This window comes from Gordonia phthalatica (genome assembly GCF_001305675.1).
GTDB classification, from domain to species: Bacteria; Actinomycetota; Actinomycetes; order Mycobacteriales; family Mycobacteriaceae; genus Gordonia; species Gordonia phthalatica.
On the sequence record NZ_CP011853.1, the window covers coordinates 2,745,249 to 2,860,591 of the forward strand.

Annotated in this window: 103 protein-coding genes, 4 tRNA genes and 1 other RNA gene (2 of these 108 cut by a window edge); 56 read left to right on the forward strand and 52 right to left on the reverse strand. The window is 68.0% G+C overall.

Annotated elements, in window-relative coordinates; translation table 11 throughout:
* The 3 genes from panB to ACH46_RS12865 form a co-directional block, all read left to right on the forward strand.
* Nucleotides 1–787: the 3' portion of a 3-methyl-2-oxobutanoate hydroxymethyltransferase gene (gene panB, locus ACH46_RS12855; RefSeq protein ID WP_062393278.1), read on the forward strand. Its footprint begins 62 nt before the window's first position; only the last 787 of its 849 coding nucleotides appear in the window; the start codon falls outside the window, past its left edge; its stop codon occupies nucleotides 785–787.
* 98 nt (nucleotides 788–885) lie between these two features.
* Nucleotides 886–1,845, forward strand: a complete 960-nt coding sequence (pip, locus tag ACH46_RS12860) for a prolyl aminopeptidase (RefSeq protein ID WP_062393279.1) — start codon at nucleotides 886–888, stop codon at nucleotides 1,843–1,845.
* A gap of 3 nt (nucleotides 1,846–1,848) precedes the next feature.
* On the forward strand, nucleotides 1,849–3,342 hold the full coding sequence (locus ACH46_RS12865; protein ID WP_062393280.1) for a CYTH and CHAD domain-containing protein: 1,494 nt from the start codon (nucleotides 1,849–1,851) through the stop codon (nucleotides 3,340–3,342).
* Nucleotides 3,343–3,372: 30 nt separating this feature from the next.
* Here the strand turns inward: ACH46_RS12865 and ACH46_RS12870 are convergent, their stop codons facing one another.
* Nucleotides 3,373–4,452, reverse strand: a complete 1,080-nt coding sequence (locus ACH46_RS12870; protein ID WP_226995615.1) for an HNH endonuclease signature motif containing protein — start codon at nucleotides 4,450–4,452, stop codon at nucleotides 3,373–3,375.
* A gap of 195 nt (nucleotides 4,453–4,647) precedes the next feature.
* Between ACH46_RS12870 and ACH46_RS12875 the strand changes: the two genes are divergently transcribed.
* Complete coding sequence (locus tag ACH46_RS12875) at nucleotides 4,648–6,039, forward strand: IS1380 family transposase (RefSeq protein WP_062393282.1); 1,392 nt, start codon at nucleotides 4,648–4,650, stop codon at nucleotides 6,037–6,039.
* Nucleotides 6,040–6,258: 219 nt separating this feature from the next.
* The gene (locus ACH46_RS12880) at nucleotides 6,259–7,146 is read left to right on the forward strand and encodes an IS5 family transposase (RefSeq protein ID WP_082399649.1); all 888 of its coding nucleotides are present in this window, start codon (nucleotides 6,259–6,261) and stop codon (nucleotides 7,144–7,146) included.
* On the opposite strand, the gene ACH46_RS21300 is transcribed toward ACH46_RS12880, so the two are convergent.
* From ACH46_RS21300 to cobC, 7 genes are all read right to left on the reverse strand, one after another.
* Entirely contained in the window at nucleotides 7,130–7,447 is a 318-nt protein-coding gene (locus ACH46_RS21300) for a hypothetical protein (protein WP_157851050.1), read from the reverse strand. The genes ACH46_RS12880 and ACH46_RS21300 overlap by 17 nt on opposite strands.
* Nucleotides 7,448–8,387: 940 nt before the next feature.
* Nucleotides 8,388–9,806 (reverse strand): RNB domain-containing ribonuclease, encoded by a 1,419-nt coding sequence (locus ACH46_RS12885; protein ID WP_062393283.1) that lies wholly within the window; start codon nucleotides 9,804–9,806, stop codon nucleotides 8,388–8,390.
* 88 nt (nucleotides 9,807–9,894) lie between these two features.
* An RNA gene (gene rnpB, locus ACH46_RS12890) (RNase P RNA component class A) lies at nucleotides 9,895–10,311 on the reverse strand.
* Nucleotides 10,312–10,357: 46 nt separating this feature from the next.
* The gene (locus ACH46_RS12895; RefSeq protein ID WP_062393284.1) at nucleotides 10,358–11,014 is read right to left on the reverse strand and encodes a histidine phosphatase family protein; all 657 of its coding nucleotides are present in this window, start codon (nucleotides 11,012–11,014) and stop codon (nucleotides 10,358–10,360) included.
* Nucleotides 11,011–11,769: a zinc ribbon domain-containing protein gene (locus tag ACH46_RS12900; protein ID WP_062393285.1), complete on the reverse strand. Its 759-nt coding sequence runs from the start codon at nucleotides 11,767–11,769 to the stop codon at nucleotides 11,011–11,013. The genes ACH46_RS12895 and ACH46_RS12900 overlap by 4 nt, the downstream gene beginning before the upstream one ends.
* The gene (locus ACH46_RS12905; protein WP_062393286.1) at nucleotides 11,769–12,899 is read right to left on the reverse strand and encodes a Nif3-like dinuclear metal center hexameric protein; all 1,131 of its coding nucleotides are present in this window, start codon (nucleotides 12,897–12,899) and stop codon (nucleotides 11,769–11,771) included. Before ACH46_RS12905 ends, ACH46_RS12900 begins: the two co-directional genes overlap by 1 nt.
* On the reverse strand, nucleotides 12,896–14,026 hold the full coding sequence (gene cobC, locus ACH46_RS12910; RefSeq protein WP_062393287.1) for an Rv2231c family pyridoxal phosphate-dependent protein CobC: 1,131 nt from the start codon (nucleotides 14,024–14,026) through the stop codon (nucleotides 12,896–12,898). The genes ACH46_RS12905 and cobC overlap by 4 nt, the downstream gene beginning before the upstream one ends.
* A 22-nt stretch (nucleotides 14,027–14,048) precedes the next feature.
* On the opposite strand from cobC, the gene ACH46_RS12915 reads away from it, so the two are divergent.
* The 3 genes from ACH46_RS12915 to ACH46_RS12925 are packed head-to-tail and all read left to right on the forward strand — an operon-like array spanning nucleotide 14,049 to nucleotide 16,222.
* Entirely contained in the window at nucleotides 14,049–14,771 is a 723-nt protein-coding gene (locus tag ACH46_RS12915) for an HAD hydrolase-like protein (protein WP_062395394.1), read from the forward strand.
* The gene (locus ACH46_RS12920) at nucleotides 14,764–15,252 is read left to right on the forward strand and encodes a low molecular weight protein-tyrosine-phosphatase (RefSeq protein ID WP_062393288.1); all 489 of its coding nucleotides are present in this window, start codon (nucleotides 14,764–14,766) and stop codon (nucleotides 15,250–15,252) included. Before ACH46_RS12915 ends, ACH46_RS12920 begins: the two co-directional genes overlap by 8 nt.
* A 34-nt stretch (nucleotides 15,253–15,286) precedes the next feature.
* Nucleotides 15,287–16,222: an SURF1 family cytochrome oxidase biogenesis protein gene (locus ACH46_RS12925; protein ID WP_062393289.1), complete on the forward strand. Its 936-nt coding sequence runs from the start codon at nucleotides 15,287–15,289 to the stop codon at nucleotides 16,220–16,222.
* Here ACH46_RS12925 and ACH46_RS12930 read toward each other — a convergent pair.
* Nucleotides 16,188–17,123 carry a cobalamin biosynthesis protein gene (locus tag ACH46_RS12930; RefSeq protein ID WP_062393290.1) on the reverse strand — a complete coding sequence of 312 codons (936 nt, stop codon included), beginning with the start codon at nucleotides 17,121–17,123 and terminating at the stop codon, nucleotides 16,188–16,190. The genes ACH46_RS12925 and ACH46_RS12930 overlap by 35 nt on opposite strands.
* A gap of 46 nt (nucleotides 17,124–17,169) precedes the next feature.
* Between ACH46_RS12930 and ACH46_RS12935 the strand changes: the two genes are divergently transcribed.
* Nucleotides 17,170–17,979, forward strand: coding sequence for a spermidine synthase (locus ACH46_RS12935; RefSeq protein ID WP_062393291.1), 810 nt, complete (start codon nucleotides 17,170–17,172; stop codon nucleotides 17,977–17,979).
* A 58-nt stretch (nucleotides 17,980–18,037) separates the two neighbouring features.
* Nucleotides 18,038–18,112: transfer RNA gene (locus ACH46_RS12940), tRNA-Cys, on the forward strand.
* Between the two features lie 158 nt (nucleotides 18,113–18,270).
* Here the strand turns inward: ACH46_RS12940 and ACH46_RS12945 are convergent.
* The gene (locus ACH46_RS12945; protein ID WP_062393292.1) at nucleotides 18,271–18,477 is read right to left on the reverse strand and encodes a CsbD family protein; all 207 of its coding nucleotides are present in this window, start codon (nucleotides 18,475–18,477) and stop codon (nucleotides 18,271–18,273) included.
* A 90-nt stretch (nucleotides 18,478–18,567) separates the two neighbouring features.
* Nucleotides 18,568–19,107, reverse strand: a complete 540-nt coding sequence (locus ACH46_RS12950) for a Dps family protein (RefSeq protein ID WP_062393293.1) — start codon at nucleotides 19,105–19,107, stop codon at nucleotides 18,568–18,570.
* 128 nt (nucleotides 19,108–19,235) lie between these two features.
* Between ACH46_RS12950 and ACH46_RS12955 the strand changes: the two genes are divergently transcribed.
* The gene (locus tag ACH46_RS12955) at nucleotides 19,236–20,108 is read left to right on the forward strand and encodes a MerR family transcriptional regulator (protein ID WP_162234641.1); all 873 of its coding nucleotides are present in this window, start codon (nucleotides 19,236–19,238) and stop codon (nucleotides 20,106–20,108) included.
* A gap of 41 nt (nucleotides 20,109–20,149) precedes the next feature.
* On the opposite strand, the gene ACH46_RS12960 is transcribed toward ACH46_RS12955, so the two are convergent.
* A tRNA-Val gene (locus ACH46_RS12960) sits at nucleotides 20,150–20,221 on the reverse strand.
* A 126-nt stretch (nucleotides 20,222–20,347) separates the two neighbouring features.
* Here ACH46_RS12960 and ACH46_RS12965 point away from each other — a divergent pair.
* Together ACH46_RS12965 and ACH46_RS12970 are read left to right on the forward strand one after the other, a co-directional pair.
* Complete coding sequence (locus ACH46_RS12965) at nucleotides 20,348–21,160, forward strand: maleylpyruvate isomerase family mycothiol-dependent enzyme (RefSeq protein ID WP_226995616.1); 813 nt, start codon at nucleotides 20,348–20,350, stop codon at nucleotides 21,158–21,160.
* Nucleotides 21,161–21,320: 160 nt separating this feature from the next.
* Nucleotides 21,321–22,121 (forward strand): SGNH/GDSL hydrolase family protein, encoded by an 801-nt coding sequence (locus tag ACH46_RS12970; RefSeq protein ID WP_226995617.1) that lies wholly within the window; start codon nucleotides 21,321–21,323, stop codon nucleotides 22,119–22,121.
* Between the two features lie 82 nt (nucleotides 22,122–22,203).
* On the opposite strand, the gene ACH46_RS12975 is transcribed toward ACH46_RS12970, so the two are convergent.
* From ACH46_RS12975 to ACH46_RS12985, 3 genes are all read right to left on the reverse strand, one after another.
* Nucleotides 22,204–22,686, reverse strand: coding sequence for a peroxiredoxin (locus ACH46_RS12975; protein WP_062393296.1), 483 nt, complete (start codon nucleotides 22,684–22,686; stop codon nucleotides 22,204–22,206).
* Nucleotides 22,686–23,051 carry a DUF3052 domain-containing protein gene (locus ACH46_RS12980; RefSeq protein ID WP_417935302.1) on the reverse strand — a complete coding sequence of 122 codons (366 nt, stop codon included), beginning with the start codon at nucleotides 23,049–23,051 and terminating at the stop codon, nucleotides 22,686–22,688. Before ACH46_RS12980 ends, ACH46_RS12975 begins: the two co-directional genes overlap by 1 nt.
* Before the next feature lie 203 nt (nucleotides 23,052–23,254).
* Nucleotides 23,255–23,776, reverse strand: coding sequence for a hypothetical protein (locus tag ACH46_RS12985; RefSeq protein WP_062393298.1), 522 nt, complete (start codon nucleotides 23,774–23,776; stop codon nucleotides 23,255–23,257).
* Nucleotides 23,777–23,999: 223 nt separating this feature from the next.
* Here ACH46_RS12985 and aceE point away from each other — a divergent pair, with 223 nt between their 5' ends.
* From aceE to ACH46_RS13020, 7 genes are all read left to right on the forward strand, one after another.
* On the forward strand, nucleotides 24,000–26,786 hold the full coding sequence (gene aceE, locus ACH46_RS12990) for a pyruvate dehydrogenase (acetyl-transferring), homodimeric type (RefSeq protein ID WP_062393299.1): 2,787 nt from the start codon (nucleotides 24,000–24,002) through the stop codon (nucleotides 26,784–26,786).
* 104 nt (nucleotides 26,787–26,890) lie between these two features.
* A complete protein-coding gene (locus tag ACH46_RS12995) occupies nucleotides 26,891–28,168 on the forward strand; it encodes a PucR family transcriptional regulator (protein WP_062393300.1) in 1,278 nt (425 codons plus the stop codon).
* A gap of 195 nt (nucleotides 28,169–28,363) precedes the next feature.
* Nucleotides 28,364–29,275 carry an ACP S-malonyltransferase gene (locus ACH46_RS13000; protein ID WP_062393301.1) on the forward strand — a complete coding sequence of 304 codons (912 nt, stop codon included), beginning with the start codon at nucleotides 28,364–28,366 and terminating at the stop codon, nucleotides 29,273–29,275.
* Nucleotides 29,276–29,384: 109 nt separating this feature from the next.
* Complete coding sequence (gene acpM / locus ACH46_RS13005; RefSeq protein WP_062393302.1) at nucleotides 29,385–29,687, forward strand: meromycolate extension acyl carrier protein AcpM; 303 nt, start codon at nucleotides 29,385–29,387, stop codon at nucleotides 29,685–29,687.
* A 2-nt stretch (nucleotides 29,688–29,689) separates the two neighbouring features.
* Nucleotides 29,690–30,955 (forward strand): KasA/KasB family beta-ketoacyl-ACP synthase, encoded by a 1,266-nt coding sequence (locus ACH46_RS13010; RefSeq protein WP_062393303.1) that lies wholly within the window; start codon nucleotides 29,690–29,692, stop codon nucleotides 30,953–30,955.
* A 31-nt stretch (nucleotides 30,956–30,986) separates the two neighbouring features.
* Nucleotides 30,987–32,438, forward strand: a complete 1,452-nt coding sequence (locus tag ACH46_RS13015) for an acyl-CoA carboxylase subunit beta (protein WP_062393304.1) — start codon at nucleotides 30,987–30,989, stop codon at nucleotides 32,436–32,438.
* A gap of 763 nt (nucleotides 32,439–33,201) precedes the next feature.
* On the forward strand, nucleotides 33,202–33,720 hold the full coding sequence (locus ACH46_RS13020) for a DUF3145 domain-containing protein (RefSeq protein WP_062393305.1): 519 nt from the start codon (nucleotides 33,202–33,204) through the stop codon (nucleotides 33,718–33,720).
* A 103-nt stretch (nucleotides 33,721–33,823) separates the two neighbouring features.
* Here the strand turns inward: ACH46_RS13020 and ACH46_RS13025 are convergent, their stop codons facing one another.
* The 6 genes from ACH46_RS13025 to ACH46_RS13050 form a co-directional block, all read right to left on the reverse strand.
* Entirely contained in the window at nucleotides 33,824–34,948 is a 1,125-nt protein-coding gene (locus ACH46_RS13025) for a baeRF3 domain-containing protein (protein ID WP_062393306.1), read from the reverse strand.
* Nucleotides 34,949–35,103: 155 nt separating this feature from the next.
* Nucleotides 35,104–35,916 (reverse strand): serine hydrolase domain-containing protein, encoded by an 813-nt coding sequence (locus ACH46_RS13030; protein ID WP_062393307.1) that lies wholly within the window; start codon nucleotides 35,914–35,916, stop codon nucleotides 35,104–35,106.
* 78 nt (nucleotides 35,917–35,994) lie between these two features.
* Entirely contained in the window at nucleotides 35,995–36,948 is a 954-nt protein-coding gene (locus tag ACH46_RS13035; protein ID WP_226995618.1) for a hypothetical protein, read from the reverse strand.
* Between the two features lie 138 nt (nucleotides 36,949–37,086).
* Entirely contained in the window at nucleotides 37,087–38,217 is a 1,131-nt protein-coding gene (locus tag ACH46_RS13040; protein WP_062393308.1) for an NDMA-dependent alcohol dehydrogenase, read from the reverse strand.
* A 114-nt stretch (nucleotides 38,218–38,331) separates the two neighbouring features.
* A complete protein-coding gene (fadD5, locus tag ACH46_RS13045) occupies nucleotides 38,332–39,939 on the reverse strand; it encodes a fatty-acid--CoA ligase FadD5 (protein ID WP_062393309.1) in 1,608 nt (535 codons plus the stop codon).
* Nucleotides 39,940–39,994: 55 nt separating this feature from the next.
* Nucleotides 39,995–40,798 carry an enoyl-CoA hydratase/isomerase family protein gene (locus tag ACH46_RS13050; protein ID WP_062393310.1) on the reverse strand — a complete coding sequence of 268 codons (804 nt, stop codon included), beginning with the start codon at nucleotides 40,796–40,798 and terminating at the stop codon, nucleotides 39,995–39,997.
* A gap of 175 nt (nucleotides 40,799–40,973) precedes the next feature.
* On the opposite strand from ACH46_RS13050, the gene ACH46_RS13055 reads away from it, so the two are divergent.
* Nucleotides 40,974–42,194, forward strand: a complete 1,221-nt coding sequence (locus ACH46_RS13055; RefSeq protein WP_082399651.1) for a TetR/AcrR family transcriptional regulator — start codon at nucleotides 40,974–40,976, stop codon at nucleotides 42,192–42,194.
* 4 nt (nucleotides 42,195–42,198) lie between these two features.
* Here ACH46_RS13055 and ACH46_RS13060 read toward each other — a convergent pair whose 3' ends face one another.
* Nucleotides 42,199–42,900 carry a hypothetical protein gene (locus ACH46_RS13060; RefSeq protein WP_062393311.1) on the reverse strand — a complete coding sequence of 234 codons (702 nt, stop codon included), beginning with the start codon at nucleotides 42,898–42,900 and terminating at the stop codon, nucleotides 42,199–42,201.
* 128 nt (nucleotides 42,901–43,028) lie between these two features.
* On the opposite strand from ACH46_RS13060, the gene ACH46_RS13065 reads away from it, so the two are divergent.
* The 4 genes from ACH46_RS13065 to ACH46_RS13080 all read left to right on the forward strand — a co-directional run bounded on the left by ACH46_RS13065 (nucleotide 43,029) and on the right by ACH46_RS13080 (nucleotide 46,702).
* Nucleotides 43,029–44,168 (forward strand): acyl-CoA dehydrogenase family protein, encoded by a 1,140-nt coding sequence (locus ACH46_RS13065; RefSeq protein ID WP_062395399.1) that lies wholly within the window; start codon nucleotides 43,029–43,031, stop codon nucleotides 44,166–44,168.
* Nucleotides 44,158–44,850, forward strand: a complete 693-nt coding sequence (locus ACH46_RS13070; RefSeq protein WP_062393312.1) for a GntR family transcriptional regulator — start codon at nucleotides 44,158–44,160, stop codon at nucleotides 44,848–44,850. The genes ACH46_RS13065 and ACH46_RS13070 overlap by 11 nt, the downstream gene beginning before the upstream one ends.
* Nucleotides 44,851–44,912: 62 nt before the next feature.
* Nucleotides 44,913–44,985: transfer RNA gene (locus ACH46_RS13075), tRNA-Asn, on the forward strand.
* A gap of 154 nt (nucleotides 44,986–45,139) precedes the next feature.
* Nucleotides 45,140–46,702, forward strand: coding sequence for a class I adenylate-forming enzyme family protein (locus ACH46_RS13080; RefSeq protein WP_062393313.1), 1,563 nt, complete (start codon nucleotides 45,140–45,142; stop codon nucleotides 46,700–46,702).
* 45 nt (nucleotides 46,703–46,747) lie between these two features.
* Here ACH46_RS13080 and ACH46_RS13085 read toward each other — a convergent pair whose 3' ends face one another.
* Complete coding sequence (locus ACH46_RS13085; protein ID WP_062395400.1) at nucleotides 46,748–47,350, reverse strand: HdeD family acid-resistance protein; 603 nt, start codon at nucleotides 47,348–47,350, stop codon at nucleotides 46,748–46,750.
* A 377-nt stretch (nucleotides 47,351–47,727) separates the two neighbouring features.
* Here ACH46_RS13085 and ACH46_RS13090 point away from each other — a divergent pair, with 377 nt between their 5' ends.
* A complete protein-coding gene (locus ACH46_RS13090; protein ID WP_062393314.1) occupies nucleotides 47,728–48,222 on the forward strand; it encodes an FBP domain-containing protein in 495 nt (164 codons plus the stop codon).
* Between the two features lie 35 nt (nucleotides 48,223–48,257).
* Here the strand turns inward: ACH46_RS13090 and ACH46_RS13095 are convergent, their stop codons facing one another.
* Complete coding sequence (locus ACH46_RS13095) at nucleotides 48,258–50,027, reverse strand: AMP-binding protein (RefSeq protein ID WP_062393315.1); 1,770 nt, start codon at nucleotides 50,025–50,027, stop codon at nucleotides 48,258–48,260.
* Between the two features lie 95 nt (nucleotides 50,028–50,122).
* Here ACH46_RS13095 and ACH46_RS13100 point away from each other — a divergent pair, with 95 nt between their 5' ends.
* Nucleotides 50,123–51,283 (forward strand): thiolase family protein, encoded by a 1,161-nt coding sequence (locus ACH46_RS13100; RefSeq protein WP_062393316.1) that lies wholly within the window; start codon nucleotides 50,123–50,125, stop codon nucleotides 51,281–51,283.
* Between the two features lies 1 nt (nucleotide 51,284).
* Here the strand turns inward: ACH46_RS13100 and ACH46_RS13105 are convergent, their stop codons facing one another.
* Complete coding sequence (locus tag ACH46_RS13105) at nucleotides 51,285–52,409, reverse strand: flavin-containing monooxygenase (RefSeq protein ID WP_062393317.1); 1,125 nt, start codon at nucleotides 52,407–52,409, stop codon at nucleotides 51,285–51,287.
* Nucleotides 52,410–52,506: 97 nt separating this feature from the next.
* On the opposite strand from ACH46_RS13105, the gene ACH46_RS13110 reads away from it, so the two are divergent.
* Together ACH46_RS13110 and ACH46_RS13115 are read left to right on the forward strand one after the other, a co-directional pair.
* Nucleotides 52,507–53,115, forward strand: coding sequence for a TetR/AcrR family transcriptional regulator (locus ACH46_RS13110; RefSeq protein ID WP_062393318.1), 609 nt, complete (start codon nucleotides 52,507–52,509; stop codon nucleotides 53,113–53,115).
* Nucleotides 53,112–54,707, forward strand: coding sequence for an MDR family MFS transporter (locus ACH46_RS13115; protein WP_062393319.1), 1,596 nt, complete (start codon nucleotides 53,112–53,114; stop codon nucleotides 54,705–54,707). Before ACH46_RS13110 ends, ACH46_RS13115 begins: the two co-directional genes overlap by 4 nt.
* A 95-nt stretch (nucleotides 54,708–54,802) precedes the next feature.
* Here ACH46_RS13115 and ACH46_RS13120 read toward each other — a convergent pair whose 3' ends face one another.
* Nucleotides 54,803–56,173 (reverse strand): ABC transporter permease, encoded by a 1,371-nt coding sequence (locus ACH46_RS13120; protein ID WP_062393320.1) that lies wholly within the window; start codon nucleotides 56,171–56,173, stop codon nucleotides 54,803–54,805.
* A complete protein-coding gene (locus ACH46_RS13125) occupies nucleotides 56,170–56,934 on the reverse strand; it encodes an ABC transporter ATP-binding protein (RefSeq protein WP_062393321.1) in 765 nt (254 codons plus the stop codon). Before ACH46_RS13125 ends, ACH46_RS13120 begins: the two co-directional genes overlap by 4 nt.
* Before the next feature lie 197 nt (nucleotides 56,935–57,131).
* Here ACH46_RS13125 and ACH46_RS13130 point away from each other — a divergent pair, with 197 nt between their 5' ends.
* On the forward strand, nucleotides 57,132–58,463 hold the full coding sequence (locus tag ACH46_RS13130) for an MFS transporter (protein ID WP_062393322.1): 1,332 nt from the start codon (nucleotides 57,132–57,134) through the stop codon (nucleotides 58,461–58,463).
* Nucleotides 58,464–58,467: 4 nt separating this feature from the next.
* Here the strand turns inward: ACH46_RS13130 and ACH46_RS13135 are convergent, their stop codons facing one another.
* Both ACH46_RS13135 and ACH46_RS13140 read right to left on the reverse strand, forming a co-directional pair.
* Entirely contained in the window at nucleotides 58,468–59,109 is a 642-nt protein-coding gene (locus ACH46_RS13135) for a response regulator transcription factor (RefSeq protein ID WP_062393323.1), read from the reverse strand.
* A complete protein-coding gene (locus ACH46_RS13140) occupies nucleotides 59,106–60,302 on the reverse strand; it encodes a sensor histidine kinase (protein ID WP_062393324.1) in 1,197 nt (398 codons plus the stop codon). Before ACH46_RS13140 ends, ACH46_RS13135 begins: the two co-directional genes overlap by 4 nt.
* A gap of 106 nt (nucleotides 60,303–60,408) precedes the next feature.
* On the opposite strand from ACH46_RS13140, the gene ACH46_RS13145 reads away from it, so the two are divergent.
* On the forward strand, nucleotides 60,409–61,143 hold the full coding sequence (locus ACH46_RS13145) for a hypothetical protein (RefSeq protein WP_226995619.1): 735 nt from the start codon (nucleotides 60,409–60,411) through the stop codon (nucleotides 61,141–61,143).
* A gap of 5 nt (nucleotides 61,144–61,148) precedes the next feature.
* Here the strand turns inward: ACH46_RS13145 and ACH46_RS13150 are convergent.
* The 4 genes from ACH46_RS13150 to dnaG form a co-directional block, all read right to left on the reverse strand.
* A tRNA-Ile gene (locus ACH46_RS13150) sits at nucleotides 61,149–61,222 on the reverse strand.
* A 103-nt stretch (nucleotides 61,223–61,325) separates the two neighbouring features.
* Complete coding sequence (locus ACH46_RS13155; protein WP_062393326.1) at nucleotides 61,326–62,309, reverse strand: type IV toxin-antitoxin system AbiEi family antitoxin domain-containing protein; 984 nt, start codon at nucleotides 62,307–62,309, stop codon at nucleotides 61,326–61,328.
* Nucleotides 62,310–62,436: 127 nt separating this feature from the next.
* Entirely contained in the window at nucleotides 62,437–64,446 is a 2,010-nt protein-coding gene (locus tag ACH46_RS13160) for an OPT family oligopeptide transporter (protein WP_062393327.1), read from the reverse strand.
* A 119-nt stretch (nucleotides 64,447–64,565) separates the two neighbouring features.
* A complete protein-coding gene (gene dnaG, locus ACH46_RS13165; RefSeq protein WP_062393328.1) occupies nucleotides 64,566–66,467 on the reverse strand; it encodes a DNA primase in 1,902 nt (633 codons plus the stop codon).
* 187 nt (nucleotides 66,468–66,654) lie between these two features.
* Here dnaG and ACH46_RS13170 point away from each other — a divergent pair, with 187 nt between their 5' ends.
* Nucleotides 66,655–67,131, forward strand: coding sequence for a DUF4262 domain-containing protein (locus ACH46_RS13170; protein ID WP_062393329.1), 477 nt, complete (start codon nucleotides 66,655–66,657; stop codon nucleotides 67,129–67,131).
* 19 nt (nucleotides 67,132–67,150) lie between these two features.
* Here ACH46_RS13170 and ACH46_RS13175 read toward each other — a convergent pair whose 3' ends face one another.
* Nucleotides 67,151–70,228 carry a hypothetical protein gene (locus tag ACH46_RS13175; RefSeq protein ID WP_226995620.1) on the reverse strand — a complete coding sequence of 1,026 codons (3,078 nt, stop codon included), beginning with the start codon at nucleotides 70,226–70,228 and terminating at the stop codon, nucleotides 67,151–67,153.
* Nucleotides 70,229–70,509: 281 nt separating this feature from the next.
* Here ACH46_RS13175 and ACH46_RS13180 point away from each other — a divergent pair, with 281 nt between their 5' ends.
* Both ACH46_RS13180 and ACH46_RS13185 read left to right on the forward strand, forming a co-directional pair.
* Nucleotides 70,510–70,869 carry an ArsR/SmtB family transcription factor gene (locus ACH46_RS13180; protein WP_062393331.1) on the forward strand — a complete coding sequence of 120 codons (360 nt, stop codon included), beginning with the start codon at nucleotides 70,510–70,512 and terminating at the stop codon, nucleotides 70,867–70,869.
* A 1-nt stretch (nucleotide 70,870) separates the two neighbouring features.
* Nucleotides 70,871–71,305, forward strand: a complete 435-nt coding sequence (locus ACH46_RS13185) for an SRPBCC family protein (protein ID WP_062393332.1) — start codon at nucleotides 70,871–70,873, stop codon at nucleotides 71,303–71,305.
* Here ACH46_RS13185 and ACH46_RS13190 read toward each other — a convergent pair.
* Nucleotides 71,292–72,662 carry an FAD-binding oxidoreductase gene (locus tag ACH46_RS13190; RefSeq protein ID WP_062393333.1) on the reverse strand — a complete coding sequence of 457 codons (1,371 nt, stop codon included), beginning with the start codon at nucleotides 72,660–72,662 and terminating at the stop codon, nucleotides 71,292–71,294. The genes ACH46_RS13185 and ACH46_RS13190 overlap by 14 nt on opposite strands.
* 146 nt (nucleotides 72,663–72,808) lie before the next feature.
* Here ACH46_RS13190 and ACH46_RS13195 point away from each other — a divergent pair, with 146 nt between their 5' ends.
* On the forward strand, nucleotides 72,809–73,639 hold the full coding sequence (locus tag ACH46_RS13195; RefSeq protein ID WP_062395402.1) for an alpha/beta fold hydrolase: 831 nt from the start codon (nucleotides 72,809–72,811) through the stop codon (nucleotides 73,637–73,639).
* A 6-nt stretch (nucleotides 73,640–73,645) separates the two neighbouring features.
* Here ACH46_RS13195 and ACH46_RS13200 read toward each other — a convergent pair whose 3' ends face one another.
* A complete protein-coding gene (locus tag ACH46_RS13200) occupies nucleotides 73,646–74,239 on the reverse strand; it encodes a class I SAM-dependent methyltransferase (protein ID WP_082399653.1) in 594 nt (197 codons plus the stop codon).
* Between the two features lie 207 nt (nucleotides 74,240–74,446).
* Between ACH46_RS13200 and ACH46_RS13205 the strand changes: the two genes are divergently transcribed.
* The 12 genes from ACH46_RS13205 to ACH46_RS13260 all read left to right on the forward strand — a co-directional run bounded on the left by ACH46_RS13205 (nucleotide 74,447) and on the right by ACH46_RS13260 (nucleotide 87,279).
* Nucleotides 74,447–75,142, forward strand: a complete 696-nt coding sequence (locus ACH46_RS13205; protein ID WP_062393334.1) for a S1 family peptidase — start codon at nucleotides 74,447–74,449, stop codon at nucleotides 75,140–75,142.
* A 69-nt stretch (nucleotides 75,143–75,211) separates the two neighbouring features.
* Nucleotides 75,212–76,513: a hypothetical protein gene (locus tag ACH46_RS13210; RefSeq protein ID WP_062393335.1), complete on the forward strand. Its 1,302-nt coding sequence runs from the start codon at nucleotides 75,212–75,214 to the stop codon at nucleotides 76,511–76,513.
* Between the two features lie 96 nt (nucleotides 76,514–76,609).
* Nucleotides 76,610–77,587 carry an ADP-ribosylglycohydrolase family protein gene (locus tag ACH46_RS13215; RefSeq protein WP_062393336.1) on the forward strand — a complete coding sequence of 326 codons (978 nt, stop codon included), beginning with the start codon at nucleotides 76,610–76,612 and terminating at the stop codon, nucleotides 77,585–77,587.
* 52 nt (nucleotides 77,588–77,639) lie between these two features.
* A complete protein-coding gene (locus ACH46_RS13220; RefSeq protein WP_062393337.1) occupies nucleotides 77,640–78,377 on the forward strand; it encodes a hypothetical protein in 738 nt (245 codons plus the stop codon).
* A 76-nt stretch (nucleotides 78,378–78,453) separates the two neighbouring features.
* Entirely contained in the window at nucleotides 78,454–78,852 is a 399-nt protein-coding gene (locus tag ACH46_RS13225; RefSeq protein ID WP_062393338.1) for a hypothetical protein, read from the forward strand.
* Between the two features lie 125 nt (nucleotides 78,853–78,977).
* Nucleotides 78,978–79,316: a hypothetical protein gene (locus ACH46_RS21625; protein ID WP_062393339.1), complete on the forward strand. Its 339-nt coding sequence runs from the start codon at nucleotides 78,978–78,980 to the stop codon at nucleotides 79,314–79,316.
* A gap of 50 nt (nucleotides 79,317–79,366) precedes the next feature.
* Nucleotides 79,367–79,825, forward strand: a complete 459-nt coding sequence (locus ACH46_RS21630; protein WP_062393340.1) for a hypothetical protein — start codon at nucleotides 79,367–79,369, stop codon at nucleotides 79,823–79,825.
* Nucleotides 79,826–79,894: 69 nt separating this feature from the next.
* Nucleotides 79,895–80,842: a hypothetical protein gene (locus ACH46_RS13240; protein WP_062393341.1), complete on the forward strand. Its 948-nt coding sequence runs from the start codon at nucleotides 79,895–79,897 to the stop codon at nucleotides 80,840–80,842.
* 8 nt (nucleotides 80,843–80,850) lie between these two features.
* Complete coding sequence (locus tag ACH46_RS13245; protein WP_062393342.1) at nucleotides 80,851–81,546, forward strand: hypothetical protein; 696 nt, start codon at nucleotides 80,851–80,853, stop codon at nucleotides 81,544–81,546.
* A 257-nt stretch (nucleotides 81,547–81,803) separates the two neighbouring features.
* Nucleotides 81,804–83,270: a DUF3375 domain-containing protein gene (locus tag ACH46_RS13250; RefSeq protein ID WP_062393343.1), complete on the forward strand. Its 1,467-nt coding sequence runs from the start codon at nucleotides 81,804–81,806 to the stop codon at nucleotides 83,268–83,270.
* A complete protein-coding gene (locus ACH46_RS13255; protein WP_062393344.1) occupies nucleotides 83,267–83,866 on the forward strand; it encodes a DUF4194 domain-containing protein in 600 nt (199 codons plus the stop codon). The genes ACH46_RS13250 and ACH46_RS13255 overlap by 4 nt, the downstream gene beginning before the upstream one ends.
* A complete protein-coding gene (locus ACH46_RS13260; protein ID WP_062393345.1) occupies nucleotides 83,863–87,279 on the forward strand; it encodes an ATP-binding protein in 3,417 nt (1,138 codons plus the stop codon). The genes ACH46_RS13255 and ACH46_RS13260 overlap by 4 nt, the downstream gene beginning before the upstream one ends.
* Nucleotides 87,280–87,354: 75 nt before the next feature.
* Here the strand turns inward: ACH46_RS13260 and ACH46_RS13265 are convergent, their stop codons facing one another.
* The gene (locus ACH46_RS13265; RefSeq protein ID WP_062393346.1) at nucleotides 87,355–89,415 is read right to left on the reverse strand and encodes a PhoX family protein; all 2,061 of its coding nucleotides are present in this window, start codon (nucleotides 89,413–89,415) and stop codon (nucleotides 87,355–87,357) included.
* Between the two features lie 217 nt (nucleotides 89,416–89,632).
* Between ACH46_RS13265 and ACH46_RS13270 the strand changes: the two genes are divergently transcribed.
* Together ACH46_RS13270 and ACH46_RS13275 are read left to right on the forward strand one after the other, a co-directional pair.
* Nucleotides 89,633–90,103: a MarR family winged helix-turn-helix transcriptional regulator gene (locus ACH46_RS13270; protein ID WP_062393347.1), complete on the forward strand. Its 471-nt coding sequence runs from the start codon at nucleotides 89,633–89,635 to the stop codon at nucleotides 90,101–90,103.
* Nucleotides 90,104–90,137: 34 nt separating this feature from the next.
* On the forward strand, nucleotides 90,138–91,841 hold the full coding sequence (locus ACH46_RS13275) for an MDR family MFS transporter (RefSeq protein ID WP_226995621.1): 1,704 nt from the start codon (nucleotides 90,138–90,140) through the stop codon (nucleotides 91,839–91,841).
* Nucleotides 91,842–91,848: 7 nt separating this feature from the next.
* Here the strand turns inward: ACH46_RS13275 and ACH46_RS13280 are convergent, their stop codons facing one another.
* From ACH46_RS13280 to ACH46_RS13305, 6 genes are all read right to left on the reverse strand, one after another.
* The gene (locus ACH46_RS13280; RefSeq protein ID WP_062393348.1) at nucleotides 91,849–92,217 is read right to left on the reverse strand and encodes a hypothetical protein; all 369 of its coding nucleotides are present in this window, start codon (nucleotides 92,215–92,217) and stop codon (nucleotides 91,849–91,851) included.
* 113 nt (nucleotides 92,218–92,330) lie between these two features.
* Nucleotides 92,331–92,837 (reverse strand): macro domain-containing protein, encoded by a 507-nt coding sequence (locus ACH46_RS13285; RefSeq protein WP_062393349.1) that lies wholly within the window; start codon nucleotides 92,835–92,837, stop codon nucleotides 92,331–92,333.
* A gap of 105 nt (nucleotides 92,838–92,942) precedes the next feature.
* On the reverse strand, nucleotides 92,943–94,787 hold the full coding sequence (locus ACH46_RS13290; protein ID WP_062393350.1) for an alpha/beta hydrolase family protein: 1,845 nt from the start codon (nucleotides 94,785–94,787) through the stop codon (nucleotides 92,943–92,945).
* Between the two features lie 37 nt (nucleotides 94,788–94,824).
* Nucleotides 94,825–95,775, reverse strand: a complete 951-nt coding sequence (locus tag ACH46_RS13295) for a hypothetical protein (protein ID WP_162234642.1) — start codon at nucleotides 95,773–95,775, stop codon at nucleotides 94,825–94,827.
* Between the two features lie 99 nt (nucleotides 95,776–95,874).
* A complete protein-coding gene (locus ACH46_RS13300) occupies nucleotides 95,875–97,242 on the reverse strand; it encodes an SGNH/GDSL hydrolase family protein (protein ID WP_062393352.1) in 1,368 nt (455 codons plus the stop codon).
* Between the two features lie 30 nt (nucleotides 97,243–97,272).
* A complete protein-coding gene (locus tag ACH46_RS13305) occupies nucleotides 97,273–99,066 on the reverse strand; it encodes a BCCT family transporter (RefSeq protein WP_082399654.1) in 1,794 nt (597 codons plus the stop codon).
* 282 nt (nucleotides 99,067–99,348) lie between these two features.
* Between ACH46_RS13305 and ACH46_RS13310 the strand changes: the two genes are divergently transcribed.
* Nucleotides 99,349–100,479 carry a pyridoxal-phosphate-dependent aminotransferase family protein gene (locus ACH46_RS13310; protein ID WP_062393353.1) on the forward strand — a complete coding sequence of 377 codons (1,131 nt, stop codon included), beginning with the start codon at nucleotides 99,349–99,351 and terminating at the stop codon, nucleotides 100,477–100,479.
* A 219-nt stretch (nucleotides 100,480–100,698) separates the two neighbouring features.
* Nucleotides 100,699–101,190: a hypothetical protein gene (locus ACH46_RS13315; RefSeq protein WP_062393354.1), complete on the forward strand. Its 492-nt coding sequence runs from the start codon at nucleotides 100,699–100,701 to the stop codon at nucleotides 101,188–101,190.
* A gap of 44 nt (nucleotides 101,191–101,234) precedes the next feature.
* Here ACH46_RS13315 and ACH46_RS13320 read toward each other — a convergent pair whose 3' ends face one another.
* The 8 genes from ACH46_RS13320 to ACH46_RS13355 all read right to left on the reverse strand — a co-directional run bounded on the left by ACH46_RS13320 (nucleotide 101,235) and on the right by ACH46_RS13355 (nucleotide 108,005).
* Nucleotides 101,235–101,897 (reverse strand): IMPACT family protein, encoded by a 663-nt coding sequence (locus ACH46_RS13320; RefSeq protein WP_062393355.1) that lies wholly within the window; start codon nucleotides 101,895–101,897, stop codon nucleotides 101,235–101,237.
* A 138-nt stretch (nucleotides 101,898–102,035) separates the two neighbouring features.
* On the reverse strand, nucleotides 102,036–102,746 hold the full coding sequence (locus tag ACH46_RS13325) for an SDR family oxidoreductase (RefSeq protein WP_062393356.1): 711 nt from the start codon (nucleotides 102,744–102,746) through the stop codon (nucleotides 102,036–102,038).
* Nucleotides 102,743–104,314 (reverse strand): phenylacetic acid degradation bifunctional protein PaaZ, encoded by a 1,572-nt coding sequence (paaZ, locus tag ACH46_RS13330; RefSeq protein ID WP_062393357.1) that lies wholly within the window; start codon nucleotides 104,312–104,314, stop codon nucleotides 102,743–102,745. The genes ACH46_RS13325 and paaZ overlap by 4 nt, the downstream gene beginning before the upstream one ends.
* A 30-nt stretch (nucleotides 104,315–104,344) precedes the next feature.
* On the reverse strand, nucleotides 104,345–104,893 hold the full coding sequence (locus ACH46_RS13335; protein WP_082399655.1) for a gamma carbonic anhydrase family protein: 549 nt from the start codon (nucleotides 104,891–104,893) through the stop codon (nucleotides 104,345–104,347).
* Nucleotides 104,890–105,654 carry an enoyl-CoA hydratase/isomerase family protein gene (locus tag ACH46_RS13340; RefSeq protein WP_226995622.1) on the reverse strand — a complete coding sequence of 255 codons (765 nt, stop codon included), beginning with the start codon at nucleotides 105,652–105,654 and terminating at the stop codon, nucleotides 104,890–104,892. Before ACH46_RS13340 ends, ACH46_RS13335 begins: the two co-directional genes overlap by 4 nt.
* Nucleotides 105,651–106,508: a 3-hydroxyacyl-CoA dehydrogenase family protein gene (locus ACH46_RS13345; RefSeq protein ID WP_062393359.1), complete on the reverse strand. Its 858-nt coding sequence runs from the start codon at nucleotides 106,506–106,508 to the stop codon at nucleotides 105,651–105,653. Before ACH46_RS13345 ends, ACH46_RS13340 begins: the two co-directional genes overlap by 4 nt.
* Entirely contained in the window at nucleotides 106,501–107,400 is a 900-nt protein-coding gene (locus ACH46_RS13350) for an amidohydrolase family protein (RefSeq protein ID WP_062393360.1), read from the reverse strand. The genes ACH46_RS13345 and ACH46_RS13350 overlap by 8 nt, the downstream gene beginning before the upstream one ends.
* On the reverse strand, nucleotides 107,397–108,005 hold the full coding sequence (locus ACH46_RS13355) for an acetate uptake transporter family protein (RefSeq protein WP_062393361.1): 609 nt from the start codon (nucleotides 108,003–108,005) through the stop codon (nucleotides 107,397–107,399). The genes ACH46_RS13350 and ACH46_RS13355 overlap by 4 nt, the downstream gene beginning before the upstream one ends.
* Nucleotides 108,006–108,353: 348 nt before the next feature.
* Between ACH46_RS13355 and boxB the strand changes: the two genes are divergently transcribed.
* Nucleotides 108,354–109,835 carry a benzoyl-CoA 2,3-epoxidase subunit BoxB gene (gene boxB, locus ACH46_RS13360; protein ID WP_062395403.1) on the forward strand — a complete coding sequence of 494 codons (1,482 nt, stop codon included), beginning with the start codon at nucleotides 108,354–108,356 and terminating at the stop codon, nucleotides 109,833–109,835.
* 29 nt (nucleotides 109,836–109,864) lie between these two features.
* Nucleotides 109,865–110,389: a GNAT family N-acetyltransferase gene (locus ACH46_RS13365; protein WP_062393362.1), complete on the forward strand. Its 525-nt coding sequence runs from the start codon at nucleotides 109,865–109,867 to the stop codon at nucleotides 110,387–110,389.
* A 187-nt stretch (nucleotides 110,390–110,576) separates the two neighbouring features.
* Here the strand turns inward: ACH46_RS13365 and ACH46_RS13370 are convergent, their stop codons facing one another.
* Nucleotides 110,577–111,473 carry a PaaX family transcriptional regulator gene (locus tag ACH46_RS13370; RefSeq protein WP_226995623.1) on the reverse strand — a complete coding sequence of 299 codons (897 nt, stop codon included), beginning with the start codon at nucleotides 111,471–111,473 and terminating at the stop codon, nucleotides 110,577–110,579.
* Nucleotides 111,474–111,713: 240 nt separating this feature from the next.
* On the opposite strand from ACH46_RS13370, the gene boxC reads away from it, so the two are divergent.
* The 3 genes in view from boxC to ACH46_RS13385 are tightly spaced (at most 5 nt apart) and all read left to right on the forward strand, a layout consistent with a single transcriptional unit that may run on beyond the window.
* Nucleotides 111,714–113,426, forward strand: a complete 1,713-nt coding sequence (boxC, locus tag ACH46_RS13375; RefSeq protein ID WP_062393363.1) for a 2,3-epoxybenzoyl-CoA dihydrolase — start codon at nucleotides 111,714–111,716, stop codon at nucleotides 113,424–113,426.
* 5 nt (nucleotides 113,427–113,431) lie between these two features.
* Nucleotides 113,432–115,021 carry a benzoate-CoA ligase family protein gene (locus tag ACH46_RS13380; protein ID WP_062393364.1) on the forward strand — a complete coding sequence of 530 codons (1,590 nt, stop codon included), beginning with the start codon at nucleotides 113,432–113,434 and terminating at the stop codon, nucleotides 115,019–115,021.
* Nucleotides 115,018–115,343, forward strand: partial view of an NAD(P)/FAD-dependent oxidoreductase gene (locus ACH46_RS13385; RefSeq protein WP_062393365.1) — the 5' end (the start) only. The gene runs 676 nt beyond the window's last position; only the first 326 of its 1,002 coding nucleotides appear in the window; it begins with the start codon at nucleotides 115,018–115,020; its stop codon lies beyond the right edge, outside the window. The genes ACH46_RS13380 and ACH46_RS13385 overlap by 4 nt, the downstream gene beginning before the upstream one ends.

Here is a 115,343-nt window from a genome sequence, read left to right on the forward strand (position 1 = left end):
GACTCGCGTCCACCATCTCGCGCAGTGGAAGGCCGACGGCCACAAGTGGCCGATGCTCACCGCGTACGACTTCTCCACGGCCCGCATCTTCGACGAGGCCGAGATCCCCGTTCTGTTGGTCGGCGACTCCGCCGCCAACGTCGTCTACGGGTACGACACCACGATTCCGATCACCAACGACGAGCTGATCCCCCTGGTCCGCGCCGTCGTCCGCGGCGCTCCGCACGCGCTGGTGGTGGCCGACCTTCCGTTCGGCACCTACGAGGCGAGCCCGCAGCAAGCACTCGAGACCGCCGTCCGCTTCTTCAAGGAGGGCGGCGCCCACGCGGTCAAGATTGAGGGCGGCGAACGCGTCGCGCCGCAGATCGCTGCGCTGACCGCCGCCGGAATCCCGGTGATGGGCCATGTCGGCTTCACCCCGCAGAGCGTCAACGGACTCGGCGGCTTCCGTGTTCAGGGCCGCGGCGACGCCGCCGACCAGCTGGTCGCCGACGCCATCGCCGTTCAGGAGGCGGGCGCCTTCTCGGTCGTGATGGAGATGGTCCCCGCCGACATCGCCGGGCAGATCACGCGCAAGCTCACCATCCCGACCGTCGGCATCGGCGCGGGCAACGAGACCGACGCACAGGTCCTCGTATGGCAGGACATGGCCGGCTACACCCACGGCAAGACCGCCAAGTTCGTCAAGCGTTACGCGTCGATCGGCGACGAGCTGCGCGAGGCCGCGCGCACCTACCGAGACGAGGTCACCAGCGCCTCGTTCCCCGGCCCCGAGCACTCGTACTGACCCTCCCCGTTCGGAATCGCGGCCCGCTCGATCGTCGAACGGGCCGCTTTCGTCTGCTCGGCGAGCCCGCCCGGGAATCGGACACTAGGCTGTAACCCATGCGCACCCTGTACCCGCCGATCGAGGCGTACGACTCCGGACATCTCAACGTCGGCGACGGACAGGAGATCTTTTGGGAGACGTCCGGAAATCCGGACGGCAAGCCCGTCGTCTTCGTCCACGGCGGCCCCGGCGGCGGCACCAACGCCCAGCAGCGACGGTTCTTCGACCCCGACCGCTATCGGATCGTGCTGTTCGACCAGCGCGGCTGCGGTCAGTCACGCCCGCACATCGCGGACGGCGCCGACCTTGCGGTGAACACCACATCGCATCTGATCGCCGACATGGAGGCGCTCCGCGAGCATCTCGGCATCGACACCTGGCAGGTCTTCGGCGGCTCGTGGGGTTCGACGCTCGGTCTGGCCTACGCGCAGGCCCATCCCGACCGCGTCACCGAGTTGGTGCTGCGCGGAATCTTCCTGCTGCGCCGCACCGAGATCGACTGGTACTACAACGGCGGTGCCGCGAACATCTACCCCGACCTGTGGGAGGGATACCTGGCGCCGATCCCCGCGGACCGGCGCGACGACGACCTCGTCGCCGTCTACCACGAGATCCTGACCGGGGACGACCGTGACGCCGCACAGCGCGCCGCCGTCGCCTGGACCACCTGGGAGCGGAAGACCAGCTACCTCCTGCCCCATCACGAATCAGATGAGGGCGACCGCTTCGCGACCGCGTTCGCGACCATCGAGAACCACTACTTCGTGAATCACGGCTTCCTCGACGACGGTCAGCTCCTGCAGAACATCGAGTCCATCGCGCACATCCCGGCGGTGATCGTCCAGGGTCGATACGATGTGGTCTGTCCGATGCGCAGCGCCTGGGATCTGCACCGCGCCTGGCCTTCTGCGCAACTGCACGTCGTCGACGACGCCGGTCACGCATCGTTCGAAGCCGGCATCGTCCACCATCTGGTCGAGGCGACCGATCACTTCGCAGCCACGAGGAGCTCGTAGAACATGAGTCCGTCCCATTCCATCGAGGTCGAGCTGAAGTTCGACGTCGACGCAGGTCTCCCCGCCCCCGACCTGACCGGCCTTGTCGAGGGCTCCACGGTCGGAGAGCCGGCCACCTACCTCCTGGAGGCGACCTACTTCGACACCGCGGACACGCTGCTCGCCAAGAATCGGATGACCCTGCGTCGCCGGACCGGCGGCACCGATGCCGGTTGGCACTTGAAGCGTCCGTCCTCGGTTCCCGGGGGCCGCAAGGAGACGGCAGTCGACTTCCGGGACGCCGCTGACGCCACTGCCGAGACCGAGGTTCCGGCCGAACTCCGTTCACAGGTCCTGACCGTCATCCGTTCCGCCGAGCTTGTCCCTGTCGCGACGATCACCACCGACCGGACCGTCACGACGGTGCTCGACGCCGACGGTGTCAGCCTCGCCGAGTTCTGCGAGGACGTCGTGTCCGCCGAGTCACTGCTCCCCGGGGGCGGTGTGAATCGTTGGGCCGAGTGGGAGTTCGAGCTCACCGGCGGTGACGCGAAGCTCCTCAAGCGCGCGAAGAGTGTTCTCCGCGAGGCCGGCGCGCGTGACGCATCGAGCGTGTCGAAGCTCGCCCGTGCCATCGGCACCCAGCCGCTCGACGATCTGGTGCGTGCGCTGCCGAAGAAGGCGTCCGCGCTGGGTCTGGTGCAGTACGATCTCGCCGCCCATCGCGACGCGCTCCATGCGTGGGACCCGCTCGCGCGGGAGAATGCGTACGACGCCGTCCATCAGATGCGTGTCGCTGCCCGCAAGATCCGGTCGATCTTGACGTCGTACCCGGGTGTCATCGCTCCGGAGATGGCGGCGCCGGTCGCCGACGAGCTCCGTCTCCTCGGAGAGGTCCTGGGCGACGTCCGCGACCGGGAGGTTCGCCTGGAGGCGAACGAACTCCTCTTGGCGCGTGAGGACGCTCCCGCGGACCTGGTGAAGGCCCTGATCGACGACGAACGCGTCGCCCACCAGCAGGCGTTGAAGTCGCTGCGGTACGGATTGTCGACCGCGCGCTACCTGACGCTGCTCGATGACCTGGACCGCCTCATCAACGCGCCCATCCCCGGGCCGCTCGCCCACCGACCTGCGCGCGACATCGTGTCGGATGCCGTCGGCGGCGCCTATCTGCGCATGACGAAGGCGGAGAAGAAGCTCCGCAAGTACAGCGCGTGGTCACCCGAGTGGGTGGAGCAGCTGCACACGATCCGTAAGCGCGCGAAGGCCTTGCGGTACACCGCCGAATCTGCGGCACCGCTCAATCGGAAGGCGCTGGATCGCGCCGGTACCGAGGCGAAGCGCGTGCAGACTCACCTGGGTGTCTTCAACGACACCGTCGTGAATCGCGCGCACCTCGCCGAGGTCGCCGCAAATCCCGGGCTGTCGAGTGACGCCGTCTTCGTGCTCGGCCGCATGGACGCGCATGAGGAGTCCCGCGGTCGTCGCGCCGTGAAGAAGTACCGCCGCTCCCGCTAGGCAGTGCACTGAGCCCCACTGCCCGGCCGCTCAGGCCGCGGCGGTGGGTTCGAGTGTCATCGTCCGGCGGGCGTTGGAGCGGATCGGTTCCCGGAACCGTTCCGGATGCTCCGGATCGAGCGGTGGCCGGAACCACGGGTGCCGATCGTGGCCGATGAAGACTTCCCACCCGGTCTGATGCATCACGGTGTGGTGCATCCGGCACAACAGCACGCAGTTGTCGATCGCCGTCTCGCCGCCCTCCGACCACGGAGTGCAGTGATGAGCATCAGTCCACGAAACCGGACGCCCGCACCCAGGGAACGCACATCCGCGATCCCGCGCTTCCAAGGCCTTGCGTAGTCCCGCGGTCACCAGACGATGCTCACGACCCACATCCAACGGCGCCGAATCAGCATCCATCACCACCCGACGCATCGCCGCCTCACAAACGACCAGCCCGACCGTTGCGGACGAGACCGGACCGGTGAACCCGAGCGAAGCAACCCGCGAAGCCTCCGACGGCGTGCCACTGCCCGCACTCGCAGCCTGCTCGATCGGCACGATCAACGACACGTGCGGAAGAACACCACCGGACACGGTGGGCCGGTCACGGCCTGCCAGATACTCGCGAATGATCTGCGCATGCGCGTCGGCTCGACGCTGACCGGCCGATCTCGGATCCTCAGACCCGTCGGGCTGGAGCACCGGCTTACACAACGGGTCGAGCGCCTGACTCAACTCCTCCCCCGACAACGCGTCGGTATCGAGCGACACCATCGTCCGACCATCGTCGCCGGTCACCACCGTCATCTCGTTCAACTCCGGATTCTCGGCGACCGGCACCGCGTCCGGATCGGTCTCATCGATCTCGGGTGCCCATTCGATCGCCAACTCGCGAGCCCGATGGTCCACATCCCTCGGCGTCGCCTGCGACGACAGGCGTCGCACCAAGTCAGCGCGACTCGCGTCATCGAGCGGGACCTTCTTCTCAACGAACCCGATCCCACGAGCGACCGCATCGGCCTGCTCGATCGGCACACCACCCACCCGCGCCCGACTCATCAACCCCGGCATCAACCGCGCCGCCTGCCCCACTCGGACCAAGCGTTGCGCCAATGTCGGCACCACGCCTAGGTTCTGTTACGAAAGTGGCCGATGTGGTGTCGGCGTGTCCGCGTGCATGACGGGAGGCCTCCGCGCTAACCTCGAAATTTCATCACTGAATTCGCCTGACGTGCGGATTTCATGAAGAAAGGTGCTCTGACCTGCAATAATTGTTGTTGCGAAACTCCAATTACATGCAAGGCGAGGAGCACCTTTCTGGTGAAGAACTCTACCGTGTTCTACCCGCAGATTCAGGCCACCGCCGACGGCGGCGGGATCCTCACCCACGGCGGCACCGTCCTGGCCACCCGCACCGCCGAACTCTCTGGCCTCACCGACGCGCTACGGACCGCTCTCGCACCGTGGCGTAAACCCCTCGCCACGCACGATCCAGCGAAGATCCTGTTGGATCTGGCCACCAGCTTGATCGTCGGCGGTGACTGTTTGGCCGACATCAGCATGCTCCGCGGTCGCCCCGACGTGTTCGGTCTGGTGGCTTCCGATCCGACGGTCTCACGCCTGATCACCACCCTGGCCGCCGATCCCGAGCGGGCGGTGAATGCGATCCGGACTGCTCGCGCCACTGCCCGCCAGCAGGTGTGGTCCCTGGCTGGTGATCAGGCACCCGATCATGGACGATCGGCGAAGAAGCCGTTGATCATCGACATCGATGCGACGTTGGTGACCGCCCACTCAGACAAGGAGCAGGCGAAACCAACCTATAAGCGGGGCTTCGGGTTTCATCCTTTGATGGCATTCATCGACCACGGACCCGACGGGACTGGTGAGGCCGCCGCGGCGATCCTGCGGCCCGGCAATGCGGGTTCCAATACCGCCGCCGACCACATCACGCTGACGAAGAAGATTCTCGATCAGGTCCCGGGCGCCGGGTCTCGGCCGGGCCGCTCGATCTTGATCCGCACCGACTCGGCCGGCGGCACTCACGACTTCGTCGCCTTCCTGAACCGTCGACGCTTGTCGTATTCGGTCGGCTTCCCGTTGAACGAGACGATCGGTGACCTCATCGACCAGTTGCCGAAGCAGGCGTGGACTCCGGCCTACGACCCGGATGGTGAACCCCGCAAGAATGCTGATGTTGCCGAACTGACCGGTGTCCTGGACCTGGCGGGGTGGCCGGCCGGAATGCGCGTCATCGTTCGCCGTGAGAAGCCGCATCCGGGTGCTCAACTGCGGATCACCGACCGCAATGGGTGGCGCTTGATCGCGTTCGCCACCAACACCACCGGCGGTCAGCTTGCCGATCTGGAGGTCCGCCATCGGCGGCGGGCTCGCTGCGAGGACCGTATTCGGATCGCGAAAGATACTGGCCTGACTAACCTTCCGCTGAAAGGGTTCGCGCAGAATCAGATCTGGCTCGCCCTGGTCGAGGTGGCGTGCGATCTGCTCGCCTGGACCCAAATGCTGGCATTGGCCGGTACCGCCGCCCGCCTGTGGGAACCCAAGAAACTGCGCATGCGACTGTTTGCGACCGCGGCCCGTCTGACCCGTCACGCCCGACAACTCCGGCTTCGGTACGACCGGCAGCATCCGTGGAGTGGCCTGCTCGCTGCCGGTCTCGATCAGCTGACCGCCTACCCGGCACCCGGCTGACGCGACCGCCGGGCCCTGACTTCACGAGATGACAGAACTTGCACTTCCGGTGATGTGGAACCCGGACGCACCGACGCTCGGCGGCCTTGTCGTACCCGACAGGCATAATCAGCCCGCAGCCCTCAATCCGAAACCGCACAGGCCAGGACATCACCCCGATGAAATTTCGAGGCTAACGCAGTTGGTGTCTAATCATCAACGCTCGCAGGGAGGCCTCCCATGGCCACCGTATCGGCATCAGCGCGCCATGACCTGACCGACAGGCAGTGGACGGTTCTCCAGCCGCACCTTCCAGCCCCGCCCAGACGCGGTCGACCCCGCCAATATTGCCTGCGAGCACTGATCGACGGGGTCCGCTACCGAACTCGCATCGGCTGCCCGTGGAGAGACGTTCCAGACTGTTACGGCCCGTGGTGGCGGGTGTATGCCTTGTTCACTCAATGGCAGATCGCCGGAATCTGGGCACGTATCGACGCCGAACTACGCGCTGATGCTGCCGCCTCGGAACGGCTGTCATGGCAGGTCAGCGTTGATTCGATGACGTCCAGAGCGCATGCGCACGCCGCAGGTGCTCGCGCCGACAGCCTCGAGAAGGTGCCCGACGAACCGCCCGATCACGCGCTCGGACGATCCCGCGGCGGCTGGTCGACGAAGACCCACGTGGCGATCGATCAGCATCGCGGAGTGCTCTCCTTCCGCCTGACCGCCGGGCAGTGCGGCGATAGCCCCGAGATGATTCCCGTTCTGGAAGGCATCCGGGTCTGCCGCGCCGGTCCCGGTCGGCCGAGGTCTCGTCCCGACCGGGTCCTGGCGGACAAGGCCTACTCCTCGAAGGCCAACCGGACCTGGCTGCGAACCCACCACGTCAAGGCCACGATCGCTCAACCGTCCGACCAACAGGGACATCGCAAGCGACGAGGATCGGCCGGCGGACGCCCACCGGCGTTCGACTCCGAGCGATACAAGGACCGCCATGCCGTCGAATGCGGCATCAACCAGCTAAAACAACACCGAGCCTGCGCAACCCGCTACGACAAACTCGCCGTCCGCTTCGCCGCCACCATCGAAATCGCCAGCATCAATCACTGGCTCAGACGACTTTCGTAACAGAACCTAACTGCTTCAACAATTCGACCGGACTCTTCAACCGCTTACGACGTCGGGTTCCGGCACGTTCGGCCACCTCCGTCACTTGGGACAGGGCGGTCGTGGACAGGTTCAGCACTCTCGCCAGGGACACCATCATCGCCAGGATCCGATCATCATCGGACCCGATCATCGACGGTGCCGCACACAAGCGTGCGAGCTCACCACCCGACGTGGATTCCCCTGGCGGACAGAGCGCTTCGGTCAACACAACAGCGAACTGATCGACAACATCAGCAAACACTGCTTCGGTACCAGCCATCACAATCCCCTCACCTTCACGAGACTTTCCGCGCGATCGCAGACCCGGCCACGGGATCACCGCGGGCGTCGGCGACCGCGCATCGAACTCACACACTTCCCGAAATCAGACGCACGAGCAGACCACCGCGACCACACCCCGATGCAGTCACGAAAGCAGGAGACACCGTCGCCGAGACTCGGCACTGGACCCGCATCACCCGAACCCGGAGCCTCACCCGAGACCCAGCCCGACAGGATCAACGAGCAGCCTTCCCCGCAGCTCGACGTCCCCGTCGGATTTCAGGCGAACGGTCCGCACCCGTTGCCGGCCGAACCCCGGCCGACGGCGTCCCACCTTGTGCCGTCGGACACCCACCGGCCACCCCTCCAGCTCCCACGCCCCGGAAATGGCCCGTGTCGCCTGTGCCGCGACGCGCTATGAACTTCTCAAACAACTTGAAATGACCCGCAGGCCGTCTCTGCTATTGCACATACTATGATACTCCTCACATTTGATTAGTTCAATAGTTCGATTTGCCCTGATAACGCTTCTGATATATGCAGATCGACTTGGATCAGACTATCGACAGACTCCGACATTCCAGGCTCTCGACTGCGGCCATCCCAGCCCGGGTCGGATCTCGATACACCGTTGCGGGCTTCGCTCGCAGCGGCACTCGATCACCCTGGGGGAAGACACCCGGGCCCCCACCATCCCAGCCCGGGTCGGATCTCGATACACCGTTGCGGGCTTCGCTCGCAGCGGCACTCGATCACCCTGAAGAAGACACCCGGGCCCCACCGTCCCAGCCCGTCGGCGATCTCGATACACCGTTGCGGGCTTCGCTCGCAGCGGCACTCGATCAGCCTGAGGGGGCACCAAACGCGGCACGACGCAGCGGCACTCGATCACCCTGAGGAGGCCCCGAACGCGGCCCCGCCCCCCGAGAACCGCACCTTCACATCGCCCGGAACATGACCTCCGGAACGGTCGGGTCGGCGGTCACCACTTCGGCCGTGCACGGCGAACCCGGTTCGGGAGCGTTCTCGCACGACGCGACGATCGCGGGCTCCGCGATGAACACCTCGGCCGCACGCTTGCCGTTCGGCCCCTTCAAGACCACGGCGTCGAATCGCTCGCCGATCTGGTCAGACAGCACCACGGCCTCGGTCAACGAGACACTGTCTCGCTCGGCGGTCGACGCCGCCGCGTCGGAACTGCGCATGATCTTCGGGAGCGTCGGCAGCACCTCGGTGACCCAGTCCGGCACCGGGCGACCGGCCGTCACCGCCAGCGCGACCTCCGTCGCGTACCGGTCCGACAGCCGCCGCAACGGCGCGGTCACGTGCGCGTACAACCCACCGACACCGGCATGCTCCAGCTTGTCCAGAGGCAGCGAAGCCGAATCGGCATCCAACGACAGATAGCCGGCACCGCGCATCAACCGGGCGCCGACGCTCATCAATGCGAGCGTCGTCGGTGCGTCCGGCTCCAGGGTCGCGAGGAACTCACCCGGCGACGCGCCGTCCGGCCACGCGATCTGCAGGTGCTTCGCAGCTCGGCGCAGATCATCGACCGCCTCCTCCGGCGCCGGAGGCAGGGTCCGCAGCAGACCGACGCCGGCGTCGCGCTGGATGGTGCCCGCACTCATCCCGGTCAGCAGCGACACCTGCGAATTCCACTGATCGGCCGGCGTGCGCGGAGCCAGCCGCAGCGTCCACGCGCGACCCGGCGTGTGCGGCACGATCTCCTGGTCGGGCAGGTCCAACTGCACCGAGCCCCGCGTCAGCGACCACGACAGCCGCGTCCTGCCGAAGTCGGGCAGCGCGGCCACCGACGGGTGCAGGCGGCCCGCTTCGAGGTCGGCCATCACTCCCGCGTAGTCGAGTCGAGCACGTGAGCGCACCGTCGCCCGCTCCAGGTCGACGGCCGTGCACTCCCCCTCCGCGGACACGTGCATCGTCCACAGCACCGCCGGTCGGGTCTCGTCAGCGAGCAGCGAACCCAGCCCCTCCGACAGCGCCCGCGGGTGCAACGGGACGTTCCCGTCCGGGAAGTACATGGTCTGGCCGCGCTTGTGGCTCTCCACATCGATCGGGCTGCCCGGCTCGACGAGCGCCGCGACGTCGGCGATCGCGTAGTGCACCAGGAATCCGTCACCGTCGGCGACGACGCGCAGCGCCTGATCCAGATCCTTGGAGCCCGGTGGATCGATGGTCACCAGTTCCAGATCGGTCCGATCTGCGCGGTCGGACGCGAAGCGGTCGACGACCTTCTCCGCCTGCCGTTCCGCCTCCGCCGAGAACTCGGCCTCGATTCCCATCTCACTCCGCAGGCGCGCGAAGTCGATCGCGGGCGCACTCATTCTCGGCTGCATGCCACCGACCCTATGCCCTGACCGGCGACGATGCCGTCAACGAAACTCGAATGGTCGACGGCACCACGGCCCGAGGGCAGAAGTGAAGCGAACGAGTCGGCGTGTAAGCCGGATCCTGTCCCGACCCGAAGGTCGGGGGCGACCATCCATCTGGACACACCGTCACCGGGTGCCTCAAGCGGCCGACCCGCGAGCTCGGACGAGCAGTCCTGAAACACTCGCGCACGCGCACACGGTTCTCACCGGTCCGCGCTTCGGCCTTGCTCCGGGTGGGGTTTACCGAGCCGATGCGGTCACCCGCATCGCTGGTGCGCTCTTACCGCACCGTTTCACCCTTACCCGCACGCTTTCGCGTCCGGGCGGTCTGTTCTCTGTGGCACTGTCCCGCGGGTCACCCCGGGTTGCCGTTAGCAACCACCCTGCTTCTGTGGAGTCCGGACTTTCCTCGACTCGGGCCCGTGCGATGTCTCGCCAGTTCCTCTGCCGCGGCCGCCCGGCCGACTCGTTCGCGAAGATCAGGATAGCGCCACGACACGCCCAGAACCGAATGGCTACTGCAGATGCGCCGTATCGTTCACCAGCCGGACCACCGACCCGCCGTCCGGGTAGTACTCGACGATGCAGATCGACGCGAGGTCCAGGTGCAGCCGGAACAGCAGTTCGGGGCCCACGCCCAGGGCGTCGCGGAGCATCGTCTTGATGGGCGTGACATGCGAGACGGCGAGCACGGTCCGCCCGGCGAACTCGGTGACGAGATCTGCTCGGGCCTGCACGATCCGCTCGGCGACCTGCGCGAAGCTCTCCCCGCCCGGCGGCGGCACGTCGACGTCGCGCAACCAACGGCGGTGGAGCTCCGGGTCCCGCTGAGACGCTTCACGAAACGTGAGGCCCTCCCACTCGCCGAAGTCGGTCTCGATGAGGCCGTCGAAGCGCCGCACCGACATCCCCAACGCGTCGGCGGCGGCCTCCGCGGTGGCCGTGGCGCGCGCAAGCGGCGAGGCGACGACCGCGTCGACGGTCCCGAGCGCACCCGCAGCGATCCGTCGCGCAGCCGCAGCGGCCTGCTCGTGTCCCAGATCGGTCAACTCCGGGTTACCGCGCCCCGAGTAGCGACGCTCCACCGACAGAGCGGTCTGCCCGTGCCGCAGCAGCACGATCCGCGTCGGGTCGGCCATCTGCCCCTGCCAGCTGGGCGCCTTGGCACTCATTCCGCAGCCGCGGGCTTCGGCAGACCCGATTGGTCGGTGCGCACCATGACGGCCCCGCACTCCTCGCAGAAGAGCACCTCGTCCTCGTCGGTGGTGGCGATGCGGCTCAGGGTCCGCGGATCCATCTCCATCCGGCACGCACCGCAACGACGCTGCCGGACCAGCCCGGCACCGACCTTCCCCTGGCCGCGCAGCCGCTCATAGACCGCGACCAGCGCATCGTCGATCTCGCCGACCGCCGCCGCGCGCTTAGCCTCCAGATCTTCGACCCTCTGATCGACGGCGACGCCCGCGGCGTCGCGCTTCGTGGTGAGTTCCAACTGCTGCTCGGTGAGGTGCAGCAGGGACGCCTCGGTGCGCTGCACCTCAGAGTCGGTGGCTTCCTGCTGCTCCATCACCTCGAGCAGCTCCGTCTCCAGCACCTCGGCCCGACGACTCAGTCCGTCCACCTCGCGCTGCAGTTCGCTGAGCACCTTGTGGCTCACCAGGCCGGCGTCGATCGTCTCCTGATCGTGTCGGAGCTGCTTCGACGTGCCCGACAGTTCCGCGTCGACGCGGTCGTACTCGGCCTGCAGGTTGTCGACCGCGACCTGGGCCTTCGCACGGTCGTCGCGCACCGTCTCGAGCTGTTCGGCGAGCTTCGTCAGCTCGGCGTCCTCGGGCAGATTCCGCCGCTCATGACCGGCTTTGGCGATGGCGGCGTCGAGGTCTGCGACGTCGAGCAGACGTCGCTGCTGTGCGTTCGGAACCTTCATCAGGGGCGCTCCTTCGGTCCGGCGACCACGGTGAACGGGTCGGTCGGTTCGTGGAAAATGGTTGCTCGGCAACCGATCTCAGTCAGGATATCGGCGACGGTCGCGCACCACGGGAACTCCGTGCCCCAGTGTCCGGCGTCCACGAGGGACGGGGCGCCGTCGCGCAGTGATTCGTCGACGATGTGGTGGCGCAGATCGCCGGTCAGGTACACGTCCGCGCCCGAGGCGGTGGCCGCTCCGATCAGCGAGTCCCCGGCACCACCGCAGACCGCCACCGTCTCGATCCGCCCGGCCGGGTCTCCGGCACCACGGATCGGCCACTCCGCGCGCGGCAGCACCCGACCCGCGTGGGCGACGAACTCGGCGAAGGTCATCTGCTCCGGCAGGCGGCCGACGCGGCCGAGGCCGATGTCGCTGTGCACACCGGCCTGTTCGAAGACGTCGAAGGCCGGTTCCTCGTACGGGTGCGCGGCCCGCAGCGCGGCCAGCACCGGTTCGCGGATGCGGTGCGGTGCCACCATCTCGATGCGCTGTTCGTCGACGCGGGTCAGCGCGCCGATCGCACCGATCGCGGGCGCGGCGCCGTCGACCGGCAGGAACTGTCCGGTCCCGACGACGCTCCACTGGCAGTTGCGGTAGTCGCCGAGGCTGCCGGCTCCCGCCTGGAACATCGCCTCGCTGACCTGCTCCGCATTGCCCTCCGGAACCATCACCACCCATTTGTCGAGGGCGTCGACGGGTTCAGGCGCCAGCGGCACGGTGTCGAGAAGGCCCAGCGCATCGGCGAGCGCATCGGAGACGCCGCGGCGCGCCTTGTCGGCGTTGGTGTGCGCCGCGAACAGGCCGCACTCGGCACGGATCAGCCGATGCAGGATCCGCCCCTTCGGGGTGTTCGCGGCGACGGTCGTCGCGCCGCGCATCAACAGCGGGTGGTGCGCGACGATCAACTGCGCGCCGTCGGCGAGCGCCTGGTCGACGACCGAATCGGTCACGTCGACGCACACGAGCACCTTCTCCGCGGGTTCGTCGGGGTCGCCGCACACCAGGCCGACGGCGTCCCACGATTCCGCCAGCCGCGGCGGGTAGGCGGCGTCCAGGTGGTCGATCACTTCGCGCAGGCGCGGGCTCATCGGCCCTCACTCTCCTTCTGGTGCTGACTGGATCCGGTCATCACATCTTGCATCGCTTCGACGAGGGCGTCGGTCAGATCCGGCGTTCGCACCGCGATCCGCAGGTGGTCCGATCCCAGCCCGACGAAGTTGGCACAGCTGCGGATCCCGAAGCCCCGCGCCCGCAGTCGTGCCTTCACGCCCAAACCGTCCGGCACCCGGATCAGGACGTACGACGCGGCCGGCGGCACCGCGGGTTCCACCCCAATATCGGCGAGCCTGCGAACCAGGTATTCGCGATCGGCCGCCACCTGGCGCGCCTGCTGCTGTGCATACGACCGTCCTTCGTCCGACACGCACGCGGCCAGCGCGGTGAGCGCGAGAGTTCCCAGCGGCCAGTGCCGCCGACCGCGGACCAGTTGCTCGATGACTGCCGGAGCGGCCAGCAGGTACCCCACCCGCAACCCCGCGAGCGCGAACGTCTTGGTCACCGACCGGATGACGACCAGATCCGGTGCACTCACCGACGCCATCGACTGCGGCTCGTCGGCCGCCGTCACCGCATCCAGGGTGACGTCGGCGAACGCCTCGTCGATCACCACCGTCCGCCCCGGCCGCCGCAGCCGGTCGATCTCGGCGCGCGTGTGCAGGACCGACGTCGGATTGGTGGGATTCCCCACCACCACGAGGTCGGCGTCGTCCGGGATCGCCGCGTCGCCCAGACGCCACGGCGCGGCGAGCACCACCTGCGTGATGCGCGCCCCGGTCGCACGCAGCACACGTTCGGGTTCGGTGAACGACGGTTGGATCAGTGCGACGTGCCGGGGCCGAAGTCTCGCGAGCAGTTCGAACCCTTCGGCGGCTCCGCCCAGCAGGAGGACTTCCGAGTCGTCCCGGCCGTGCAGTCGGGCCGCCGATCGCGTCGCGGCGGTCGTATCGGCGGCGCTCGGATAGGCCGCCAGGTCGCCGATCCGTTCGGTCAGCGCCCGCGTCAGGAAGCTCGGAGGACCTGGCCGGACGTTGACCGCAAAATCTCGGAGCCCGAGTTCCGCATCCTCGTCGCCATGCCGGTCCGGATCGAAGAGGTCACCCGATTCCGACCGCGGATTCGCAGCGCTCGATCCCCTGGTCTCCGCGCTCGATTTCATGCTCGTCAACACTACGTGCACGATGAATCGCGTGAGCCTCGCCCTCGACCCCACCACCGCGCTGCTGTTCGACCTCGACGGCACCATCACCGACAGCTACGACGGCATCACCCGGTCGTACGTCCACGCCTTCACCGAGATCGGCGTGGAACCTCCGTCGGCCGAGGCCCTGCGCGGGGTCGTCGGACCGCCGCTGCGGGTGTCGATGCGTCAGTTCGGGCTCACCGACGATCAGGTGTCGGCTGCGATCGCCGCCTACCGGGAGCGGTACCTGAGTGTCGGCTGGCTGGAGAACCGGGTCTTCGACGGCATGGCCGATCTCCTCGCGGACCTCGCACTTTCTGGCCGGACCATGGCGATCACCACGAGTAAGGACGAGGCGATCGCGCGGCGGATCGTCGATAATTTCGGTTTGACCCGGTACTTCGCAGTCGTCGCGGGCGCCGGAGACGACGGCACACGCCCGACAAAAGCAGACGTCATCGCTCATGCGCTCGGGGTACTACAGTCGACGGTGAACCCATCGCAGGCCGTGATGATCGGAGACCGCTCGCACGACGTCGAGGGCGCCGCAGCCCATGGCATTCCGACGATCGGCGTGAGGTGGGGGTACGCACTTCCCGGTGAGCTCGAGACCGCTCAGGCGCAGGTACCTGGCGCAGCAGGAGCGGCCGGGATGGGCACTGCACAAGCCGAATGGATCGTCGACTCGGTCCAGCGATTGCGTGAGGAGCTCGGTGTCTGACAACTCGCCCCGCAAGCTGCACGTCTGCTTCGTCTGCTCGGGCAATATCTGCCGATCGCCGATGGCGGAGTCCATCTTCGCCTCCGCGATCGACGACGCCGGGCTGTCGGACCGGGTTCGCGTCACCAGTGCCGGGACCGGCGGCTGGCACGTCGGAGAACCCGCCGACAATCGAGCACGCACCGAGCTGCTGGCGCACGGCTACTCAGATCGGCACGTCGCCGCTCAGCTGACGCCCGACCATCTCTCGGCCGACCTGCTTGTCGCCGCCGACACCGGACACGTCGCCGAATTGGAGCGCAAACGCCTCGGCGACCGGGTCCGCCTGCTCCGCAGCTTCGACCCGAACGCCGACGGCACCGACGTCCCCGACCCGTTCTACGGGGGTCAGGCCGACTTCACACTCGTCCGCGAACAGATCGAAGCCGCAGTTCCCGGCCTTCTGGCGTGGGTGCACGCGACCCTCGCCGACCGCGCCTGACCGGTCGACGCCGCGCAGTCAGTAACCTGGAGGCGTGCGTGTGCTCAAGACCTTTCTGCGCCCGGGCTGGCTGCTGCTCGGCGTGTTCGTGGTCGCCTTCGCAGCGGCGTGCTTCGTCATCCTCGCGCCCTGGCAGCTCGGCAAGAACACCGACACCGAGCACCGCAACGATCTGATTCGCAGCGCCGAGACCACCGCCCCCGTCCCGATCGACGAGCTCGCCCCTCCCGGCCGTGCCTTCGACACCGACACCGAATGGCGCGAGGTCACCGTCACCGGCCGGTTCCTGGACGGTGAGCAGGTCCTGATCCGGCTCCGCAGTGCGGGCGAACGCCCATCGGTGGAGGTCGTGACCCCGTTCGCCGTCGCAGACTCCAATCGGGTCGTCTTCATCAACCGCGGTTACGTGCGGCCCGGCGACGGCAACAAGGTCGACATCGCCCCGACGCCGACGAACGTCGTCACCGTGACCGGTCGACTCCGCAAGACCGAGTCCACGAGTCCGGGCAAGGGCCCGCGGGTCGAGAACGGCGTGCAGACCGCGTACACGATCGACACCCGCACGCTCGGCCCCGTCACCGGCCATCCGAGCGAGGGCTTCTACCTGCAGCTCTCCCCCGGCCAGACGGGGTCGCTCGGCGAGATCGAACTGCCGCAGCTCGAGTCCGGCCCGTACCTCTCCTACGGCCTGCAGTGGCTGGCGTTCGGCGTCATGGTGCCGCTCGGCGCCGCGTACTTCATCTACTCCGAGGTCAAGGCGCGACGCCGCAAGAAGGAACTGGCCGAGGAGGCCGGCGTCGCCCCCGAGCCGCCCGTGAAGGACCGCGACCGGATCCGCAATCAACTCCGCGGTGCGGGCATCGCCTCCGGCAACGACCTCAGCGCCAAGGAGACTGCCGAAATCGGCGGCGGCGCGTCCGGCGGCTCCGGCGACGTCAAGGACAAGTTGGCGCAGCGCTACGGGAAGTAGCGAGCGCCCACCGCGCGGCGACGGCACTCGCCGCCGTGAGCATCTGCACCCGCCGCGACAGTCGGACGGCCGCCCGCAGATCCGATGCGGTCGGCGCCCGCCCCGTGCCGAGGCGCGGTCGTTCCTCGACGCCGTACGCGTACACCGTCCGCCCACCGAGTTCGATATCGAGGGCACCCGCGAACGCCGCTTCCACAACGCCCGCGTTGGGGCTCGGATGCTTCCCCGCGTCCCGGCGCACGGCCTCCCGGACGGCGCGCGGTCGCCCGGCCACCGCGGCTACGGCCAATGCCGTCACCCGCGCCGGAACCAGGTTCGCGGCGTCGTCGATCCGCGCGGCCGCCCACCCGAAGTTCCGGTAGCGATCCGAGCGGTACCCGACCATCGCATCGAGCGTGTTGACCGCGCGGTAGGCGAGCACCCCGGTCGGACCGGCGACAGCTCCGAAGACCAACGGGCCGATCGCGGCGTCCGACGTGTTCTCGGCGATCGACTCGACGGCCGCTCGACAGATGCCCGCTTCGTCGAGCAGGTTCGGGTCGCGCGCGACCAGCCCGGAGACGAGCCGCCGAGCCTCCTCCACATCACCGGCGTCGAGGGCGTCGGCGATGTCCTCGCCGACCCGGCACAGTGACGTCCCGCCGAGCGCCGCGAACGTGGCCGCCGCCGTGCCCACCGCACCGCCCCGTCGCAGCACCGCGCCCACCGCGGCCGCCACGCCGATCCAGCCCGCCGCGAAGGCCGCGCCCGCACCGCGCGCATCCGCATAGACCCGCCGCTCCGACGCGGCGACGGCGCTGCCGAACACCGCCACGGGATGCCCTCGCTGAGGGTCGGCGAACACCGCGTCCGCGACCGCTCCCGCAGCCAGTCCGACGGCTTCCGACCTTCTGCTCCGCATCCGCTGATCGTATCGACGGCGGCCCGCCCGATTAAGATCGGCTCCGATGGCCACCGCACGTCCCGAACCAGAAGCCGGCTCCTTCGAGATCTCCACCGGCACCGCCGAACTCGCCTCCGACCGCGAGGGCGGCTGGCTGCTGTCGGTCAACGGCGTGCAGAGCAGTCACATCGCGCCCGATCGCCCCGATCTCCTCGACTTCGAGTACATGCGGCAGGCCGTCGCCGCCGTCGAAGATCAGTGGGCCGACCGGTCGACGCGATTGCGCGTCCTGCACCTCGGGGCCGCCGCCTGCGCGCTGCCCCGGTACCTCGCCAACGCCTATCCCGAGTCGCGGCACGTCGCCGTCGAGATCGACGCCGAGCTCGCCCGCCTGGCCCGCGAGTGGTTCGACCTCCCCCGCGCGCCGCGCCTCCGGATCCGGGTGGGCGACGCCCGCGAGGTCGTCGAGAGTCTGACGCCCGAGACGCGCGACGTGGTGATCCGCGACGCCTTCGCCGAGAGCCTCACCCCGGAACACCTGAAGACCGTCGAGTTCACCGAAGCGGTCCGACGCGTCCTCGCCCCGGGCGGCCTGTACATCGCGAACTGCGGTGATCGCCGCAACCTCCTCTCGGTCCGCAGCGAGGTCGCGACCGTCGCCTCGGTCTTCGCGAACATCGAACTCATCGCCGATCCGTCGATGTTCAAGGGGCGGCGCAGCGGTAACATCGTCGTCGTCGCCTCCGACGGACCGCTCCCCGACTCCGCAGACCTGGAACGACGACTCCGCTCCGATCCCGAGCCCGCCCGACTGATGGCCGACGCCGCCGCCCGCGCTTTCGGGTCGGGTCCGGTGCTCCGCGACGCGAATTGAACCCAGCGTGGCCGTAATCCTGGTCACAGTTCCCGTCCCACGGCAGAGTACGAGTCCTGCGGGTGTGGCTGAGCGGCAAGGCAACGGTCTGCAAAACCGTCCGACGCGGGTTCGAATCCTGCCATCCGCTCCACGCCATCGCGACTCACCCACACCGTGGTCGTCGCGAACCGGCCCGAAGACTGACATCGCTCCGCCACGCCGCTGAGCAGAAGAACGCCGCGAGGCGGCGGGTTCGAAACCCGCCGCCCCACGATCTGGATGTAGTCGCCGACTCCGTGCCGTCGCCGACTACTTGTCTTCGTCGCCGACCAGCTTCTCGGCGATCTCGTTCGCCTTGTCCTTGACCTTCTCGATGCCCTTGTGCACCGCGGAGGAAGCCTGATCCGCCTTGCCCTCGTTCTTCAGATCCTCATCGCCGAAGGCAGCGCCCGCGCTCTCCTTGGCTCGACCCTTCAGTTCCTCGGCCTTGTTCTCGAACTTGTCCTGAGCACCCATGATGTCGGTCCTTTCGTTCAACGATTCTCGAATGTCGAGCAGTTGCTCGTAGTGGGCGGGTCTCTCGACTCCCCCGGGAGCCGAAGCGACTCAGCGTGCCTGGGCGGCCGCAGCCTTCTCGGTCGACTCCCGCTGACCTGCGATGGAGCCGTCTTCATCCTCGAGATGGGCGCGGACGAACCACTGGAACTTCTCCAGCTCGCCGGTCTCACCGATAAGCAGGTCCTCGGAGACGGGATCGATCTCGCCGAGTGCGGCGATCGCTCCGCGGTTGCTCGCGATCACCCCGTCGTAGACCTTGTTGAGGGCGGCGAGATGCGCGTTGGTGGTGTCCCGAAGCAGCGCGTAATCGTCCCAGTCCCGATCGGCGACCACGTCGCCGACTCGTCCTCGAGGCGAGGCTCCCATCGCCGCGATGCGCTCCGCGATCTCGTCCGCGTAGCCGCGGACCAGTTCGACCTGCGGGTCGATCATCTCGTGTACCGCGATGAACGACCGCCCCACCACATTCCAATGAATGTGCTTCAGGGTCAGGTGCAAGTCGTTGTACGCGGACAGTCGCTTCTGGAGGATCGCGACGACCGTTTCGGTGTCGCTCGCACTGAGTCCGGGAACGCTGAATGTGGTCATCTAACCGTCAACTCCTTCTGCTCTCATGCGGGGCGGAGCGTGTGCCCCGACTTCTCAAACCTTACACAAGACCCTCTATTTGTCTAATGTTTGTGACGACAGGGTACTTTCCCCTGGGAGGTGATGACGTGACTGCTGGATTGCGCATCGGGCAGGTGGCCCGAACTGTGGGCATCCCGACGACCACGCTGCGCGCCTGGGAGCAGCGGTACGGCATCGTGACGCCGATCCGTTCCGAGTCGTCGGGCTACCGCTCGTACACGGCAAGCGACGTAGACCGCCTCCGACACATGAGAGCCCTCGTCGAATCCGGCGTGCCCCCGAACCGAGCTGCCGGCATCGTCGCTGCGAGCAGACCGTTCGCAGGCTACGCGTCCTCGACCGTCGTACCGGGCGTGCACGACGCCCTGATTCGGGCCGGTCACTACTTCGACGATTCGGCACTCACCGCGATCCTCGACGAGGCGTTCTCGGCAGGCGCCCCGGAGGACGTCATCGAGCACTGGTTGCTCCCGAGCCTGAACGCGGTCGGTATCGCCTGGCAGAAGGGCCAGTTGTCGGTGGCCGCCGAGCACTTCGTGGCCGCCGCCGTCATGCGCAGACTCGGCTCGCTGTTCGACGCGGCACCGTCCGGTAGGCCCCGGGTCGTCGTCGGCCTTCCACCGCACTGCCACCACGAGATCCCGGCGCTTGCCTTCTCGGTGTGCCTGCGGCGGCGCGGCCTCGACGTTCTGTACGCGGGCGCCGACATCCCACTGGAGAGCTGGTCCCGTCTCGCCGCCGAGTGGGCCCCGCGCATCGTGGTCACTGTGGCGACCATGCTCGACGACGTCGCCCAGGTCGACGCCACTCGAGACGCTCTGCACGCGGCCGGGGTCCCAGCCTTCTATGTCGGGGGCGCGTACGCGGCACGGACGTCGTCCACGATCGCGCTGCCGCTGTCGATGACCTCGGCGGCCGAGGTCATCGTCCAAGCAGCCTCAGTGAACGGGTGGGTGTGACTGCGACCGGACGACCGCCCACCGACCGAGGCCGGATTCTGTGCGCGCAAAGGGATTCGAACCCCTGACCGCTGGTGTGTAAGACCAGAGCTCTACCGCTGAGCTATACGCGCGTGCGCCGAGCATGTGGCTCGGCCCACCCAAGATATCGGTTCGCGGGCCTCCGCCCAAACCCGGATTCGTCTCGCGTCATCGGACTAGCGTTGTGGAGGACCCCATCGCCGGAAAGGACCCATCCTGTGACGACGTTCGTTCCCCAGGAACCGATGATCGACGCCCTCGAAGCCCAGTGGACGGCGATCGCCGACCTCGCGACCTCCTTGACCGACGAGCAGTGGACGGCGCCGTCGGGCCTGCCCGGCTGGCAGGTCGGCGATGTGGTCGCGCACGTCCTCGGCACCGAAGCGATGCTGGCGGGCCGCACCCCCGATTCGACGATCGACCCGACCACCATCGAGCACGTGAAGAACCCGATCGGTGAACTCAACGAGCACTGGATCGACCACTACCGCCACCGCTCCCGCGACGAGCTGATGACCGACTTCGCCGCGGTGACCGCCGAACGCAACAAGGCGATGTGGGGCATGACCGAGGGTCAGTGGGACGCCGAGACCGGCACGCCGGTCGGTCCCGAGTCGTACGGCCGATTCATGCGCATCCGCGTCTTCGACTGCTGGATGCACGAGGTCGACATCCGCGACGCCGTGGGACTCGGCGGTCCGGAGCAGACCGTCCCCGCACTGTGGGCCCTCCGCGAGATCGCTGCGACACTCCCGTTCGTCGTCGGCAAGCGCGCCCGCGCCCCGAAGGGCAGCACCGTCGCGTTCGACATCACCGGCGTCGCACCGCTGACGCTCTACATCGCCACGGATGAACGCGCGGCGCTCGTGCCGTCGATCGATGGAGCGGCCGACGTCACGCTCACTCTCGACGGTGCCGACCTCGCTCGCCTCGTCGGCGGCAGGTCTGCCGCCGACATCTCCCGGGTGACCGTCGACGGCGACCGCGATCTCGGAAGCGCCGTCCTCACGAATCTGCACTACACCATCTGACCCGAGGGCACTCGATTGTGATCGAGTAGATACAACCCCTGCATTGCAGTCGTCCGGCCGATCCGCTCCAATGGGTTTTGTGACTATTGAGGCTGGTGGGACCAGGACGGCAGTTCGTCGCCCCCGTCGTCAGCGGCGGTTCCGCGCGGCGGTGACGGCCGTGGCTGCTGCCGCCGCCCTCGCGTCGGCCGGCGTCTGCGCACCCACCGCATCGGCGAAGACCGACGTCGCCGGCACGCTGGACGCTCTCTCTCGAATAGTCGTCCAGAATCTCACGCAGCGCGGCGTCTCCAACACCAGCTTCGATCTCCCCTCGTATCTTTGGGTGCTGACTCACCCCGAAGGGCCCGGCAGCCGCAACCTGCCGCGCGCGAACCAGAAGACTCTGTGCCGCACCGTGATCCAGATCGGCGACTCGACCTCGGTCGGCCTCGACAACTCACTCCGCGTAGGCAGCCCGACGGACCGGACCACCGAGCAGTACCACCGGATCGGGGTCCAGAACGTCTACCTGAACGCCATGAACGGTCGGGCGGTCGTCGAGCGCATCGGCGACGAACCGAGCGGACTGGATGCGATCCGGCAGGAACGCGCCCTCGGTCACGACGGCTGCTGGTTGATCGCCCTCGGCGCCAACGACGCCGCACGGATCGGCCACGGCAGCACGATCAGCGCCCGCCGACGCATCGACATGGTGATGCGGGAGCTTCCGGGTCGGCCCGTGCTCTGGCCGACCGTGATGACCGACACGACCGGGGTGTACGACACCCGTTACATGCGGTCGTTCAACGCCGAGCTCAAGCGCGCGACCGCACGCTACCCGAACCTGCGCGTCTTCGACTTCGCCCGCTACCCCAAGCCGTCCTGGTATGTCGACGGCGTCCACTACACCGAGGACGCGATGATCCAGCGCAACCGCCTCTTCGCGCTCGGCCTCGCCACGAAGTTTCCGCAGCACTGACCGAGTTCTCGGAGGGCCGACACAGCGAACGAGTGAGAACGACTCCAACCAGTGGTCAGAGCCGCTCACGCGTCGATCGTCGTCAGTCCTCGACTGCGGCCAACGCCGCGGTCCAGGTGTCGTCGCCGCGCTTCTCGCCCGGTCCGACCATCGCGGAGAACTTGACGGTGCCGTCGGGTCCGACGACGAAGGTCCCACGGTTCGGGTAACCCCGCTGCTCGTCGAAGACGCCGTAGGCCTGCGCGACGGCGCCGTGCGGCCAGAAGTCCGAGAGGATCGGGAACAGGAAGCCCTGCGCCGCCGACCAGACCTTGTGGGTCGGCGGTGGGCCTACCGAGACGGCGACGACGGTGACGTCGTCGTTGTCGAAGCGCGGCAGATTGTCGCGCAGATAGCCCAACTCGCCCTCGCAGGTGCCGGTGAAGGCGAGGGGGAAGAACACGATGAGCACGTGGCGACCGGTGAGGCCGGCCAGGCTGACGATTTGATTGTTCTGATCGCGGAGTTCGAAATCCGGTGCGCGGGAACCGACTTCGACGGGCGCCGCGACGGACTGCGCGGGCATCAGCGCTTTCCTGCGCGTGCCTTCGGAGTCACCAGTCGCGAACCCGACCAGTCGCCGAGTGAGACGACCGAGGTCTGCGTGAGGCCCGTCGTCGGTGCGGCCTCGGCGATCTCGCTGGGATCCACATAACCTGCACGACCGGTCTTCGGCGACAGGACCCAGATGAATCCGCCCTCCGCCAACGGTCCGATCGCGTCCATCAGTGCGTCGACCAGATCACCGTCGTCGTCGCGCCACCACAGCACGACCGCATCCATGACGTCGACCGCGTCCTCGTCGAGCATCTCGGCGTCGATCGCGTCTTCGATCTCGATGCGAAGCGAGTCGTCGGTGTCCTCGTCCCACCCGATCTCCTGCACCACCATGCCGTTGGTGAAACCGAGCTTGAATGCCCTGCCTTCTGGGGCGGTTACCACCGCTTACGTCCTCCCGTTCGAGTCGATCGGCTGCGCGTATGCGCATGCCAAGCCGCGCCGGAAGACGCGACATAGAGACAGCGTAAAGGCAAAGTGCCGTCGCGCACAGGGTCTAACGGCTACTCGTCCACATTCGGTCGTCCACCGAACACTCAATTCCCGCCTGCGGGAAGGTACTCCGAACACGTGTCGAGCAGCGTCGTTCGGTCCTTGCTCCAGTCCTTGGAGACTCGGTTCAACGCATCCCGACGCTTACCCTGAATCTGTTCGGCGAGCCGCTCGGAACTGGTGACGAAACGCTGGACCTCGTCGTCGACGTCGCTCGGCACGTCCGGCGCGACCGCCTTGCGCACCAGTTCAGCGCCGGTGTTGAGCGTCTCGATCGCCCACTGGTCCTCGGACCCGATCGCCTTGTAGTCCTGAACCTTGTTGAGTCGCTTGATGAATGTGTTGTAGTCGCGGACCATCACGCCGGCCGAGGTGATCACCTGCTGGCACAGCCGGATGACCGCCACCTTCTCCGCCTCCGAGGCACCCTCGCGGAGAACCGTCGTCGTCACCGTGTCTCCGACGGACGTCGGCGTGTCCACTGCGTCGCCCCCGCCGCACGCGGCAGTGAAGAGGACGCTCACCGCGGCGATCGCGGACCAGACGGCCCGAGCCGTTCGGCCCACCTCGCACCCCTTCACACCGATCGATTAATGCTCAGCAGAAGGCTACCGCACAGTAGAACATGTGACTCGACACATCTATTACCAAAGCCAGTGAATTGCGGCACGATAGAGGGAAGGTCGTAATCATCGTTCACGACATATTCCGGCCGCCTCACCCCGGCGGCCCCGACTTGTGAGTCTGCGGCAGCCCATCGCGCCGTCGACTCAAGATAGGTGGCAGACAGTGACTGATCAGATCGTCGGCTCCGAACAGTCCGGCGGAACGTCGGCATCGAGCGGCAGCCGCGTTCAGGTCATTCGGGACGGCGTCGCGTCGTACCTCGTCGACAATGATCCGACGGAGACCGATGAGTGGCTTGAATCCTTCGACGCGATGCTCGCCGATGCGGGCCCCGAGCGCGCTCGCTACCTGATGCTGCGCATCCTGGAACGCGCCGAGGACAAGCGCGTCGGGATTCCCGCGTTGACGAACACCGACTACGTGAACACCATCCCCACGGAGTTGGAACCGGCCTTCCCCGGCGACGAGGACCTGGAACGCCGCTACCGAGCGATGATCCGCTGGAACGCCGCGATCATGGTGCACCGCGCCCAGCGACCCGGTGTCGGGGTCGGCGGTCACATCTCCACCTACGCGTCGTCGGCGTCGCTGTACGAAGTCGGTTTCAACTACTTCTTCCGCGGTCAGGACCATCCCGGCGGCGGCGATCAGATCTTCATCCAGGGTCACGCCTCCCCCGGCATCTACGCCCGCGCCTTCCTCGAGGGCCGCATCGACGAGAAGCGCCTCGACGGCTTCCGTCAGGAGCAGAGTCACGCCGGTCTCGGCGGCGGCCTCCCGTCGTACCCGCACCCCCGTCTGATGCCCGAGTTCTGGCAGTTCCCGACCGTGTCGATGGGCATCGGTCCGATGAACGCCATCTACCAGGCGCGGTTCAACAAGTACCTGACGCACAACGGCATCAAGGACACCTCCGATCAGCATGTGTGGGCGTTCCTCGGCGACGGCGAGATGGACGAGCCGGAATCGCGTGGCCTGGCACATGTCGCAGCCATCGACGGCCTCGACAATCTGACCTTCGTCATCAACTGCAACCTGCAGCGACTCGACGGCCCCGTCCGCGGCAACGGCAAGATCATCCAGGAGCTGGAGTCGTTCTTCCGCGGCGCCGGCTGGAACGTCATCAAGGTGGTCTGGGGCCGCGAGTGGGACAGCCTGCTCCACGCGGACAACGACGGCGCCCTGGTGAACCTGATGAACAAGACCACCGACGGCGACTACCAGACCTACCGTGCCAACGACGGCGCCTTCATCCGCGACCACTTCTTCGGCCGCGACGCCCGCACCAAGGAACTGGTCAACGACCTCTCGGACGAGGACATCTGGAACCTGAAGCGCGGCGGCCACGACTACCGCAAGATCTACGCCGCCTACGCCGCGGCGATGGCGCACAAGGGGCAGCCCACGGTCATCCTCGCGAAGACCATCAAGGGCTACACCCTCGGCAAGCACTTCGAGGGCCGCAACGCGACCCACCAGATGAAGAAGATGACGCTCGCCGACCTCAAGGCCTTCCGCGACACCTCGCATCTGCCGATCACTGACGCGACGCTCGAGGAGAACCCCTACCTCCCGCCGTACTACCACCCCGGACCGGATTCCCCGGAGATCAAGTACATGAAGGAGCGTCGCGCCGAGCTCGGCGGCTTCCTCCCCAGTCGTAAGATCGCCCCGAAGCCGCTGAAGGCCGATCCGGCGCCCGCACTGAAGGCGGTGGCCGCAGGCTCGGGCAATCAGCAGGTCGCGACCACCATGGCCCTGGTCCGCATCTTCAAGGAACTGCTGCGCGACAAGGAGATCGGCAAGCGGATCGTCCCGATCATCCCGGACGAAGCACGCACGTTCGGCATGGACTCGTGGTTCCCGACCCTGAAGATCTACAACCCGCACGGTCAGAACTACACATCGGTCGACGCCGAGTTGATGCTCGCCTACAAGGAGGCCGAGAACGGCCGGATCCTGCACGAGGGCATCAACGAGGCGGGCTCCACCGCCTGCTTCACGGCCGTCGGCACCTCGTACGCCACGCACAACGAGCCGATGATCCCGCTGTACATCTTCTACTCGATGTTCGGCTTCCAGCGGACCGGCGACGGTCTGTGGGCGGCGGCCGACCAGATGACCCGGGGCTTCGTCATCGGTGCCACGGCGGGCCGCACCACCCTGACCGGTGAGGGCCTGCAGCACGCCGACGGCCACTCGCCGCTGCTCGCGGCGACCAACCCGGGCGTCATCTCGTACGATCCGGCGTTCGCGTACGAGCTGTCGCACATCGTCGTCGACGGCCTCCAGCGCATGTACGGACCCGACGCCGAGAACGTGTACTACTACATCACCGTGTACAACGAGCCGATCTCGCAGCCGAAGGAGCCCGAGAACCTCGACGTGGCGGGTCTGCTCAAGGGCATCTACCTGTCGCACAAGGCTCCGGCCCCGAAGAGCCACTTCGCGAACATCCTGGTCTCGGGCATCACGATGAACGACGCCCTCCGTGCGCAAGAACTCCTCGCGCAGGACTGGGACGTGGCGGCCGACGTGTACTCGGTGACCTCGTGGTCCGAACTCGCCCGCGACGGCATCGCCGCCGACCGCGCCGAGCTGCGGAGCCCCGGCACCTCCACCAGCCCGTACCTGACGGAGGTCCTGCGGTACGCACAGGGACCGTTCGTCGGTGTCTCGGACTTCATGCGGGGCGTCCAGGAGCAGGTCCGCGCCTACGTGCCCGGCACCTACCTGACGCTCGGCACCGACGGCTTCGGATTCTCCGACACCCGCGAGGCCGCGCGTCGATTCTTCAACATCGACGCCGAGTCGATCGCCGTCGGCGTTCTCGTCGCACTGGCACGCGACGGCAAGATCGACCGCACCGTCGCCGCCACCGCGGCCAAGAAGTATCAGATCGACGACGTCACCGCGACGCCCGAACAGATCGCGGAGGCTCAGGCCTGATCCGTCACCGATGAGAAGGACGCCGACGGCCGCCGTCGGCGTCCTTCTCCTCTGTGCGGCCTTCGCTACGAGGTGGTGCCCACCGCACGGGCTACATTGAAACGGTGTCCGACGTAGAACCCGATCCCCGCCTGAAGACCACGCGTGCCACCGACGTCTTCGGAGATCGTGGTGCCCACGTCCCGGCGCCGGCAACGGTGTACGACGCGCTCCCCGAGACCCTTCTGCGGCGGGTGAAGCAGTACAGCGGTCGTCTCGCAACCGAGGCCATCCACTCGATGTCCGAGCAGCTCCCCTACTTCTCCGACCTGGACGCCGCGCAGCGCGCCAGCGTCCAACTGGTCGTCCAGACCGCCGTCGTGAACTTCGTCGAGTGGATCCAAGACCCCGAGGGCAACGTCAAGTTCACCGTCCAGGCGTTCCAAGTGGTTCCTCAAGACCTGGCGCGCCGGATATCGCTGCTGCAGACGGTGGAGATGGTCCGCGTCGCGATGGAGTTCTTCGAGAAGTGGCTGCCGCTGCTGGCCCGCAACGACGCCCAGCTGCGCGCCCTCACCGAATCGGTTCTCCGCTACGGCCGCGAGATCGGCTTCGCGGCGGCCGCGATCTACGCGTCGGCCGCCGAGTCGCGCGGCGCGTGGGACTCCCGCATGGAGGCCCTGGTGGTCGACGCCGTCGTCCGCGGCGACGAGGGGCCGCAGCTGCTCTCCCGCGCCGCCGCCTTGAACTGGGCCACCGACGCGACGGCCACCGTCATCGTCGGATCACCGCCCCCGGAGCAGAACGTCTCGGTGGCGTTGTCGATCCACAACACCGCCAAGCAGTATGACCGTGCCGCACTCTCCGTGGTGCAGGGCAGCACTCTGGTCGCGATCGTCGAGGGTCCGCTTCGGATGACCGACCGGTTCCTCGCCGACCTGCTCGACCAGTTCGCCGATGGGCCCGTCGTGATCGGTCCAACCATGCCCAATCTGGCCGCCGCACACGCGAGCGCCGTCGAGGCGATGGCGGGCATGCGCGCCGTCGCCGGGTGGCCCAACGCCCCGCGCCCCACCTACAGCGGCGACCTCCTCCCCGAACGCGCACTGAACGGCGATCTGTCCGCGATCGAGACAATGGCCGAGACGATCACCGACCCGCTGAGCAAGTCCGAAACCCTCGTCAACACCGTCGAGGCGTATCTGGACAGCGGCGGGCAGGTCGAAACTTGTGCCCGCGAACTGTACATCCATCCAAATACTGTGCGATATCGCCTAAAAAAAGTGATCGACATCACCGGGCGTGACGCATCTAACCCTCGCGACGCGTTCGTTCTGCGTGTCGCGCTGACCATCAGCCGACTGCCACAGAACCATCAAGGAATGACTCATCCAGCACCTTGAGTCACAGATTTCACTACCGTTGAGCCGCGTTCCCCCAGCTAGCGGAAATTTCATATCGTTTCGGTAACGCATCTCAACCCGATGACGATGCGAACACCCTCCACATCACTTTTGTAGGAACCCTACAAATATCGTCGCGAAGGTTAGTACGCGACAACACCACTACGAGACCCCGAAAAGGTGTTCTCTAGTCACGTGCTTTCGTTGCTTGCGCCCGGTCAGGGCTCTCAGAAACCCGGAATGCTCGCCGAATGGCTGGAGCTGCCCGGGGCGCGCGACCGTGTCGCCACATGGTCCGACATCACCGGGCTCGACCTGGAGCGTCTCGGAACCACGGCCACCGCCGAGGAGATCACCGACACCGCCGTCACCCAGCCGCTCGTCGTCGCGGGCGCGCTCCTCTCCTTCGACGAGATCCGCAAGCGTCACGGAGAACTGCCCGCCGACACCGTCATCGCCGGCCACTCCATCGGTGAGGTCGCAGCCGCCGCCATCGCCGGTGTCATCACCTTCGACGAGGCCATGATGCTCGCGGGCGTCCGCGGCGCCGAGATGGCGAAGGCCTGTTCCCTCGAGGCCACCACCATGGCCGCCGTCCTCGGCGGCGACGAGGACGTGGTGCTCGCGCACCTCAGCAGCCTCGACCTGGTACCCGCCAACCGCAACGCCAAGGGCCAGATCGTCGCCGCAGGCGCGGTCTCCGCGATCGAGGAACTCATCGCCAACCCGCCCGAGAAGGCCCGCACCCGGCAGCTCGCCGTCGCAGGCGCCTTCCACACCCGCTACATGGCGCCCGCCCAGGACGCCTTCGCCGAGGCGGCCGCCCAGATCGATCCGGCCGACCCCAACCGCGCACTGCTCTCCAACGCCGACGGCAAGACCGTGATCTCCGGCGTCGAGACCATCAAGCGCCTCGTCATGCAGGTCACCAGCCCCGTGCGCTGGGACCTCTGCTCCGAGACCCTCCGCGAATCGGAGGCCACCGGCATCATCGAGCTCGCACCCGGCGGCACCCTCGTCGGCATCGCGAAGCGCGAGATGAAGGGCGTGCCCGCGCGCGCCGTCAAGGTCCCCGGCGATCTGGAGGACCTCCCCGAACTTGGATAGCGGTCGGCAGCACCCGACCCCCGGAAGACCCACAAGGTCCGTCCACTCAGCCCACGCTGATCCGGAAACCGTGAAAGCAGTACACAGATACAACGAAGGGAGCCACACCGTGGCCGCCACTCAGGAACAGCTCGTTGCAGGCATCGCCGAGATCGTCGAAGAGGTCACCGGCATCGAGCCGTCAGAGGTGACGCTGGAGAAGTCGTTCATCGACGACCTGGACATCGACTCGCTGTCGATGGTCGAGATCGCAGTCCAGACCGAAGACAAGTACGGCGTGAAGATCCCCGATGAGGACCTCGCCGCACTCCGCACCGTCGGCGACGCCGTCGCCTACATCCAGAAGCTCGAGTCGGAGAACCCCGAGGCCGCCGCTGCCATCGCAGCCCAGGTCGAGGGCGACAAGGCCTAAGCATGGCGGAACTGCGCGACTTTTCCACTCGCGGTGGGGACTTCCCCAGCGTGGTGGTGACCTCCATGGTCGCCACCACGTCCCTGGGCGTCGATCTCGACTCGACCTGGGAGAATCTCGTGGCCGGCAAGTCCGGAATCCGCGAGCTCACCGACGACTACGTCGAGAAGTACAACCTTCCCGTCCGCATCGGCGGCAAGCTCGTCGAGGATCCCACCACGGAGGTCACTCGCGTCGAGGCCCGTCGCATGGCCTACGTCGAGCGTGTCTCCCATGTCATGAGCAAGCGCCTCTGGGCGCAGGCCGGTGAGCCGGAGGTCGACAAGGACCGTCTCGCCGTGGTGCTCGGCACCGGCATGGGCGGCGCCGACGCGATGATCGACGCCGACAACGCCATCAAGACCACCGGCAACTACCGCAAGGTGTCGCCGCTGGCCGTCTCGATGACGATGCCCAACGGACCGGCCGCTGTCGCGGGACTGAACGTCGGCGCTCGCGCCGGTGTCATCACCCCCGTCTCGGCGTGCTCGTCCGGTGCAGAAGCCATCGCCCACGCCTGGCGGCACATCGTCTTCGGTGACGCCGACATGGTGGTGTGCGGCGGCGTCGAAGGACACATCGACGCCGTGCCGATCGCCGCGTTCTCGATGATGCGCGCAATGAGCACCCGCAACGACGATCCCGCAGCCGCATCGCGTCCGTTCGACAAGGACCGTGACGGCTTCGTGTTCGGCGAGGCGGCAGCCATGCTCATCCTGGAGCGCGAGGACCACGCCAAGGCGCGCGGTGCTCACATCCACGCCCGCGTCCTCGGTGCTGGCATCACGTCGGACGGCTTCCACCTGGTGGCTCCGGACCCCTCGGGTCAGGGCAATGCGCGGGCGATGGCTCGTGCGATCCAGACCGCCGGCCTCACCAAGGCCGACATCACGCACGTCAACGCACACGCGACGGCGACTCCGATCGGCGACACCGCCGAATCGGAGGGCATCCTGGCAGCCGTGGGCAACCACGCCGCCATCTACGCGCCGAAGTCGGCGCTGGGCCATTCGATCGGCGCCGTCGGCGCCCTCGAAGCGGTCCTCACCTGCAAGTCGGTGGAGGAATCAGTCATTCCGCCGACGCTGAACCTGGAGAACCTCGACCCGGCATGCGGCGACATCGACGTCGTGCACGGCGAGGCACGGCACGGTCAGATCGACTACGCCCTGAGCAATTCTTTCGGATTCGGCGGGCACAACGTGGCCTTGGCAATCGGCCGATACTGATCCCCCAACCCCCACCGCATAGGAGAACCCGATGACCACACTGGCACCCATCCCCGGCCAAGAGGAAGCAACCGATCCCCGTGATCCGTTGCTGCGGTTGACTACCTTCTTCGACGACGGAACCGTCGAACTGCTGCACCCGCGCGACAAGTCGGGCGTGCTCGCAGCAATCGGCGAAGTCAACGGTGTCCGCACCGTCTCCTACTGCACCGACGGCACCGTGATGGGCGGTGCCATGGGGATCGTCGGTTGTGCTCACATCGTGAACGCGATCGACACCGCCATCGCCGAGCAGACCCCGGTCGTCGGCATCTGGCATTCCGGAGGCGCACGCCTGGCCGAGGGCGTCGAAGCCCTGCACGCCGTGGGGGGCGTGTTCGAGGCCATGGTGCGCGCATCCGGCTACATTCCGCAGATCTCCGTCGTGGTCGGCTTCGCCGCCGGCGGCGCAGCGTACGGCCCGGCACTGACCGACGTCGTCATCATGGCCCCGGAAGGCCGCGTCTTCGTGACCGGTCCCGACGTGGTCAAGAGCGTCACCGGCGAGCAGGTCGACATGGAGTCGCTCGGCGGCCCCCTGACCCACGGCAAGCGCTCCGGCGTCAGCCACATCACCGCCACCTCGGAGGGCGACGCCTACTGGCGTGCCCGCCGCCTGGTCGGCACCTTCTCCCAGCAGGGACACTTCAGCCGCGAGAAGGCCGAGGCCGGCGACGTCGACCTCCGCGCCCTCATGCCGGAGTCGAACCGCCGCGCCTACGACGTCCACCCGATCGTCGAAGCCCTGCTCGACACCCAGCTCGCTGCCGACGGCACCACCGAGATCTCCACCTTCGAGGAGTTCCAGGCCAAGTGGGCCCCGAACATCACCGTCGGCTTCGGACGCCTCTCCGGCCGCAGCGTCGGCGTCGTCGCCAACAACCCGCTCCGCATGGGCGGCTGCCTGAACTCCGAGGCCGCTGAGAAGGCCTCCCGCTTCGTCCGCCTCTGCGACGCCTTCGGCGTGCCGATCGTCGTCGTCACCGACGTCCCCGGCTACCTCCCCGGCGTCGGCCAGGAGTGGAACGGCGTCGTGCGCCGCGGAGCCAAGCTGCTCCACGCGTTCGCCGAGTGCTCCGTCCCCCGCGTCACCCTGGTCACCCGCAAGATCTACGGCGGCGCCTACATCGCCATGAACTCGCGCGCCCTCGGCGCCACCGCCGTCTACGCGTGGCCCGGCTCCGAGGTCGCCGTCATGGGCGCCAAGGCCGCCGTCGGCATCCTGCACAAGAAGACGCTCGCCGCAGCCCCCGAAGAGGAGCGCGAAGCACTCCACGAGCGCCTGGCGATCGAGCACGAGCAGATCGCGGGCGGCGTCGGCCGCGCCCAGTCGATTGGCGTCGTCGACGAGATCATCGACCCCGCCAAGACCCGCAGCACCATCGCCGAAGCACTGGCGTCGGCGCCGGCACGGCGAGGGCGGCACAAGAACATTCCGCTGTGACTCTTTGAGTCGTTCTGTTCTTCCCTCCCCGGGATCCCTTGTGGGTCCCGGGGAGTTTTTGTGTCCTCGTGTCGCGGGTCGTGCGTCGTTGGGTTCGGGTCGGCCGGTGGTGGTGGCGGGAGTTCCGCCTCGGTAGTCCTCGCTCCTCGGCTAGCGCCTCGTCACTGCGGAGGACTCCGCGAAACTCCCGCCACCACCACCTCGTCTCGCACTCTCGTTGCGTTGCGCTTCGCGCAGCTGTCTCCGCGATTCGCTTGCTTCCGTTGCGTTGTTCCGTTCGTCTCTCGTCTCGGGACTGTTCCCTCGCCGCGGCATTTGGTTGTCGAGTCCCTCGTTCCGCTCTTCCGTGCGGTTCACCGTGATCGGCTCCTAAGATCCGTCGACGCAACCGCACCACGCTGGGTCCCCACGCCTGCACTGAGGCGAGCGCAGCTGTCGCACCCGACCACATGCGGCCCTCTGTCCACTGTGAAGGGCGCGCTACGCCAGTTGTTTCTGTACCGACGCACGGTTGCCGTTCGGCGTGGCGGCGGATTCGATCGCTGAGCTCTCCGCAGGGACGAGGCGCTAGCCGAGGAGCGAGGACTGTCTCAGCGACGAATCCGCCGCCACGCCGAACGGCAACACCAACAGGCACAGAAACAACTAGCGCAACACGCCCCTCACAGTGCACAATGAGAAGCAGCAATGTGATATCCGGTTCCCGATCGACAGGTGCGCTTGGGGAAGACGTTCCTCGATCGACCGAACCGGAGGTGAAGAAGTGCGCACTCTGAATCAGTTTGCGGACATGACGAGTGGCGTGGTGTACGTGCACGCCTCTCCTGTCGCGTTGTGCCCGCACGTCGAGTGGGCCCTGTCGTCGACCCTGAATTCTCGGGCGTCGCTGCTGTGGTCTGCGCAGGAGGCCGAGCCCGGCCGGATGCGGGCGACTGTCGACTGGGCGGGTCCCGTCGGGACCGGTGCGCGGTTGACGAATGCGCTGCGCGAGTGGCCCGGCCTGGTGTTCGAGGTGACGGAGAATCCGAGCGACGGTGTCGACGGCGAACGTTTCTGCCAGGTGCCCGGTCTGGGCCTGTGGCACGGTGCGACGGGCGCGAACGGCGACGTGATCGTCGGCGAGATGCAGTTGCGCGCGCTGATGGATGCGCAGCCGGACAGCGCAGGCTTGGCCGGCGAGTTGGACGCGATCCTGGGCACGGCGTGGGATGAGGCGTTGGAGAACTACCGGATGGGCAGCTTCGGCGCACAGGTGACCTGGCTGACTCAGCGCGTCGGCTGACAGCGACGCCACTTCCTCCTCGGTCAGACGAAGGGACCGCTCGGCTCACGCCGGGCGGTCCCTTCGTCGTTCTGTCAGTGCGACTGCGTCTGTCAGTGCGTCACTAGGTGCTGAGCGGGTAGCGGAGTCGCGCCGCGGCCGTCCCGTTCCAGAGGTTGGACACGATCTCGCTGTCCCGGACCGGGATCACGCGGCCGCCGGTCTGGAGGACCCACACGGCGATTCGGGACAGCAGGTCGTAGCCGCTGTCGTCGTAGGTGAGTTCGCCGGTCTCGTTGTCGAGGCGGCCGAGGAGGTCGACGGTGAAGTCGTACACCAGGGTGTCGATGTTGCCGCCGACGGCGGCGCGGGCGATGTCGACGAGGTCGGTCGCGACGATGCCCTGTTTGACACCGTCGCCGATCTTGTCGACGCGCTTGTTGGCGCGCCGCGCGTTGATGCCGCTGAGCCCTTCACGCACGCGGGCGTCGATCTGGGGTGCGGTGAGCTCGTCGGGGTTGCCGTGAACCGGAAGCATCTCGCGGACTCCGCGGTCGATGTTCCGGTACATGTCGAGCAGGGTGTCGGCGGCGAACACGAACAGCGGCCGCGTCGCCGACGGGTCTTCGGCGTCGATCGCCTTGACGACGGCGTCGTGCACCCGCTTCACATACTGTTCCTGGAGGAGTTTGGTGCCGCTGTCGCCGTGCAGGCGTCGGGCGTGCATGCGGCCGCGGACGGTGGCCCGGTTGGTGGCGTCGGCAACGTCCTCGATGCCCTCGTCGTCGACGTCCATCTCGGTGACGATGTCGGCGCCGGTCGCCCGCCAGAGGTTCCAGCCGTCAGACGAGAGGGTGAGCGCGTACGCGTCTTGCGGGGTCGCGATGGCGCGGACGAGTTGGCCGACGTCGAAGTAGGTGCCGACTTGCATCTGATTCTCGAGTTGATTCGGCAGCACGAACATCTCGGCGGCGTCGGGGGTCACGAAGATCGCGACCGAGCGGGACAGTCGTCGCCAGCTCTCGTCGGCGAGGACCTTGGCCAGCTGTTCCTGCAGGGCGGTCTCCAGACCGTGGCTGGCACCCTGTTCGCGCAGGGTTCGGACGGCCCGGTCCATCGCACTCTTCGCGGTGGTCTTGGCGAGATCGATCTGCGCGGCCGTCGCCTGCGCGTAGATCGTGACGGCGTGCTCGCGCTTGGTCCCCAGCTCTAGAAGTTCACTGGTGGACGGGAAATCATGACGTGCCACTGACGTTCCTCCTTGTGCGTTCTCGAATGACAACGCGGCCCGCCAGTGGACCCGATGTGATCTCGTCGTCGGCAAGACCGCGCCCTACTGTCGACGGTACCCACTTCCGGACCGCGGCCGAGCGCTGTTTGTCGGACTGTCCGCAGTGCGGAGGTTCAGAGGTCCGGATCGTCGAGGATCGTCTGGTTGAAGTCGCTCCACAGCGGCTTGGCCCAGGCGCCGAACGGCCGGTCGGTGAGGACGACGGCGGCGGCCCGTCGGTCGGGGTCCACCCACAGGAAGGTGCCCGCCTGACCGAAGTGACCGTAGGTGCGCGACGAATGACCGGAGGCGGTCCAGTGCGGGGTCTTGGCGCCGCGGATCTCGAAGCCGAGGCCCCAGTCGTTGGGGCGGTGCTTGCCGTAGCCGGGGACGAAGCCGTCGAGGCCCGGGAACTGGACGGTCGACGCGGCGGCCGCCAGCTCGGGCGAGAGCAGGCGGGGCGCCAGTTGGTCGGCGGCGAACGCCGCGAGGTCCGCGACGTTCGATCGCGCACCGTGTCCCGCGGGCCCCGCCAACTCGGTGGACGTCATGCCCAACGGATCGCAGACGGCCTCTCGGAGGTACTCGGGGAAGGCGATGCCCGCCTCGGCCTCGACGAGCTCGGCGAGGACCTCGAACCCGGCACTCGAGTAGATGCGCTGCTCGGCCACCCCGGCCGCCGCCTCTCGGCTGTCGAAGGCGAGGCCGGACGCGTGCGCCAGAAGGTGGGCGACGGTCGCACCGGGCGGGCCCGCGGGGGTGTCGAGCTCGACGGCCCCCTCCTCCACCGCCACCAGGACGGCCTGCGCGACGAGCAGCTTGGTCACCGACGCCAGTTCGTAGACGCGATCGGTGTCGCCGAACGTGTCGACCACCCCGCCGTCGGTCACGACCGCAGCCGCGACATGATCGACGGGCCAATCCGAGAGCGCACGCAGAGACTTCACAGTCGTCGAGCCTACTGTGGTCGGTTCGCGTCGCGGACGGATCGGCCCGTCGAGGGTCGTGTCACGAACGTCGGAGGGTCAGAACGACGACCGCGACGTGGTGGCGGGCTTGGTGCGGGTGGTCGACCGAGTGGTCGTCCGGGTGGTCGACGTGCGCGCGGAGGTCGTCGGTGCGGTGCTCGTCGCGGGAGCAGCCGACTTCTCGACACCGGAGTTCACCGCCACCGTGCCGTCCTCGCCCTTCGTGAACTGGTCGTCGTCGAGCGTGGTGGTCACGTCCTCCACGTCGCCGAGGACGGCATCGACCTTCTCCACGGGGATACCGCAGTTGTTGATGGCCTCGGAGACCCACTTCTTGGTGAGGCGGTCCTTGTTCTGCTGGTGCGCCTCTTCGACGGTGCCGCTGAGAACGTTCTTGGATCGCTTGAGGTCGGAGGCCTCCGCGCAGACGTGGAACACCGAACCGCTCTTGGTGTAGAAGACCTCGTTCTTGCCGGTCAGCTGCTGGACCACGTTGGTCTCGACGCTGTACTGCTCCACCGACGGCGGATTCCAATCGGCACTGGCCAGACCGACCAGGACCGCGAGCACGATCGCGATGCCGCCGGCGATGCCCTTCTGCTTACCGTCCATGTCCTTGTTCAGGAAGATCAGGACGATCAGCGGCAGGAAGGCGATGACCGTGATGATGACGCCCAGCTGATTCTGGACGAAGAATCGGACGGTGTCCTTCTTCGAGGCGGGGTCGTACCGGTTCGCCTTCTTCCACAGCAGCGAGCCGCCGAGCGCGAACGCACCGATCACGACGATCATGACGATCAGCAGCCACATGACGATCGGGTCCTGCCTGAGCACCCAGAAGATCGTGAACAGCTCCGTGCCGATCGCGATGGCCCACAGCACCGCGGCGGCGATCCGCAGCTTGAGCGCGGTCGACTTCGCCTCGGCGGACGCCTGGAATCCCCCACCGGCAACGGTCTCCCGTTCTGCCATCTCCGCGCCGCGCTGCGCCCGCGACTTCTTCTCCGTCATGTCTCCCCTTAGTGAACGGTGGCCTGACCTGCGGTCGGCCCGACATGACAACAGTAGGGCACGGACCCTCGCGAACCCGTCATGGGACGCGAAAACCCGCCGACGCCGCAGCGTCGACGGGTCCCGTCGTGCGTATTACTAGTGGTCGGCGTCCGTGTAGCGAATGACGCCGCGGATGTTGCGACCCTCCAGCATGTCCTGGTAGCCCTCGTTGATCTGATCGAGGCTGTAGGTGCGCGTGATCATCTCCTCGATCTTCAGCTTGCCCAGCTTGTACATCGACAGCAGGTTGGGGATGTCGAGCTTCGGGTTGGCGCCGCCGAAGATGCTGCCCTGCAGGTTCTTCTGCAGCAGGGTCAGCATGGACAGGTTCAGCGTCACCTGGTTCTCCATCATGTTGCCCATGCCGGTCAGGACGCAGGTGCCGTTCTTGGCGGTGATGCTCATCCAGGTGTCGACGTCGGTGCCGTGGACCTCGCCGACGGTGACGATGACCTTCTGGCACATGCCCCACTCGGTGGAGTTGCCGATGTCGTTCATCGCCTCTTCGACCGATGCGAAGACCTGCGTCGCACCGAACTTGAGGGCCTGCTCGCGCTTCCACTCGACCGGGTCGATCGCGAAGACGTTGCGCGCGCCGGCGATGACCGCGCCCTGGAGGGCCGCGGTGCCGACGCCGCCGACACCGATGATCGCGACGTCCTCGCCGGGACGCACGTCGCCGCTTCGGGTCGACGAGCCGTAGCCGGTCGGGATGCCGCAGCCGCACAGGGCTGCGACCTCGAACGGGATCTCCGGGTCGATCTTCACCGCCGAGGCCTCGTGCACCACCATGTACGGGCTGAAGGTGCCCAGCAGTGTCATCGGGTACACCGGCTGGCCGTCGGAGGTGTGGATGCGGAACGTGTGGTCGGAGACCGCCTCACCCTGCAGCAGCATGGCCCCGAAGTCGCAGAGGTTCGCGACACCGGCCTTGCAGGACTTGCACTTTCCGCACGAGGGGATGAACGACAGCACCACGTGGTCGCCGACCGCGAAGTCCGTGACGCCCTCGCCGATCTCTTCGACGACGCCCGCGCCCTCGTGACCACCGAGGATCGGGAAGCCGCCCATCGGGATGCCGCCGGTCATCAGATGATGGTCCGAGTGGCACATGCCCGCGGCTTCCATGCGGATCTTGATCTCGTGGGCCTTCGGGTCACCGATCTCGATCTCTTCGATCTGCCACGGCGTGTTGAGCTCCCGGAGGATGGCGCCCTTGGTCTTCACAGTCTGTACCTCTATTCGAATCCCGTTGCAGCCGGAGTGAATCCGGCGAGTGACCTACGGCTGGTGCCGCTTCCGTAAGGGAGCGTAGTCACTTTTCCGCAAAAATGAAACACGTTACAGTTTTCGATTCTTGAGACCGACGTCCTTGCTGCCGAACTCCTTGCGCAGCTGCGGCTTCACCACCTTGCCGCCGGCGTTGCGCGGCAGCTCGTCGACGATGACGAGGTCCTTCGGGTGCTTGAACCGCGCGAGGTTCTCGTTCAGGTACGGTTCCATCTCCTCGAGCGTCAGCTCGTCGACGCCCTCGGCCAGCACGACGACCGCCACCGGAACCTCGCCCCACTTCTCGTGCGCGCGACCGATGATCGCGGCCTCACTGATCTTGGGGTGACCGAACAGCGCGTTCTCCACCTCGGCGCAGTAGATGTTCTCGCCGCCGGAGATGATCATGTCCTTGGCTCGGTCCACGACGTAGAGGAAGCCCTCCTCGTCCTGTCGGACCAGGTCGCCGGAGTGGAACCAGCCGCCGGCGAAGGCGTCGGCGGTGCCCTGCGGGTTCTGCCAGTAGCCGGCCATCAGGTTGGGTCCCCGGTAGACGATCTCGCCGACCTCGCCCTGCGGCACGTCGTTCATCGCGGCGTCGACGATGCGGGCGGTGACGCACGGGACCACCTTGCCGATGGAGCCGATCTTCCGGAGCGCGTCCTTGCCCTCCAGCGCGCACGTGATCGGCGACATCTCCGTCTGTCCGAAGACCGCAATGTTGAGCGCGTCCGGGAAGGTCTCGTTCATCGCGTTCAGCACGGTGTCCGACGCCGGCGCGGCACCCCAGCTGATGACGCGGAGTTTCAGGTCGCGCGGCTTGGCCTTCTGCGCGGCGCACACCGCCTGCCACTGGGCCGGCACCAGGAAGATCGACGTCGTGCCCTCCGCCTCGAGCACGTCGAGCATCTGCTCGGGATCGAAGTTCCCGAGCGGGTGGATGACCGTCGTCGCGCCCATGTAGAAGGTCGGCGTCATCGCGCCCAGCGCGGCGATGTGGAACATCGGAGCCACACACGAGGCGACGTCGTCGGACGAGGTCTGCAGCGCCTGAATGCAGGTGACGGCCTGGGCCTGCAGATTCTGGTGGGTGAGCATCGACCCCTTGGGCTTGCCGGTGGTGCCCGAGGTGTACATGATGAGCGCGATCGTCTCCTCGGGGATGTCGATCTCCGGCAGCGGCTCGCCCTCCTCGGCGATCAGGTCCTCGAAGCCGAGGTGGTCGGTGTTCGCGCGGTCGCCGACGGTGATGATCGAGTCGATGCCGCCCGTGATCTGGGCGACCGCGTCGGCGAGCGGCGCGAGCATCGTCTCGGTGACGACGATCGTCGCACCGGAATCCTGTACCAGGAAGGCGATCTCGGCCGGGGCCATGCGGATGTTGACCGGTACGGGGATGGCGCCGATCAAGTTGGCGGCGAGGGTCAGCTCGACGTACTCGGTGCGGTTCAGCATCAGGACCAGGATGCGGTCGCCGAACTGCACGCCGCGGCGCAGCAGTGCGGCGGCGAGGGAGTGCGTACGGTCGTCGAGTTGCCCCCAGGTGGTGCTGTGGCCGAGGAACCGCAGGGCCACACCGTCCGGGTTCGCGGCGGCATGCCGTGCCACCTGGTTGTTCCAGTGATTGCGACGCGAGCGCAGTGGTTCGTCGGTCAGGGCGAAGCCCAGGGTGTCGGTCATGTCATCTCCTGTGTGAATGGAACGGGATGTGAGTCGAGTCGAGAGAGAACAGCGGTCACTGTCGGCGGTCGCCGAAGGCAGCCAGGGCGGCTTGGAACTGCGGGGACTGGAGGAGCTCGGTCTGACCGGCGATCTCGCGGGCGAGGGCGTCGTCGAAGCCGTGGAGCGAGTGGTCGTCGAGGGCCTTCTTGGTGAGCGCAAGAGCCCGCGGCGAACTGCGGACCAGTCGGCGAGCGGCTCGATCGACGGCGTCGCTCAGGTCGGCCGGATCGTCGAAGACCCCGTTGACCAGCCCGGCGTCGAAGGCCTCCGCGGCGTACAGCTTCTCCCCCAGCAGCGCCAACGCGTTGGCACGCGCTCGGCCGACCGCAGCGGTGAAGATCGCCGTGGCGCCGCCGTCGGGCATCAGCCCGATGTTGACGAAGGCGAGCAGGAAGTAGGTGCGGCTGGTGGCGTAGAGCAGGTCGGTCGCGACCGCCATCGACGCGCCGATGCCGACGGCGGGCCCGTCGAGGGCTGCGATCACCGGCATGGGCAGAGACCTGACGGCCCGCACCAGATTCGATCCGTTCTCGATGATCCCCCGTGACGCGGCGCCGTCGTACCCGCCCGACGCCGCCGAGTCCGAGGCCATGCCCGCGACGTCGGCGCCGGCACTGAAGGAACCGCCGCGACCGGACAGGACGACGACGCGGACGTCGTCGCGCGCCGCCCACTCACCGCAGAGTGCGATCACCCGTCGGGACGCGGGACCGTCGAGCGCGTTGAGTTGCTTCGGTCGATCGATCTCCAACCGGGCCACCCCGTGGTCGTCGATGCTTCCCCACACCCCGTCAACGCGGGCGGCTTCGCTGATCATCGCTCTCCTCGCTCGGTGAGTTTGTCGCAATCGTGACCCACCGTAGCACCGGAAGTGATGCAAGTCATGAGAATATCAATTAACTTTTCAGGAAATGAAAACCCAAATACCAGGGTTTATCCACTTCTCATCAATCGCATTCGACGGTTCTCCGAGTTCGCTACGATGACTGACCATGACATCCAGGGCCGACACCGCATCCACGCCGCGGGCACGCAAACGGCCCGCTGATCGTCGCGATGTCATCCTCACGACTGCGGCGCGGACCTTCGCCCGCGACGGTTTTCACGCGGCGCATCTGAGTCGGATCGCGGACGAGGCCGGCATCTCCGCGCCGGCGCTGTACCGCCACTTCGCCGGCAAGTACGAACTCTTCGCGGCAGCACTCCTCCGGCAGGGAGAGGAGGTCGCCGACACCATCGACGCCGTCCCAGCCGACGACGATCCGCGCACCGAGGCGTCGGCGATCCTGCGCGCCGTCGCCGGGGTGGCGCTGGACCGCCGCGACACCGGCAACATCTATCGGCGCGAGCCGCGCATGTTGGAGGGTGATGATCGGCAGCGACTCGCCGAAATGTCGGGCAGGGGTCGAGCGCGCCTCGTCGCACTGGTCCGCAGGTCTCGGCCGTCGATCACCGACCGTACGGCACAGATCCTCGTGACGGCGGCGCTGTCGATCATCGCCAGCCCCGTCACCCACCGGATCACTCTGGCGCGGCGGACCGCCCTGACCGCTCTCCTCGACGCCTGCACGACGGTCCTCGACCTGGACCTGCCCGCACCGGCAGCGGTCGTCGAACCCACCGGCCTCACGCCGCTCGGAAAACGGGAGGCCGTGTTGACCGAGTCGATCAGACTGTTCGCCGCACACAGCTTCCACGAGGTGACGATGGAGCAGATCGGTGCGGCAGTGAACTTGCCGCCCTCCGGCGTCTATCGCCACTTCCCATCCAAGACCGCCATTCTGATCGCCGCGCTGTGGCGCGGTTCGGAGCGAACCACCGCCGCCATCGCCGACGGTCTCGCACACGCGGCGACACCGGTCGAGGCAGTGGACGCATTGGCTCGGCAATATGCCGGCCTGTGCGTCGCCGACCCCGACATCATGACGGTCTATCTGCGCGACATGAGCGCCCTCGACCCGGACGATCGGCGGGCATTGCGCCGACAGCAGCGCCTGAACGTCGACGAATGGGCGTCATGGCTCCGCCGGGCCCGGCCCGATCTGACACCGGGGACGGCACGATTCCTTGTCCACGCGGCGTTGAACCTCGCGACGGACGTCACCGTCGCCCACCGCGACGTCGACGCGGCGACGGTCGGCACCATCTGCGCGACCGTTCTCCGCGGCCCCGCGACGTTGCCGGGCCAGGGTCCTGAACCCTTGAACCCTTGAACTCCTAGACCACCGTGAGGTCTGACAGCTTCCAGGTGTCGCCATCCTTGGTCAGGGTGATCGTGATGCGCGACTCGTAGTTCATGCCGTCCGGGCCGACGGCCGGCACCAGTGGCGAGGTCACCTTCTGATCGACGGCGACCAGCACCTTCGCGGTCGTGTCGGAGAGGGAGATGAGGCCCGCCTCCTTGGCCTCCGCCGTTCCCTTGGCCTGCGCTTCGTCGTTGCCTTGACGTGCCTGCTGCGATGACTTGATGTAGCGGTCGGCGAACTCCGGCGTGGAGATGGCTCGGATCCGCTTGTCGAGGTCGGCGTAGTCGCCCGACGAGTACGTGAGCACCGTGGTCGCGTACGTCTTCGCGTCGTCGACGGCGCCGTTCATCGCCTGGTCGTCGATCGTCGAGTCCGATCCTGCGGTCGCCAGCAGGTAGCCGAGCACGCCGACGGCGATCGCCAGCACCGCCACCGCCGCGACAAGCACTGTCAGCAGCCGACGCGGTTGGCGGTCTCGGCTCTCACCCGTCGGCTCGTCGGTCGCGGAGTCCTCGACGGCATCCCCTGCCTGCAGGTCCGGCTCGTCGACACCGGTGTCCTCGCCGGCCTTGCGCGCAGCTTTCGCCTCCTCCTCGGCACGGAGTTGCGCGCGGCGTGCCCGATTCTCCGCGAGGAGTTCGTCACGCCCTGGTTCTTCCGTGCCCGTTGCCATGACGCCCAACTCTAGTGGGTGCTATCCAACCAACTGATATGTGTCGCGCATCACTAGTAATGCGCGAAGATATATGTGGTACGAAAGTAGTGAATTGTTTCATCACCGTCGTCGTCAAGGAGCATCACATGGTCGAGTTCACCCCGGAACAGCAGGCGTTCGCGCAGGCGGTCACTGATTTCTGCGAGCGGGAGGTCGGCACCCGAGCCAAGCGCGACGCCCTCACCAACAACGGTGCCGACGCCCATTCCGACGTCCTGTATCGCAAGATGGCCGAACTCGGCTGGGCCGGCATCAACGTGGCCGAGGAGTTCGGCGGCGCCGGTGCGGGGAACGTCGAGATGTGCATCTTCCTGGAGGAGGCGGTACGCAATCAGGCACCGATCGGCGCCGTCGGCCCCACGCTCATCACCGCCGCGGCGTACGCCAAGTTCGCCGACGACGACCTCCGTCGCGAGGTCCTCGCCGGCGTCGTCGCAGGCGACTCCCTGTCCATCTCCATGTCCGAGCCGGAGGCCGGTTCCGACGTCGGCGCCCTGACCTGCCGCGCGGAGAAGGTCGACGGCGGCTGGAAGATCAACGGGCAGAAGACCTGGTGCTCCAACGCACACTTCTCCAAGTCGATCCTGCTGATCGCGCGCACCGACCGGTCAGGCGGCAAGCACGAGGGGCTCACCCAGTTCCACGTTCCCGCCGACACCCCGGGACTGCGGATCAGCGGGATCGACACGCTCGGCGGCCGCGAGGTCAACGACCTCTACTTCACCGACTGCTTCGTCCCCGACTCCGCCGTCGTCGGAAAGGTGGATGACGGCTGGCGCCAGCTGATGTCGGGTCTCAACACCGAACGCCTCATCCTCGCCGCGATGCAGCTCGGTCTGGCACGCCGATCCTTCGACGACACCCTCGCGTTCATCAAGGACCGCAAGCAGTTCGGCCGCCCGGTCGGATCGTTCCAGGCGCTGCGCCACCGGATGGCCGATCACGCCACCGAGATCGCCTGCACCCGCGAGCTGGTCTACAGCGTCGCCCGTGCCGCCGACGCGCATCCGGAGAAGATGATGCCGCGCGAGGCGTCCATGGTGAAGTTGAAGGCCACCGAGACCAGCAAGGCGATGACCATCGACGGGATGCAGATGATGGGCGGTTACGGCTACGCCAAGGAGTTCGACGCCGAGCGACTGATGCGCGGCGCGATCATCTCGACCGTCTTCGGCGGCACCAACGAGATCCAGCGCGACATCATCGGAAAGACCTATGGCCTCTGATCCCCCTGCATCGGGACGTCCGCGGCACCGTCCGCAGTTGTCCGACGAGGTCGCGTCGACCATCCGGCACCGGATCATGACCGCCGAGCTCCTTCCCGGCGACCGGATCCGGATCGACGAGACCGCCGTCGCACTGGGAGTGAGCGTGACCCCCGTCCGCGAAGCGCTCCTCACGCTGCGGGGCGAGGGCATGGTGCTCCTCGCCCCGCACCGCGGGTACGAGGTGGCTCGGTTGACGCGGACCGACGTCGACGACATCTTCTGGCTGCAGGGCGAGATCGCGGCGCGGATCGCCAGGCGCACCGCGGACGTCATCACATCTGCACGGATCGACGAGTTGGAGTGGGCCAACGCGCAGTTCCGCGCGGCGCTCCGTTCCGGCGACACCGACGCACTCACCCGCGCCGAGCACGAGTTCCACCGCGCTCACAATCAGGCGTCCGACAGTTCCAAACTCGCATGGATGCTGATGAACACGACACGCTACACCCCGCACGAGATGTACGCGGCCGATCCGGACTGGGGCGCGACGACCGCCGACCGCCACGACGATCTCATCGCCGCCTATCGCGCCCGCGACGCCGACCGGGCGGCCGTGTGCATTCGCCGGGAGTTCACCGACGGCGCGGACCGGCTCATCGCGCATCTCGAACGGACCGACATCTGGCGCACCACTCCCTGACCAGCCGTTTTGCACTCTCCGAGAATCATGGGATAGAGTCTGTTCTCGTTCGCAACACGCAATCCCCCATAGCTCAATTGGCAGAGCAGCCGACTGTTAATCGGCAGGTTATTGGTTCGAGTCCAATTGGGGGAGCAACTAGAAACCCGCTGTTCACGCAGCGGGTTTTCTATTTCTCGGGCGTCCGGTCTCCCGGCATCCTCGCACAACCAACGCGTATAGCGTCCGGCCTTCACGAATCAGCCTGTTTCCGGGCCGAAACGTGGTGACTGTGCGAGATGCTGAAGTCATGTCGATGATTCAGGCAGTCGCGGGCAAGACCATCGGGGCGGTGCTGGCGGAGCGCGCAGCGACCACGCCGGACGCACCCTTCATCCACTTCGGCGACGACACCATCACGTTCGCCGACATGCAGGCGCGGGCGTCCCGCGCCGCAGACGGCCTGCGTGGGGCCGGGATCGGGCACGGCGACAGGATCGCGATCGCTGCGGCCAACAGTCCCGACTGGCTGGTCGCGTACTTCGCCGCCGCGCGAATCGGCGCGATTCTGGTGACCCTCAACGTGATCTACCGCGAGCACGAGTTCACCTACATGCTCGGGCAGTCCGGCGCCACTCTGCTCCTCTGCGACGAATCGGCGGGCGGCTTCGACTTCCGCCCGTTCCTCGCCGACCTCGCACCGCAGATCCCGAGTGTTGAGCGGACTGTCTTCTTCGGTGCCTCCGATGACGACGGCTGGGCCGCACTCACCGCGAGCGGCACCGCCTCCGACGCCCCCGGCGACCCGGCCGTCTCCCCCGACGACCCCGCCGTCATCCTCTACACGTCGGGCACCACCGGGGACCCGAAGGGCGCGACCCTCACCCACGCGAGTCTGCTGGCATCGGCGGCGATGCAGGCCGAACGCTTCGAGCAGGGCCCGGACGACGTCCTCCTCGGCGCCCTGCCGTTCAACCACGTCGGCGGTCTCACCTGCGCGGTCGGCTCCAGCCTCGTGGCGGGCGGTTCGGTGGCGCTGCTGCCCCGCTTCCACCCCGACCTGGTGGTCGACGCCGCGACCCGGGGCCTCACCATCTTCTGCGGCGTGCCGACCATGCTCCGGATGCTGCTGGCATCGGAGGCGTTCGCCGCCTGCGACCTGTCGAGCGTCCGCCTGTGCGTCGTGGGCGGCTCCAACCTGGAACCGTCCCTCGCCGAGCAGGTCACCGAACGGTTCGGCGGGCCACGCCTGGCGAACCTCTACGGCCTGTCGGAGACGTCGGGAGCCTCGGTGATCTCGCCCGCCTCGGATTCGCTCGCCATCGTCGCCACCACCATCGGCACCCCGCTCGACGGCGTCGAGGCCAGGATCGTCGGCGACGACGGCGCGGACCTCCCCCGCGGTGAAGCCGGAGAACTCCAACTCCGCGGTGCGTGCGTCGCGGCGGGCTACTGGGACAAGCCTGCGGAGACCGCGGCGACCTTCAGCGACGACGGCTGGCTCGCGACCGGCGACATCGCGACCATGACCGACGACGGCCACCTCGCGGTGGTGGCACGCAAGAAGGAGATGTACGTCCGCGGCGGCTACAACGTCTACCCGGCCGAGGTCGAGAACGTGCTCGCGAGCGACCCGGCGGTGGCGATGTGCGCGGTGATCGGCGTCCCGCACGCCACCTACGGCGAGACCGGTTACGCCTTCGTCGTGCCCACGCCCGGAACCACGGTCGACGTCGACCGCCTGATGGCATCGTGCCGGACGTCGCTCGCCGAGTACAAGGTGCCCGACGCCGTCGAGGTGGTCGCGTCGTTGCCGATGACGCCGGCGGGCAAGATCCGGAAAGTGTTGCTGGAACCAACGAATCGGGGCTGAGTCGACGAGTTCGTCGACTCAGCCCCGATTCGGGTTCCGACGCGGTCAGGCGCCCGCGGACACGCCCAGAGACTTGGTCTTGGACCGCAGCGCGAACGCATTGCCGACCTCGACGAAGCCCACGACCACCAGCATGACGCCGGTGACGACCGTCAGCGTCGCGATGGACGAGATCGGCCAGATGATCAGCATGCCGCCGGCGACGACGGTGATGATGCCCGTGAAGATTCCCCATCCGCGACCCGGCAGCCCGCTCGCCACGTCCGAGAACACCGACAGCTCGGCGACACCGCGGAAGATCCAGCCGATGCCGACCCAGATGGCCAGCAGGATGACGGCGCTCTCGATGTTCCGGAAGCACACGAACGCCAGCAGGATCGAGATCGCGCCCGACACGAACGTCAGCACCCGCCACCAGCCGTGCGCGTTCTGCACACCGAAGGTCGAGGCGATCTGGAAGATGCCGGAGATCAGCAGGTAGACGCCGAACAGAATCGCGATCGTGAAGAGAGCTGCTCCCGGCATCAGCAGCGTGATGACGCCCAGGATCACCGATGCGATACCGATGCCGAGCAGGCTCTGCCAGGTCCGGTTCGCGATCTCGCGCACCGCTTCCGGTGCGCCACCGAGCGGGCTGTTGAATGTCATGTCGTCGTCGACCTTTCTCATGGGATGAAACGATCAGCCCGAAGCCCCGAGAGCCCTCGAAGCGGACCAATCGATCGCGTACGAGAAGCCTAGCCCGCACGCGGCGCACTGACCGTGCGACGCCACCGGAATGCCGTGAGGTGTCGACGATTCGACGCGGCCGCGCGAAATCCGATCGAACTCCAGCGCACCTGTGCGCTACGGTGGAGTCATCATGACCTCACGAATGCAGGAGACTCCGGGCGCTCACCGCGCCACCGGCAGATGACCTCGCCCCGCAGCCGATCCCACGGATCGGCTGCTCGTCGTCGCTCACGGCCACTCGGCCGATCCTCATTCCGCGCACCTCCGGGGCGCTCACTCGTTAGGTCATTCTCATGAACAAGTACAGCCAGAAGCAGATTCTCGACGCCTTCCGCGGCGCCACGCGCAGCGAAGTCAAGAAGGTCACCTTCCCCCTCGACTTCGACGACGTCGACTTCGATCGCCGCGAGTTCTACGGCTGGCGCGATCGCAAGATGCCGCGTCGCGCGTACATCGTCGTCGAGCACGACGACGAGCTCGTCGCCCTCATCCTGAACCGCGCGGAGGCCAAGCCGTCCCGCCGCGCGATGTGCGCATGGTGCCGGGATGTGGATCTGAGCGAGGAGGCGGTGCTCTACACGGTGCGACGCGGCGGATCCAACGGTCGACGCGGCGACACCCTGGGGACGCTGGTCTGCTCGGGCTTCAGCTGCTCCAAGCACGCCCGCAAACTGCCGCCCGCCTTCCACAAGGGCACCGATCTGAAGGCAATCCGTGAGGAGCAGGTGGCCGGGTTGCGTCAGCGCGTGCACTCCTTCGTCGCCGAGGTCCTCTCGACCGAGGACTGAGGCGAGTCTCCTCTCGACCGACAACTCAAAAAGCGTTACACCGTCGGGCAGCAGATCACCCGCGGCCCGGGATCTGCGGCGCCGAGCTCGGCGACGAGCTCGGACCGCAGTGCTCGGACGCGAGCCTGGTTGATGTACCCCTTGTCGGTGAGCTCGCCGGAGTCGAGCACCGCGGGCTCGGTGAGGATCAACAGCCGTTCGACCCGCTGCGACGATCCCGCTCCCCGAGCGAGTTCGACCAGCGCCTTCTCCAGGTCGACGCGCAGACCGTCATCGGGCACGCCGTCGTGCTGCCGTGCCGCGTGGTCGGGGTGCAGCCAGATGAGCGCGGTCACCGCGTCGGTGTCGTGGCCGCAGATCACGGCGTCGTTCACCAGCCCGGCGCACGCGGACAGCAGCTTCGGACGCAGGGTGCCGACGCTGACGAAGGTTCCGGTCGACAGCTTGAAGTCCTCAGCGATGCGGCCGTCGAACCGCAGTCCGCGCTGCGGATCGGCGTCGTCGACCAGGCGGCAGGCGTCGCCGGTGCAGAGGAAGCCCTCGTCGTCGAGCACCTGGTCGAGCAGATCCGGTCGGCCGTAGAAGCCCGGGGTGATGTTGGGGCCGCGGACCCGCAGTTCCATCTTCTCCCCGACCGGTGCCAGCTTTATGTCGACGCCGGGCAGCGGCACGCCGATGCTGGTGGCGGTCGACGTCGGGAAGTGCGTCGTGGTGCACGCCGGCGCGGTCTCGGTCATCCCCCACGACGTCGTCATCTGCGCACGACCGCCCTGCGCGTCGGCCAGGCCGACGAGTGCGTCCCAGAGCCCCTGCGGCAGCGCGGCCGCCGCATAGAACGCGAGCCGGAGGTGTGCGAAGAACTCCTTCGCCGCCTGCGGGTCGCGCTCCAGCACCGGAACCAGCGCCGCGTATCCGGCCGGGACGTTGAAGTAGACCGTCGGCGACACGTCGTGCAGGTTGGCGACCGTGCGGCCGATCAGGGCGGGCGCGGGACGCCCGTCGTCGATCCACAGGGTGCCGCCGTTGGTCAGCACCATGTTCATGTTGTGGTTGCCGCCGAAGGTGTGGCTCCACGGCAGCCAGTCGAGGAGGACCGGCGGCTCGTCGGCGAGGAACGGCCACACCTGCCGCATCTGCTGCTGGTTGACGGCCATCATCCGGTGCGTGTTGAGCACGCCCTTCGGATTGCCGGTGGATCCCGAGGTGAACATGATCTTGGCGACGTCGTCCATCGCGGGGCGCGACGGGAGCGGCCCGCCGTCGACGCTGAGTTCGTCGATCGTCACAGCGCCGGGGAAGCTGGTCGGTTCCGCGGTGAGTACGACGCGACCGGCTGCGACGGCGTCGAGCGCCGCTCGGTAGGCCGCAGACTCGGCGAAGATCACGGCGGGCTGTGCGGTCGAGACCAGCGCCGCGAGCTTCGCGTGGTCGGCGCTCTGCATCGAGTAGGCGACGCTCGCCGGCACCACCGGAGACCCGGCCGCGTACGCCGCGAGGGTCACGATCAGGTGCGCGATGCTGTTGTGCGACAGCACCATGATCGGCTTCCCCGCGTGCCCTGCGCGCGCCAGTCCGCGGGCCAGCGACTCGGCGCGGACGAAGGCGTCGCCCCAGGTCAGGCTGCGCCAACCGTCGCCCTCCCGCTCCGCGACGAGCAGTCGGTCGGGGTGCCGCTGCGCGCCGGCGCAGAAGGCGTCGTACACCGTTCCGGAGGGCTCGACCAGACGATCGGACGACCGGACCAGGACGGATCCGTCGGGGTGAACGACCTCGCTGATATGCGGCGCGGCGAATGTGGCAGTCATGGAAGCTCCTCGTCGACTGTGGTGCGTGACACATCATTAGTTCTACACTAGAATTGCGTTACTACATACCCCTGTAGAATATCTAGGAGCCTTCGATGCCAGCTGCCATCCCTGCCGGATACGCATGGACATCCCCGTTCGCCAAGTGGGGCGGCACCCTCGCGGCGGTCTCGAGCCTCGACACCGCGGCCGCCGTCACCCGCGCAGCCTTGGATCGGCGCGGGTACGCCGTCGACCAGGTCGACCACCTCGTCCTGGGCTGGACCATCCCGCAGTCGGAGATCTTCTACGGCCCGTCGTCACTCGCGTCGGCGATCGGCGCGCCCACCGTCGGCGGCCTCGCGGTGTCTCAGGCATGCGCCACGTCGGTCGCCGCCCTCGAGTCCGCGGCTGCGTCGGCCCTCGGCGGCCGACGCGACGTCCTCGCCGTGTTGACCGACCGCACCAGCAACGCGCCGACGATGGTGTACCCGCAACCGAACGCGAGCGGCGGCGCACCCCAGACCGAGCACTGGCTGCTGCACGCCTTCGAGGCCGACCCGTGCACCGGAGAATCGATGCTCGCCACCGCCGAACACGTCGCCGAGGAAGCCGGAATCGACCGCGCCGAACTCGACGACCTCACCGCGCTGCGCAACGCGCAGTACGCCGCCCGACCGTCAACCGATCACGTGGTGGCCGTCGAGATCCCGGGACGCCGCGGAACCCTGACACTGGCCGACGACGAAGGCGTCCGGCTCTCGTCGACCGACGAACTGGCTGCACTGCGCCCGGCCGCACCGAACGGACGCCACACCTTCGGCTCGCAGACCCATCCGGCCGACGGCGCGGCGGGAGCACTCGTCACCGCGCCGGATCGGGCACGCGAACTCTCGGTGGACGGGTCCATCGCCGAACTCCTCGGGTTCGGCTCCGCCCGCGTCGCCTCGGGCCGGATGCCGACCGCACCCGTACCGGCCGCCCGCGCCGCGTTGGACGCCGCAGGACTGACGATCGACGACGTCGACCTGGTCGGCACGCACAATCCGTTCGCGGTCAACGACGTCTACTTCACCCGACAGACCGGGTTCGACACCGCCGCCATGAACGTCTTCGGGTGCAGCCTGGTGTACGGCCATCCGCAGGGCCCCACCGGGATGCGCGGGATCGCCGAACTCATCGAGGCGCTGCGCGCGCGTGGCGGCGGGGTCGGTCTGTTCACCGGCTGCGCCGCGGGAGATCAGGGCGCCGCGGTGGTGCTCCGAGTCACCGAGTGACTCAGGCCGTCACCGCTTCTCGACCCTCCGTCGCCGCGACGGCGGCCCGCGCCGCACGACGACCGGCCCGCGTGGCACCGAGCGTCGACGCGCTGCGCCCGTAACCGACCAGGAACAGGCCGGGCACCTTGACGACGCTGACGTCGTCGTCCGCCATGAGCACACCGCCGGTCCGCTCGCGGACGCTCAGTCCTGCGAGGTGGCCGATGGAGGCGCGGAAGCCGGTGGCCCACAGGATCACGTCGACGTTCTCGGTGCTGCCGTCGGCGAACTCGACGCCGCCCGCCAGCAGTCGTGCGATCGGCCCGCGCGAGGTGAGGACGCCGCTGTCGATCGCGGGCGCGAGTCGCGGTGCGCGCGGCAGGCCGGTCGCGGCGACGACGCTCAGTGGACGCAACCCCGCTCGGGTGCGGGCGGCGACGCTGTTCTCCACCTCCAGTCCCCACGACGTGTCGAAGGGGACGTCGCGCCAGCGCGGCGGCGTGCGCGTCGACCAGATCGGCGTGGCGCCCGCCTCGTCGAGGAGGACGACGAACTCGACGGCGGAGATCCCGCCGCCGACCACCAGGACGCGCTTCCCGGCGAAGTCGGACGGCTCGGGAAACTCGCGTGTGTGGAGCTGCGGACCGTCGAACCGACCCGGGTACCAGGGGACATACGGCCGATCCCAGGTCCCGGTGCCGCTGATGACGGCGCCGGCACGGTAGATCCGCACCGCTCCGTCGGGGTGTTCGGCATGGATCATGAAGCGGTCGTCGACGTCCCGCTCCACGGAGACGACGCGCCACGGCCGCGCCACGCGGAGGTCGCGCTCGACCTCGTAGCCGCCGTAGTAGCGCTTGATCACCTCGCGGGCGGGTTCGGCGGGATCGGCACCCTCCAGTCGCGATCCGGGGAGGTCGTAGATGCCGTTGACCCAGTCGAAGGTCAGCGCATCCCACCGATGACTCCAGGCGCCGCCGGGCGTGAGGTTCGCGTCGAGGACCTCGAAGTCCTCCCCCGCGATGAGGCCCTCGTGCTGCAGGTAGTAGGCCGTCGAGAGGCCTGCCTGCCCGGCGCCGATCACGACGACGCGCCGCTCGATCACCGCGGCTCCGCGCGCCGAGTCCCCTGTCGATCCGTTCATGTACCGAGCAACCTCGCAGGCGTCGGCGATGTTCCATCGGAGTCTGACGGATCACACTTGCGTGCACGCAACCTTGCACTCGTGCAATACTGCACTAGTGCAAATCAAGGAACTGGGTCTGCGGGAACGGCAGCGTCTGGAGACGTTGCGGACACTGCGCGCCGCGGCCGTCGAGTTGGTTCGTGACAACGGACTGACCGAGACGACGGTGGCCGAGATCGCCGATCGTGCCGGCGTCTCCCGCCGGACCTTCTTCAACTACTACGCATGCAAGGAAGACGCCGTCCTCGGCGCCGGGACCCCGAGCGTCCCCGAGGAACCCCTGGTGGAGTTCCTCGAGACGCCCCCGGGACCGGCCCGCCTCGACCGCGCCGTCGACCTGATCCTCGCCGTCGCGGCGACCATCAGGCAGGCCGGTGAGCGTCACGTGGACCACGCCGAGCTGGTCGCCAAGTATCCGCAGCTCACCGAGCGGATGCAGCAGCACGGCACCAGTGCGCAGGAGAGCCTCAGCGCGGCCATCGCCCTGCACCTCGCGGACGCACCGGCCGCGGAGGTGGAAGGGGCTCGCGCCCTGGTCCTGCTCGCAGGCACGGTCCTGCGCTTCGCCTACCGGACCGACCCCGACGTCTTCGACAACCCCGACTCCCCGGCACTCGCCCACGCGGCCGACGTCTTCCGCCGAACCATCAAGGAACTCTCATGACCACACAGATCGTCGAACCCGACGACGACACCGCGCAGGGGCCCGACCGCCGGACCGTGATCCTGCTCTTCATCGGCCTGATGATCACGATGCTGCTGGCGTCGCTGAATCAGACCGTCCTCTCCACCGCGCTCCCGACCATCGTCGGCGAACTCCACGGCGTGGACCAGATGACCTGGGTCATCACCGCTTACATCCTCGCGAGCACCATCGTGATGCCGGTGTACGGCAAGGTCAGCGATCTGCTGGGCCGCAAGCCCGTCCTGCTGTCGGCGATCCTGATCTTCCTCGCGGGCTCCGTGGTCGGTGCCCTCGCCGGCGACATCTCCTGGCTGATCTTCGGCCGCGTTCTGCAGGGCCTCGGCGGCGGCGGTCTGATGATCCTGTCGCAGGCGGCCATCGCCGACGTCGTCCCCGCCCGCGAGCGCGGCAAGTACATGGGCTTCATGGGCGCCGTGTTCGCCGTCTCCTCCGTCGCCGGTCCGCTGCTCGGCGGCTGGCTCACCGAGGGCCCCGGCTGGCGCTGGGCGTTCTGGGGCAACCTTCCGCTGGGCGCCCTCGCGATCGCCGCGACCATCGCCTTCCTCAAGCTCCCGAAGGTGGAGCAGCAGGTGAAGCCGCGCATGGACTACTTCGGCATGGCGCTCATCGCCGGTGCCACCACCGCCCTCGTCCTGGTCTGCACCTGGGGCGGCCACACCTACGACTGGCTCAGCCCGCAGATCATCGGCCTCGCCGTCGCCGCCGTCGTCCTGGCCGTCGCCTTCGTCTTCGTCGAGAAGCACGCCGAGAACCCGATCATGCCGATGGGTCTGTTCTCGGACCGGAACTTCAACCTCACCACCATCGCCAACCTGCTGATCGGTGTCGCGATGTTCGGTGCGCTCGGCTACATGCCGACATACATCCAGATGGTGACCGGCGTCAGCGCGACGGTCGCGGGTCTGCTGATGATCCCGATGATGGGCGGCCTGCTCATCACCTCGATCGCCTCCGGGCAGGCCGTCTCCAAGACCGGCCGCTACAAGATCTTCCCGATCGCCGGCTCCATCGTGATGGGCATCGGCCTCGTGCTGATCGCCACCATGCACATCACCACCCCCACCTGGCTGATGTGCGTCTACCTGGCCGTCTTCGGCATCGGAATCGGCCTGTCGATGCAGATCCTGACGCTGATCGTGCAGAACTCGTTCCCGGCCCGCATGGTCGGCACTGCGACCGCCGCGAACAACTACTTCCGCCAGGTCGGCGCGACGCTGGGTTCGGCGATCGTCGGCTCCATCTTCGCCTCGCGCCTCGCGACGCTGCTCAGCGAGCGGCTCGGTGCCGCGGGCGCCGGCGGCGACGCCGGCCGCAACGACCTCACCCCGGCCGCGGTCACCGCACTGCCCGACGCGATCCGGATCCCGATCATCGAGTCGTACAACGAGGCGCTGCTGCCGATCTTCCTGTTCTTCGTCCCGCTCGCCGCGATCGCCCTCGTCGTGCTGCTTTTCCTGAAGGAGAAGCCGCTCGCGACCTCGATCACCAACGAGCCGACACCCGACACGGACGTCGACGGCCCCGAGGAACGCGTCCTGGTCGACGCCTGATCGGACCCAGGAACATTTGCGTCCCCGTGACGCCCTCCCAAGGGCTATTTGCCCTCGGGTCGGCGTCACGGGGACGCAAATATTTCCAGCCGCTCTCACACCACCGCGAGCGCGTCGACCGGGGCCACCGACACCGCACGACGGCTCGGCGGCAACGACGCGGCGATCACCAGGGCGACGGTCCCGAGGACGATCGCGGCGAACGCGCCGAGCGGCAGCCCGATCGGGAAGCCGGGCGTCATCGCGCCGATCAGCGACTGACTTCCGATCGCGCCGAAGAGGGTGCCGAGCACCAATCCGGCGGTCATCGCGGTGCCCGAGAGAGCCACCGACTCCAGCGTGATGGTCTGGCGCACCTGCTTGGCGGTGAAGCCCATCGCCCGCAGCATGCCGATCTCGCGGGTTCGGCTGATCACCGTCAAAGACATCGTCGAGACGAAGCCGACCGCGGCGATGATCACCGAGATCACGATCAGACCGACCAGCACCCACGTCATCATCGACATCGCCTGACGGTTGTCCTCCAGCTCCTGTGCGGTGAGGTCCCACCGCTCGATCGACTCCTGCAGCGACGTCATCCCCGCGATGATCGTGACGATCAGGGTGACACCGACGAACAGGCCGATGGTCGAGCGGGTGGTCCGTGCCTTGTCCGCGACCGCGTTCTTCCGGGCGAGCATCGCCGCGGGCGTTCCGCCGAGCAGTCGTCCGAAGCCTGCGACCAGCGCGGGCACCACGAGCTGTGCACCCAGCAGCAGCCCGACCGAAGCGAACGCCGTACCGAAGAACGCCGCGAAGAAGCCCGCCTCGCTCCCCTGCTCGCCGAGCAGGCACGCCCCGACCAGCAGCAGCGCACCGAATGCCGTCAGCACCACGGCGCTCAGGTGTCGCAGCCAGCGGAACGAGTTCGTCGAACCGGTCACCGATTTCCCGGACAGCGTCTTGCGCGATCCGATCAGGGTCGCGGCGACGGCGACACCCACGACCGCCAGTGCCGCGATCACCGTCGACGGCGGCAGGAAGCCGTACCGGATGTCGGGAAGGACATCGCGCGAGACCATCACGACGCGGGCGACATCGGCCACCGCCACTCCGGCGACGAGTCCGATCCCGGCGCCGATCGCCGCGACCTGCGCGACGCCGCGGGTCAGACTGGACCGCAGCTGCTTCGCGCTGGCACCGATCAGGCGGAGCAACTCCAACTGCCGGTGGCGGCCGGCGATCACGGTGTCGACACCGTTGCTGATGACCAGTGCGGCCACGAACAGCGCGATCATGATGAACACGCTCGACACGATGCTCAGCAGGACGCCGAGGTTGCCGCCGGCGTCGTCACCCGCGGCGCCCAGGAAGTCGCTCGCCGTCAGGATGATGCCCGCGTAGGCCGCGGACAGTCCGCAGACGACGCCGACGGTCGAGAGCTCACGCAGCGAGCCCGCCGTGAGGCGGTAGTCCGTCGCCCTCATGCCGCCACCCCCTGCAGGTTGATGAGGAGGTCGGAGATCTGCCGCGGGTCCATGCCGCGGTACTCGCCGACGATCTGCCCGTCGGCCAGCACCAGGATGCGATCGGCGTACGACGCGGCCACCGGGTCGTGCGTCACCATCGCGATGCCCTGTCCGTACTCGCGGGCAGCGGTCGTCAGCAGGGTCAGCACCTCGCGGCTGGTGCGGGTGTCGAGGGCGCCGGTCGGCTCGTCGGCGAGGATGATCGCCGGCTTGCCCGCGAGTGCACGCACGATCGCGACGCGCTGCTGCTGTCCACCGGAGAGCTGCGACGGCAGGTGGTCGAGGCGGTCGCGGAGGCCGAGGGAGCCGACCAGGTGCGCGATCCACGCCTGCTGGGCGGCGTCCGGCCGGTGCCCGGCGAGGACGAACGGCAGCCGGATGTTCTCGTCGGCGGTCAGCGTCGGGATCAGGTTGAAGGACTGGAAGATGAAGCCGATGCTGGTGCGGCGCAGGATGGTCCTGGCCGTGTCGCCCAGACCGACGATCGGCTGGTCGCCGAGCCAGATCTGACCGGACGATGCCTCATCGAGGCCTGCCATCACGTTCATCAGGGTCGACTTTCCCGACCCGGACGGGCCCATGATCGCGGTGAACTCGCGGCGGCGGATGTCGACCGAGACGTCGCGGAGGGCGTGGACGGGATTGGCGGGGTCACCGTAGGTGCGCGACACGTGGCGCATGACGACCGCGGGCTTGCTGACGTTCTCGTTGAAGTTCATGCCATTGAATTTATGGCTCCGACCTGGTCTTTCGCGTCGGCCCGGAGTCGGAATCCGGGTCCGTCAGGAGGATGGTTCGCGCATCATCCTCCAGATGTACGTCGGCGGCGACCGCCCCGTCGCCGGTCGCACTTCCGCTGCGATCACGGCGATCGTAACCACTGACATCACCGCCTCGGCCGCGTTGACTCTCGGGAATGACCGCAACCCTCCTCGATGATTCCCGCATACCCGCCTCAGATCCCGTCGCGCCCAACCGAAGTCAACTCCGACGCGTGATCGCTGCATCGCTGATCGGCACCACCGTCGAGTGGTACGACTTCTTCCTCTACTCGACGGCCGCGTCGCTGGTCTTCAACACCGTCTTCTTCCCGGATCAGAGTTCGTTCGTCGGGACGATGCTCAGTTTCGTCACCTTCGCCGTCGGCTTCGTGATGCGTCCGATCGGCGGCCTGGTCTTCGGCCACATCGGTGATCGGATCGGACGGCGCCGCACCCTGGCGTTGACGATGCTCCTCATGGGCGTCGCGACGGCGCTGATGGGTGCGTTGCCGACCGCCGCCCAGGTCGGGGTGCTGGCTCCGATCCTGCTGTTGCTGCTGCGCGTCGTGCAGGGCTTCGCGCTCGGCGGCGAGTGGGCGGGCGCGGTGCTCCTGGCCGTGGAACACGCGCCGCCCGGTCGGCGCGGCCGGTTCGGCGCCATCCCGCAGGTCGGCCTGGCACTGGGACTCGGCTTGGGGACCGCCGTCTTCGCGCTGCTGCAGACGGTGTTCGACGCTGAGCAGTTCCTCCGGTACGGATGGCGTCTCGCGTTCGCCGTGTCGATCGTGCTGGTGGTCGTCGGCGTCGTGGTGCGCCTGACGGTCGACGAGACGCCGGCGTTCGTCGCCGCGCGAGCCACCCTCGACACCACGCGCACGCCCCTGCGCCAACTGCTCGGCGCACCGACTCTGCGTCGCGCCACGATCGCCGGCCTCTTGGCGCGCTGGGCCGAGGGCAGCGCCTTCAACACCTGGGGAGTCTTCGCGATCACCTACGCGACGGCGTCGCAGGCCCTGAACAAGGTCGACGTCCTGCTCGCCGTGACCGTCGCCGCCGCGGTGATGGCGGTGGTGATCCCGTTCGCGGGCGCCGCCGCCGACCGGTTCGGTCCCGGCCTGGTCTACGGCGTCGGGGTGGCGCTGTACGGGCTCGCGGTGTTCCCGGTCTTCGCGCTGTTCGGCACCGGGTCCATCGTCTGGTTCACGGTGGGGCTGGTGGTCGTGTTCGGCCTGATCCACGGGCTCTTCTACGCGGCGCAGGGCACCTTCTTCGCGAGCCTGTTCCCCACCGAGGTCCGGTATACGGGGCTGTCGGTGGTGTACCAGTTCTCGGGGATCTACGCCTCGGGTCTGACGCCGCTGATCCTCACCGCGCTGATCCACGGTGCGGGCGGCGCCCCCTGGACGGCCGCGGGCTACCTGGTCGCGACGTCGGTGATCTCGGTGGTCGCCACCGCCTGGATCAAGCGCGTCATCCGGGTGCCGTGACCGCTCAGACGAGGCCGTGCTCGTACGCGTAGACCACCAGTTGCACTCGGTCGCGGAGATCGAGTTTCGACAGGATGCGCGAGATGTGCGTCTTCACCGTCGCCTCCGACAGGAATTCCTTCTCCGCGATCTCGGAGTTCGAGAGGCCGGCAGCGGCGCGCAGCGCGATCTCCCGTTCGCGCGTGGTGAGCGTGTCGTACTCGGGACCCGGTCCGGAGGTGCGCGCGCCGTGGCGCTCGAACAGCTGCCGGGTGGCCGACGCCGCGACCACCTGGCTGCCGTCGGCCACCGCGCGGACCGACGCGAGCAGGAAGTCGGGCTGCGCGTCCTTGAGGACGAAACCGCTGGCGCCTACCTCGATCGCGCGGGCCGCCGCCTCGTCGACGTCGAAGGTCGTCAGCACCAGGATCTTCGGAGCGGCGTCGCCGAACTCCGCGATCAGCTGGCCGGTGGCGGTGATGCCGTCGATGCCGGGCATCCGCACGTCCATGAGGATCAGGTCGGGCGCAGCGTCGCGGACCATCTGCGCCAGGCCCATGGCCGACGACTCCTGCGCCACCACCTCGATGTCGGGCTGGCTCGACAGGATCATGGCGATGCCGCCGCGGAAGAGCGGCTGGTCGTCGACAAGCGCAACGCGAATCATGGATGTCCTTCCGGGCGTTCGGGAATCACCAGTTCGACGAGCCATCCGCCGTCGGTCGCCGCGCTGGTCAGGGTACCGCCGGCGAGTTCGGCCCGTTCACTCATGCCGCGGATGCCGTGTCCGGCACCACCCGGGGCCAGCGGATTCTCCGACAGCGAGTTCCGGACGGTGAGTCGACACCCCTCCGTCCACTCCTGCCGGACGTCGACCGGCTGCGCCAGGTCGCCGTATTTGAGGGCGTTGGTGAGGGCTTCGGTGAGGATCGCGAAGGCCACGCGCACGGTCAGCGGCGACGCCGCGTCCTCGTCGCCGATCTCGGTGGACTGAAGCATCATTCCCGCCGCCCGCATCCGGTCGTACAGCTGTCCTCGGTCGGTCCTGGTGTGGTCGGCGGTCGTCTCGGTGCTCCGCAGCTCCTCCAGCACGCCGCGCACGTCGGCGAGCGCCTGCCTCGCCGTGTCCGCGATGACGCCGAGAGCGTCCTTCGCCGCGTCCGGGCTCGTCTCCAGAACGAACCGCGCGCCCTCCGCCTGCGCGACGACCACGGCGAGGGAGTGCGCCACCACGTCGTGCATGTCGCGAGCGAGGGCCGAGCGCTCGGCCTGCTCGTCGTACAGGTCCAGCAGGCGACGTCGTTCCAGCTGCGCGATCTGTTCGGCCACGCGCGCCTGCTCGGCACTCTGCCGCTGGTAGCGCACATAGCCGAACGTCCAGCTTCCGAGCAGCAGCACCGCGATGCCGACGAAACCGAAGACGTAGGCCTCGGGCGAGACCTCGTCGACCCCGCCGAGTCCCGGCGCACGCGGGTACACCCAGGCCGCGATGCCCGATCCCACCACGCCGACGGCCAGCGAGGCACCCCGCACGCGACTGTTCGGGTGATTGCCCGCCGTGTAGTAGAGGACCGAGTACAGCAGGGACGCCGCGACCGCGACCTGGTACGTCGCCACCTGCAGCACCGCGGATCCCAGGGCCAACGCCAGCATCAACGACGGGGCCACCCGCCTGATCATGAGGGCGACGCCGACCATCACGCTGGCGAGCACCGACGCCACCGGACCCTCGGACGTCGCGATGGCGACGATCAGCAGGGTCAGGAGGAATCCGACGACGGCGTCGCCGATCACCGACCGTCTCGGCAGGTTCGGAAACGCGAGCGGGTCGACGAGGTGGCGCGTGCCGATCATGACCATTCCCCTACCGTGCCATGGTTTCTGCGCCGAAGTCGCACTGTGACCAGCGCTTCATTACCGTCCTGCCCCTTATTTCTGTACCAACAGACGTTGTACCGTTCTATGCGTGACATCCATAGCAGACCGGGGCCGCCGCGGCGTGGCCGAAATGGCCCATCAGTCCACAGCTCTCGTGAGCCGGGCGACCGGTGCCGCCGCCGAGGTGCTCACCGCCCCCGGCGCCCGCGTGCTCGCTGCCACCCGAGAGCTCAAGAATCCGGTCCAGGCGCACGCCGCCCCCGTACCGGTCGACGGCGTCGAAGCGGCCAACCGCCTGCTCCGCCAGCTCGGCATCACCACCTTCACCCCCACCGTCGGACTCTCGACCGACCTCACGTTCCCGGTGGCCGTCGGCGGGGCCGTCGCCGGCCCGTACACGCCCGGCATCGGCAACTTGACCATTGCGAATGTCAGCGTCAACGCCGTCCGCGGCGGCGAGATCCTCTACGGTTTCCTGCCGGTCGGCGTCTTCGCCGACTTCGGCGACAAGTCGGGCGTCCACGTCGCCTGGTTCAACGCCACCACCTGGCAGGGCGGCCTCGGCGCTCCCCTCGCCGGCCTCACCGACACCGTCATCGAGGCGGTCTCGCGGCGCGTCCAGGCGGCGCCGATCCCCCACTCGATGTACAACGTCACCGTCTCGCGCCTCAAGCGGGCGCTTCGGATCGTCCCGTCGAACGGCATCCGCGGCGGCCTTGTCGACACCGGCGAGGGCGTCGTCTTCTGCGCCGTCTACGGAACTGTGAAGCGCGGTAAGACCAGCTACTTCTTCCTGCCGTCGATCGGCGTCACGCGCGCCTGATGCGGTGGGGCGAGCGGGGCTCGAACCCGCGACCAGCTGATTATGAGTCAGCGGCTCTAACCGACTGAGCTATCGCCCCGTGGGCCGCTCGCGGCCCGAGAAAAGAGAGTACCCGCCTGCTCGGAACGCACGGCGTCGGGTTCGCGCTTCCACCGTTGATTCGGGTCACCTGGCACCCCGTATCAACGGCGGAGACCTATCGAGCACGTCGGGCCGCAGGCTGAGGCTGAGCCTGTCCAGCCGAGGTTGTTCAGGACCCGAGCGACCTTGCCCGCCGTCCGACATGCGCGCTCCGCCTGCCCCCATCCGAGGCGGAGACTCCTCTTACTGGCGAACACCGCTGCGTCCAGGTCGCGCTCCATGTCGGCGTCGCGGGCGGTCGCGCTGTCGTGATTCAGCCGACCGTCCAGTTCGACGATCAGTCTCCACTCCGCGTACTCGACGTCGCGAAATCCGCGCCGACCCACGCCGGTCTCCGTCTGACGCGCTCCCCGCGGCAGTCCGTGCGCGCGCTCGACCTCCGTGAGGTACCGGTGCTCAAGCACCGAACATGCGCCGTCCCGGACGTCGACCAGTACCGATTCGAGAAATGCGCGACGACCGGTCCGACTGCGCGCCGCAAGAGCGTCGAGGAGGCGTTCCGGTGTCGTGAGACGAGCCTGCACGACACCGGCCAGAAGCGCGACAGCGTCGAAGTCCGACACCGCTTCACCGGCGACGTCGAGCACCGCGTGCTCCAGCCGGACGCGTGGCGGGCGAGCATTCGCCATGACGCGGTCGTCGAAGAATCTGCTGTAGTGCAAGCCGATGCCCGACGGTCGGACGAGATTCCGGTCCGCCGGGACTACGACTTGGATAGGTCTGGTCTCTAGACCGAACCCGGCGCCGCCCGCGGCGACGATCGCCGACTCATGACTCAAGGCGGCGGGCGCCACCGCCAAGACGGCCGCCCACTCGCGTTGGCGCCGTGTCAGTTCGCCCGTGTGCGTCACACAGACACCCTTGTGCACCGGCACCCAGCGACCGCTCCGCACTCGGTTTCGCATGAATGAAGCGTCGAGGCCGCAGTCGATCACTTGGCGACGTGCGACGACGCCGTCCTGCTTTCTCAGCAGCTCGGCAAGCTGCTCCAACGCCTGATTCCGTGCATCCCCCGTGGTCCCCATGCCGTCACTCTGCCGACCGCCATCGACCGTTTCATGATGTTTGCGAGGATTGTGGATGATCCACGAGATTTCCACCGTTGATCCGGGTCGTATAGCGCCCCGGATCAACGGTGGAGACTGATTCGACCTACTTCTTCTTCAGGTCGACGGACGTCTCGACCGGGTCCTTCTCGGCCGCGAAGTGCTTCACGTAGCGGTACACGCCGCCGACGAAGATCACGAAGACGATGACGCCGATGAGCTGCATCCAGTAGCCCAGGCCGTCGCCGACGATCGCGAGCGGTGAGCTCTCGCCGGTGCCGCCGACGATGCCCGCGTACAGGACGCCCCACAGGCTCTCGCCGACGATGAGGCCGGTGGCGAGGAGGACGCCGAGACGCTTCTTGCGTTCGCCGTCGACCGGATCCTTCGCCGCCCACTTGTCATAGGCGAGGCCGATGAGCGCGCCGATCGGGATGATGAGCGTGAGCGCCATCGGCAGGTACATGCCCATGCCGACGGCCAGCGGCGGCAGCTTCAAGGACTTGGTGGTCCGCTTGAGTACCTCGTCGACGATGATCACGCCGACGCCGATCGCGACACCGAGGCCGATGAGCGCCCAGTTGAGGTCGCCGCCGAAGACGCCCTTCGCGAGCGTCGACAGCAGGGCGGCCTGCGGGGCGGCGAGCGCTCCGTCCTTGGCACCCGGGGCGCCTTCGAAGCCGAACGCGGTCTGCATCAGGTCGAGGATCGGCGGAATGATCACCGAACCGAACAGCACGCCGATGACCAGTGCGACCTGCTGCTTCCACGGCGTCGCACCGACCAGCTGGCCGGTCTTGAGGTCCTGCAGGTTGTCGTTCGAGATGGTCGCGACACCGAACACGACGGCCGCGGTGAAGAGCGTGTACGCGATGAGCGCGTCCGTCTGGTCGGTGTTCTCGGCACCGCCGTGCGTCAGCTTGATCAGCAGGGCCGCGAACAGCACCACCAGCACGCCGACTCCGGAGATCGGGCTGTTCGACGAGCCGATCAGACCCGCCATGTAGCCGCAGACCGCGGCGACGACCAGGCCGATCACGAACACGAAGATGACGCTGACGGTGAGGATGCCGACGGCGCTGTCGACCAGGGCGGTGCTCTGCAGGAAGTCCCACAGGAGCCAGCCGACGGGGATCATCGCGACGACGATGGTGAGGCCGACGTACTGGATCGGGATGTCGCGCTCGGTGAGGTCGACGTCCTGCCCGGACTTGCGGAGGCGGGCGCTGACGGCGGCATCCATGATGCCCTTGAGGATCGGGCCGATCACGGTGAGCAGCGTCCAGACCGCGGCGACGGCGATCGCGCCGGCGCCGACCATGCGGACGTCGCTGGAGAACGTTCCGGTGACGGTGTCGAGCAGATCGTGCGTCAGATCGAGTCCGCTGGTGCGGATCGGCAGCACGATGAAGAACGAGATCACCAGACCGACGATCATCGCGATGCCGACGCCGATGCCGACGAGGTGACCGACACCGATCAGGGCCAGCGACAGGCTCGCGCCGACCATCGTGGCACCCGGCCCCACCTTGAAGGCGACGGCGACTTCGGTGGACACCAGCTTGAGTGCACCGAGGATCTGGAAGAACGCGGCGGCGATGGAGCCGATGATGATCGCGCGCATGCCGCCGCGGTTGGCGTTGGCGGCACCCGGTTCCTGACCTGCTGTGTCGCCGACCTTGAGCACCTCGGCGGCCGCGACGCCCTCCGGATACGGAAGATCGGAGCCGGTGACCAGCGCACGGCGCAGCGGGATCGAGTACATGACGCCGAGGATGCCGCCGACCGCGCAGACCGCGACCGTCTCCCAGTACGGGAAGCCTGTCCACCAGCCGATCATGATCAGACCCGGCAGCACGAAGATGATCGCCGACAGCGTGCCGGCGGCCGAGGCGATGGTCTGGACGATGTTGTTCTCGACGATCGAGTGGTCCTTGAAGTACCGGAGCACCGACATCGAGATCACGGCGGCGGGGATGGCCGTCGCGAAGGTCAGGCCCACTTTCAGGCCCAGGTAGACGTTGGCCGCGGTGAACACCAGGGTGATGAGTCCACCGAGGATCACACTGCGGATCGTCAATTCCCTCATGGGGCTCTTGACCGTCTGAGTCGACATGCGCGTTCCCTCCTGCCCGGCACTGGTGAGGTCGAGCAGAAAATCACCTTACGGCGCAGTGGAATCGCGCCGTCGGGGAACCCGCATAACCTGTCCGCCGCCGGGCGTGCAGAGTTCGATCAGACGGCGTCGAAGGCCTGTTCCAGCAGGCTCCGGCGGTAGGCCTCGAGGGCGACGAGATCGCCGAACAGCGCGTTGTAGGCATCGTGGTCGTTGCCCGGCGACATCCGCTTGAGCTTCGACTTGATGTCGGCGATCTGCGAGCCGACCCAGATCTCCTGGGACCGCGCCAGCACGCTGGAGATGTACCGCGGAATGCGATCGTCCTCCACCGGTATCGGTTCCACGGCCAGTTCGGTGATGAGCGGCGCGACCGCCGGATCGTCGATCAGCCGGTGATGCACGGCGTCGACCCAGGTGGCGCCGCCGAGCCCGCTCGCCGCTCCCCCGGCGTCGGCGATGGCGGTCCGGATCTTCAGATACGACGGGTCGGTGAAGCACTCGCCGGGCAGCGAGTCGAACACCGTGCCCGCGATCGCCGGATACTGCAGGGCGGCCTTGAGCGCCTCCCGCTGCGGCCACAGCCGCGGATCGTTCGGCAGCGGTCGCGCGGTGGGCGGCGGCGACATCGCCTCGGGGCGTGTCCGCGAATCCCGCCGTCGGTCCGGCGATCCGCCGCGGCGTCTGCCGCCGCGCTTCGCCTCGCCGCGCACCCGCGAGAGGACCTGGCCGACGTCGTCCCAGCCGACCCAGCCCGCGAGCTGCCGCGCGTACTCGTCCCGCAGGGCGACGTCGCGGATCCGCGAGACCACCGGCACCGTGTCGCGGAGAGCGGCGACGCGCCCCTCCGCGGTGTCGAGGTCGTGCCCGGACAGGAGGGTCTTGATCGCGAACTGGAACATCGGGATGCGGCGGGCGATGAGGTCGCGGACCGCCGGATCGCCGGACTTCTGTCGCAGCTCGCACGGGTCCATGCCGTCGGGTGCCACGGAGACGAAGGTCTGCCCGGCGATCGACTGCTCGCCGTCGAAGGCCTTCATCGCGGCGGCCTGGCCGGCTGCGTCACCGTCGAAGGTGTAGATCACCTCGCCGCGGAAATAGGAGTCGTCCATCATCAGTCGGCGGACCAACGCGAGGTGATCCTCGCCGAAGGCGGTGCCACACGAGGCGACGGCGGTGGTGACGCCCGCGAGGTGCATGGCCATCACGTCGGTGTAGCCCTCGACGATCACCACCTGGTGCCCCTTGGCGATGTTCCGCTTGGCGAGGTCGAGACCGAAGAGCACCTGCGACTTCTTGTAGAGCATGGTCTCGGGCGTGTTCATGTACTTGCCGAGGTTGTCGTCGTCGAAGAGCTTGCGCGCGCCGAAGCCGATGACGTCGCCCGCGAGGTTGCGGATGGGCCACAGGAGCCGCCGGTGGAATCGGTCGATGGGTCCGCGTTTACCCTGCTTCGACAGGCCGGCCGCCTCCAGCTCCGAGAACTGGAACCCCTGCCGCAGCAGGGCTTTCGTCATCGTGTCCCAGCCGGCGGGCGCGTAGCCGCAGCCGAAGTGTTCGGCGGCCTTGCCGTCGAAGCCGCGTTCGGTGAGGAAGTCGCGCGCCACCTGCGCGTCGGGCGTCTGCAGTTGCTCGGCGTAGTACAGCTGGGCCGCGGCGTTGGCCGCCACGAGACGCGCGCGAGTGCCGCGGTCGCGTTTGATCGCGGTACCGCCGCCCTCGTAGTTGATGGTGTAGCCGATCGCATCGGCGAGCTGCTCGACGGCCTCGACGAAGCTGATGTGCTCCTGCTTCATCAGGAAGGTGTAGACGTCGCCACCCTCGCCGCACCCGAAGCAGTGGAAGTGACCGTGGTTGGGACGCACATGGAACGACGGTGTCTTCTCGTCGTGGAACGGGCACAGCCCCGTCATGCGGTCAGCACCGGCTCGGCGCAGCGTGACATAGTCTCCGACGATGTCTTCGATGCGCGTCTGCTCGCGGATCGCGGCGATGTCGCGATCGGGGATTCGGCCTGGCACGCAGCCAGTCTAGTGCCGCAGCCAAATCGGTGACGGCGGCCGTCCACAGGCGCGTCCGACCGGCCGGTTCCGCCTGTTGATCATTTCTGTCGGACCCTTCGCCTACAGTGAACCCACCAATCGAACACATGATCGATTCATGGTCGGCCCGAGAGTCCGGCGATGCGATCAGAGGTGAGGAGGATCCATGTGCGAGTTCGATCCCGAGTGCGACGGTGCCGACGACCTGATCGGCGACGCGCTCGCTCAGATCACCGACGGCCGGTGGGCCGTCACCGGTGTGCTGGGCGACGCCGCTCACCCGCCGATCGCGTACACCAGCGGGCTCACCGAGCTCGGCCGGCCGGAACTGGTGATGACCGGTCTGCCGCCGCGACTCGGCGGACTTCTCCTCGACCACGCCGCACAGTCGGTGGTCGGCGACGCCGGGTTCGGGGCGGGATCGAGCGTTCCCGCGCGACTTCGCCGCCCGGTGTCGCTCCGCGCGATCGACGTGATCGACGCGCACCCGATGCGGCTCACCCGAGTGCTGTACGGCCTGCGGTTCGAGGCGGTGCAGCTGGTGTGGCCCGACGACGACGGCCGCTATCCCTGGCAGGCGGGCTACGCGATCCCGGCCCAGGTGCAGCCGCTGCTCGGAGTGCCGATCGCGGAAGCCGCCTGACCGGGGCGGCCGAGCAGCCTTACTTCTCGGCCGCCTTCGCCGCCCGCACCTTGTCGAGGGCGTCGGCCCGCACGACGACGGCGTTGGCGAGGAGCAGATCGGCGGCGACCATCGCCGGGCAGTAATCGGCGAGCTTGGCCCAGATGGCACGACCTTCCGCGTCGAGCACCGGCTGCTTGAGCCGACCGTAGGCCTGCAGGCGGCCGATGGCGGCGAACGCCATCGACTGCATCGACAGCAGCATCCACGGGTTGGCGATGGTGTCGACGCCGTCGAGCGCCTCGTTGCGTGCGGCGATCAGGTCGTACAGTTCGTGCGACGCTCGGCGGACGTCGCGGAGCATCTTGTTCACGTACAGCGGCGCCACCTGGCTCACCGGGTCCGCCATCCACTCGTCGCGCCGGTGGAAGGCCTCGATGGTGGCCGCGGTCCGCATGTCGACGTCCACCAGTGGGCCGGGAACGATGCGGAAGCGTTCGAACAGCACCTCCACCTGGTCGCGACCCATCGCGCCGACGGCGAGGACGTTGCGGTCGAAGACACCGGTTCGCGGATCCCCCATCCGTCCGCTCGCGATCAAACGCAACAGGTCGTCGCCGCCGCGGGTGGCGAGGTACGACTGCACGTCGTCCCGGCCGGGCGCGGAGGCGTCGACCACCGCGGCGGTCGCGAGGGTGCATCCGATGTAGGGATTCGGGTGGGCGCGACCGTAGTCGGCGGGCACGGTGAAGACGCTCTCGGCGAGTCCGGAGCGGATCATCAGGGTCGGGATGCGCGCCGGTGCCACGGGGCTGTCGCCGAGCGCCAGCAGCGACGCCGTGGGATCGACGAGCAGCACGTCGTCGGCGGTCTCGTCGGACTGATCGTTGGAGTCCTCCTCCAGCGCATCGGCAGGCTCTTCGGCCGGCTCGTCATCGGTCGGTGCCGCGAAGTCGGGCGCGGGCAGCGCGTCCAATCGCAGCCAGGCCGCCGTCAGATCGTCGCCGGTGCGGTCGGCGGAGTTCGGTTCCACCACCGTCGCCGTCCGGACGACCAGTGCCACCTCGGCCTCGTCGGAGTCGCCGTTCTCGTCTTCGATCAGCGCGACCAGACTGCCACGCAGCAGTCGCTTCGCGGCCTCCGTGACCGTGCGGGTGCCGATCGAGAACTCGGTGCCCGCCTGCGATTGCGCCTCCCACTCGCGGACGATGTCACCGTCGCCGTCCAGCAGTGCGAAGGAGACGTCGAGGGCGCCCGGGACACGGACGGTCAGCCGGCCTGCGGCGGTGTCGTCGACACCGATCTCGGGCAGCTCGGTCCGCCACACGGCGGGTCGGCCGGGATGCTCGAACCGGATCTCCGCGTGCGGCGGTCGTACCGACAACTCCAGGTCGACGTCGTGACCGCTGACCGTCGTGACGCGCGTGATGTCCTCGGGGCCGAAGTCGAGATCGGCCTCCGCGATCACCAGGTCGGTCTCGGCCGAGAGCTCGGTGGTCGATGTGGTCAGGCCTGCGGCCTGCGGCAGCCGGAACGCCGGATCGTGCGCGACCTCGAGGCCCTCGGCGATCACGACGGTCAGGCGGAGGTCGAGTCCGTACGAGTCGCCGGCCGCGATCTCGTAGCGGCCGACGAGGGGTTCGTCGAGGCCGTCGAACGGGTCGGCCGAGGTCACGTAGTCCGCGGACGCCCACGGGTAGTCCACCAGCCATTCCCTGGTGCCTGCGCGACGCACGCGCACCCGCCACTCCTTCACGTCGTCGCCGTCGTGCACGGGCAGATCGACGAGGGGCCGCTCACCGTAGACGCGTTCGCCACCGAGGGTGGTGACGCCGGTGACCGTCTCGGGCAGTGCGTAGGTCGGCGTCTCGGTGGGCAGGATGCGGCGGGTGCGGCCGAGCTTCCCGTCGCGCTTGACGCGCAGTTCACGGTGGCCGGCGAGGTCGACGACACGCAGTTCCCAACCGTCCCACGGCGCCGGACGACGGTCGGTGACGGCGATCTTCGCGCGGGTTCCGGAGACGAGGTCCACGTCGTGCGGCACCAGGACGGTCACCTCCCCTGCAGGCAGCGACTCGAATCGCGACACGGCACGACCGTCCGCGCCGAACACGACGATGGGGTCGGACGGGTGGAAGATCGGCAGGACACGACGGATTCCGGAGTCGAGGTCCACCAGGACGCTCTCCCGGACGGCCACGGTCACCGGAACGGCCGCCGATTCACCGGCTGGGACCCTGCCCTGCTCGGGAGCTTCGCCGTTCCACACGCGCCACAGCGCATCGATCTGACCGCCGGGGATCAGCACCTGGATCTCGCCGTCGGCGTCGTTGAGCCGCAGGCGCGGGAATCCTACGGTGCACAGGCGCTGCGCGGCATCGCCCTCGAGGAAGGGCTTGGTGCGCAGACGGTCGATCACGGCCGTCAGCACGGCGGGCGGCAGGTCGGCGGTGGTCGGGGTGATCGCATCGAGCGCCCACTCGTCGGGGTGCGCGACGGTCGCGACCAGCAGGTCGGTGATCCGGTTCAGGATGCCGACGGCCAGGGCCGGTGCGTGCTGGAACAGCATCCAGTAGCCGTCGGGCAGTTCTGCGCGCCGGTGTGCGAAGCCGGGTTCGGTGACCCGATCGAGGATCGCGGTGCCGCGCGGCTCGTGCCCGGCCGCCACGTGCCCTTCGACGGCGGCGACGATCGCCGAGACCGTCTCCGCGGTGAGTCCGGCGTGCAGATCGAGCAGCGGGACCACGGACGTCTCGCGCAGTCCTTCGACGTCGCGGAGCCCGAACTGGCCGAGCATGTCGCCGAACAGCTGATCGACGACGGCCTCGAACGACTTGTCTCGGTCCCGACCGATCGCGGCCCAGAACCCGTCCCAGAAGCCGACCTCCGGGGCGCTCGATCGGAGCGTCGCGTGGCCGACGAGCGCGGTGACGGTCAGCGCGGGGTAGCGCATCAGCAGGGCGATGTACGCGCCCGCCGGAATCTCCCCCATGAGCGCGCCGATCTGTTCTCGCGCGGACTCGAGTCTCTGCGGGCTCAAGGTCAACTCGAAGACGAGGTCCGCACCGGCGAACGCCTCGCTCAGTTCAGTTTCGAATCCATTCGCACGATCAGTCACCGAAGCGGTCATTCGAGCTGTCTCACACACCTTTTCGCACTTGTCACAGCACCCGGCGCCAGGACCGAAGGGTATCGGGAGGCGAGCAGTCCGATGACCACCGGGACAGAGGGACGATACCCGGTCTGACCGGCATTTCCCGCACCGGAACCGACGCTCTGTGGTCATGTTCACGCGGCCTTGACGAATCGAGCATCAGTCGACCTATGCCGGACGCCGAGCACTCTACAAAGCGTCGGAGATCATTGACACGTCGGAATATTCCGACATATTGTGGCGAGGTGCCCGACACCGATGCCGTCTTCCTCGCTCTGGCGAATCCCGTGCGCCGACAGGTCCTCGAGATCCTCGCCGCCGGACCGCAGTCCGCGGGCGACCTCAGCGAGCACTTCAGCCTGAGCAGACCGGCCGTCGCCGAGCACGTGCGGCTGCTTCGCGACGCCGGGCTCGTGAAAGACGAGGCACAGGGCCGCAGGCGGATCTACCACCTCACCGCGGAGCCGCTGACCGAGATCAGCGACTGGCTGCACCCGTTCGAGAAGTTCTGGCGAGGCCGCCTCGGCCTCCTGGCCGAACTCGCCGAGGACCTCCACCGCACCGCCGAATCGACCGACAACGACCACCGAACCGGAGACCACTGACATGACCGATCCCTCCCAGACCGCCGAGCCCGAGACCGCGACCATCGAAGTCGATCAGTTCGTGGCCGCACCGCCCGCGACCGTGTGGCGACTGCTGACCGAACCCGACCTCATCGCGCAGTGGTGGGCGCCCGGCGACGTCTCCGCCGAGGTGGGCCACCGGTTCACACTGGAGATGCCGGGATTCGGAGCCCAGCCGTGCACCGTGCTGGAGTCCGACGCCCCGCGCCGCTTCGTCTACTCGTTCACCACCGAGTGGACCCTCGCGTGGACGCTGGTGCCGGAGGGGACGGGCACCCGACTCTTCCTGGCGCACAGCGGCTTCGACCTCGCCGACAAACGCATGAACGACGCCTTCACCCGCATGGGCCCGGGCTGGCGCGACGTCGTCCTCCCTCGCCTGGCGGAGACTGCGAAGACCCTCAGCCCAGCATGACGCCCGGATTCAGCAGACCCTGCGGGTCCAGCGCGGCCTTGATGGTCGACATCAGGTCCATCACGTCGTCGCCGACCTGATCGCGGAGCCAGCCCTTCTTCAACCGACCGACGCCGTGTTCACCGGTGATGGTGCCGCCGAGGGAGATCGCCAGGTCCATGATTTGGCCGAAGGCACGGTTGGCGCGAGCGGTCTCGTCGACGTCGTTCGGGTCGTGCACGATCAGCGGGTGCGTGTTGCCGTCGCCGGCGTGCGCGATCACCGAGATCAGCACGTCGTTGTCCGCGGCGATCGCGGCGACGCCGTCGATCAGATCGGGCAGCGCGGGCAACGGGACACCCACGTCCTCGAGGAGCAGGGCGCCGAGCTTCTCGACGGCGGGGATCGCCATGCGGCGCGCGACCGTGAACGCCTCCGACTCCGCGGGGTCCGAGGTCGAGAACACCTCGTCGCCACCGCACTGCCGGAACGCCTCCTCGATCAGCGCGACCTCCGCCTCACCGGCCGGTCCGGGTGCGTCGGACTGGGCGACGAGCAGCGCCCCGGCCTCGCGGTTGAGCCCCATCTTGAGCATGTCCTCGACGGCGTTGATCGAGGCCGCGTCCATGAACTCGAGCATCGCGGGGCGGATCTGCGAGGTGACGGCCAGGACCGCTTCGCTGGCCGCGCGGACCGTCGGAAAGGAGCCGACCACCGTGCACGCGGCGGCCTGCGGCGGCAGCAGTCGGAGGGTCACCTCGGTGACGATGCCGAGCAGCCCCTCGCTGCCGACGAACATCTTCGTCAGCGGCAGTCCCGCCGAGTCCTTGAGCTGCTTGCCACCGACCCGCATCGCACGGCCGTCCGCGAGCACCACCTCCAGTCCCAGCACGTAGTCGACGGTGACTCCGTACTTGACGCAGCAGAGTCCGCCAGCGTTGGTCGCGACGTTGCCGCCGATGCTGCAGATCTCGAACGACGACGGGTCCGGCGGGTACCAGAGGCCCTTGTCTGCGGCCGCCTGCTTCACCTCGGCGTTCAGCATGCCCGGCTGGGCGACGGCCGTCCGGGTCGCGGTGTCGATCGTCAGCTGGCGCATCTTCTCGGTGGAGATCATCACGGCGCCGTCGACGGCGGTGGACCCGCCGGACAGACTCGTGCCCGCCCCGCGCGTGGTGATCGGCACGCCGGCCTCCGCGCACCAGCGGACCGCGGTCTGCACGTGCTCAGTGGTCATCGGCCGGACCAGCGCCAGCGGCGTGCCCGCATCGGGATCGTTGGCGCGGTCGTAGCGGTACGCCCCGAGGATGTCGGGATCGACGATCACCATCCCCGCAGGCAGCGAGTCGATCAGCTGGGACAGTTCGGGAGTGCTCATGGGACAACGATAGGCATCTCGTACCGCTCGCCGTCGGCCAACCGACCCTTGACCTCCGCGCGGCCCCGGCATAGCGTTCCGTTCACAACAATTTTCCGTGACTCGTGGTTACGCATAATCTTGCGAGTTCGTCGACGGGAGTGCTCATGAAGACCTTTTCGCGTGCCGGACTGACCTTCGACGTCGCCGACTCCGGCGGCAGTCCCGAGAACGGGACCGTGATGCTCCTGCACGGTTTCCCCCAGACGTCGTACTCGTGGCGCCATGTCACGCCGCTGTTGAACGCCCGCGGCTACCGCACCATCGCGCCCGACCAGCGCGGCTACTCGCCGCAGGCCCGGCCACGCGGCCGCTTCGCCTATCGCATCGCCGAGCTGGTCGCCGACATCGAGTCGCTGATCATCCAGTCCGACGCCGGTCAGGTCCACCTGGTGGGCCACGACTGGGGCGCGCAGGTCGCATGGGTGCTGACCGCCACCCGGCCGGATCTCGTCAGCACGCTGACGACCGTGTCGGTGCCCCATCCGGCGGCGTTCGTCGCGTCGATGACGCAGAGCGACCAGCTGCGTCGCTCCTGGTACATGGCCGCGTTCCAGCCGCCGAAGCTCCCGGAACTGCTCATCGACCGCAAGCCCGAACTCCTCGACCGGATGCTCGCCGACACCGGCATGGACGCCGACATGATCGCCGACACCCATCGTCTCGTCGTCGATTCCGGAGCGCTGACCGGCGGCCTCAACTGGTATCGCGCACTCCCCTTCGGCAAGCCCGGCAAGATCGGCAAGCGCATCGTCGTTCCGACCACGCATGTCTGGAGCACCGGGGACACCGCCCTCGCGCGGCGCGGAGCGGAGCTGGCCGGGCGTCACGTCGACGCCGACTATCGGTTGGTCGTCCTCGAGGACGCCACCCACTGGATCCCCGAGCAGAATCCCGACCAACTGGCCGAGATCATCCTCGACCGGATCGAGAACTGAGCGGCGTCAGCCGACGGTGGCGATGACCAGGTCCTCGCCGCCGATCGGGCTGAGCCCGTCGTCGCGGTCGGCGAAGTACTTCGCGTGCAGGTCGGTCAAGGTCATCCCCCGCACGTCGGCGAATCCAGCATCGCGCGCCAGTCCGACGGCGTCGTCCGGCGCCAGCAGACTCAGCCACGGATGGCCCGAGGCCTTCGCGCTTTCGGCCGCGCCCCGCAGGATCGGCTGAATCTCCGGCGGCGCCATTTCGATCGGGCGCGAGAAGCTGAACACGATCGACGATCCGGGTGCGAGCGATGCCGCGGCCCGCGGGGTGTCCGTGATGGCCGCACGGGTCAGGTACATGGTGACGCCGAGCAGGGAGATCGCCGTCGGCGCCGACGGGTCGAGGCCCGCCGCCACCGTTGCGTCGAGCCACGACTCGCCCGCCTCGAAGTCGACCGGAACCAACACCGGGGACGATCCGAACGTCGGCCCCAGTTCCGGGAGGCGCCCGCGCTTCCAGGCCTGCGTCTCCGGGGCGTCGACCTCGAAGACCGTCACCGCGCCCGTCTGCCGCTGCGCGGTGCGGACGGCGGTCGTATCGGGGCTGTCAGTCATGGGCGTCCTTTCTCTCCAGTGCCTTCCATACTCTCCCCAACACGATCAAGAAGTATTTGAAGTCGCTTTCGCCCTGTGCTTGACTTCTCCCAGGTACGGTTCGCACCGTTCCGACGTGGGGGAAGCCGCCGGACTTCTGCACAAAGTGACCACCGAGCGCATGCGCCGGGGCACTTCTCATCAACCGGCTCACTCTGGGGAGAGACATTGAAAGCATTTCGTAGGGCACTGCTGGCCATCGGCGCGGCAGCGATCGCACTGAGCCCGGCCGCCGTCGCGACCGCCGCACCGGCCGCCACCGTCGGCGGAGGCAGCGGCATCGTCGTGAACAGCAAGTCGCTGTGCACCGTGACCACCGTCGGCCACGACCGCGGCGGCCGCCTCGTCGCACTGACCGCGGGACACTGCGGCAACCTCGGCGACTCGATCCGCCTGGAGCGCAACCGCAGTGCGGGCGTCGTCGGCCGCATCGTCACCAAGAGCAAGACCTGGGACGTCGCCGTCGTGCAGCTCGACTCCAGCCGGGTCCGCGGTGTCCGCAGCGTCGGCAAGGCCCGCATCAACGGCGTCGGCACCTACCCGGCACCACTGAACGACGTGTGCAAGTCCGGTCGCACCACCGGCTTCAGCTGCGGCCCCACCCTGCTGCTCGACGGCCCGGTCGCGATCAACTACGTCTGCGCCGCACCCGGCGACTCGGGCGGCCCGATCATCAAGAACGGTCGCGTCGTCGGCATGCTGAACGCGATCATGCGCGTCGCCGGCCCGGGTACGCCCGCCATCGAGTGCATCAGCCCGGCGTTCCCGGTGTACAGCCCGATGGTCGCCACCAAGATGACGGACATCCTGAAGGTCCTGAAGTCGGCGCCGAACGCCGTCGGCTCGGGTTTCCGCACCCTGTAGCACCGTCCAAAACGACGGAGGGCCCCGCGACCGACAAGGTCGTGGGGCCCTCGCGCTACGGTCGTCACCATGGCCGATCACAGCGATTACCGGATCGAACGATCGTCGAAGGCACGCCGCCGCAGGTACACCACCGAGGACGCCATCACCGACGCCGTCCCGTTCGGCTCGTGGCGCGAACTCGTCGACGGGGTCGAAGCCGTCACCTGGCCGCGCAACGATCACCGGCCCGACCTTCGCCTGGAGTTCTTCGTCGACCACCGCGACGACCCGTTGGAGATCTTCGTCCAGCCCGTCGGCGGTGACTTCCGGAAACGGGATCGTCGCGTGTCCTGGGCCGACGTCGCCGCCGATACCGTTCCGTCCGACTACTCACCGGCCGCCGTGGCTGCGTTGACTGCACTGATGGCGGTCCTCGGCGGCCCCGACGCAATCCGCCGGGACGGCACCCTCCCGCTGCACGACGCGGGTCCCGCACTATGGCCTGCACTCGACGCCGTCGACGAGGCGGGGGTGCGTGTCTGGTCCGGTGCGCGGCAGTCGTTCGGCTTCGTCTCGCTGGTCCGCGGCGCGACCATCGTGCACACGGTCGAGAACATCGGCGACGACGGCGTCCTCGTCTCCGCGGCGGTCCAGTTGAGTGGCAGGGCGACCGGCGGCCCCGTCCGAATCATCGGGTCCGGCGCCGTGTTCTTCGGCGAGAACGAGGGGCTGTACCTGTCTCGCTTGGATCGCGGCATCACTCCGCTGGAGAAGGCCCTGATCGAGAGCGAGCGCTGTCTGCACGTTCCCGCTGATCAGGCGCACACAGTGGAACGCGACCTGCCGTCGCACGCCTTCCGGCGCGGTCTCGACGTCGGTGAATACGGACCGATCGGCGAAAGGTCACCGGCTGCGGTCCTCGGCGTCGATGTGAACGACGACGGCGCACTTCTGCGGTGGCGACTCCGCTACCGCGACGTGCACAGCACCTGGTTGCTGGAGCCGGACGCCACCGCAGACCCGAGCACGATGCGCGATGCGAAGGCGGAAGAGGCGCTGTGGATCCGCGTGCGACCGCACCTGGAGTCGGTCGCCGGAGCGCTTCCATCGTGGCAAACCACCGTGCTCGGATTGATCAACTACGAGAGCAGTCGCGTCGGTGACGACCGACTCAGAATCCTGAACTCGATGCGCGCCCGCGCGAGCGGCCAGACCAAGGACCAGAGCCTGCGGAAGGTGCCGGTCGAGTTCCTCACGCTCGACGTCCCGATCACGAGCGAGGAGCTCGCGATGCTGCGGGACACCGTGCTCCCCCAGATCTCCGAGTCCGACGACGTCGAGGTCATCATCACCGGCGAGGAACCGCGACCGGCACTGCGGCTGGTGTGATCGCTCATCGATAGGCGCCACCTCGGCGTTCGCCGGGAATGTCGGACCTCTGCTCTAGTGTTGCGGCCATTCACCCCTTCGAGATCAGGAGGCTCCATGACGGCGACTCTCTCCCCCGTTCAGCTCGACCGTGCCCGCGGCACCCTCGTCGGCGCAGCCGTCGGCGACGCCCTGGGCGTCCCCTACGAGTTCGGTCTGCGACTCGGCAGCACCGCCGTCCCCGAGATGCGTGGCGGCGGCCTCGGCGACTTCGCCCCCGGCGAGTGGAGCGACGACACGTCGATGCTCGCCGCCATCGCGCGCGCCGGCGCACAGCACCGCGAACTCCGATCGACGGCCGCCCTCGACACCGTCGCCGCCGGGTTCCTCGATTGGTATGGATCCAATCCGCCCGACATCGGCAATCAGACACGCGCCGTGCTCGGTGCCACCGCCCGCGCGGCACACGACCAGACTCCGCTGAGCGAGGTGATGACGACCGAGTCGATCGATGTGGCATCCAAGCGCAGGCATTCAGCCGGCAATGGCGCCTTGATGCGCACGGCGCCCGTCGCGCTGGCCCACCTCGATGATCGTTCGGCGCTCGCCGAGGCGGCGGGAGCGGTCGCCCGGCTCACGCATGCCGACGACGAAGCCGTCGAATCGTGCATCCTCTGGTGCGAGTCGATCCGCGTCGCCGTCCTGTCCGGTGGACTTCACCTCGACGCAGGCCTCGAGCTGCTGCCCGCCGATCGTCGCGGTTGGTGGCGCGACCGCCTGACCGAGGCGGTCGGTCAGGATCCGCGCACGTTCACCCCGAACGGCTACACCGTGACCGCGTGGCAGGCCGCCGCGTCGTCGGCCCACCACGCGCCGGGCGACGACCGCTATCGCGATGCGGTGTTCACCGCCGTGCGCATCGGCGACGACACCGACACCATCGCCGCGATCACCGGTGCGCTGATGGGTGCGGTGTGCGGGCTGTCGGGGATCGACGACGCGTGGCGGCAACGCGTCCACGGGTGGCCCGTCGTCGACGGCGCCGAGTGGACTGCGGCCGATCTGATCGCGGCGGCCGACTCGGCGGTCGCATAGCAGGCTCCGCTAGTTTGGGGTGTCAGACGGATTGGTCGACGGGAGGAGGACCGTGCTCGGCAACCCTGGGCGGCCGCTCGTCGCCGGTCTGGATTCCGACGGCGTGGTCAGGCTTCGGTACGGCAGCCATCCGCCCGATCTGCGGACGTCCGCCCACGTTCCGGGACACCTGCTGCTTCCCGGCGGCCTGCCGATCGAGCAGGATGTCGTCTGGGTGTTCCCGAGCCTGGCGGCCGCACCCGTCACCCCGTACGCGGTCCGCGACCTCGCCCGGCAGTCGTGGGCGTTCAGTGTCGGCGCGGTCTTCCATCGCGCGTTCCGACGGCACGTGAATCACAACGAGCAGCCGATCCCGTGGACCGACGGCCTGCGACGAGCGGCGCAGGCCGCGGTCGACGAGTTGTACACGGTGCACGCGACCGACCTGCCGACCGTCGACGTGGTGGCCGGCCTCGAGACGCCGGTCGATCTGTTCGGAGCACCCAGCGAGGCCCTGCTGAACGCGGTGGCCTGGGCATTCGGTGCCGAGCACGCGCTCGCCGACGCATATCGGGACACCTACCGGCAGACCTCGACCGACATCGTCCGCTACCGATCGCGCGAGTCGCTGTTCGCGCAGGAGTGGTCTCTGATGCAGCACCGGCTCCCCGAACTGACGCGCCACTACGTGGCGAGCGCCTACGACATCCTGCAGCTGTGGACCGGCGACGGATCGTCGTGGGCCGACGTGCGGCGCGCTCGCGCGCGCAGTCTCGGCGACGAGCTGTTCGGCCTGTTCCGCGCCCACTGACCCGCCAGCCTGCACAGCCGTCGACGTCCAGAATGTCCGACCGCGGTCGTATCATCCGTGCCATGAAGGAGTTCCGATGACGAATCCGTTCAACAACCCGTTCGGCGCCCACGAACCCGACCGGACACCCAGCCCGCTGCCGGAGTGGCAGCCGATCCATCCCGCCCCGACCGCAGCACCTCGACCGATCTCGGTCGTGTCGAAGGTCTTCGGCTGGATCCTGCTCCTGTTCGGCGCGCTCATCACGATCGCCGCCCTGGTCGACTGGAGCAAACCCGGGATGTCGATCGGCATGACCTTCTTCGGCCTCACCTTCGTACTGGTCGGCCAGACGATGATCTGGCGAACGCTGCCCTGGCGGATCGCCGGTCCCGTCGCCGGCGTGTTGATGGTGATCAGCCTGCTGATCGTCGGAGCCACCTCCGAACCGAGCGCCGATCACGCCGCGGCGCACCCGATCACGGTCATCGGCTGACAGGTCCGCGACACCGTCACCGTACGTGTCATCCGGAGCCATTGTCCGACCCATGGAATACAGTCAATGAGCCCGACAGGCACGACCCCGACATCGCGCCGATTCCCTTCATCGAGGAGCGCCTCGTGACCGAGCCGACCACCGACGTCGTTCCGCTCTGGACCCTTGCGACCCGCCCGACATCGCTCCCCGAGTTCGCGACCGACGGCATGACCGCGAGCCGGGTCGCCGAGCTGCGCAGCGCGCTGACGATGCTGAGCGACGCACCGCTGGTGACCCTCGAAGCGCATCCGTCGTCCGTCGTGCCGGAGCACCGGTCCGGCGGTGTCCACCTCGCGGCGGCCAGCCCGCTGGCCATGCACCTCGCGGATCTGGTGAAGAACACGTCGAAGTCGGCGTCGTCCGTCGCCGCGTCCGGCGAAACGCTTTACCGCATGGTGGTGCCGGCGAAGGTCGCGGCGTAGGCGATCGGCTCAAGCGCTGGCAGCAGGCCCTCAACGGCGTCGGTGACAAGGTGCAACTCGACGACCTGAATCGTCGCATCGCCGGCGTCACAGACACGTCCAGCGAGTTCTATGCGCACCTCGAGCTGGCACGTCTGGCCATCACGTTGCGCCGCCAGGTGATCCTGCTGCAGGCCGTGTCGCACGCGCAGGCCGACCCGGACAACCCGTTCGAGCGGTTCGTGCGTGAGTTGAAGGCCGACCAGGAGGATATCGATGCCCTCGCCGCCGACCTGACGGCGTTCCTGATGCGGCTGTCGTCGCTCCAGTTGGATCGCAGTCACGGTGTGCGCGACTTCGTCTTCGGCTCGTCCGAAGTCGACCGTCTCCTCGACGCGATCGCGCTCCTTCAGGGGCTCGGGAAGCTCGCTCTCCCCGAGGCTCGTCCGGCCGACATCGAGATCGACATCACGCGTCACCTCGACGGGTCGGTCACCGTCTACCCCGCGCTCGAAGCCGTGACCGCCTGACGGGCATCGTCCACTCCTCGACCGACGCACGCCGCGCCCGATGGTCTCGTCGCTGCTAACGTCGCCCGCATGAGTCTCTTCCGCCGCCGCTCGACGCGCAGGTCCGGTCCTGCTCCCGCTGCCGCGGACGCCCCCAGGGACACCGCGTTCCCGGCACTGACAGCAGGCGACGCCGACTGGATCCGAGCCACCGCGCAGCGGGTTCTCGCCGAGAACGGTGTCGAAGCCACACTCGAGGCCGACGGTGCGACCTTCACCGCGTCGGACGGCTACCGGATCACGCTCGACAACGCGTTCGCCACCTGTGCCTCCGCATCCCGCGACGAATGGCTGACGATCCTGGAACGCCACTTCGGTCGGATGGCACGGACCACCACGCTGCCGGGCATCGACGATCTGACGATCGATCAGATCCGCAACCAGGTCCGCACGCGTCTGGTTCCCGACGATGCACTCACCGCGATGGGCATCGACATGGCCGCGTACGCCCGGCCGGTCGCCGACGATCTGGCTGCGGTTCTCTGCATCGACTTCCCCGAGACCATCACCTACGTCTCCTCGCATTATGCGGAACGGTTCCCCGACCTGGACGAACTCTTCCGGTTCGGTCAGATGCACACCGACGCCGAGCCGATCGACAGTGTTCAGGACGTCGGCAACGGAGTCATCGCCGTCGCAGGCGATTCGGTGTTCACCGCGTCCAAGATCCTCAACCTCGACGGGCTGCTCACGCACCTGCGGATGGACGCACCCCGCGGCGTCATCGTCTCGGTTCCCGAACGGTCGACCATCTTCCTGCACCCGATCCGGGATCTGTCCGTCATCGAGACCATCGGGGTCATGGCCTCGGCCGGGGCCTCGTACTTCGAGGATGCCGCCTACTCGGTGTCACCGAACCTCTATCACTGGTATCGCGGCCGGCTGTCGTACATCGGCGGCCTCGACCACGAGACCGACAGCATCGCCATCCGCCCCACCGACGAGCTGACCGAGATCCTCAACGGTCTGGTCGGCTGATCGCGACGATGGCATTGCACGTTCAGATCGCGGCGTACGAATACGGCTGTTGCGGCAGCATCCCCGAACCCGGTGCCGTGATCGAAGGCACCCTGACCGCGTATCCCGCAGCGGACGACGAACAGTCTCCCGTCGACGAGCCGTTCACCTGGGACCGCGACATGCAGCTTCTGCGATTCGACGGCTGGTCGGCACGCTGGGATCCCACCGGTGGTGATCCGACGACCGTGCCCCTCGTGCTGGTCCTGTCCTGGCATGACCGTGCACCCGGACCGACTGTCCGCGGCGTCGTCGACGCGCGCATCCCGGACGAGCGCTTCGGGGTGCACGAGGGTTTCGGGGTGACAGTGCGACTGTCCTCGGAGAGCTGCATCGAACCGACGCCCGAGGTCGTCGCGGCATACGCCGAGCAGGAGGAGCGCGAATCCCGCACCGTGCGCATCACCGGACCGGCGACCGCTTTCGGCGACGTGGCGCCCGCCGTCGACGTCCCACTCGAGCTGAATCTCGACGACCCGAGGCTGAGCATCGAGTTGAACTCGGCGGGCATCAGCGGCGTGGTGACCGGTGTGCCGGCTCAGGTCAGCGTCGCGGTGCAGGCCGAGCTGTGGACCAACTATCAGCCCATCGATCCCGGCTTTCCGACCGAGTCTGTCCCGTACCCGCTGATGCTCCGGTTCACGATCGATCGTGACTTCTGCTGAACCGCTGGTGACGACTTCGTCCCCGTGACACCGTCTTCCGGGAAATAGGTCCGTGAGTCGGCGTCGCGGGGACGAACTCCGCGGTGGTCCGCCTCTCCGCGAGCTCAGTCGCCCGGGACTACGAACATTCGCGTCCCCCTCAGCCCCGGCCGAGGGCGATTTGCCCTCGGCGACCCGTCACGGGGACGCAGATATCCGTAGCCCCAGGTAACCGACCGTGAGACCGGCCACGCGCGCCTCCCCGATACCCTGACCGGGTGCAATTCGACGAGATCGTCGCTGTCCGGAAGAGCAGCGCCGCGTGGCGCCTGCTGCGCGCAGACAACGCCCCGCTGCTGCTGTCGTTTCTGGGCCGCGTCTTCGTCGACGACAACGTCCGCGAGATCTCCGAGTCCGCCCTCGTGAATCTCCTCGACGACGAGCTGTACTCCCTCAACAAACGGCTCGGCCCCGGCACCTACCCCCGCACCCCGAAGGCCTACCTGGACGAATGGGCCGCCGCCGACACCGGCTGGCTCCGCAAGTACTACGTCATCGAGAGCGACGAGCCGCACTACGACGCCACGCCGGCGGTGGAACGCGCCGTCGCCTGGGTCCGCTCCCTGCGGGAACGCGGGTTCGTCGGCACCGAGTCCCGACTGAACACGGTGATCGAACTGCTCCGCCAGATCGTGTACGGCGGCAGCACCGACGCGGAGATCCGACTGGCAGAACTGCACCGCCGCCGCGCGGAACTGGATGTCGAGATCGAGGCGGCCGAGCGCGGCGACTTCCACGTCATGGACGCGACCAGCCGCCGCGACCGCTACCAGCAGTTCGCCGACATCGCCCGCGCACTCCTGTCAGACTTCCGCGAGGTGGAGTCGAACTTCCGCAGCCTCGACCGCGAGATGCGCGAGCGCATCGCCACCTGGCGCGGCACCAAGGGCGAGCTCCTTGACGAGGTGGTCGGCAGCCGCAACGTCATCTCCGACTCCGATCAGGGCCGCAGCTTTCAAGCCTTCTACGACCTCCTGCTCTCCGCCGACCGGCTCGACGAACTCGACGACCTGGTCCGGCAGACGCAGTCGCTCGACGGCCTGCCCGACGACGACGTCCGTCTCACCAACATCCACCACGACTGGCTCGACGCAGGCACCCGCGCGCAGGGCACCGTTCGTCGCCTGTCGGAGCAGCTGCGGCGCTTCCTCGACGACCAGGCGTGGCTGGAGAACCGTCGCGTCATGGACCTGCTCCGGAACATCGAGTCATCCGCGTACACGCTGCGCGACCACCGCATCGACGACTTCGCGCACGAGATCGACTCCCCCACCCCGCAGGTGCACCTGCCGCTGGAACGGCCGCTCTACCGCCGCGCCAGCACCGTCGAGGTGGCCAGCGACGGCATCGAGGAGGGGCATGCCGACGGTGACTCCACCGCCTTGTTCGAGCAGATCCACATCGATCCGGCCCCGCTCATCGAGCACGTCCGCTCCATGCTGCGCCGCCGCGACCAGGTGACGCTCGCCGACGTGATCGCCGAGACGCCGATGGAGCAGGGCCTCGCCGAACTGATCACCTACCTGTCGCTGACCGACGAGGGCTTCACCAAGGTCTTCGACGAGTCCGCGACGGAGACCGTGAGCTGGACCGACGACGTCGGTGCCCACCGCAGCGCGCACGTCCCGCGCGTCATCTACCTGCGCCCCAGCCACGATCCTGACCACCCCGAGGAGAACCGATGAGCCGCCCCGTGCCCCGCGACGAGCTGAACCTCCCGCTCGCGGTCACGTCGTTGATGAAGGGCGTCGTCTACCGCGACACCGCCGAGACCGCGTGGCGGCACGTGCTCGGTTTAGCCGCGCAGATCAGCGACTACGTGGCGACGCTCGGCCTGGCCGTGGTGATCGACGAGGCCGAGGGCTACGCGTTCCTGCGGTCCAAGGGCGACGACGAGCTCGCCGACCTGGGCATCCCCCGACTCGTCGCCCGCCACCAGCTGCCGCTGCACACCTCCCTGCTGCTGGCGCTGCTCCGCAAGAAGCTCGCCGAGCACGACACCACCGACGCGGGCAACCGACTCATCCTGACTTCGGACCAGCTGCGCGAACTCATCACGCCGTTCTTCCCGGTGTCCGCCAACGAGGCGCGCACCGCCGATCAGGCCGACACCGCCATTCGCCGCGTCGTCGACCTCGGCTTCCTCCGCCGCATGCCCGGCCAGGACGGGGAGTACGAGGTGCGCCGCGTCATCAAAGCCTACGTCGACGCGCAATGGCTGGCCGACCTCGACACCCACCTGGCCGAATACGCCGACACGATGACGCAGGAGCAGCGATGACCGGACTGTTCGCCCCCACCGAACTCGAGAGCGCGGCGTCGGCCCGGTCGGGCTTCCGCCTCCAGCGCTTCCAGGTCCTCAACTGGGGAACCTTCGACCAGCGCGTCTGGACGCTCACCCTCGACGGTGAGAACGGCCTGCTGACCGGCGACATCGGCTCCGGCAAGTCGACCCTCGTCGACGCCCTCACCACCCTGCTCCTGCCGGCGCACCGCGTCGCGTACAACAAGGCGGCGGGCGGCGAGTCCCGCGAACGCGACCTGCGGTCGTACGTCCTCGGCTACTACAAGTCCGAACGCAACGAGGTCACCGGCTCTTCGCGCCCCGTCGCCCTGCGCGGCATGAGCAACTACTCGGTGATCCTCGGCGTCTTCGCGAACGAGGGCTACGACGAGACCGTCACCCTGGCGCAGGTCTTCTCCATGCGGCACGACAGCGGTCAGCCCGAACGCTTCTTCACCGTCACCGACCGTCCGCTCGACATCGCCACCGACTTCGCCGACTTCGGCTCGGACCTCCGCGCGCTGCGCAAGCGGCTCAAGGACGGCGACACCCGCATCCACGAGCACTTCCCCGAGTACGGCCGCGACTACCGCCGGTCGCTGGCGATCCGCTCCGAACAGGCCATGGAGCTGTTCCACCAAACCGTCTCGATGAAGGCCGTCGGCAACCTCAACGACTTCGTCCGCGACCACATGCTCGAGCCGTTCGACTCCTCCGGCTGGGTGGACACCATGGTCACCCACTTCGAGGACCTCACCGCCGCGCACGACGCCGTTGTCCTGGCCCGCACCCAACTCGCGGAGCTGGAGCCGCTGCTGGCGGACCACGACAAGTACCGCGGCCACACCGAGATGGCCGCCGAGTTGAAGGACCGGCGCGCCGCCCTGCGCTTCTACTTCGCACAGCAGCGGTTCGACCTCCTCACCGCAGGCCTGGACGTCCACAACCGTGACCTGCACGCCACCCGCACCGCGCTGGAGACCGTCGAACGCGACCTCGCCGATCTGCGGATCGCCCTGCGCGAACTGGAACTGCGGCAGGCAGGGCTCGGCGGCACCGACATCGCGACGCTCGAACAGCAGATCGCCGAAGCGACCCGGCAGCGCGACGAACGCACCCTCGCCTACGACCGCTACAGCACCATGATCGACGACGCGGGCCTCGCCCCCGTCAACGACCGAGGCCAGTTCGACCAGCGGCGCACCGAGGTCGCCGACGCCGTCGCCGCCCTCGACGCCGAGGTCGCCGACACCGAGAACTCCCTCAACGAAGTCCGCTTCAGCAAGCGCGAGTACGACACCGAGGGCCGCCGCATCGCCGGCGAGATCGCCAGTCTCCGCGGCCGCACCACCAATATCCCCGACCGCAACCTCCGGATCCGCGAGCTGATCTGCGAGGGCGTCGGCATCCCGCGCGATGAGCTCCCGTTCGTCGGCGAGCTGATCGGCGTCCGCGAGGACGAGAGCCGCTGGGAGGGCGCCGCCGAACGCGTCCTGCGCGGCTTCGGACTGTCACTCCTTGTGGCGTCCGATCTGTACGACGATGTCTCCGCCTGGATCGACGCCAATCATCTCGGCGGCCGCGTCGTGTACTTCAAGGTGTCCGACCACGTCGCGTCGAAGGGCGTGCCGACGCCGCCGGCGAACGCCCTCGCCCACAAGATCGACATCAAGCAGGGCCGCTTCGAGGCCTGGCTGGAGCGCAGGCTCTTCGAGCGCGCCCGCCACATCTGCGCCGAGACCCTCGACGAGTTCCGCCGTGCCGACGTCGCCGTCACCGTCAACGGGCAGGTCCGCTCCGGCGGCGGACGCCACGAGAAGGACGACTCGCAGCGCGTCGACGACCGCCGCAACTACGTCCTCGGATGGAGCAACGAGCAGAAGATCTCCGCGCTGTTCTCGGCCGGCCAGCTGCTGCAGGATCGCCTCAATCGGGTCGACGGCGAGATCGACGAACTCGAGGAGCGTCGTCGCGCGCTGATGGCGCGCCGCAACGCGCTCACCGGCCTCGACGCCTACCCCAGCTTCGACATCGTCGACGCCGCCTCGTCAGTGGCGCGGATCGCCGAGCTCACCGCCCGCAAGACCGAGCTGGAGCAGTCGTCGTCGGAGCTCGCCGAGGTCACCGACGCGATTGCCGCCACCCGCGAGCAGCTGTCCGCCGCCGATGCGACGCGCGACGGCCTGCGCGACAAGGTCTCTCGCCTGGAGATGGCACGCGGGCAGAGCGAACAGGCCCGCGACGCCGCCCAGCAGGTGATCGGTGACCCCGAGTTCGACGACGCGCAGCCGCACTTCGAGGCGATCGCCGCCGACGTCGAAAAGTACCGCGCTAAGGTCCGCACCGCCGACGACGCCGATGACGCCGAGCTGACCGTCGCCGAGTGCGGCGAACTCGAATCGTCGATGACCGAGCAGCTCACCGACGACTCCGAGCAGCACGCCAGTCGCGCAGGCACGTACGAGACGCGCGTGGTGAATCGGATGTCGGAGTTCAATCGCAGTCACCCGGTGCTCACCACCGAGTTCGACGCCGATATCGCCTCCGCCGACGAGTACCGCGAACTCCATCAGCGGCTCGCCGAGGACGATCTCCCGCGGTTCGAGGCGGAGTTCAAGAACTACTTGAACACCAACGCCATCCGCGACATCGCGATCTTCGCCGCCAAGCTCAACAAGGAGGTGCACCTGATCGGCTCCAAGATCGACACGATCAACGAGTCGCTCGCCGGCATCGAGTACAACCCCGGCCGATACATCCGCCTCGACGTCAATCCGACCGCATCGCAGGAGATCCGCGAGTTCCGCGCCGATCTCCGGGCCTGCAGCGACGGCTCCTTCGAGGCCGACAGCGACGACCACTACGCCGAGGAGAAGTTCCTCCTCGTCAAGGCGTTGGTCGAACGGTTCCGCGGCCGCGAGGGCTTCACCGATGTGGACCGCAAGTGGACCGAGCTGGTCACCGACGTCCGCAACTGGGTCACCTTCGCCGCGTCCGAACGATACGTCGACGGCGACGCCGAGTACGAGAACTACACCGACTCCGACGGCAAGTCCGGCGGCCAGAAGGAGAAGCTCGCGTACACGATCCTCGCGGCGTCACTGGCGTACCAGTTCGACCTCAAGTGGGGCGCCACCATGTCGCGCGACTTCCGGTTCGTCGTCATCGACGAGGCCTTCGGTCGCGGCTCGGACGACTCCGCCCGCTACGCGCTCTCCCTGTTCGCCCGACTCGGTCTGCAACTGCTGATCGTGACGCCGCTGACGAAGATCTACACGATCGAACCCTTCGTATCCGCCGTCGGTTACGTCGAGAACCGCGGCGGCAGCTACTCGCAGCTGCAGTGCCTGACGATCGAGGAGTACCGCGCGCGGCGCGATGTGCGCGACCTGGTGGAGGTCGTCGAGTAACGCTCGCCGACCATGCCCGCACGGTGGCAGGGAGTGCTCCCACCGCGCGGGCCGTCGCCCCTCCTGTCGTCGGAGTTATACGCCGATCGCACCCCCGCCGGAACGCCAGACGGACACGACCGAGGGACGGGGCTGGGAGCTGCCGCCGTCCGGCCAGTGCGATGCCGGGTTGTCTGCCGAGTGGTCGTCCTCTTCGCCGGGATGCTGCACGCAGACGATGACCCGCTTGTCCTGGATGATCGGGCCGCAGGTCTCGGCGCCCCGCGGGACAGTCAAGAACTGTTTCGTCTCACCGCGACGATCACCGTCGAGTGCGACGGCGAACAGGCCGTCGTTGCTCTCCAGCGCGTTGCCGTCGGTCGAGATCCACAGATTGCCATGCGAGTCGAAGGCGACGTTGTCCGGGCACGAGATGGGGCTCACCTTGCTCTTGTCGAAGCCGCCGTAGTAGGTATCGGCCTCCTTGGGGTCGCCGCACACCAGGAGCAGGTCCCAGGTGAGGGACTCACCTGCATGATCGTCGGTGATCTCCAGAATCTGGCCGTTCTTGTTCTCGTTGCGCGGATTCGTGGCATCGACGCCGGGCTTGCCGTCGACTCCGCGCTTGCTGTTGTTGGTGAGCACCGCATACACCTTGCCGGTGACCGGATGCGGCTCGATGTCCTCGGGCCGGTCCATCTTGGTCGCGCCCACCTTGTCTGCGGCTTCACGGGTGAAGACCGCGACCTCGGCGGCCGTCATGCCCTTGATATGCGACGTCGCGGTCCCGTCCGGGGCCACCGTCATCAGCTTGTGCCACGTGCCGGAACCGGCGGCACCGTCGACAGTGATCGGCTTGTCGCTGGAGAACGACGCGACGTACAGGGTGCCCTCAGCGAGGATGCCCATGTTATGCCGCTTGTCGCCTTCCTTGATCTTGCGGCTGGAGACGAACTTGTAGATGTACTCGAAGCGCTCGTCGTCGCCGGTGTAGACGACCACGGTGCCCGCCGCCGGTCCGTCCTTGACGACGTGCACCGTCGCGGCCTCGTGCTTGAGTCGACCGAGTGCGGAGTGCTTCAGCGGAGTCGACTTGGGGTCGGCGGGATCCACTTCGACGACGTACCCGAAGCGGTTGGCCTCGTTGGGCGTCTTCGCGAGGTCGAAGCGCGGCTCGAACTGACCCCACTGGTGGTAGTCCGCATCGTCCTCGAAGCCGTATCGCTCCAGGTGCTTGGCGGCCGTCTTATCGGTGACCTTGCCGGCATTGGAGAAGTAGTTGTTGTAGTTCTCCTCGCCGGAGAGCATCGTGCCCCACGGGGTGATTCCGCCCGAGCAGTTGGCGATGGTGCCGAGGATGACGGTGCCGGTCGGATCCTCGGAGGTCTTCACCAGATCGGTGCGCGCGGCCGGACCGGTCAGGCGGAACGGTGTGCCTGCGGTGATGCGACGGTTCCGCGACCCGATGACCGGCGTGAGCGAGCCGTCCCTGTCGGACTCCTCGACCTCGAGCACGGTGATGCCGTGTGCGGCCATCGCGATCCGCGCCTGCTGCTCGGTCGGCTTCTTCTCGACGTAGCCCCGGAACATGAACTGCTCGGTGGTGTACTCCTGGTTCACCACCAGATATGAGTGTCCGGGCTGGTCGGCGATCGGGATCAGTCCGGCGAAGTCGTTGTTGAATCCGAACTGTGCGGCCTGCGCCTCGGGCGTCTGGTTGTCGAAGTCGAACTCGGGCGCGCCCGGGATCACCGGATCGCCCCAGCGGATCACCACCTTCTGGTCGTACCCCTTCGAGGTGATGAGCGCGTCCTCGGTGTTCGGCTTGACGATGTCGAACCGCATGCCCTCGTAGGGTCCGTCCGAACCGGCTCCGGCGGTACCGCTGCCACCGGCGGTGCCGTCGGTTCCGTCATCACCGCAGGCCGCGAGGATCGACGTTGCGCCGACCGCGACGACGGCGCCCATCGTGCCGCGCAGCACGGCCCGACGCGACAGCGCCGTGCGCGCGACATCGCGGAAATACTCGTTGTCGCTCGTGTTGGCGGGCTCATGCCAGCACGCCTCGCCACACTTGTATCGACAGGTGACGCGCGCGCGTGCGGAACGACCGACGTCGGCGCCTCCCACGGCGAACAACTGCAACGGAATACGCATTCGGGTGAGCCTCTTCCCTCGATCCGGCCGCCTACTGACTGGGCGGGTACTGGGCCGACTCTAAGATCCTCGGTTCGCAGTAGGCGATCGTCGGGGTGAACACCGCGCGAACACCACACTGCGCGCAGATGTTCCCCGGCCCCGGCTCCTCACCGGGGAATGTTGCCTACGGTAAGCAATAAGGTTTATAGTTACTTACCGCAACTAAGGAGGACCGGTGGTCGACGACGAACAAGCGCGGCGCATCCTGACTGCGGCGATCGAGCTGGCTCGTGTCTTCGAGATCGCCCGCAAGCGCCGTCTGACGAGCGGTATCACCGGCACCAAGATCGGGATCCTCAAGCACTTGAAGAGGCACGACGCCCGGCTGACCGAACTCGCCGAATGCCTCACCGTCTCGCTCCCCGTCGCCTCACGCGCGGTCGGTGCGCTGGAGACGGAGGGTTACGTCATCCGCCGCACCGATCCGGAGGACGCCCGCGCCTCGCTTCTGTCGCTCAGCTCGGCAGGCGTCGACTACATCTGCACGCGCGAGTCCCAGTTCATCGCACATTTCGCCGCACGCCTGGCGGATTGGTCCGACGAGGACGCCGCTCAGGCCGAGGCCGTGCTGAGCCGCCTGCGGGATCCGATCTTGGCCGCGTTAGAGCCGCTGCCCGAGCAGCAGTCCGCGCAGACCACGACGTGACATTCCGCCCTGCACTCTTTTGAAAGGTCCGTTGTTGACCGCCCAGCCCCTCACCGGTACGACCTCCACCGCCCCGCGCGAGTACACCCACAGCGAGATCCTCGGGGTCATGACCGGCCTGCTCGCCGCCCTCTTCACCGCGATGATCTCGACGACCATCGTCGCGACCGCGCTGCCCACCATCATGGGCGCTCTCAACGGCACGCAGCGCCAGTACACCTGGGTCATCACCGCCAGCCTCCTGACCATGACCATCAGCACCCCGATCTGGGGCAAGCTGTCGGACCTGTTCAACAAGAAGGTCCTCACCCAGCTGTCGATCGTCCTGTTCGTCGCGGGCTCGGTCCTCGCCGGGTTCGCGCACGAGGTGTGGCTCCTGATGCCGGCCCGCGCCATCCAGGGCATCGCCATGGGCGGCTTGATAGCGACCGCACAATCGGTGATGGGGTCCATCATCACGCCGCGTGACCGCGGCAGGTACAGCGGCTACATGGGCGCGGTCATGGCCGTCGCGACCGTCTCCGGTCCCCTCCTCGGCGGTCTGATCACCGACCACTTCGGCTGGCGCTGGACCTTCTTCGTCTGCGTCCCGCTCGCCGTCATCGCCCTGATCCTGATCCAGATCAAGCTGCATCTCCCGCACACTCCGCGCGAGAACGTGAAGATCGACTACCTCGGCGCGGTGCTGCTGTCGATCGCCGCAGCCCTCCCCATGCTGTGGGTGACCTTCGCGGGCAACTCGTACGACTGGATCTCCTGGCAGTCGGCCGCGTTCGTCGGCGGCTTCCTCGTCGCCACCGCACTGACGGTGGTCGTCGAACTCCGCGCCGCCGAGCCGATGCTCCCGCTGCGCGTGCTGCACAATCGCGCCACCATCCTGATGATCCTCGGCAGCATCGCCGTCGGCGTCGCGATGTTCGGCCCCAGTGTCTTCCTGACCCAGTACTTCCAGCTCGGTGACGGGTTCTCCCCCACCAAGGCCGGACTGATGACGATCCCGATGATCGTCGCGCAGATGCTCAGCGCCACGATCTGTGGTCAGATCGTCAGCCGCACCGGACGTGTCAAGGCCGTCATGGTGGTGGGCGGCGCCACCATGCTCGTCGGCCTCTTCGGTCTCGGCTTCATCGACCACACCACGGCGTACGTGAACGTCGCGATCTTCATGGCCATCGCAGGCATCGGCATCGGCGGTCTGATGCAGAACATCGTGCTCGTCGTGCAGAACACCGTCGACGTCACGGAGGTCGGCGCGGCCTCGGCCGCCATCGCGTTCTTCCGCTCGCTCGGCGGCGCAGTGGGCGTCTCGGTGCTCGGCGCAGTCCTGACCAGCCTCGTCGCCGACAACGTGACCAAGGGCCTGACGTCAGCCGGCATCCCCGTCCCGAAGGAGTCGGGCGACACCAGCCTCGACATCAGCATCCTGCCCGCGCCCGTCCAGGACATCGTCCACCACGCCTACTCAGACGCGTTCGGCCCGGTGTTCATGATCTCCGCGGCCACTGCGATCGTGACGTTCGTCTGCGTGCTGCTCCTGAAGGAGGTGCAGTTGCGCACCACCATCGCCAAGGAGCCGGCGAAGACCACTCCGCAGGACACCGCTGCGACCGACGCCTCCGTCGCTGAGGACGTCGAGGACAAGGCCCAGACCACCGCCCCGGCGCCGAGCGTCACCATCGGCGCGGAGGAACCGGTCGATCTCGACGACAAGGGCGACCCGCTCCCGGCCCGGACCTAGGACCGGCCTAGGCCGACTCGGCCGCCCCGCAGATCTCCGCCGGGCACCCGTGCCAGGTGTTCGACGCCTCCCGGATGGCGTGCAGCGCCACCGGCCGGGTGTACCGGCGGCTCAGCGGCGTGAACTTCTCGATCGACCGCGAGACATGGTCGTGGAAGAAGCTACACACCTCCTGCAGGGCGAGCACCTTCTGCGCCACCTGCCGCAGTTCACGGTCCGTGACCCACGGTCCCTCGCCGTCGATCAAATTGTCGATGTCGGCCTCGCGCCACTCGCAATCCGGGTTCCCGCATTCGCACGGATACAGCGGGCGGCTCACCTCGGGTTCCACCGCGATGCGGGGCGTCGACGGTGCCGGTTCAACAGTCGTGGTCATGACTTCGTCTCCTCCCTCGGCAGTCGATGCCGCTGCCGATGCGGACACTGTGGCACGAGCCTCTGACATTTCCGGGTGCCGTCCCAGCACCGGTCGATCAGGCGAGCGGTCGATCAGGCGAGTGAATTCAGGTAGTCGTTCATCGCACGACCCAACTCGTCGGTGAACGCCACCAGCGTCACCTTCTCCACACCGGTCTCGGCGCCGCGGATCGTGTCGATCGCCGCCGCGATCGCATCGGGTATCGGCCAGCCGTACACGCCCGCGCTGATCAGCGGGAAGGCGACCGTCGTGGCGCCGAGCTCGTCGGCCACGGCCAGACACCGTCGGTAACACGACTCCAGCAGTCCGCGATCGCGTTGTCCCGCGCTGTAGTTCGGGCCCACTGTGTGAATGATGTGCCCGGCATTGAGCGCACCCGCCGTGGTGTAGCCGGCGTCGCCCACCGCGAGTCCGTTCGGGAATCGGCGGACGCAGTCTTCCAGGACCGACGGCCCGCCTGCCCGGTGGATCGCACCGTCGACTCCCCCACCGCCGCGCATCCGCGTGTTCGCGGCGTTGACGATGGCATCCGCCCGGACTCTGGTGATGTCTCCGACCACGATCTCGATGTTCCGCACATCCTCATTGTCGTCGATCTCGGAAATAAATCACCTGGGCGAGGTCTACTGGCCGGTATCCGCCTTTTCTGCCCCTATCGGTGATTCATTGACGAACAGACACCGTCACTTGCCCAGAATCTTCGAGATCGGCTTCGCCAGCGACGGCATCACCGTCGGATGTCTGCGATCGGGGTCGCTGACGGCGACGAGCGCCTTCTCCGGAGCCAGCCGATGCTTCTTCATGTAGCCGAGGAGCGAGGAGATGAGGTCGCGTGACGACCGCAGCTGTTCCAGCGACGGTGCACGCGGGTCGCTGAACGGCTCCAGGCGGTTGATCTGCGCCGACAGCTCGCTCTCGGCCATCATCACGCGTTCCCACAACCCGTCGTCGAACTCCTCGCCGACGTTCTTGAGCGCGTGTGCCACCGCCACCTGGATCGCGATACTCGTCGGGTCCAGCACGACGGCCTTGGGGCCGGGGCGGGCGGTCGCGGCCGCCGCGGCGACCATTCCCGCGGTCCCCGCGATGCCGCTGAGCATGGCGAGCCCGCCTGCCGCCGCGATGCTGGCCGTGCTCGCGGTCGCGAGTCCGCCGGAGATCGCGGCCACGCCGACCGCCCCGACACCGCCCGCGACGGCCAGGCCGACGGGACCGGCCGCGAGCAGTGCGACACCGGCAGCGGCGAGCGCCCACCGCGACCGCGGCCCCAGCCAGCGAGCACGACGGTCGAGGTGCGCATTCACCGATTCGACGGCCTCGCACACCTGCTCGGCCGTCTCCGTCGAGTAGCCGAGATGGTTCATGATCGCCGAGATCGCGCCGAACGCGGCGTCGCCGGTGTCGATCTCGTACGGCGACACCAGGTTCGAGTACGCGAGGACGACCACGCGGCTGATGACCTCCGACAGGTCCCAGATCCGCGGCAACCGCGGCAACTTCCCCTCCGACAGGGTCGTCAGTTCGGGCGGCAACTGATGGGTCTCGGCCTGTTCCAGCAGGTCCGAGACATAGAGATCCCGCACCACGCTCAAGGCGTCCTGATAGCGCTCGCGCGTCGCTCGTTTCGGGATGTGCAGGCCGACGGCATCCGCGAAGTGCAGGGTCACCAGGACCGTCAGTTCGTTGTCGGTGAGCCTGCGTGCGGTGCTGACGCGACGCGCACCGTCCGGCCCCGGATGCAACGCGCGGTCGACCAGCGTCGCGATCGCCGGCTGGGAGAGGTAGTCGAACGCACGGTGCGTGCTCGCCCCGCGGACGGAGAAGTCCTGCGCACCCGGGAAGATCGTCGCCAGTCCGCGACCGGCGGTGACTCCGTCGAGGGGGTCCAGAAAGTTCGACCAGTCGTCGACCCGGGAATACGGGAATCGTTTCAGGATCCGCTGGCTGTTCCGGTACAGCGCGGGGGTGCCTGCCGGGCTGCCGACGGTGATGAACCGACGGACGTGGACGGATTCGGGGAGGTGGTCCAGCAGGTCGATCGCAATGACGCTGCCCAGGCTGTGCCCGATGAGGACGATCTCGTCGACGTCGCCGTCCAAGTCGTCGAGGATCCGCTGCAGGACGGCGCCGCGCAGCCCCTCGTCGGTGAGGTAGTTCTTCACCTGTTTGAGGACGTCGAGCGGCGCCGAGTCCAGGAGGGACTCCTGCAGTCCGTTGACGACCGAGTCCGGCAGGCGCCCCAGTCCGAAGGCCCGGACCTCCTGGAAGTCGCGGACCAGCAGTTCCACCTGTCCCTGGCGTCGTTCGAAGGCACGGCGGGCGTCGCGATCGTCGACCACCGTGTACGTGATCGGCGGATGGACCGACTCGATCTCCGGCACCTTCAGCAGGTCTCGGTACTGCGGCGCGATGATCTCCGACTCGTCCACCGGCCGAGCCTGGATAGCGACGAGGCCGCGGTTCAGTCCGTCGAACCAGCCCGTCGCCGGGTCGCCGAGACCCACGCCGTGCAGGTAGAGAATGCGCACTGCGACCTCCCCTGGGCTGTGCTCGACGAACTGCGGACTACCGAATGATATCGGCGCGGCTACCGTCCGAACATCTTGCCGAACGTACCGCCGTTTCCGGGCCTCCGTCATCGTCGCCGTCGGGATCGCTGATCGCCGGAACGACGGCGTCAGGAACCAACCCGTGTTTCTTCATGTAGTCGAGCAGCGACTTGATGACATCACGCGCGGCGTTCAGGCGTTCCAAGGAGGCCGACTTGGCGTCGCTGTACGACTCGAGCCGGTTGATCTGCGAGGACAGCTCCCCCTCGGCGAGGGTCACCCGCTCCCACAGTCCCCCGTCGAACTCCTCTCCCACCTTCTTCAGGGCGTGGGCGATCGACACCTGGATCGCGATGCTCGTCGGGTCCAGCACCACTGCGTTCGCGCCGGGGCGCGCCGTGGCAGCGGCGGCGGCGACCATTCCACCGGTTCCCGCCAGGCTGCTGAGCATCGCCAGCCCTCCGACCATGCCGCCGGGACCGAAGGCCGCCAGCCCGCTCGTGATCGCCGCGGCACCGGCAGCCCCTGCGGCACCAGCCATCGCGATGCCGATGGGGCCTGCCGCCAGGAGCGCGACACCGGCTGCCGCAAGCGCCACGCAGCATCCCCCGGTGTCGATCTCGTACGGCGCCACGGCGTTCGAGTATGCGAGCACCACGACGCGACGGATGGTCTCCGACAGGTCCCACACACGCGGCAGCGTCGGCATCCGACCGGAGACGAGTGTGGCGAGTTCCGGTGGCAGCTGCTCGGTCCCGGTCTGCGCCGACAATTCCGCGATGTACAAGTCGCGGACCACGGCCAGCGCATCCTCGTACCGGTCCCGGGTGTCCTTCTGCTTCTTCGGAATGTGGCTGCCGACCACATTCGCGAACTCGAGGGTGACGAGGACCGTCAGCTCCTCATCCGACAACCGTCGAACCATACCGCTGCCGCTCGGCACCAACGCCGTCCCGGGATTCACCACCTGCCTCCGAGAGATTCAGCGCGAAATGGCAATTTACGTGAATACTAACGATCGCCTCTGACACGAACTTTGCGTCACCTGTTCAGGCGACGGACCGATTCACCGCATCCCAGCTGCCAGCAGCGCCGCCTGGTCGGCCAGCGCGATCGCCAGGCCGCCCGCGGTCGTCGGGTGCAGCGGCGCGTTGCCCTTGATCGACTGGATGAACGGGTCCGGCGAGCACAGTCCGTGACCGGCGAACGACGGCTTCGCTATCGGGAACGACGCCGCGTCCGCGCCCTGTTCGAGCACGGTGTTCATCTTGTCGAGCCACCCGTGCAGGAGTTTCACCTTCTCGTCGGTGATTCCCAGATCGGCGACGCAGTCGGTGTCGTCGGGCAACGGATCGTAGTAGGTGTTGACGATGACCTTCGGCGGATTCTTCAGCGCCTGCAGCCGGGTCAGCAGGACCAGGTAGTCGCGGGCGAAGGACTCCAGCTTCTGATCGAAGTAGGCCTCGGAGGCCTTGCCGCCGCAGTCGGGAAGGGCGGCGCACAGTCCGATCATGTGCGACCACCCGACGTCGTTGGCCCCGACGCTGATGATGAGTGCACTCGGTGCGGCGTCGAGGGCGGTGGTCAGCTGAGGCGGCAGCATCTCTCCGCCGCGTTCCTGCCGACTGAGGATCCCCTCGCGGATCGTCGCGCTGCTGCACGCCAGGTTGGTCACCTGCCAGTTCGACGCGCGACCGAGCGCGACGGCGAAGGCCCCGCTGGTGCGTTCGCACGCAGAGTCGTCCTTCGTGGGGTTCGTGAGCGGCGGATTGCCGATGCCCGCGGCGGTGGAGTCACCGATCACCACCACGTGACCGGCCTTCGCGGACGGCAGGTTCCGCGGCATCTGGCCGGGGACGGTCGCGGCGCCGACCAGTGATTCGATGGAGCTGATCGCTCGCAGCTGATCCACCGAGTTGACCGCGGTCACGACCACCGCTCCGACGTTCGCGGCCGCCGCGACGACGACGCCGAGCACCACCATCACGATCGTCGCCCGACGGGATCGTCGTTGCCATCCAGCGACCGCTCCTATCAGGATCAGCGACACCGCCGCCACGATCAGGATCTGAATGATGAGGTATCGACGCCAGCCGTCGACCAGGGCGTTCTGCAGTTCGTCCTGCGCGGCCTTCCGCGCCGCGTCGTTCCCGGCAGGCCCAACCAGGTCGGCGAGCTCCGAAGACAACTGCAGATTCGTCAGCTCCAGGCGCGGACGGATCGGACCCGGGAAGTCGATCGCGGTGTCGAGCTTCTGCCCGAACAGATCGACCTCACCGGGTCCACTCCACGACATCGACGGTGCGGCCGCACCGACACGGACCGTCTGTCCGACGGCCTCCACCGACTGCATCGGCGTCAGCCACAGGGACACCGCGATCGCGATGACGGCGATGACCATCACCGCGACCACGTCGACGATCCGTTTCCTCATGCCTTCGAGGATGACACGTTCAACGAGGCGTCATGCGGTGCCCGCGGGCCCCGCTTCCACCGGGTCGTCGCCGACCGGATCCGCATCGTCCTCGAAGGCGGCATCGGTGCCGGCGGCCGCGTCGTCCTGGGGAACGCTCTCCTCGACACGTTCGCTGACTTCCAGCTGGAAGTCGTCCCAGTCATCGCGGTTCGCACCGATGACGACAGCGGTCTCGAGCATCTGCCCGCCCTTCTTCTCGCGCAGGATCAGCGGATCGCTCCGCAGATCCTTCGTCAGCGAGATGCACAGCAGCAGCAGGATGATCGCCAGCGGCAACGCGGAGATGAACGTCAGGTTCTGAATGCCCGACAAGGCGTCCTCACCACCGATCACCAGCATGATCGCGCCGACCACACCGGTCGCCGCACCCCAGAACACGACCACCCAGCGGCTCGGCGAGATGTTGCCTCGCTGCGACAGGGTGCCCATCACGATCGACGCCGCGTCGGCGCCCGACACGAAGAAGATGGCGACCAGGATCATCACCAGCACCGAGGTGATACCGGTCCACGGCAGATCTTTCAACACGTTGAAGGTGATGCCCTCCGCCGTGCCGTCGCCGAACGGATCGTTGCCGTTGCGCTGATCGGCGATCGCGGTGCCGCCGAAGATGACGAACCAGATCAGGCTCACGATGCTCGGCACCAGGATGACGCCTGCGACGAACTGACGGATGGTCCGGCCACGGCTGATGCGCGCCAGGAACATGCCGACGAAGGGGGTCCAGGAGATCCACCAGGCCCAGTAGAAGATGGTCCACGAGGAGAGGTAATCGCGCATCGCGTCGCCGCCGGTCGCGCCGGACAGCGAGATCATGTGCGGGAAGTCCTCCAGGTAGCTGCCGATGGTCGTGGGCAGCAGATCGAGGATGAACACCGTCGGACCGACGACGAACAGGAACACCGCCAGCAGCAGGGCCAGCACCATGTTGATGTTCGACAGCCACTGGATTCCCTTGGCAAGACCCGATACCGCTGAGAGGATGAAGCAGCAGGTCAGGACCGCGATGATGACGACCAGGACACTGGTGCCCAGGGTCTCGATCCAGCCGGCCTCCTTCATGCCGGTGCGGATCTGGAGCGCGCCCAGACCCAGCGAGGCCGCCGAGCCGAAGAGCGTCGCGAACAGGGCCAGTCCGTCGATCACCTTGCCGCCGACGCTGCTGGCGCCGCGGTGCCCGAACAGCGGGACGAACGCCGAACTGATCAACTGCGGACGGCCGCGGCGGAAGACGCTGTAGCCCAGTGCCAGGCCGAGGATCGCGTAGATCGACCAGGGATGCAGACCCCAGTGGAACATCGACGTGGCCATCGCGGTCCGGATCGCGGCCTCGGACTCGGCGGCCGTCGTTCCCGGCGGCGGATCCATGAAGTGCATCAGCGGTTCGGCCATGCCGAAGAAGATCAGGCCGATGCCCATGCCTGCGCTGAACATCATCGCGATCCAGGACACGGTGCGGAACTCGGGCTTCTCGTCGTCGGCGCCGAGCGGGATCTTCCCGTACTTGCTGAATGCCAGCCACAGCACGAACACCACCAGCGTGGTGGAGACGATCACGAAGACCCAGCCGACGTTCACCAGCAGCCAGTCGAGCAGGCTCTGCGCGCTGCTGGCCAGCGAATCGCTGGACACGAAGCCCCACGCGATGAAGGCGACACACACTGCGGCGACGGTGCCGAAGATCCACCAGTCCATACGCGCCGGGCCCTGGTCTGGTGCCGCCCCGACCTTCGAAATCAGATCGGGGACTTGGTCGTCGCCCCCGTTTTCACTTTTTGTCATAAGGTTTTGAACCCCTCGTCGTCGACAGTTCGAGGTCAGGATTACATGCGAGGCGACAGCGCCCTCGGCCTCGCAGCCGGACTCACGTTCACCGACTCCGATGCGGCGCACCGTGCTGCACTCGACGCTCCGGCCTCCCCGGTCGGGGCATCGACCGACTTCGATCGAGCGAAATCACCGTATCAGTCGAGCAGGTGATGCCCGCGCGGTGAGTGTGACCTGGGTCCCTTTTTTCCCCGACCGAACCGAACGTGACCCGAGAGGTTATGACAGAGTGTTCACGTGGCTCTTCCTCATAACGACATCGATCCTGACGGCCTGCTCGAGTACTCGGTGGTGTTCACCGACCGCTCGCTCAATCACATGTCCAAGCGATTCATCGGCGTGATGCAGGAGCTTCTCGGCATCCTGCGCGAGACCTACAGCGCGGGCAGCGTGGCCGTCGTCCCCGGCGGCGGAACCTACGGCATGGAGTCGGTGGCGCGTCAGCTCGCGACCGGTCGACGAGTCCTCGTCGTCCGCAACGGCCTGTTCTCGTTCCGGTGGTCGCAGATCCTGGAGACCGGCGGCATCACCGATCAGGTCACCATCTGCCAGGCCCGCCCGGCCACCGATGAGCACCAGTCGCCGTGGTCGCCCGCCCCGATCGACGAGGTCGTCGCCGCCATCCGCGAGCAGCGCCCCGAGGTCGTCTTCGCCCCGCACGTGGAGACCGCATCCGGCATCGTGCTGCCCGACGAGTACCTGCGCGCCGTCGCCGACGCCGTCCACGAGGTCGGCGGCATCTTCGTCCTCGACTGCGTCGCCTCCGGCTCCCTCTGGGTCGACATGGAGTCCGTCGACGTCGACGTGCTGCTCACCGCCCCGCAGAAGGGCTGGAGCGGCACCCCGTGCGCGGCGTACATCATGTTCCGCGACCGCGGCCGCGCCGCCGTCCTGGAATCGACCACCACCAGCTTCGCGCTCGACCTGAAGAAGTGGCTGTCGATCAGCGACGCCTACGTCGAGGGCAAGGCGCCGTACCACGCCACCATGCCGACCGACTCCCTCACGCACAACACCGCACTGATGCGCGAGACCGTCGGCCTCGGTCGCGAGGAACTGCGCAAGCGTCAGATCGACCTCGGCACCCGAATCCGCGAGCTGCTCGCCGCCAACGACATGCCGTCCGTGGCCGCCGACGGCTTCGACGCCGCCACCGTCGTCGTCGCGTTCACCGACGACGACGCCCGCCACACCGGCGCCGCGTTCAAGGAGGTCGGTCTGCAGATCGCCGCCGGCGTGCCGCTGCAGTGCGGCGAGGGCGACGACTTCTCCACCCTGCGCATCGGTCTGTTCGGCCTCGACAAGCTCAACGACGTCGACGGCACCGTCGAGCGTCTGCGTGCGGCTCTGGCGAAGTCGAACACGTAGTCCTTCGTCGTCGACCGCCTCGCCGCGCAACTGCGGCCGGGCGGTCGACTCGTCTCCGCACCGTCAATTCGCTGCGACTTGCGAACAATGCTCTCAACAGGTGTTTTACGTCCGCGCTCAGCTGTTCTCCGGCCCCCGCTATCGGGGTAGCGTCAACAGGTGAGGCCGACGACGTTCCGGTCGTCGTCTTCGCACCCACCGAGCATCTGGAGGCACCTCATGAACCACCGCGCTCTTCGTCTACTCCCTGCCGCGGGGCTCGCCGCCGCAGCCGTTCTCGGAGGAACGGCGGCCCCAGCACAGGCAGCGACGCCGGAGTCGCTGACCATTGTAGGCGACCTGGAGATCGCTCCGGGAATCCACCTGCTGAACATCGACGCCCACGGCACCACCGACGAGTCAGGACACACCACCGGGACATACACTGCCACGCTGATGAACGGGATGTCGAAGGTGCCGTTCCAGATCAAGGGACCCGTCACCTGCATCGACACCGATAAGGACTCCGCCGCCCTGGTGTACCCGATCTCCAACACGAACCCGAACCTGGTACCGGCCGCACTGAAGGACGCCTTCGCCGTCAAGATCTCGGTTCGGAAGGGCACCACCGATCACGTGGGCGTGATGGGTCCCGCCCCCACGCAGTCCTTCCACGGGTGCACCCCGGGGGCGACGCCCTTCGCGTTCCGCGGCGACATCACGATCGAGTAGCCGACCCAGGGCCAGCAGCCGACGCGCACGCAGGTCGGCTGCCGTCAGTCGCGCAGGTCCACCCATCGGGTGCCGACGCTCTCCACCACTCCGGCGCCAGCGGTGACCGACGCGACCGCGACCTCCGCATCGTGGAGTGCCGTCGTCGCCAACAGCAGGGTCGCCCGCGCGCCGTACTCGGTGCCGAGCACCTCGATCCCGCGGCGGCGCAACTCGGCTTCCACTCGACCGGCGTCCGAGTGCGGGAGCGCGACCTGTGACAGCAGCCGCTGCTCGCGACGCACCAGCGGTGCCGATGCCAGAGCCAGCGACACCGCATCGCCGTAGGCGCGCGCCAAGCCGCCCGCACCGAGCAGCGTCCCACCGAACCAGCGCACCACCACGGCCGCCACATCGCTGAGGCCGGCGCCCTGCAGGACGTCCAGCATCGGCGATCCTGCTGTTCCGGACGGCTCACCGTCGTCGTTGGTCCGCGTGGTCTCCCCTCGCGTGCCGAGGACGAACGCCGAGCAGTGATGCCGTGCGTCGCGATGGTCACGGCGCAGTTCCGCGAGCAGGTCCCGTGCCGCTGGCTCGTCGTCTACGCGGCGCAGCACGGCCATGAACTTCGATCGCTTCACCTCGATCGTGTCGACGACGTCCGCACCGCCCGCCAGGGTGAGGTACGACCGCACCGCGGATTCGTCGTCGCCTGCCTGATTCACCATCCCGCCATTCTGCCAAGCTCGCTCGGCGACCCCGACGCACGCCGAATCGCGGGTGTTGGACCCGCACCGACGATCGCGACCGTGACGAGTTGCCGAGCACAGTCGTCGAGCCGGTGGCCTATTCGCCGGCGGCGCGCCTCACCACAGTCCGCCCGTCGCGTCCACGACGGCGCCGGTGACCCAGCGAGCCTGGTCCGAGGCCAGGAAGGCGACCACGTCGGCGATGTCGTCGGGCGTGCCGAGCCGCCGCAGCGCGGGCATCGACGACATCGCCTCGATCGCCTTCTCAGCGGTGCTGTCGCGGAGTCGCTGCGTGTCGGTGGCGCCCGGTCGGACCACGTTGACGGTGATACCGCGCTTGCCGAGTTCCTTCGCCGCGGCACGACTGCCGGCTTCGAGCCCGGCCTTCATCGCCGCGTAACTGACCTGCCGTCCGGGTGCCAGATACGCGGCGGCCGACGACACCAGGATCACGCGGCCGCCGTCCACCACGCGCCGTCCGGCGGCGGCCAGGGTCAGCAGCGCCGACCGCAGATTGGTGGCGTAGTCGTCGTCCAGCGACGCCTCGGTCAAGTCGGTGACGCGGGTGAAGTCCCACGCGCCCGCGCAGTGCACCACGGTGTGGATCGGGCCCAGCTTCTCTGCGGCGTCGAAGGCCTCAGCCACGCCGTCCTCGTGACGGACGTCGGCGCCGCAGACCACGGCACCGGCACCGATCGACGCGGCGACCGCCTCGGCGCGATCGCGCCGGTCGCGATACCCCACGACCACCGCGTGCTCGGCCGCGAGCCGCTGTGCGACGGCGGCACCGATGCCGCCGCCACCTCCGATGACCAGTGCCGATGTCATGCCGCACCGCCTTCGACGATCGCCTTCAACACGTCCGGCCCGCCCTGGACCGCGGTCCGCTGCAAGTAGTGTTCCACCGCGCGCAGCCCGCCGAGCTCCTCGCCGCCACCGGCTCGCCCGGGACCGCCGTGGATCGCCTGCGCGACGGCCGCACCGTGCCCGGTCGACTCCCCCGCACTGTTGCGGTCCACGACGACGATCCGCCCGTGCCACGGCGCGGCCGCGAGGACGACCTTCGAGGCGAACGCGGCGTCGTTGGTGATGACGCTGGCGGCCAGGCTGCCGTCGCCGCGGGCGATGAGCCCGGCGAGCTGCTGTGCCGACTCGTACGGGATCAGGGTCGCGACCGGCCCGAACGCCTCCACCTGGTGGAGTTCGTCGCGTTCGGGGTCGTCGGCGCGCAGCAGGATCGGCGAGATGAACGCACCGCCCTCGAAGTCGGCGCCGTCGGCGAAGTTAGCGGGCACGGCCGTTGGATCGCCGAACACGGTGGTCGCGGCACTCTGCAACCGCGCGACGGCGCCGCGGACGTCGTCCCGCTGCCGCTGATTCGCCAGCGCTCCCATGCGGCTGGTCTCGTCGGCGGGCGGCCCCACGACAACCTTCTGCAGCCGGGCGACTGCGGCGTCGGATACGGCGTCGACCAGCGCGGCGGGCACGAACGCGCGACGGATCGCGGTGCACTTCTGGCCGGCTTTCTGCGTCATCTCGGTGACGAGGATCTTGACGAAGACTTCGAACTCGGGGGCGTCGACGGTCACGTCGGGGCCGAGGACCGAGGAGTTCAGGGAGTCGGCCTCGGCGGTGAAGCGAGCTCCCGACGCCACGACCGCCGGGTGGGTCCGGAGCGCGGCCGCGGTGTCGTACGAGCCGGTCACCGCGAGGGAGTCCTGCGCGGTCAGCTGGTCGACGAGTCCGTCGGGTCGCGCGCAAACCAGCGACAGCGAGCCCTCGGGCAGCAGCCCGGACTCAACCATCGCGCGGACCACGGTCTCGGTCAGGTAGGCCGTGGCGCTGGCCGGCTTCACCACACTCGGGACGCCCGCCAGGAACGCGGGCGCGAACTTCTCGAGCATCCCCCAGACGGGGAAGTTGAAGGCGTTGATCTGCACGGCGACGCCGGTGCGCGGAGTCAGGATGTGCGCGAGGCCGAAGGTGCCGCCCTTGCCGAGCGGCTCGAAGTCGCCGTCGGGCACGACGTTGGAGTCCGGCAGTCCACGGCCGCCCTTGCTGCCGTAGACGAACAACGCGTTGATGCCGCCGTCGACGTCGACCATCGCGTCGCGTCGGGTGGCGCCGGTCTTGAGCGAGACCTCGGTGAACGCGGGGATCCGCTCCGACAGGTATTTGCCGAGCTGCTTGAGGATGGCGGCGCGACCGGTGAAGGTCAGCTTCCGCAGGGCGGGGCCGCCGACGGCGCGGGCGTAGTCGAGGACGGGCGCGTAGTCGAGCGGCTGCGCCGAGATGCGGACGATAGGGTCGCCGGTGGCGGCGTCGACGAGGAGGGTGCCCTCGTCGGTCGGCTCCACCCACTGGCCGCCGATGTAGCTGTTGAGGATGTCGGTCATGGGGTCACGGTTCCTTCTTCGGTCGAGGGGTCAGGGCGTCTCGGTGCGGCACTCGTCGAGCGACACCTCGGCGAGACCGCCCGGGTAGCGGCGGCGGGCGGACTGGTATTCGCCGACGCCGTAGTCGATCCACGGGGTGCCGCCCTCGGTGATGCGGACGATCTTCGCGGGTACGCCGAGGGCGACGCCGCCGGGCGGGACCTCGAAGTCCTCGGTGATCAGCGCCTGCGCGCCGACCACCCCGCCGGTTCCGATGACCGCCCGATTGAGGGTCACCGAGCCGGAGCCGATGAGGCAGCGGTCTTCGACGGTGCAGCCCTCCAGGTGCGTGTTGTGCCCGACCACGCAGTCGTCGCCGATCACCGTCGGCCACTCCTCGGTGGTGTGCAGGACGGTGCCGTCCTGGATGGAGGTCCGCTTGCCGACCCTGATGGATCCGAAGTCGGCGCGCAGCACGGCGTTGGGCCAGACACTCGCGTCCTCACCGATGGTGACGTCGCCGATCAGGACCGCATCGGGGTGGACGTAGGCGGTCGGGTGGATCTTCGGGGCGACGCCGTCGAGCGAATAGCAGGTCATGATCGGCCCTCCGACTTCCGGCCGCGTCGGTCCAGGAACGCGGTCATCCGATCGATCTTCTCGGCATCCTCGAACAGCAGCGCCTGGATGGCGAGCTCGATCTGCGGATGCGCGGCCTCACCGGCGTCGGCGGCGAGCTTGGTCATTCGCAGCGCGATCTGTGAACTGCGGCCCATGTTCTCGGCGATCCCGCGGGCGGCCGCAACCAGGTCGTCGGGGTCGACGACCGACTGCACCAAGCCGAATCGCAGCGCCTGATCTGAGTCGAGCCACTGCCCGGCCAGCAGCACCTGCTTGGCGATGGACTCCCCCAACAGTCGGACCAGACGGAACGTGGCACCCGCGCCGGCGATGATCCCCAGGCCCGGCTCGGGCTGCCCGAACACGGTGCGCGGCGTGGCGACGCGGATGTCGCACGCGTACGACAGCTCCGCGCCGCCGCCGAGCGCGTATCCGTCGATCGCGGCGACGGTCGGCATCGGCAGCTTGCGGATCCGCTCGAACAGGTTCACGTTGATGCCCGCGAGGGCGTCGTCGCGGCGCCGGTCACGCAGCTGGGCGATGTCGGCGCCGCCCGCGAACACGCCGTTCGTGCCGCCGGTCAGGACCATGATCCGCGGCCGCTGCTCCAGGATCGCGCAGACGCGATGCAGTTCGTCGATCATCTCGGCGTCGATCGCGTTCTTGGTCTCCGGCCGGTCGAGGGTCACCTCGACGTGGTCGCGGGACTCGTCGAAGATCAGCGTCTGAAACTCGCTCACTGCTCGCTCCAATCGAAGAAGCCGCGGCCGGTCTTCTGCCCGAGGTCGCCGCGTTCGACCATCTCGCGCATCAACTGCGGCGGCTCGAACCGCGGGCCCAGGCTCTCGCTGAGCTGGGTGGCGATGTGGAAGCGGACGTCGATGCCGACGAGGTCGGTCAGGCGCAGCGGCCCCATCGGATGCCGGTACCCGAGGACCATGGCGCGGTCGATGTCCTCGGCCGACGCGACGCCGTCCTCCACCATGCGGATGGCCTCCAGGCCGAGGGCGACGCCGAGGCGGCTGGTGGCGAAGCCCGGCACGTCGCGCACCAGGATCGTCTCCTTCTCGATCTGGGCGCCCAGGGCCTGCGCGGCCGAGACGGTCTCGTCGGACGTGTGGTCGCCGGCGATCAGCTCCAGCAGCGGCATGGCCCAGACCGGGTTGAAGAAGTGCATGCCGATGAAGCGGTCGGGGTGCGCCAGCGCCTCGGCGAGGAGGCCGATGGCGAGGGCGCTGGTGTTGGAGCCGATGAGTTTCGGCTCGCGCGCCTCGATCTTCCTCAGCACCGCGTGCTTGAGGTCGACGATCTCGGGGACGGCCTCCACCACCAGGTCGAGGCCGACGTCGAGGTCGTCGATGTCGGCGACCACGCGGAGAGTGTCCGCGACGTGCGCGGCCAGCTCGGCGGTCAGCTTGCCGCGGGCGACGGACTTCTCGGCGCGCTCCACGATCTGAGTGCGCAGTCCGGATCGACGCGGCTCGTCGGGTTCGACGATCGTGACGGTGGAGCCGGCTGCGGCGAAGACATAGGCGATGCCGATGCCCATGGTGCCGCCGCCGACGACCCCGATGGCTCCGGAGGACTCACTCATCGGTGGTCTCCTTCCGAGTAGAAGTGGATGTTTCCAAGGTGATGCCCGCGCGCGGGAAGACGCGGGAGGCGTTGCCCGCGACGACTGCGGCAAGCGTGGCCTCGTCGAAGCCGAGCCGCCCGAGGGCATCGACGTTGGTGCGCGGGCCGGGGACGCCCGGCCAGTCGGTGCCGAAGAGCATCTTGGACGCGATCCGCGGCAGCGAGGCGCCGTAGTAGTCAGGCAGCTTCTTGGGCGGCAGGCCGGCGAGGTCGATCCAGACGTTCGGCTTGGCCTGCACCAGGAAGGCTGCGGCCTCGTACCACCAGCCGCGACCGCCGTGCGCGAAGACGAAGTTCACCTCGGGGAAGCAGTCGATCGCGTCGAGGTACAGCTCCGGATTGCCGTACTTGTTGCGCGAGCCGGGGAAGCTGGAGGTCCCGGAGTGGTAGATCACCGGGATCCCCAGCTCCGCGCACTTGGCGTAGACCGGGAACAGCTCGCGGTCGCCGGGGTCGAATCCGGCGTGGACCGGATGCAGTTTCAAGGCGACTGCACCCAGGTCCACCTGTCGTTGCAGCTCCCCCACCAGGGGGAAGTGCAGATGCGGGTTGATGTTGGCCACCGGGTGGAACCGCTGCGGGTTGTGCTGCACCAGGGGCAGCAGGTCGTCGAACGGTTGAATGCCAGTGGCGCGCGGGCTGTACTCGCTGAAGAGCATCACGTGATCCACGCCCTGCTCGGCGAAGAGCGCGTCGAGAGCTGCGGGCTCCGGGTCGCCGTTCTCGCGGTAGGCGCTGCGCCAGTCGTGGTCGCGCGAGAAGGTGTCGGCCCAGTCGAGCCACGCAGGCCGCAGTGTGGACAGCCGCGGCGCGTGCACGTGAACGTCGACGACGGTACGCCCGCCGATCATGCCAGGACGCCCTGGGCGATCGGCTGCGGTGCGGCGACGGCCTCGGTCTCCGATGCCGGCTCGACGGCGTGCATCAGCCGCTCGTAGGCCAGGTAGTAGATCGGCAGGGCCGACAGGAAGGCGAGCCAGCCGACGATCGGATTCAGCGACGCGTTCTCGGTGACGAGCGAGAGACCGAGCACGACCTCGAGCGCGATCAGGAAGACGAAGGCGCTGATGATGGCGACGTTCTTGATCTTGATGGCGGGGATCACGAGGAACAGCGACGGGATGACGAGTGCGAACGACCACCAGCCGCGGGCGCTGGTGCTGCCCAGCTCGCTGACCGAGAGGACGTGGAAGCCGATGAGCCACAGGCCGTAGGTCAGGAGCAGGTTGCCGAGGTAGTTGTCGCGGCGGAGGATCGCGATGATGCCGCCGAGGGTCTGGCCGATGCCGCCGACCAGCAGACCGAAGACGAGGGCTCCCTTGGCGTCGTGGTCGAGGACTTCCGCGACGAAGACCCACGACAGGGCCAGGCCGAAGGTGAACAGTGCGGCGCCGCCGGGATCGCCGATGATGTGGGCCAAGCCGACGGGCTGGCGCTGTGCGGTCTGAGCTGACATGTGGTTGCTCCTAGGAGGTGCTTTCGACGATCGAGTCGAAGGGAGGGGCTGAAACACGGTGACTGGTGCTCGGTGACTGTCGTCCAGGCTGCGGTGATGTGGACCACGGATCTGAACCCGAGTGACAGTTACTCTACATTATTAAAGTTCCACGTAAAGGTTTCGTAGTAAATAGCCTTCTTGCTGCCACTTCATCGCACGTCAGAACGCGAACGGAAGCCCGAGTCGTGGATTCCTCGAAGAAAGTTCTACAGATATCTAGACGTGACGTAGGATTTATGTAGAATGAAATTCAACGTCGCACAGCCTGGCGACAAGTCATCCCCCACCCCGAACGAGGAGACCAGCGTGACGATCCAGAACGACCGCATCGGCCAAGCCCCGACGCCCACCGGCACCTTGAGCCCCATCGACTACACCGAGCGGATCCCCAACAACGTCGACCTCGCCAGCGACCGTCGCCTCCAGCGAGCCCTCGAGCGCTGGCAGCCGAAGTTCCTCGACTGGTGGAAGAACCTCGGCCCGCAGCTGCCGACCAAGGACGTCTACCTGCGCACCGCCATCGCCGTCGGTCGCGACGGCTGGGCCCACTTCGACTTCGTCCCCATGGAGCAGTACCGCTGGGGCATCTTCCTGGCCGAGGCCAAGGAGGACCGCAAGATCAACTTCGGCAAGCACAAGGGCGAGCCGGCCTGGCAGGAGGTGCCCGGCGAGTACCGCGCCGAGCTGATGCGCCTCATCACCGTTCAGGGCGACACCGAGCCGGCCTCCGTCGAGCAGCAGCGCATCCTCGGCATGACCGCTCCCAGCCTCTACGACCTCCGCAACCTGTTCCAGGTCAACGTCGAAGAGGGCCGTCACCTGTGGGCAATGGTCTACCTGCTTCAGGCGTACTTCGGCCGCGAGGGCCGCGAGGAGGCCGAGCAGCTGCTCAAGCGCAACTCCGGCGACATGGACGCTCCCCGCATCCTCGGCGCCTTCAACGAGGAGACCACGGACTGGCTGCAGTTCTTCATGTTCACCTACTTCACCGACCGCGACGGCAAGTACCAGCTCGGCACCCTGAAGGAGTCGGCGTTCGACCCACTGGCCCGCACCTGTGAGTTCATGCTCAAGGAGGAGGCACACCACATGTTCGTCGGCACCACCGGCGTGCAGCGCGTGGTGGAGCGGACCGCCGAGCTCATCAAGGAGCACGGCACCCACGACATCTGGCAGTACGGCGGCATCCCCCTCGAAGTGATCCAGCAGTACCTGAACTTCCAGTACTCGGTGTCGATGGACCTGTTCGGCTCCGAGCAGTCCACCAACGTCGCCGCGTACTACACCGGCGGGCTCAAGGGTCGCTGGCAGGAGACGCGCCGCAAGGACGATCACGAGCTCACCGACAGCGAGTACACCGTCCGTCTCGTCGAGAACGGCGAGATCGTGGAGAAGCAGGTCCCCTACCTCACCGCGCTGAACCTCGACCTGCGCGACGAGTACACCGCCGACTGCGAGAACGGTGTCCGCCGCTGGAACCAGGCGCTGGAGGACGCGGGCCTCGAAGAGCGCCTGAGCCTGCCGCACGAGGGCTTCAACCGCCAGGTCGGCAACTTCTCCGGCCATCGCATCAGCCCTGACGGCCGCATCCTGTCCGACGAGGAGTGGGAGGCCAAGGTCGACGACTGGCTGCCGTCCGCCGAGACCCGCGCCAAGGTGGCCGCCCTGATGGTCCCGGAATACGAGCCCGGCAAGTTCGCCGGCTGGATCGCCGCGCCGCAGGCCGGCATCAACGACATGCCCGTCGAGTTCGACTACGTCCGCCTGGCCGAAGAGGGCCTGGCCTGACGGCCGGCGCCTCGAACAAGGACGTCGTCATGACCCTGCAATGGGAACGCGAGTCTGCGCCCACCTGGGACGCGGACAAGCAGCGCATCGTCGGCGGTGCCCCGGAGGGCGCCTTCGACCTCGCCTACGCACCGGACGCTCCGGTGGCCGGCGAATGGTGGGCCGTCCGCGACGGCGACGCCGTCGTCGGGTACGGCTGGCTCGACATCGCGTGGGGCGACGCGGAGATCCTGCTCGCCACCGCACCCGACGCCCAGCGTCGCGGCGTCGGCGCCTTCGTCCTCGACAACATCGAGGCCGAGGCCGCCAAGCGCGGCGTGAACTACGTGTACAACACGATTCGCGCGGGTCACCCCGATCGGGTGTCGCTGCGCGAGTGGCTGGAGTCGCACGGTTTCGAGGGCGGCGACGACGGATCCCTCCGCAAGCGGATCACGAGCGGCTCCCCCGCTCCCGCCGCCCATCCGGTCCCCGCCTTCGACGCCTCCGTCGACCGAGGCCCCGGCAGCGAGGAGTCCGGCGGCTACGTGAACCCGGAAGATCACCGCTACTAGCGGGCACGACCAACATTTGCGTCCCCCTCAGCACCGCCCAAGGGCAAATAGCCCTCGGCGACCGCTCAGGGGGACGCAAATGCTTGTTCCCCAGGTTGATCGAGTTCGCCGACGCGAGCTTGCGAGCGCTCGTCGAGTATCGAGATCCGCCGCAGGCTGGGTCACCAACGACGCCTCCGACAACCCCCTATTCCGGCACCCACTCCACCCAGGCCCGCTGCGCTTCCGCATGCCATATGTCGTGGCACTCATGGAACGTGGCGGCCGCGGCACGACCGGGCCAGTCCTCGGGGAGCAGGCTCTGCGGCAGGTCGGGATCCAGGAACGGGAAGCGTCGCCACGACTGCACCAGCCGTACCTGTGCGACGAAGGCCTCAGCCCCGGTCAGCGGCTCGGGCTGGAACACGGACAGGAACTTCCGGTACTGCTCGGCCACGGTGTCGAGCTCCCAGGCGGCGCCGATCATGGCGTGCAGGTCGCCGATCTCGGCCCACGTGCCGGTCCAGACGAAGGCACTGGACCGGATCCCGAGACCGTCGAGCACGGCCGCGACCTTGTCCGCCACCCCGGCGTCCGGCACCACCCACAGTCCGGGGGCCGGTGATCCCATGCCCAGCCAGGTCAGCTGCGTGCGGAGCTGGTGGCGCAGTTTGCGCTGGGTCTCGGGCACGGCTACCGACATCAGCAGCCACTGCGAGTTCCACTCGTGCGCGTCGGCGAGGAACGAGTAGATGCGTTCGGTGCCCTCCCGCAGCAGTTCCCCGCCGGCGTCGGTGAGGCTCCACCGCGTCCGACGACCCGCCCGCTCGGACGACAGCAGCCCTTCGGCGGCGACGCGCGCGGTGGACTGCCGCGCCGACTTCTCCTCCACCCCGAGGGCGGTGAATGCGCTCAACAGGGTCGACGTCCACACCGCCTCGCGACGCGGATACGCGAACTCGCCGAGCATCGTCAGCAGCAACGACCTCGCACTCGCGTCGCCGAGCTCGTCGCGAAGCGTGGCCTGATCGAGGCTCGAATCAGCGGTGTTCAACACGATTCCCCCATCCGTTCCCGGTGTCTTCTCCGGCGGCACTGTGGCCACGGTTGACCACATTACCGCAGTGAACATGCACGTCAGACACCACCTTTCTGGTTTTATTCCACAAACTCTTGACGTTCTACAGCATAAGTGTAGAGTGATTCATGTCGCGCAGTCCGCGTTCTACGACCAGTCCCACAGCCCCGGGGCAGAACCGGTCGCACACAGAAATTCACAAAGCGGGTTCCAGCCCCGAGCCCCGACGCAGTCCCCACTCCGACGCCGATTCGAAGAGGTAATCCAGTGACAGTCACCGACACCCACGCCGCAGCCCCGGCCGACGACCACGCGCCGTCGCCCGCCGTCGACTTCGACACCGATCCCTCCCAGTACCGCCACTGGCGCCTCGAGACCGACGGCCCCGTCGCCACCCTGGTCCTCGACATCGACCCCCAGGGCGGCATCGTCCCCGGCTACGAGCTGAAGATGAACTCCTACGACCTCGGCGTCGACATCGAGCTCTACGACGCCGTCCAGCGACTCCGCTTCGAGCACCCCGAGGTCAAGTCGGTCGTCGTCACCAGCGGCCTCGACCGCATGTTCTGCGCCGGCGCCAACATCCGGATGCTGGCCGCGTCGCCGCACTCGTGGAAGGTCAACTTCTGCAAGTTCACCAACGAGACCCGCAACGGCATCGAGGACGCGACCGCCAACTCCGGTCAGACCTACATCGCGGCCGTCAACGGCACCGCCGCCGGCGGCGGCTACGAGCTCGCCGTGGCGTGCGATCAGATCGTCCTGGTCGACGACGGCTCGTCGGCCGTCTCCCTCCCCGAGGTCCCGCTGCTCGGCGTCCTACCCGGCACCGGCGGCCTGACCCGCGTGGTCGACAAGCGCAAGGTCCGGAAGGATCGCGCCGACGTCTTCGCCACCCGCTCCGAAGGTGTCCGCGGCGAGACCGCCGTCAAGTGGGGCCTGGTCGACGAGGTCGCCAAGGGCTCGGTCTTCTCCGAGACGGTCCGGCGTCGCGCCGACGCCGCCGTCGCCGCGTCAGGCCGCCCCGACGACGCGACCGGCGTCGCGTTGACCCCGCTGAAGCGCACCTCCACCGACACGTCGATCGAGTACACGACCGTCGCCGCCGCGCTCGACCGTGACGGCTCGCGCGTCGACATCACCATCACCGTCCCCAACGAGGTCCCGCCGGCCGACGCCGCCGCGGCGGTCGCGCAGGGTGCCGAATACTGGCCGCTGCGTCTGACGCGCGAGCTGGACGACCTGATCCTGCGGCTGCGCACCAACGAGCAGTTCCTGGGCACCTGGGTCTTCCGCGTCGTCGGCAGCCACGAGACCGCCCTGGCCTACGACGCGCAGCTGCGCGACCTGGCCGACGACTGGTTCATCAACGAGGTCAACCAGTACTACAAGCGCACCATGAAGCGCCTCGACGTCACCAGCCGCAGCCTGGTCGCGGTCATCGAGCCGGGCAGCGCGTTCGACGGCTTCCTCGCCGAGATCGCCCTGGCCTCCGACCGCCAGTACATGCTCGAGGGCGTCTACGAGGACGTCGACCCCGACGCCGAGCCGGCCACCGTCACCCTGACCGCGTCGAACTCCGGCCCGTTCCCGATGGGCAACGGCCTCACCCGCCTGCAGTCGCGCTTCTACGGGCACGACGACGAGCTCGCCGCCGTCGAAGCCACCCGCGGCACCGCGCTCTCCACCGAACAGGCCGACGACCTCGGCCTGGTGACCATGGCCCTCGACGACATCGACTTCGCCGACGAGCTGCGCATCATGTTCGAGGAGCGCGCCTCCCTCTCCCCCGACGCCTTGACCGGCATGGAGGCCAACCACCGCTTCGTCGGCCCGGAGACCCTGGAGACCAAGATCTTCGGTCGCCTCACCGCCTGGCAGAACTGGATCTTCATCAGGCCCAACGCCTCCGGCCCGGAGGGTGCGCTGCGACGCTTCGGCACCGGTCAGCGCGCCGACTACGACGAGAAGCGAGTGTAATTTCGATGGCTCAGTTCAACGCTGCGGACTTCCTCGTCCACGCCCAGGTCCGTGCCGGGTTCGCCGACAAGAACGCCGTCGAAGGCACCCGCTCGCGCACCTACGGTGAGCTGTCGGGCGACGTCGCCCGCATCGCCGCCAACCTCCGCGCCCTCGGCCTGCACCGCGACGACCGCGTCCTGTGCTTCATGGTCGACGATGTCGAGTTCCTCACCACGATCCTCGCCGCCTTCCACGCCGGCCTGGTCGCGGTGCCGATCTCGACCATGTACAACGGCCACGAGCTCTCGGAGATCCTGATCGACTCCGGCGCCCGCGTCGTCGTCGGCAGCGCCGAGTATGCCGACGCCGTCAACGAGGCCGTCGCCCTGGCCCCCGAGGTGGAGCACCTGGTGATCACCGACGGGTTCGTCGCCGACGTCTCCGGCCGCATCAACGTCATCGAATGGACCGACCTCCTCAACACCCCCGAGCACCCGATGGACGTCCCGGAGGACACCAGCGAGGACGCGTGGGCCCTGTGGCTCTACACCTCCGGCACCACCGGCAAGCCGAAGGCCGCGATGCACCGGCACGCCAACATCCGGCACGTGTACGAGACGTACGGTAAGCAGGTCCTGCGGATCACCTCCGACGACCGCTGCCTGTCGGTCGCGAAGCTCTTCTTCGCGTACGGCATCGGCAACTCGCTGTTCTTCCCGCTCGCCGCCGGCGCCACCACCGTCCTGGAGCCGCGTCGCCCCACCCCGGACACGTTCGCCGAGCGGGTGCAGGCGTCCAAGCCGACCCTGTTCTTCGGGGTCCCGACCTTCTACAACGGTCTGATCCACAGCGACATCGCCGACGACACCTTCGCCTCCGTCCGCCTCGGCGTCTCGGCCGGCGAGCCGCTCCCGGCCGCGCTGCAGATGAAGGTTCTGGACCGGTTCGGTTTCGAGATCCTCGACGGTCTCGGCTCCACTGAGGCGCTGCACATCTTCCTCTCCAACGACCCCGACGACATCCGCCACGGCACCACCGGCAAGCCCGTCCCGGGTTGGCAGGTGGAAGTGCGCGACGAGTCGGGCGCGGTGTGCGATGTCGACGTCCCGGGTGAGTTGTTCATCCGCGGCGAGAGCCTGGCCCTCGGGTATTGGCGCCGCACCGACGCGCAGCGCTCGGTGTTCCTCGGCGGCTGGATGCGCACCGGTGACACCTACACCCGCGACGCGGAGGGCGTCTTCCACTGCATGGGCCGGTCCAACGACCTGCTCAAGGCGGGCGGCATCTGGGTCACCCCGTCCGAGGTGGAGGCCCGCCTCCTCGCGCACCCGTCGGTCATGGAGGCCGCCGTCGTCGGCGCCGAGGACGAGGCCGGGCTGGTGAAGCCCGTCGCCGGCGTCGTCCTCACGCCCGACGCCGAGCCCGTCACGCCCGCCGAACTGATCGCCTGGTGCCGCGAGGGTCTCGCCTCGTTCAAGGCGCCGCGCGCCATCCGCATCGTCTCCGATCTCCCCAAGACCGCCACCGGCAAACTGCAGCGCTTCCGCGTCCGCGAGCAGCTCGCCGACAGCCTCACCACTCCCGACACCGCACTCGAAGGAGCACACCGATGACCGATCACCGCTTCGACCTGTTGATCGTCGGCGCAGGCCCCGTCGGCCTCTACGGCGCCTACTACGCCGGTGTCCGCGGCCTTTCGGTCGGCGTCATCGACTCCCTGTCCGAGCTCGGCGGCCAGGTCAGCGCCCTCTACCCGGAGAAACTGATCTTCGACGTCGCCGGCTACCCCCGCATCAAGGGCCGCGACCTGGTCAAGGAGCTCACCGAGCAGGCCGCGTCGGCCGACCCGGTGTACCTGCTGGGCCAGGAGGCGCAGGAGCTTACCGAGAACGCCGACGGCACCTTCACCGTCTCGACCTCCGGCGGCGACTCCCT

Bases quoted from the DNA above. Each gene is read 5' to 3' on its own strand.
- ACH46_RS13050 (WP_062393310.1), bottom strand. From the start codon at position 40,798: ATGATCAGCGAAGCCGCCCGCGTTGACGGGGTGTGGGGAAGCATCGAC.
- ACH46_RS13215 (WP_062393336.1), top strand. From the start codon at position 76,610: ATGACGGCGACTCTCTCCCCCGTTCAGCTCGACCGTGCCCGCGGCACC.
- ACH46_RS13245 (WP_062393342.1), top strand. From the start codon at position 80,851: ATGGCATTGCACGTTCAGATCGCGGCGTACGAATACGGCTGTTGCGGC.
- ACH46_RS13060 (WP_062393311.1), bottom strand. From the start codon at position 42,900: ATGGCAACGGGCACGGAAGAACCAGGGCGTGACGAACTCCTCGCGGAG.
- ACH46_RS13335 (WP_082399655.1), bottom strand. From the start codon at position 104,893: ATGACCTGCTATTCGCTCGACGGCGTCGCCCCGAAGATCCACCCGACC.
- ACH46_RS13160 (WP_062393327.1), bottom strand. From the start codon at position 64,446: ATGTCGACTCAGACGGTCAAGAGCCCCATGAGGGAATTGACGATCCGC.
- ACH46_RS12945 (WP_062393292.1), bottom strand. From the start codon at position 18,477: ATGGGTGCTCAGGACAAGTTCGAGAACAAGGCCGAGGAACTGAAGGGT.
- ACH46_RS13065 (WP_062395399.1), top strand. From the start codon at position 43,029: ATGGTCGAGTTCACCCCGGAACAGCAGGCGTTCGCGCAGGCGGTCACT.
- ACH46_RS13125 (WP_062393321.1), bottom strand. From the start codon at position 56,934: ATGAACTTCAACGAGAACGTCAGCAAGCCCGCGGTCGTCATGCGCCAC.
- ACH46_RS12895 (WP_062393284.1), bottom strand. From the start codon at position 11,014: ATGAGTGCCAAGGCGCCCAGCTGGCAGGGGCAGATGGCCGACCCGACG.
- ACH46_RS13260 (WP_062393345.1), top strand. From the start codon at position 83,863: ATGACCGGACTGTTCGCCCCCACCGAACTCGAGAGCGCGGCGTCGGCC.
- ACH46_RS13210 (WP_062393335.1), top strand. From the start codon at position 75,212: ATGGCCGATCACAGCGATTACCGGATCGAACGATCGTCGAAGGCACGC.
- ACH46_RS13255 (WP_062393344.1), top strand. From the start codon at position 83,267: ATGAGCCGCCCCGTGCCCCGCGACGAGCTGAACCTCCCGCTCGCGGTC.
- ACH46_RS13320 (WP_062393355.1), bottom strand. From the start codon at position 101,897: ATGGTGAATCAGGCAGGCGACGACGAATCCGCGGTGCGGTCGTACCTC.
- ACH46_RS13095 (WP_062393315.1), bottom strand. From the start codon at position 50,027: ATGACTGCCACATTCGCCGCGCCGCATATCAGCGAGGTCGTTCACCCC.
- ACH46_RS21300 (WP_157851050.1), bottom strand. From the start codon at position 7,447: ATGGCTGGTACCGAAGCAGTGTTTGCTGATGTTGTCGATCAGTTCGCT.
- ACH46_RS13055 (WP_082399651.1), top strand. From the start codon at position 40,974: ATGACATCCAGGGCCGACACCGCATCCACGCCGCGGGCACGCAAACGG.
- ACH46_RS13225 (WP_062393338.1), top strand. From the start codon at position 78,454: ATGACGAATCCGTTCAACAACCCGTTCGGCGCCCACGAACCCGACCGG.
- pip (WP_062393279.1), top strand. From the start codon at position 886: ATGCGCACCCTGTACCCGCCGATCGAGGCGTACGACTCCGGACATCTC.
- cobC (WP_062393287.1), bottom strand. From the start codon at position 14,026: ATGAAATCGAGCGCGGAGACCAGGGGATCGAGCGCTGCGAATCCGCGG.
- ACH46_RS13085 (WP_062395400.1), bottom strand. From the start codon at position 47,350: ATGACATTCAACAGCCCGCTCGGTGGCGCACCGGAAGCGGTGCGCGAG.
- ACH46_RS13080 (WP_062393313.1), top strand. From the start codon at position 45,140: ATGTCGATGATTCAGGCAGTCGCGGGCAAGACCATCGGGGCGGTGCTG.
- ACH46_RS13195 (WP_062395402.1), top strand. From the start codon at position 72,809: ATGAAGACCTTTTCGCGTGCCGGACTGACCTTCGACGTCGCCGACTCC.
- ACH46_RS12905 (WP_062393286.1), bottom strand. From the start codon at position 12,899: ATGAGCCCGCGCCTGCGCGAAGTGATCGACCACCTGGACGCCGCCTAC.
- ACH46_RS13240 (WP_062393341.1), top strand. From the start codon at position 79,895: ATGAGTCTCTTCCGCCGCCGCTCGACGCGCAGGTCCGGTCCTGCTCCC.
- ACH46_RS13115 (WP_062393319.1), top strand. From the start codon at position 53,112: ATGACCACACAGATCGTCGAACCCGACGACGACACCGCGCAGGGGCCC.
- ACH46_RS13170 (WP_062393329.1), top strand. From the start codon at position 66,655: ATGTGCGAGTTCGATCCCGAGTGCGACGGTGCCGACGACCTGATCGGC.
- ACH46_RS13015 (WP_062393304.1), top strand. From the start codon at position 30,987: ATGACCACACTGGCACCCATCCCCGGCCAAGAGGAAGCAACCGATCCC.
- ACH46_RS12865 (WP_062393280.1), top strand. From the start codon at position 1,849: ATGAGTCCGTCCCATTCCATCGAGGTCGAGCTGAAGTTCGACGTCGAC.
- ACH46_RS13105 (WP_062393317.1), bottom strand. From the start codon at position 52,409: ATGAACGGATCGACAGGGGACTCGGCGCGCGGAGCCGCGGTGATCGAG.
- ACH46_RS13010 (WP_062393303.1), top strand. From the start codon at position 29,690: ATGGCGGAACTGCGCGACTTTTCCACTCGCGGTGGGGACTTCCCCAGC.
- paaZ (WP_062393357.1), bottom strand. From the start codon at position 104,314: ATGACCGACATCCTCAACAGCTACATCGGCGGCCAGTGGGTGGAGCCG.
- ACH46_RS12975 (WP_062393296.1), bottom strand. From the start codon at position 22,686: ATGCCCGCGCAGTCCGTCGCGGCGCCCGTCGAAGTCGGTTCCCGCGCA.
- ACH46_RS13100 (WP_062393316.1), top strand. From the start codon at position 50,123: ATGCCAGCTGCCATCCCTGCCGGATACGCATGGACATCCCCGTTCGCC.
- ACH46_RS12885 (WP_062393283.1), bottom strand. From the start codon at position 9,806: ATGCAGCCGAGAATGAGTGCGCCCGCGATCGACTTCGCGCGCCTGCGG.
- ACH46_RS12950 (WP_062393293.1), bottom strand. From the start codon at position 19,107: ATGACCACATTCAGCGTTCCCGGACTCAGTGCGAGCGACACCGAAACG.
- ACH46_RS13315 (WP_062393354.1), top strand. From the start codon at position 100,699: ATGAACCACCGCGCTCTTCGTCTACTCCCTGCCGCGGGGCTCGCCGCC.
- ACH46_RS12880 (WP_082399649.1), top strand. From the start codon at position 6,259: ATGGCCACCGTATCGGCATCAGCGCGCCATGACCTGACCGACAGGCAG.
- ACH46_RS13035 (WP_226995618.1), bottom strand. From the start codon at position 36,948: ATGACGGAGAAGAAGTCGCGGGCGCAGCGCGGCGCGGAGATGGCAGAA.
- ACH46_RS13190 (WP_062393333.1), bottom strand. From the start codon at position 72,662: ATGAGCACTCCCGAACTGTCCCAGCTGATCGACTCGCTGCCTGCGGGG.
- ACH46_RS13365 (WP_062393362.1), top strand. From the start codon at position 109,865: ATGACCCTGCAATGGGAACGCGAGTCTGCGCCCACCTGGGACGCGGAC.
- ACH46_RS13325 (WP_062393356.1), bottom strand. From the start codon at position 102,746: ATGACATCGGCACTGGTCATCGGAGGTGGCGGCGGCATCGGTGCCGCC.
- ACH46_RS12930 (WP_062393290.1), bottom strand. From the start codon at position 17,123: ATGCGGAGCAGAAGGTCGGAAGCCGTCGGACTGGCTGCGGGAGCGGTC.
- ACH46_RS13345 (WP_062393359.1), bottom strand. From the start codon at position 106,508: ATGAGTGAGTCCTCCGGAGCCATCGGGGTCGTCGGCGGCGGCACCATG.
- ACH46_RS13355 (WP_062393361.1), bottom strand. From the start codon at position 108,005: ATGTCAGCTCAGACCGCACAGCGCCAGCCCGTCGGCTTGGCCCACATC.
- ACH46_RS13350 (WP_062393360.1), bottom strand. From the start codon at position 107,400: ATGATCGGCGGGCGTACCGTCGTCGACGTTCACGTGCACGCGCCGCGG.
- ACH46_RS13280 (WP_062393348.1), bottom strand. From the start codon at position 92,217: ATGACCACGACTGTTGAACCGGCACCGTCGACGCCCCGCATCGCGGTG.
- ACH46_RS13070 (WP_062393312.1), top strand. From the start codon at position 44,158: ATGGCCTCTGATCCCCCTGCATCGGGACGTCCGCGGCACCGTCCGCAG.
- ACH46_RS13185 (WP_062393332.1), top strand. From the start codon at position 70,871: ATGACCGATCCCTCCCAGACCGCCGAGCCCGAGACCGCGACCATCGAA.
- ACH46_RS13090 (WP_062393314.1), top strand. From the start codon at position 47,728: ATGAACAAGTACAGCCAGAAGCAGATTCTCGACGCCTTCCGCGGCGCC.
- ACH46_RS13120 (WP_062393320.1), bottom strand. From the start codon at position 56,173: ATGAGGGCGACGGACTACCGCCTCACGGCGGGCTCGCTGCGTGAGCTC.
- ACH46_RS13140 (WP_062393324.1), bottom strand. From the start codon at position 60,302: ATGGTCATGATCGGCACGCGCCACCTCGTCGACCCGCTCGCGTTTCCG.
- ACH46_RS12980 (WP_417935302.1), bottom strand. From the start codon at position 23,051: ATGGTGGTGCAGGAGATCGGGTGGGACGAGGACACCGACGACTCGCTT.
- ACH46_RS12900 (WP_062393285.1), bottom strand. From the start codon at position 11,769: ATGAAGGTTCCGAACGCACAGCAGCGACGTCTGCTCGACGTCGCAGAC.
- ACH46_RS13305 (WP_082399654.1), bottom strand. From the start codon at position 99,066: ATGACAAAAAGTGAAAACGGGGGCGACGACCAAGTCCCCGATCTGATT.
- ACH46_RS12915 (WP_062395394.1), top strand. From the start codon at position 14,049: ATGAATCGCGTGAGCCTCGCCCTCGACCCCACCACCGCGCTGCTGTTC.
- ACH46_RS13135 (WP_062393323.1), bottom strand. From the start codon at position 59,109: ATGATTCGCGTTGCGCTTGTCGACGACCAGCCGCTCTTCCGCGGCGGC.
- ACH46_RS13155 (WP_062393326.1), bottom strand. From the start codon at position 62,309: ATGGGGACCACGGGGGATGCACGGAATCAGGCGTTGGAGCAGCTTGCC.
- ACH46_RS13300 (WP_062393352.1), bottom strand. From the start codon at position 97,242: ATGAGGAAACGGATCGTCGACGTGGTCGCGGTGATGGTCATCGCCGTC.
- ACH46_RS13380 (WP_062393364.1), top strand. From the start codon at position 113,432: ATGGCTCAGTTCAACGCTGCGGACTTCCTCGTCCACGCCCAGGTCCGT.
- fadD5 (WP_062393309.1), bottom strand. From the start codon at position 39,939: ATGACCGACACCCTGGGCTTCGCCCTGACCGACGAACCACTGCGCTCG.
- ACH46_RS13265 (WP_062393346.1), bottom strand. From the start codon at position 89,415: ATGCGTATTCCGTTGCAGTTGTTCGCCGTGGGAGGCGCCGACGTCGGT.
- ACH46_RS12935 (WP_062393291.1), top strand. From the start codon at position 17,170: ATGGCCACCGCACGTCCCGAACCAGAAGCCGGCTCCTTCGAGATCTCC.
- ACH46_RS13200 (WP_082399653.1), bottom strand. From the start codon at position 74,239: ATGACTGACAGCCCCGATACGACCGCCGTCCGCACCGCGCAGCGGCAG.
- ACH46_RS13130 (WP_062393322.1), top strand. From the start codon at position 57,132: ATGACCGCAACCCTCCTCGATGATTCCCGCATACCCGCCTCAGATCCC.